The following is a 114420-nucleotide window of genomic DNA, read 5'->3' as shown; positions in this document are numbered from 1 at the left end:
TCCGCTCGACTTGCATGTATTAGGCACGCCGCCAGCGTTCGTCCTGAGCCAGGATCAAACTCTCCATGAAGTAATGGAGCGCAGATTAAGTTCATCACATCCTGTGAGAACATCTGCATGACCTGCAACGTGCAGGCCCCTGACTACGCACATCACTGTGCGATTTTTTTAAATCTGAATTAACAGGTACGTTTTGTCTTGTTTAGTTTTCAAAGATCATTTCCGCCTCTTGTTGAAGCGACTTTATTAATATAACATTTTGGATTTCTTTTGTCAAATGTTTTTTATTTTATTTCTCCGCCGCTGTGGGCTTGTTTTTTCATAAGCGCATCAGCGACGTTTAATAATATATCATGGTCAGGAATCAGAGTCAACATCTTTTTCGAAAGAATATCCTCGGTGATAGACAGCCTGCCCTTTCGTTGCTATCTGGCAGACGTTGATAAGCCCTTTGTCTGTCAGGTAATCAAGCATAACGCCAAGGTCTTGGGTAAAATGCTTTAAATCCGGATGATGAAGAAGCTCACCGAATTGCCAAATATCTTTTTCTTTCATCACTTCGAAAAGATGAGCCGAACCAATCTCAGCTTTGGAATTGATCAGAAAATCATTTGCTAAGAATAATAATTCGAGTCTTTTTTCCAAGCTCTCGTGACTATCAATCAGCTCCGAATATAACTTATACACTTGAGGCTCTATTTGGCGCACTTGGCTCCATACCGTGGTTTCCGGATGAAATCCCCTGTCGATTACTTCAATGCGCGCTAAATGATGCAGCGCGTGAACAATCGCATTGTAGGCATCTAAAAATTGATTGGCTTCAAAAAAAGCTTTTCCTTCTATATATCTTCTTATTAATTTGCCGTATTCGAGTCCGATCTTCAGTTTGCGTTCAGCAAACGGAAATGTATTCAGCCTGTCACTCAGTCCAACTATGTATTCGTTACGGTCAAATAAAACTCTACCATTTACAACCCAATCTATGATTCTTCTATTGGTGCCGAGCAAAATCCATTCTTGAATCTGAGAATCTGTTACCACATGTAAAGAAGCTGTTTTTTGATCAAGTTCATAATGCTTTATAAAAACAGGCTCGTCAGCCTCCTTTACAATCACCAGCAAAGCAGCATCAAAGTTGTCTGTTAAAGAAGATGTTTTGTTTCTTCTCTCAATTATAATGACAGCCAATGTATTGGGATGACTAGCTCTTTCTTGGTAAATTGGACGGAGAAGATTATCCATCACTATTCCTCCAATGCAATTGTTCAAAATTTTTTATTCTCTATATTGATTCAATTCTATGATGAAAACGAAATTCCTTTTTTCTAAACATATTGAACTATTATAAACAATTTCGTAAAAAGTCTCCATATGTAAATTCAAGTTCAATCGAAAACATGAAGAAAATCCCATCAGGTTTGTGCTATAGTTACATCAAAGGGGGATGGACATGGCGAAATACTCCAGCAAAATTAATAAAATCAGAACATTCGCATTAAGTTTGGTTTTCGTTGGGTTTATCATTATGTACATCGGGATTTTTTTCAAAGAGTCAGTTTTGCTATCCAGCTTGTTTATGATACTTGGGCTTTTATCCATCGGTCTCAGCACGATTGTTTACTTTTGGATTGGAATGCTTTCGACCAAAGCGGTTCGTGTCATATGCCCGGCCTGTGAAAAGGAGACAAAGATTTTAGGGAGAGTAGATATGTGTATGCATTGCAGGGAGCCGCTGACTTTAGATAAAGGCTTAGAAGGAAAAGAATTTGATGAGTCTTATAATAAAAAGAAAATGTCAAAATAAAATAAGCTGACCGTTTCGACGGCCAGCTTATTTTTAATGGTTTTCTTTTTTCGAACACTCTTGGCAGACACCGTAAATTTCTAAACGGTGGTGGCTTACTTTGAAGCCCGTGACATGGGCAGCCAGCTGCTCCACTTCGTCAAGGCCCGGATAATGGAAGTCCACAATTTTACCGCAGTTTTCACATATCGCGTGATAGTGATCGGATGTGACAAAATCGAACCTGCTGGAAGCATCGCCGTATGTCAGCTCTTTTACCAAACCGGATTCCCGAAACACACGCAAATTGTTATATACCGTCGCTACGCTCATGTTAGGAAATTTCCCTTCCAGAGCTTTATATATATCGTCCGCTGTTGGATGAGCCATAGAGTTAACGAGATATTCCAGAATCGCATGACGTTGAGGAGTGATGCGAACTCCGGTTTCCTTCAACGTTTCTAAGGCTTCTTTTAGTTCATGTGCAGCCATCCGTCATGCACCTCTCTTCTAAAAAAAATTCTTACATTGTAATGTTTATAATTAGTGTAACTCTTTCTACGATAATTTGTCAATTGATATCAAGGCAAAAGTAATCATATCATTTGAGGATCATAGAAAAATTTATTTTTCCGACATATCTTTGAGGGTTTGAAGCGCTTCGGCTACATGGTCTTTTACTTTTACCTTTCTCCATTCTTTTACGAGCCTGCCTTCTTTATCAATTAAAAAGGTGGAGCGCTCAATTCCCATATATTCTTTTCCGAAGTTCTTCTTCAGCTTCCAAACGTCAAACGCTTCCGCCAGCTTATGCTCGTCATCAACAAGAAGCAGAAAAGGAAGGTTATGCTTCTCTTTAAATTTTCCGTGTTTTTCCTGGCTGTCCGGGCTGACACCGATAATGACGGCATCAAGTTCTGCAAAGCTTTCGTGACTGTCCCGAAAATCGCATGCTTCAGTTGTGCATCCCGGTGTCATGTCTTTTGGATAAAAATAAAGCACAATATGTTTTCCTTTATAATCCGATAATTTCACTGTTTTTCCATGGTCGCCTTTCAACTCAAGGTCAGGCGCTTTTTGTCCGATTTCAATAGTCATTACATTACCTCCGATGTTTTTTTAATAAGCGTATCCAATTCTTGTCCAGATTACAACCATCGTTCCTTTCATCTTAAGCCTGATTCCATTGTTCTTGTATGGAAGCATGCTACAATAGAAAGGAGGCATGGAGATATAGGAGGTTTTTATTCTTGCATACAAAATCAATTGAACTTCACAACGAAGCATTAGAGCACATTGTCGGCGGTGTAAACAGCCCGTCTAGATCATATAAAGCAGTCGGCGGCGGTTCTCCCGTCGCAATGGAAAAAGCAAACGGCGCTTATTTTTGGGATCTGGACGGCAACAAATACATCGATTATTTGGCGGCGTACGGTCCGATCATTACCGGACATGCCCACCCGCACATTACAGAAGCGATTAAAAAAGCGGCAGAGAACGGTGTATTATATGGAACACCGACGAAACACGAGGTTACATTTGCAAAGATGCTCAAAGAAGCCATTCCCGCTATGGACAAAGTAAGATTCGTCAATTCGGGGACAGAAGCTGTTATGACGACGATCCGTGTAGCTCGCGCATATACAGGACGGACAAAAATCATTAAATTTGCAGGCTGTTATCACGGACATTCAGATCTAGTGCTTGTCGCTGCTGGTTCCGGGCCATCTACTCTCGGAACACCAGACTCAGCCGGTGTACCAAAAAGCATTGCAAATGAAGTCATCACAGTTCCATTTAATGATATCGAAAGCTATAAAGCGGCACTTGATAAATGGGGCAATGAAATCGCGGCGGTTCTCGTTGAACCGATTGTCGGCAACTTCGGAATTGTTGAGCCCAAAGAGGGCTTCTTAGAAAAAGTGAATGAACTGACACATGATGCAGGCGCCCTCGTTATTTACGATGAAGTCATTACGGCTTTTCGCTTTATGTATGGCGGCGCGCAGGATCTTCTGCAAGTGAAACCAGATTTAACAGCACTCGGAAAAATTATCGGCGGCGGACTTCCGATTGGCGCCTATGGCGGTAAAAAAGAAATTATGGAGCAGGTAGCTCCACTCGGACCGGCTTATCAGGCTGGAACAATGGCCGGGAACCCCGCTTCTATCCTAGCAGGCATCGCTTGTCTGGAAGTGCTCAAAGAGGAAGGCGTGTATGAAAAGCTCGATCATCTTGGCGCTATGCTTGAGGAAGGCATTTTACAACACGCGGAAACACACGGCATCACGATTACTGTCAACCGCTTAAAAGGTGCGCTCACGGTTTATTTCTCTGATGAGAAAGTCGAAAATTACGAGCAGGCTGAACGCAGTGATGGCGAAACATTTGCTACATTTTTCAAGCTGATGCTGGAACGCGGAGTTAATTTAGCTCCTTCTAAATATGAAGCCTGGTTTATTACTACCGCACATACAGAGCAGGATATTAAAGACACGCTTGCAGCAGTGGAGGATGCTTTTAAACATCTTAAGAACTAGAATCAGTCATCAAGGACAGGAGCATTATGCTCCTGTTTTTTTACGAATTCAAATTTCGTGTAAGATTTTGGTCCTTTTCTAGAAAAATAGCTTGAATATTTGGATTGATCCCTGTATATTACTTAATTGTTTAGCAAATAAACTAACCGGGAATTTTAAGGATTAGCCATTTGCTACGAATGTCATACAATTTACTATAGAAAGGAATGCACGCACAAACCAATGAAACTTGGTGCCCGCATTTTCAAAACAGGGATTGCGATTACACTTGCCCTTTATTTGGCTTCGTGGATCGGGCTTCCCGCGCCGATTTTTGCTGGGATTGCAGCGATATTTGCGATCCAACCGTCGATTTACCGCTCTTTTCTTATTATTATTGATCAGGTTCAAGCAAATATTATCGGAGCAGTGATTGCCACATTATTCGGCCTTATTTTCGGACCCAGCCCAATTATGATCGGGCTGACAGCTGTTATTGTCATTACAATCATGCTGAAGCTTAAAATTGAACACACTATTTCGATTGCTCTTGTAACAGTCATTGCGATTTTGGAATCTGCCGGTGACGACTTTTTGATGTTCGCACTGATCAGAACAAGCACAGTTATCTTAGGGGTGCTTTCTTCCTTTATCGTCAATCTTGTGTTTTTGCCTCCTAAGTACGAAACAAAGCTGATTCATAATACCGTCGAAAACACTGAAGAAATTTTGAAGTGGATCAGACTGTCTATGCGACAGTCAACAGAGCATTCGATTTTAAAAGAGGATATTGAAAAACTGAAAGAAAAAATGATCAAGCTTGATCAGACATATCTGCTATATAAAGAAGAAAGAAGCTATTTTAAGAAAACGACTTATGTGAAATCTAGAAAGCTTGTCCTGTTCAGGCAGGCTATTATCACAGCAAACCGGGCGCTTGATACATTGAAGAAGCTGCATCGTCTGGAAAACGACATCTATCATATGCCGGAAGAGTTTCAAGAAACACTGACTGAAGAGCTTGATTACCTGTTGTACTGGCATGAGCTGATTTTGATGCGGTTTGTCGGCAAAATTAAGCCGCATGATGACACAGATGGAGAAGGCATTCAATATAAACAGCTTTTAACAAAATCATTTTTAAAAAATCAGCAAAATACGGATGATGAGCTTATTGATTACAACATGCTTAATATTATGGCAAGTGCTGTAGAATATCGCGAGCAGCTTGAACATTTGGAAACACTCATCACGAGTTTTCAAACGTATCATCCGAAAGACTGTGAAATAGAAACAGAAGAGTAACCCGGCTATCAAGCCGGGTTTTTATATACAAAAAAATCTTATATCCTTCGTTAAAAGGATATAAGATTGAGGTTCAGCTCAAGTTTTGAATGGTAAATAAGTGCTTGTACTGGCTGTCATAGTCCATGAGTTCATCATGGCTTCCGATTTCGATGATTGTGCCGTTTTCCATAACGACAATCTTATCCGCATGTGTGATCGTCGATAGACGGTGGGCGACAACAAAAGTTGTTCTGTCCTTCGCCAGTTTGTCCATTGCTTCTTGAATGTAATGCTCACTTTCCAGGTCAAGAGCTGATGTCGCTTCATCTAAAATAAGGAGCGGCGGATTTTTCAGAAAGACCCGCGCGATTGAGATCCGCTGCTTTTGTCCGCCTGACAGCTTAACGCCTCTTTCTCCCACCCGAGTCTCATACCCTTCAGGAAAATTCATGATGAATTCATGGGCATTGGCAGCTTTGGCGGCTTCAATAATTTCGTCAAGAGTGGCATCAGGTTTGCCGATTGCGATATTTTCCCGAATCGTTTCGCTGAATAAAAAGGTATCCTGAAGCACCATGCCAACCTGGTTGCGAAGGCTTCTCGCTTCATAATCGCGAATATCAGTCCCGTCAATCATCAGTCTGCCGCTTGTGACATCATAAAATCTCGGGATCAGACTGACGAGTGTTGATTTGCCTCCTCCGCTCATGCCGACAAGGGCTACGGTTTCTCCTTTATTTACTTTTAAAGAGACATTATGAAGAATGTTGTCTTTTTCTTTTTCATATTGAAATGATACGTTTTGAAATTCCACTTCTCCGCGGATTTGGTCAGCTTTAATAGCATTTGGTTTATCAGTGAGTTCATATGGCTCGTCAATAAATTCAAACACCCTGTCCATTGATGCGATGGACTGTGTCAATGTTGTAGAAGAATTAATCAGCCTTCTCACAGGATTGTACATTCGGTCAATATATCCGACAAAAGCGACCATTGTTCCGACTGTCAGCGGTCCATTAATGACAAAATAGCCTGCGCATGCAATCACGATGAGCGGCGCCAAATCTGTAATGGTATTGACGACTGCAAAGGTTTTGGCATTCCAATTCGTGTGGCTGATGGCTTTATCTAAGAAATGGCTGTTTTTCTCATTAAAATTAGCTTGTTCATGATCCTCTATTGCAAAGCTTCTGATGACCGGCATGCCTTGAATGCGCTCGTGTAAATGCCCCTGCACTTGAGCAAGCGCCTGCGAGCGCTCCCTTGTCAGCTTTCTTAAACGGCCGTAAAAATACTTCACTGATATGCCGTATAATGGGAATAAAACGATTGAGATCAGTGTCAATTTAATGTCCAGTGTCAGCATGATAGAGATCACAATCAAAATCGTCAGCATATCAAGCCATATATTCATCAAACCTGTGATAACAAAATCTTTTGTTTGTTCCACATCATTGATCACTCGGGAAATAATTTCCCCTGTTCTTGTATTCGCATAAAAACGAAGACTTAGTTTCTGTATATGGCTGAACAGCTTGGCTCTTATATCGTAGAGCACCTTGCTGGCTGTCCACTGGGCAAAATATTGGCGATAATATTCAACAGGCGGGCGCAAAATTAAAAATAAGGCGAACATAATCGCCATAATGGTGAACAATGACGTTGTTTTGCCGCTGGCCGTTCCGCCTCCTTGGATAATATCGTCAACGACGTACTTAAGAAGCAATGGGAGAGCAAGCGGAATGGAGAATTTTACAATTCCGATTAATACTGTAATGAAAATTTGCTTCCTATAAGGTTTGACGAATTGCATATATCGTTTCATAACCCCCACGTTGTTTCCCCCTCTCTTTCTCATGATGTAAGTGTGAGTCCATGTGAAAAACCTGTTGTACCCCGCAACAGGTTTTTACGTAACTATTATTTTGTATAGTGTAAATACCGTTCATACCACATATCGACAAACTCTGGCGCAAATGGTCCCTGACGCTGGTGAATCCAGTGAAGCAGCGTGTTTAAGTAGTCTCTTAAAATACTGTCGATTTCTTTCGGGTAGTTCATGGCTTTCCGATGATCGTCATATTCGTCTTCATCGAGAATATTGTACGTCATATCAGGAAAAACCTTAACATCTAAGTCATAATCAATATATTTAATTGCTTCGCCATCATAGGCAAACGGAGAACTGATATTGCAATAGTAATGAACCCCGTCTTCCCTCAACATCCCAATGACATTAAACCATTGTCTTGCATGAAAATAACAGATTGCGGGCTCTCTTGTTATCCATGTCCGGCCGTCTGATTCAGTTACCATCGTCCGGTCATTGGCTCCGATGACACACATTTCTGTACTTTTTAAGATTGTTGTTTCATTCCAAATTCTATGAATCAGCCCGTTATGCTTATAGCTGTGAATCTGAATGGTTTCTCCTTCCTTGGGATAGCCCATATTTCTCCCCTACTTTCTATAAAGCCCTACAAGGTAGTATGTCCAAATTTGCTTACCGACAACGTCTTTTACCTATTATAACGTTACAAATTAAAAAATGAAAATAAAAGAGCCATTCCGGCCGGGGAATGGCACATTCCTGTTCTACACAAAGGAAGATGGCTTTTCTGAGTTGCGATATGAACGAATTACCTGCTCTGTCTGCTTTTGAAACATATCCTGTATATCAGCAAGATGTTTCCGTTTTACCGCAATCTCAGCCTGAATTCCCCGCAGCCTTGCGTCCCTTTCCAAATGCCGAAGTTCTGCTTCAATTTGTTTGCAGCGGTCGAGCTCTGATTGGAGCTCGAGAAGCTTGTCCATCGTCTTCATTTGTTCACATACCAGCTTTTCAAATTCCGTCATCGGTTCCTCCTTCAGCCTGGTGAAAGTATAAACGTCCCTCCTTTAATCATTCGATTCCAACCAGGTAAACCCTTTGACACATTCTGTAGACCTTTCACAAGTTTTGTCGTTTTACAAACGAAAAAAGCACTTCATCTGAAGATGAAGTGCTTTTTTCTGTTTCAGTGATTAGCTGTTTTGTTGTTTGTTTTGTTCAGCAGATTGGTTTTGCTGTCTAACCTGCTGAGCGTTCGTTTCGCTAGCGAATTCAGTGCCGAATTGACCTTGTTGGCCGGCAGCTGATTGCTGGTTTTGTTTTCTGACTTGCTGAGCGTTTGTTTCACTAGCAAATTCAGTGCCGAATTGACCTTGACCAGCAGCTGATTGTTGATTTTGTTTTTTGACTTGTTGTGCGTTTGTTTTGCTGAAATTATTTGAGTTAGCCATTGTTATCACCTCCACGGTCATTAGAATGTGCAGGTGATCGTACGGCTATTCCTCTTTTTTAAAATTTTTAAACGAGCAGTGAGCGTCCTCCGTCAACGATAATTGTCTGTCCGCGGATCATGTCAGCCTTGGAAGACACTAAAAATTCAACAGTATCAACCATGTCTTTAATTTCAACCATACGTCCCGCCGGCGTGTTTTGACGTGCATCCTCAAGCAGATCCTCTCTGTTCGGGAAGTGTTTGAGAGCATCTGTATCAATCGCTCCGCCTGATACGGCATTGACGATAATTTGTTTTGGTGAAAGCTCAACCGCAAGATAACGGGTTAAAGCTTCTAATGCCGCTTTTGATACGCCCACTGTCGTATAGTTTTCAAGATAGCGGATCGAACCTAGTGAACTGATGCTGACGATATGCCCGCCTCCGTTCTTTTCCATTAGCTTGGCCGCTTCTTGAGCACAGAAAAGCAAAGCTTTCGCGTTAATGTTCATGGTCCAGTCCCAATGTGTTTCTTCTAGTTCCATGACAGGTCTCAGAACGCCTGAAGCCGCATTATTGACAAACACATCAAGTCTGCCGAATGTTTCATCAATTTGCTGAAACATTTCTTTGATTTTTGCCGGCTGGCCTACATTTGCTTTTACGACAAGCACTTTGACACCCAGCTTTTCGATTTCTTCCGCTGTTTCCAAAGCTGCTTTTTTGCTGCGGGCATAGTTAATGACAATGTTATAGCCGTTCTCAGCTAGTCTCATCGCGGCTGCTTTTCCGACACCGCGGCTGCTTCCTGTTATGAGTGCACATTTATTTTGTTCCATTTTTTCCTCATCTCCTTATAGCGTATAGTTCTTTTATTTCCACAAACAATAATGGCAAGAACTGAAAAAGGGGGTCTTCTGTTATGTATGTCGGACGTGATATGAGCGAATTAAACATGGTTTCCAAAGAAGATTGGAAGAACAGTGAGCTCGCCTATTTTCATCATGCCTTTCAGCAAATTATGCCTTATTTGAACGAAGAAGGCCAATCAAAATATCGGGAATTAACGCAAGAAATTGAAGCGCGCGGCGGAATGAAGCGCAATGAAGCCGACTACACCCATGGCACGCGCGTTTCCTACGATTAAACATGTTTACGGAGCAGCCGAGTCCGCGGCTGCTTCCACTGCCATTTTCCAGATTTTTTGATGTGATACTGGGAACGCAAACTGTTCAAGCTCTTCTTTCGATACTTTTTTCAGCTCTTTGGCATCCGACACTTGTTTTACTTTACCGAAAAATACAGAAATATTCCATACAAGGTGGGTGAAAACGTGTTCCACAATACCTTGCAGATCACTGATATCAGCTTTTATCCCATGTTCATTTTCTAAAAATGCAGTGAGCTGTTCACGCTCGGTTTTGATTCCTTTTTGTGTTTCAAGATTAGGGAATTCCCATAGGTTGGCGAGCAAACCTTTTGACGGCCGCTTGTGTATATACACTTGTCCGTCTTCATCCGTCAGTACGATCGCGGCCATTGTTTTGACCCCGGGTTTTTTCTTTTTGCTTTTTACCGGAAGCTCCTGTTCAGTGCCTTCTTCAAATGCTGAGCAGTGCTGCTGAACCGGGCATAGAAGGCATGACGGCGATTTTGGCGTACAAATCAAGGCTCCTAGCTCCATTAGACCTTGATTGAATTCAGATGGTTTTTCTTTGGAAATGAATGCACGGATCGCGTCTTCAAAGACCGTTCTTGTTTTTGGTTTGGCAATATCATCCCAAATAGAAAGAATTCTGGACATGACACGCATCACATTTCCGTCAACCGCAGGAATAGGTTTATTGTAGGCGATACTGAGCACCGCTCCCTTTGTATAAGGGCCGACGCCTTTTAAGCCGCCAAACGCTTTCTCTTCTGAAGGGACAACGCCGCCATACTCCTGTTTCACTTCTTTTACAGCGCTTTGCAGATTTCTGACTCGTGAATAATAGCCGAGACCCTCCCATGCTTTCAGCACCTTTTCTTCATCAGCATCAGCGAGTGTTTCCACTGTCGGAAATTGCTCCACAAACCGCAGAAAGTATGGAATTACTGTTTCTACTCTCGTTTGCTGCAGCATGACTTCAGATACCCACACTTTATATGGATCTTGATCCTCTCTCCACGGAAGTACGCGCTGTTCCCGTTCGAACCATGAGATGAGATCATCGCGAAATTGCTGTATGTCTTTTTGTTTTAATTTGTCTTCAAGTACGTTCATATGTGTTTCTCCCCAGTCTTTCGCGCCCCGCTTTTCTTTAGACTGTTTTTTGTTGTACACTAAGGGCACAGTACGATAATATGTTACATTAAATAGAAGTAAAGAAAAAGCAGAAATATATGAGAACGATTGAATCGATTTGAAAATGGGGTATATGAAAACGGGGAATACCTTACAAAAGTGAATGTGCAGGGCATTCCTGCAAGGAGGTCACCTATGGATACAGGCACACATGTCGTGATGGGCATTGCACTTGGCGGTATTGCAACACTGGACCCTGTTGCCGGATCAGATCCAGCAATGGCTCATGCTGTTATGATCGCAACGATTGCAGGCTCTCAAGCTCCAGATATTGATACTGTGTTAAAGCTTAAAAACAATGCTGTTTATATAAGAAATCACAGAGGGTTTACCCATTCCATTCCCGCCGTTTTGTTTTGGTCTGTCATTATTCCGGCAATTTTGCATGTATTTTATCCAGAGTCCAATTTTCTGCACCTGTGGCTGTGGACGCTGCTGGCGGTCGTACTGCATGTCTTTGTTGATATTTTCAATGCGTACGGAACGCAAGCGATACGTCCATTTTCGAAAAAATGGGTTGCGCTCGGTCTGATTAATACGTTTGATCCGTTTATTTTTATCAGCCACCTGGCTGCTATCGCGGTTTGGTATGCAGGGGGCAATCCCGGCATTACGTTTCTCAGCTTATATATCATATTGGCAGGCTATTATTTGGTACGCCTGATCATGCAGCTGAGAATTAAACGGAAGCTTCGTGAGATGATTCATGATGAGATTGAAAATATTATTATTTCACCGACGATGAAATTCAGGCAATGGCGGATCGCCGTAACGACAGCCCATGCTTTTTATGTGGGAAGAAGCATGGAAGGGCACGTCGTAATTCTGGATACATTTAATCGGGTGCCTGTTCCTGAAACCGACGTGATGCATGCGGCAAAGCAGGATGATAACATTGCGGCGTTTCTGTCATTTTCTCCAGTTTACCGGTGGGAAGTCGATACGTTTAAAGATCATTACGAGGTAAGGTTTATAGACCTGCGTTATCGCAGCAAAGGCCATTACCCGTTTGTCGCTATCGTTCATATCGGCCATGATCTCACGATTCGGTCGTCTTATACAGGATGGATATTCAGCGAAGAAAAGCTTCAGAAAAAATTAAAGCTCAGCTCTGTTTAGAGCCTGGCTTTAATTGTTGTCAAAATCCTAAAACTTTTCATTTTAGGATTTTGACATCTTTATCTTAGCGGGATTGAAAACCCTTGAAGTCTAGGAGGAGCGGAGCGAATGTTATCATTCGCGAACACCAACGCGCAGGCCTGACAACGAATGCGAGGGTTTGTCGACACGCTGAGCCAGGCTCTATTTAGAGCCTGGCTTTTTTCGTCTAATATATATAATAGCAATCAGCAGACTGACGAGAGTGAGCATCATTGATATTTTAAAGTATGGCGGATAGTAAACCAGCTCAATGTGATTGTCTCCCTTTTGCGCCTTGAAACCTAGAAAAGCATAATCCGCTTTTTCGAGCGTCTGTGGTTTCCCGTTAATCTTCAGCTCCCAGCCTTTTTCATAAGGAATCGGAAGCATGATGTACTGGTCTTTTGACAGATGATATGCAAATGTCAGCTTATTTTTATCCCATTTCAGATTGTCTGCTTTGTCTGTGTTGTTTTGCAGCACTGCGCTTTTCAGTGTGCTGTAGTTTTCTTCATAGAGTGCTATGTTTTTCAGCTCATACGCCCCTTTTGGAAGCTTGATTGAGATATGGTCTGATTTAGGCACTCTGACTGTGATATCGTTTACTCCTGTTTTATAAATTGATTGGTTCGATTTCCTCGTTGTGACATAATCATTGACCTTTAGTGTAAATCCTTTGTCTTTTGCTTTGCTTTTCAAATAAAAGCTGACATAGTAGTCTCCCGGAGCGGATGAAGCCTCTTCCGGAGTGATGATCAGTTCTCCTCCGTTTTCTCCAGTTACAGTGAGCAGTCCGTTTTGATACTGAGCATGTTTTGCGGTGATATCCGACTTACGAATCAAATTGGCCAGTTTTGGCGCCTGCTCCGTTTTTTCTGACGGATCTGCTAACACAATTCCTTTCAGCATGGCCTGTTCTTTCGCAAGAGCGGGTCGTTTGTCCAGCTCGCTTTCGCTGTATAAGACATCAGCTGTTTTGACAAAAGGAAGCATGTATTGATTTTCATAAATGACATAACGCTCTGATTCCGCATGCTTTTTGAAGCCATACGGGACGTTGGCTTCATTTGTTTTTTCCGTCATGTAATATTTGCCGTAAAGCAGGCTGTATAAATTCGCCCTGTCTCCGAATGACGCATAACGGCTGACGCTTTCTCTCCCCATGTCGATGCTCAAATCATTCCAATAGAAGGTCAGCAGATGTTTGTTCAAAATGCTTGAATAGGCGCTGACTCCATTAAACCCGTAAATGATTGGCGTATTATTAAAGACACCATTCATCCAGTCAATTCTCATGAGCGGATCATCATCTTCCTTCTGTAATCGCCTGATGAGCTCAGAAGCTTCTTGCCCTTTGTATTCCTCACCCGTGAGATATGCTTTTGTCACACTATCCAAACCGCCTCCTTCTGAGAGCGCGTATTTTTGATAGATGTTGGCGATAAACAGTGAAGAAAGAATAACTACACCGTATACAGCTGCTTTCGCCCATTTTTTCGTGAAGCCCGCAGCAAACAAAGCTGCGATTGTCAGGAATAAGAGCAATAGAATGCTTTTATTCGCAGTCTCCCATATATCCAGCTCATACCTGTGGATATGATACATGTAAAGAAGCAGAACAACAGCTATGGCCGGGAGCAATTCTTTCCATTTCAATTTAGACAGCTGTGACAGGCCCGCTGCGGCTGCCCCCGCAATGGTAAATGCCAGAACATATTCAAACCGGTTTTGCGGGGCGGAAAAGCCGTTAAACACACTTGCCGCATACGGGCTGAAGTGAAAAAGAATAAATAACAGGCTCACCCCGGCAAAGAGTCGAAACACACGGTTTTTGTAAAAAGAAACAATAAACAAAAACAGCAGAAAGGCTGCCGGCAAAATGATAATCCGGCTCGAAAATAAGATATTATCATCGAAATTGAGCCACTCGATTTTCTGGCTGTACGGGGGACGCAGGTTGTTTAAATAACCATATACCACCGGCACAAATGCCGCCGTACTGATACCAAAGGAAATAAGGCCTGAAACCAAAAACATTCTGAATTGGATCCATCTTTTCTCTTCATGCTTTTCCAGTCTGATCAGCCATCTGAATAGCACGTAGATTCCGATGAATATAAGGTTTATGTATGCAAAGTAAAAATTATTGATTAACGTTAGCGCGCACGCAATGATAAACCATGCCGGACGACGCTCTCTCATGATTTTTTCTGCTCCGAGCACAAGCAGCGGGAGCCAAATCATCGTATCGGTAAAGAATTCCCAATATGCTTCGTGGCGGAAATAAATGATCGAGACACCGTATAACACAGCCCCCGTAAACGAAGCCGCTCTATGTTTGAGAAGGTAGTGGAAAACAGATGCAGCTGTAAAGATGATTAAACTCAGTTTAAAAATACTGACAAAAACAGCTGACTCCGCCCAAAAAAGCGTATCCGCTTCTCCGATCAGCTGGATCGCTTGAAGAAGCCAGACGCCGGCGGATACAACAAGAAACAAAAAGGAAGCAGAAAAATAATAGCCGAGCTGACTGAATGTGCCGCCGCCGAGTCCGAATGAATATTGATAGAAAAAATTCAAGTGTGTGTATTGGTCAAATAATAATTTTTTAAATACAATCATTTGTGCAAGCCCGTCACCCGGGCCTGTCATATACCTGCCGTCTGCCCATTCTTTCACAAAAAAAGCGTGTGCCAGAATGGAAACAAGCAGACTGGCCGCATAAATCATGACATATTTTCTTTTCATATAAATTCTCCAGTCTTGCTTTTAGATAGTGGACATACAAAAAAGCACTGGCAATAGCGCTTACATATTCAGTGCATTTTTGTCAGACGCCGCATGCTTTTCAATTCTTTGGTTTCAGGCAGGTCTTTGTTCGTGATATTCGCTTCTTTAATCAAATAATGCGGGCGTTTTTTTGTTTCATAATAGATTCGGCCGATGTATTCGCCTATGATGCCGAGACTTAGCAGCTGTACTCCGCCGAGAAATAATACTGCTGAGATAATGGTGAAATAGCCAGGCACAGAAATGCCGTTTGTCAAAATTTTAACGAATGTGGCAATGATATAAATGACGGAAAGCAGCAAAATGAAAATGCCGGTATAAAAGCATATTCTCAGCGGCTTATGGTTAAATGAAACGACGCCGTCCATTCCATAGTTAAACAGACTGCTGAACGACCATTTGGATGTGCCATTTTTTCGTTCGACATTTTCATAAAACACAATTTTTTGATCGAATCCAATCCAGCAAAATAAACCCTTGGAGAAGCGGTTGCCTTCGCTCAGTTTCAAAAGAGCGTCCACTGCTTGTCGGCTTAACAGCCGGAAGTCTCCGACACCGTCACGCAGATCCACCTCCACTGCTTTATTAATGAACTTGTAATACAGAGATGAGAGGAGTGAGCGGACAGGGTTGTCTCCTTTTCGGTTTCTTTGGGCAATGACTTGATCATAGCCTTCTTCATAGCCTTTGATAAATTCTTTCAGCAAATAGGTTGGATGCTGCAGATCAGCGTCCATTACGATGACCGCCTCGCCTTGAACATGCTCAAAGCCAGCCAGAATTGCGGCTTCTTTGCCGAAGTTTCGAGAGAAAGATATGTATTTCACCTTGCTGCATACGGCTGCCAAATCTTTGATCTGCTGAAGCGTGTCATCAACACTTCCGTCGTTTATGAAGAAAATTTCATAGTCATAAGGAATGGTCTTGAATTCCTTTTGCAAAGATTCATGAATGAGTTTGATATTATCTCCTTCATTGTAAGACGGAATGATAATCGAGATTAATCCTTGCTTCATTAAGGCACCTTCTTCTTTTTATTCTATTTAAGTTTTGCCTTAGGGGGGGGGGTGCAGACAAATCTTCAATAAGGCTATTCCTTTTTTAAAAGTCGTTTAAACCTGCTTTTTGTTACATTTTATGATGTCATTTTTTAATGTTATTTTGTCATGTTTAAAACAGACTATGAAAAAAACGCACAGAAAAAGTCTGCCATTATGACAGACGAGCGGAGAGACATTCTGACTTATTATTTTTTTAGATAATCCAGAATAAGCTGATTGACGATGTCAGGTTTTTCGTGATTAATCCAATGGGATGCTTCATCAACAAAAATGAGATGTCCATTCGGGCAGTGTTTTTCCGTCTCTTTCGCAAGCTTTCTGCTTAAAAAGCGATCTTCCATTCCCCAGATCAACCGGTAAGGTACTGTTTCACAACTGGTTTTCTCTGCAAGGCTTCCTTTTCTGAGGGCTCTGTACCAGTTCAGCATAGCTGTCAGTGCACCAGGTTGTTTCCATGCTTCTTTGTATTTGCTGACATCCTCAGACGTAAACATCTCAGGGCGTGTCGATAACCCAATCGCTTTATCTAATGCTTCGTAATCATTGTCCTTTAGTGATGCCTCCGGTTTGTCGGACAGCTGAAAGAAGGCGATATACGAGCTTTTCAGCCATTGCGGCGGATACATCGGCGTGACGGTTTTCATAACGTGCGGGTGCGGGATATTGATGGCGATCAGCTTTTCAAGATATTCTTGACGGGTGGACGCCAAATGCCATGCGACTGCCCCTCCCCAGTCATGCCCAATGACAATTGCTTTTTCATCTGTGAATTGTGTTATCAGTCCGATGATATCATCTCTTAACGTATCAATCCGGTACGAATCAATTCCCTCTGGTTTGTCACTGAGATTGTAGCCGCGCTGATCGGGCACGATAACTCGGTACCCCGCATCGGCAAGCGGTTTGATTTGGTTTTTCCAGCCGTACCAAAATTCTGGAAACCCATGGAGCAGAACAACTAACTGGCCGTCCTCCGGTCCTGCGGTCGCAACGTGAAGCGTAATTCCGTTTGTTTTGACAAATTGGCATTTAACTCCGTCCACTTCTATCTCCTCCTTGACTGCGCGTCATATTTTTCAGCCTTTTTTCCGTAAGCACACATGTCATGACACAGGCGGAAAGCAGCAAAGTCAGCTGAAGAATGATCAAGTTCGATTTCAACAGCAAACCCATCCCCGCAATCAAAAAGCCTGACAGGATCAGCAATGATGCGCTGTAACGGTTCGCTTCATCCCATAAACGTTGATCTGACATTGAGCGTTTCGTTCTGAATCCGTACACACTGTTGATGGTTTTGGGCGGAAACAGTTTAATCAGTATCCCCGCGATGATCATGCAGCCTCCGCTGACTAAACCAGCCATATCATCATCTCCTTTCTCATTGTTACGTGCAGAAAGAAGAAATGTTTCATACAAAGGCAAAAAGACAAGCTCTCTGCCTGCCTTATTTATCGTATTTGTAAGTCCTTTGTCTGAATATAGCCCTGATGCCTGCCATCATCAACAAACGCCCATTTGAAATCAAATCCGCCGTTTTCACTGAATCCCCAACCAAGCAATGTCACCTCTGTTCCGGTTGAAAGCTGTTTGGCTTTTCCATTTTCGGGTGTCGGTGAGTAGAAGGCTGTCTGATTCGCTGTTTTTGCTTGTCTTGCGGTTTTCATTAAGAAGTGTGTTGAAATATATGCTTTTTTCCCTTTGAACTGAATTTGAGCCCAATCGGCATTTGCGAAACCATTAACTGTAACTTTTTGTTCTGATGATAATGTGCCAAGAATTTTACCTTTATGATTTGGCTCAGTCCTGACATTCAGCTTTCCTGTTTTTATCATGTAAGAATCGGATGAAGGCATGCTGGCAGATATGTCGTGAAGCGGCGCAGCTTTTGCTGCGGGAGCGGAATAAAGTGCTGTCATACTAAGTCCTGCGGCAGCTGTTAAAGCGAGCATTACTTGTTTCTTTTTCATATAAAGCTCCTCCTCGCATTTGACAAGATATATGTGGTATTCCCTGATTAAACGGCGAGTGAAACACGTTTTGTTCATTTTTTCTAGCTGTTAAGGTAATTTTAAGGAAATAAAAAACCTGCCGGATGATAGACGGCAGGTTTTGTCAATGCAAAAGGCCTCTGCTTTGGTTTAAGTAATCATTTACATCCTCACGGGAACTTTGGAAAAGGTGGAGCTGACCGCCATAGTTTTCGATCCATTGTGTGACGATTTTTTCTGTCATTTTTTCACCTTGATAGGTGTGTCCGGCTTTTGCATAGGTCGCTTCGAAATCGCTCCATAACAATTCCACCCATGTTTTTGCCTGTATATAGCTGATCATATCGTTCTTTTCCAGAAGCAGATTTGTCAGTTTCTCAATGTACGTATCCATGTGTGCAGTTCTCCTTTCTTCAGGAAAAAAATAACGCTTTAAAACGTGGTGTTCTCCATATAATAACCTTACGTCTTCATCTGAAAAGACGCAACTTTTTGATCTCGAACCTAGGAGGAACTGATATGGTCCGGAATAAAGAAAAAGGATTTCCATACGAAAACGAAAATAAATTTCAGGGTGAACCGAGAGCAAAGGACGACTATGCTTCAAAACGCGCTGACGGATCGATCAATCAGCATCCTCAAGAAAAAATGAGAGCCTCAGGCAAACGATAAAGAAAGCCGCTGCAGTGATTCATATAAAAAGAGGCTGAAATTCAGCCTCTTTTTTCCTGCAATACTGAGATTGGCAGCGCTTCTTCTTGCTGGGGGGACGAGGTTCTGTATCCCCATGCGAAAACGCCGTTTATATAGCTGATCGTAAATTCGTCTTCAGAGTCTTCCACACGATACGTTTCTCCCGGTGAAAAATTTTCCGGGTTCAGCAAATATGCTTTTGCCATCGTAATTTTCCGTTCGAGCACTGCCAGTTCGTTTATGATCCCATGCTGTTCGGCTTTTCTTGCTTTTTCAGAAAGTGAGGCGATTTCGGTATTAAGTTCGTGCGGTGTCATTTGACTGTATCGTTTCTCCATTTTTTCAGCTACTCCTCTTCCTGCAGAAATTGCTCGATTAAATCGAGTGAGAATCCTTTGCGGAATAAAAATTGTTTGACCTTCATGGCGCTTTCATAAGAGCCGTCATAGCGGTATTTTCTTATCGCTTTTTCCGCATGCAGGCGCAGCGCTTCTTTTTCTGTGTCCTCATCATTTTCGTATTCAATCTGCTCTAGCGCCGCGCTGATGACATCAAATGAGAAGCCCTTGCGCTGAAGCTGCATCTGGGCGCGCTGTTTGAGTTCCTTTGTTGAAAGTTTTTTATCCTTTTTGAGAAGCTTTTCAACATGTTTGACCGCTTCCCTTGTCTGATCTTCAAAGGAAAAAGAACGCAGCGCTTCCTTAATTGTATCGTCGTCGATCCCTTTCGCTCTCAGCTCTCTGAATAATACGTCAGGGCCTTTTCCGTTCGTTTTTTTGTGGGTGCTGACGTAGGCCGCGGCAAACTCCGGGTCGTTTAAGTACTTGTAGTCGTTGAGCTTATGAATCACTTCCGCAATGACGGGGGCAGAGGTTTCTTTTTTCTTTAAGTGGTCCTCCACCTCTTTCGTTGATCTCATTCGGTAGGATAAAAATTCAATTGCACGGTTGAAGCCTTTTTTCACTTCATCACCGTATTGAATCTCAATGATCTCAAGGTCATCGAGCTCTTTTCCCTTTGTGAGCTCAAATTTCACGAGCACGTCCGCATCCACACTGAAGGCGTATTTCTCATCGAGAAAGATATTAAAACGTTCCGTATTCTTTTTTTGCGTTGATATTTTTGTAATAAATGGCATTTTAATCTCCCTTCTCAGGCCTGACACGCGTTTTCTTTTATGATAATGAGGTAAAGTATACTAATTAGAACGATGAGGAGAGATGTTCATGAATATTGCAATGACGGGCGGAACCGGTTTTCTCGGCCGGCATCTGACAGGCGTTTTTATCCGCCAAGGTCACCATGTTTATATTTTATCAAGAAACGCAAGGGAAACTGAACAAAAAAATATCACATATGTCCAATGGCTGACAGAAGGAGCCGTACCTGAACAGGAACTTCCTCATATTGATGTCTGGGTAAACCTTGCGGGAAAATCGATTTTTGGCCGCTGGACAGAAAAAACGAAGCAGCATATTCTCTCCAGCCGTATCAATGCGACTCGTGAAGTACAGCGGCTCATTCATAAACAGAAGGACAAACCGAAGGCGCTAATCCAGGCTAGTGCTGTCGGTATTTACGGCACAAGTCTTGAAAAAACCTTCACAGAGGATTCCCCAACATCAGATGAGGATTTTCTCAGCCATACGGCGCATATGTGGGAAAAGGAAGGACAAAAAATTGAGGCGATGGGCATCCGGACGGTTTATGCGAGATTTGGTGTGATGCTTGGAGAAAAAGGCGCTCTCCCGCTCATGGTTCTTCCCTATAGATTGCTGGGCGGCGGCACGATCGGAACGGGCAGACAGTGGCTGTCATGGATTCATGTCGAAGACGCCGCCCAGATGATCCGGTATGCGATGGAAAACACCGGCATTTCAGGCCCTATGAATGTCACCGCGCCAAACCCGGTGGAAATGAAGCAATTCGGGAAAACGATTGCGCAGGTGAAGCATCGTCCCCACTGGCTTCCCGTTCCAGAGTTCATTTTGTCGAAAGCATTGGGTGAAATGAGTCTTCTCATTGTGAAAGGGCAGCGCGCTCTCCCCAAAAAAGCGCTGACTTCTGGTTTTCGTTTCACCTATTCAGATCTTACATTCGCACTCTCACAGCTGCTAACGGACGGAAAGGCTGTATAAAAACTGAAGGAAACGTCAACCTTAAGAATAACATGGTTGAAGGAGGTCCTTTCTATGGAAAAGAAGAGGGAGAAGCATCAGCAAGGCGCTAATTTAAAGAAAATGCAGGAAGTTCTTTATTCAGGCGAATTTAAAAAAGCGGAAAAAGCTGCTAAACGAAAATAGGAATACATAGCCCCCTAAAGCCAAATACTATATTTGTTTGATATCACTTTTTAGGGGGAATTTGATATGGGCAGAAATCATATCCACAAAAACCGTGATAAAAACAAACAAAAGCTTCCTCAAGTTCCCGATGCATTAAAAAGGGAAACTGACGGCGTTTACGAGGAATATTCAAGCGAACTTGCCGATGCGGATGACCGTAAAGCGCAAGAGCGTGCGAAAGCAGCCGACAATAGAGCGAAAAAGAAAACCCGTTAACGAAAAACCCCTTGTCTCTATTTGAGACAGGGGGTTTTTTTACAACTCGGTAAACCGCTCACGGATCGGTGTGCGTTTTTTCACTCCCGGCGCTTCGTCAGGATAGCCCGTTTGTATGATGGCGGCAAATCGTTCATTATCCTGCAAATCAAAGGCCTGCTGGACTTCTTTGTCGTAAAGGATTTTTCCGCTTTTCCAAACCATGCCGATTCCTTTTTCCCAGGCAAGAAGCTGAAGGTTTTGGATCAATGAGCTGGTAGCCGCAAAATCATCATCTCGCGCTCTTTCGTTTTCATCTTGCCGGAACACGACGAGCAGGAATCCCGGTACGCGTCCGAGTGTGTTTTTGAAATTTTGCAGTTTTTCCTCTGTCATATCAGGTTTGGATTTCTTAGAGAATGCTGCAAATGTATTGATGAGATTTGCTTTTCCTGTCTCACTGGAAACGTAAATAAATCTCCATGGCTCTGTCACTCTGTGATTTGGCGCATATTTTGCCGTTTCAAGCATGTCAAGAATAACCGCTGAGGGCACTGGCTCTTGTTTAAATTTTCGAATTGATCTTCTGCTGCGTATGATGTCACGCAGTTCTGAATGTTGATCTATCTGTTCGGTTTGAGGCATACCGTCTCACCTTCCTGCACAATTGAAAATGATTATCATTTATAATAATAACGGAAAGTGCCTCTTGTTGTAAACCATCATCGGTATTAAATTTACAGAATGCGGGTTCCTAAGTGTACAGCCGTTTCTGTGAAGTGATCCCTTCTTCTTTCCCATTTTCCGCCCTTGTTCAAGGATATTTTTTCAGCTATGTTCTCTATAGGCAGGAAAGAGTCCATTCCTGATATGGATGCCGATGTACTGTTTTATTTCACTTAAAACCTATTCCATAAAGACGAAAAAAAGACTCCATCTGATTAGAAGGAGTCTTTTTTGCTTTTTCCGATCAGCCGCGTGACAAGGAACATGGTGACAGAAAGAGATCTGTTTTTCCGGTAGGCCAAGTATTTGCCGCGCCATTCCGGTTTGTATTTTTCTTTAAAGGCTCTGAGGCCGCTGAAGCTGTACATGTACCTGACATTATTAAAAATGACAGCGGCAAATCTTTCTGACCAGAAGGAGGTAAAGGCGGTGCCGACATTTGCCAATGGCGCCATTCCCATGTTAAACGACGTGCAGCCTTCCTCCTTCGCCCATAAAAACATACGGATGAATAATGCGTCCATAATGCCGTTCGGGGCGTCATCACGGTAGCGCATCAGATCAACCGATATCTCTCCTTCCTGATACATCGGCATGACATTTGCAAACGCAACGATCTCTCCTTCGGCATTTTTCATATAGGCGATCGGTGCTCTCTGTAAATAGGACGAATCAAAAAATCCGAGTGAAAATCCCTTCTCCTTTTTCGAGCCGAGCCATTCATCTGAGATTTGTTTCAGCTCCTCCAAAAACACATCAGAAAATGGGGGATGATCCACATGGAAGGTATACTCCTCCCGCTCAAATCGGTTATTGATGGCCCGAAGACCGGCTTTTTTCTTCCCGGTCAAGGTAAATGTATTCAAATCTACATAGGCTTCCTCGCCCAGCTTAAAGAAGTTATAGCCAAAATCGTGATACAGCGCCATGTCCTCTCGTTCAATTTGATAGAATAAAACGCTGAATCCCTTTTGATGCGCTTCGTTCAGAAATTCTTCCAGCACGAGCGGGAACGATTGTCTTTCACCGGATGGATCACCGAGCACAACCAGCCTTCTGGCGATTTTTCCAAACAGGAGAAGTGCATTCCCATCACTTGAAAAATAAAACCGCTTATCTCCAAGATAGCCGAGGTGGCTCAGCGCATTTCCGCCTTTTTCATTTAAAAACGAAGCAAAGCGTTCGGAATCAGCTTCTTCCCCGATCGGTTCTGTCTTCCTATGATACACCACTGTAAATATGAAGAAGAACAGCGGCACAATGATAATCGCCATGATCGTCGCATACGTGATATGAGAATCGCTATGGACGAAATATTCATGGCGCATCACTTTCTTCATCCGATCCCAAATGAAGCCCGCGATCAGGTTGTAGTTAAAAAGGGCTACGGTAAACAGCGCCACAGCGAATATCATTTGCCCAAGCGTATAGGATGCCTGTTCCCGCTGGAATTGTTTTTTCAAAAGCACGAGCAATACGATAATCATCGGCAGTACAAATATCGCACTGATGTTGAGTCCTTTTAAAAAGCTGAACACAAAGCCGCCGACAAGTGCTGTAATTGCCATCTTATAGGAACGTTTTGTCCGTTTATAAAGCTCGATCGGCAAAATCAGCAGAATAAGTGCTGAGCTTAAAGACAGTCCGTTGAACAGCAAAAGGGCCGGGCGCGGAATGTGTGGAATAACCGTCAGCCTATCAATCGGCAGGGATACTGAAGCCAGAACGATCAACCCGGCAACAAACACAATAAGCGAAAGTGAGCCTTGCAAAATTTTCACTAATACCGCCCGCTGGACAACAAGCAGAACGTTTGTCGTCTCAATTGCCGGTGCGATGCGCGGATTCGTTTCGAGCCGTTTCATTGTGTTTTCGGTCAGGTCACCCGCAGCAAAAAACAGTCCCAAAACAAATGGAATAAACGAATAGGCAAGCCTGTACAAAACAATAGAAGTAACAATGGCCTCCTGATGATAACCAAGCTGCTCCATCCCGAGCAAAAACAAAAGGTCAAACGATCCGAAACCGCCTGGCACAAGGCTGATCATCCCTCCTATCGCCGCAATGACGAAGACGCCGAATACATATCTGATATCAGCATGAATGCCCATAGCGAATAAAGCAAAATAGATGACGAATCCGGCCATAAGCCATTCGGCAACAGAAGCACCGATATAAGCGAAAATCGGATTTTTCACTTTGTCCGTATTTTCTTCATTTCCGTCTTTGCGGCCTTTTATTTTGGCCACCGCTAAAGATACCGGCAAAATCAGCGCGAAGCCGATAACGACAGCCCACAGCCACGGCTTCTCATGGATCACTTCATCCACTGGCAGCACCCGCGCAACGACGAAAATACTGAAAACAGATAACCCGAGCAGCATAGAGGATGTAAGCCAGGCGATTCCTTTGACGAGTGTCTTTTGGTCTTTCGTATGCTCTTTATAAAACATCATTCTTAGCCCGACTCCGGCTAATCCGCCGAATCCCAGAACGTTGTTAAATGAGTTGGCGATCCAGGAAACCCTGAATACCTTTCCGTTTGTGATCGACAGCCGCAGGGAGTATTTCAGAACGTAATCATACAGCGACATGGCTGAAACAGCCAGCAGGCCGATCAATACAAGGATGAATAAGTCTGTTCGTTCCAGCCCATTTATGACCATAAGCGTGCGTTTGAATGACAGATTTGTCAGTTCTTGTTTCGATTGATAAATAACAAATAATAAAACAGCAATAGGAAAAACAATTTTTAAAATAGATAAAGCATTTTTTTTAATCAGCAATGGTCTCTCCAATCATATTCTAGTTCGTTTTTCTTCCCCTAATAATCTCCAACTTATTATACACTACCATTATTTTTCGGACAAAGTCGGGCATGTGGTTTCTGCTCACTTTCTTTCAAGAGTGAAAATCGAGTAATATGGTAAGAGGAGTGAAAGATGAGGGTGATGAAATGGAATATAATCTGCATGATACCACTGTATTAAACGAAAACATTCTTTCTTCGGAGGAACGGGAAATATGGGTGCTCTATATGAAAGTCTTAACCTCTGCCGGGCTCGGTGATGTGTCTGAGTGGATGAAACTGGATATGAGCATGCCGCAAATGAAAGTGCTGATGCTATTAAACAACCATGGAACACTAAAGGTCAGCGACATTGCAGAAAAAATGGGAGCTTCTCTGTCTAATACAACAGGGCTGCTTGACCGTCTTGAGAAATCAGGATTTGTCAAACGCTCACATTCTGAAGAGGATCGCCGCTCAGTGGTTGTTCAATTGACGGAGAATGCTAAAAAAATTTTTCGGGGTCTTTACGAAAAAGGGCATTTGAAATTGAAGCGTTCCTTGGAGCTGCTGTCTCCTGAAGAAAAGCAAGCTGTTTCCTCAGGGCTATCTATTCTTTCTCAAGCATTGGAGAAAGCAAAAAAGGAATAAGTGTTTAAGTCTGTCATCCGTAAACTGCGGAAACAGGCTTTTTTTATTTGACATTTAATTCACTTAAAATGAATAATATATTCATAATGAATTAAAGAAAAGAGGTTTGATGAATATGTCTGAGGCATTCACAGAGCAAAAAAGCCAAAAGTGGGCGATCAGTCTGTTTACAATCGGTGTGTTTATGGCGGCGCTGGATAACGGTATTATTTCGGCGGCTTTAACAACGATAAACGAGTCGTTTGCCGTCTCTCCTTCATGGGGATCGTGGGGCATTACCCTTTATACGCTCGGTCTTAGCGTCAGTGTGCCGATCGTCGGAAAGCTCTCAGACCGCTACGGCAGAAAGAAACTTTTTCTCATTGAGGTTTGCCTGTTCGGGCTTGGTTCTTTGCTTGTTGCTTTGAGTCAAAGCTTCCCGCTCTTTCTGATCTCACGGCTGATTCAGGCACTTGGAGGCGGCGGGATCTTCATTATCGGCAGCTCGCACATTCTCGCTACCTTTCCAAAGGAAAAGCAGGGAAAAGCGCTTGGGCTGCTTGGCGCGATGAACGGGATGGCGGCAGTGCTCGGACCGAATATAGGAAGCTTTCTGCTTGATTGGACCGGGTCTTGGCATTGGCTGTTTTTGATTAATTTGCCGATTGCCTTGCTGTTGGTCGTTTTCGGTGCATATTTTATGGCGGAAACAACAGCGCCTGAGGCTAAACGCCTTGATACAGCCGGAATCTTCCTTCTGTCCCTGTCGATTTTAGCTGTGATGTACGGAATGACAAATCTTGACGGTGCAAACCTTTTAAACAGCTTGGGGAATCCGGAGGTTTATGGATGTATTGTGTTGGGCATCATCTGCTTTGCAGCGCTTATCTCGTTTGAAAAAAGGGTTGAAATGCGCGGGGGCGATCCGATTTTGGCTTATTCTTTGCTGCGGAACCACATGTTTCAGCGTACGCTTGTCATCGGTTTGTTATCCGGAGGGCTATTGGCTGCGGTTATTTTTATCCCGTCATATGTTGAGCAATATTTGGGTGTCCCTGCCGCAAAATCAGGTTATTGGATGACTCCGCTTGCACTAGCTTCTGGAATCGGAGCTTGGCTTGGCGGAGTGCTTACCGACAAAAAAGGACCGGTGACAACTGTTGTTCTTTCTGGAATCATTTCGTGTGCGGGATTTGCGTTATTTCCGCTCTGGGTAACGGAGAAATGGGAGTTTGTGATCGCAAGTATGGCGGCCGGGATCGGGTTTGGCTTTCTGTTAGGCGCTCCGCTGAACGTCCTTGTATCAGAGGCGGCTAAAACGAATAAAGGAACAGCGCTTGGCACACTTTCATTAGTAAGGCAAATTGGACTGACATTGGCGCCTACGCTTTATGCCGGGTTTATCACAGCCGGGTTTGACCAAGTCGGCGCTGAAATCAAAAGCCGCTTATCAGAAAGCGGACATTCAGAAAAGGCGATGCAAATGATTCCGGAGATCGGCAGCTCTGATGTTTCTTACAAGAACAAATTGAACGCATTCCCGTGCCTGAAGTCAAAACAGCGATCAGCGACGCCATTCATGCGAGTGTCGCTAGCGGCTACGATCATTTATATGCGGCGGCGGCTGTGATCTCATTGCTGGTGATTGCGGCGATCAGTCTGCCGGCTTTCCGCCGGAAAAAGCCTTAAGACCACCCCTCTGTAAGTTGAAGGCGGCAGGAGCCTCTCTCCTGCCGCTTCTTTTCACCCTGCTTGATCCCGCACTTCTGCTGTTGCTTTCTTCTGTTTTGGCTGATAAATCTTTCCCACAAATAAATAACCGTATTTGAATTTATTCAGTGCCCACGAGGCCAGGATCGGGCCGGCTGTGCACACGGCGAACAACAGGAGAACTGCCGGTACGGCGGGGATGTCGGGCACATTTAAAAGCAACACGTAGCCTATAATCATAAAATAAGCATGAAGCAGATAAATTGAAAAAGAATAGTTGCTGATAAACATCATGATTTTCGGCACATGTTTTATTTTAGAAAACACGTGAAAGCACAGGAAAATCATGCTTGTCGAATACAGCATGATATCAGGCCGTTTCGAGCTGATCATGCCGATTTCACCGACATAAGAAACAGTGACAACAAGCGCCGCAGATGCCAGCGCAGTCCCGTATATCCCCCACCGGTATTGATTTAACAGCGCTAAAAAGCGCTTATATTCTTTTCCGCAATAATAGGCCAGACAGAAGTAAAAAAGCCAGCCTGCGAACGGCACCCAGAAGAACGGAAACGCCCCGCCCTCTTCAGAAGCAGGAGCCGGACTGGCTGCTGAGTAATAGCTTAAATAAGCGGCTGTCACCACAAATGAGATGGACAGAACCCATTTTGGCGATGCTTTTTTCAAATACTCATGAAACAGCATATGCAGAATGTAAAATTGAAAGATGACGAGAATGAAGTATCCAACAAAGTTGCCTAACAATACGTTCGCCAAAAATTTTTGCACAATCGCGAGAAAGGTGACCTCTCCCCCCATCGCACTGGTCATCAGCAAAGCATCGATGGCTGCAATAAATAAAAAAGGAATGAAAATCACTTTTCCCCGCTTCTTTAAAAAACCGTCCGGCACTCCGTCAGAATAAGAACGGGCCAGCAAAAATTCAGAGATGAAAATGAAAGCGGGCGTGCTGAACATGAGGAGTGTGCGAAAAGAATCTACGGTGTGAGAGATATTTGCGAGAGCTTCTGCCTGAAGCATCAGAACCATTGAAATGATATGGAGCAAAACGACACTTAAGCACGAAATACAGCGGATCATAAAAATTTCTTTAATTTGCATCACAGCGCTCCTTTTATTTCAAATTTTTAGAAATCAATGGTTGTACCTTAACATGTCTGCTCGGTTTGAGAAAGTGGCGGATGTCTTAAATTGGCGGATGTCTTATAGACTATCGAGAACAACTGAATACTGTGCAGACAAGAACTTTTGAGCTAGGCAGAGGATGTGATCATAAATCCTTTATTCAAGTTCACCTTTCCCCTTATACATAAATCATCAATCTGAGTGCGGGACATAAAGTAGTCAGGTTGTGTTCCCTTCCTCCCTTTTCTATAATAAGGGGAATAGGCAGTTAGGATTACGAAACAGCCATAGACACGGAGGATCGCATGAGAGTATTAAAATACGCCATATTAGGGCTTTTGCGCAAAGGCGAATTGAGCGGATACGATATTACGAGTTATTTTAAAGAGGAGCTCGGCCAATTTTGGAGCGCCAAGCACAGCCAGATTTACCCCGAGCTCAAAAAGCTCACGGATGAAGGATTTATCACGTTCCGAACAACGATTCAAGGCACGAAGCTGGAGAAAAAGATGTACACCCTGACAGACAGCGGAAAGCAGGAGCTGCATGACTGGCTGATCCGACACCAGCCGATACCGGAGACTGTGAAGGATGAATTTATGCTGAAGGCTTATTTCATTTCTTGTCTATCGCAGCAGGAGGCTTCCGACTTGTTCACAGATCAGCTGCTGAAACGCAAGGCAAAGCTGTCTGATCTGCAGGGAAGCTATGACAAGCTGATGGCTTCAGCAGAACCAATGTCATTTTCTTCACCAGACTTCGGCCACTATCTCGTGCTGACGAAAGCGCTGGAGCGGGAGAAAAATTACGTTTCCTGGCTGGAGTCGATTTTGTCCATGATTAACAAAGGTTGACTGTGGGCGGAGATTTACCCGCATGCAAAAAGCATCTGCCTCAGGGGGCAGATGCTTTTTTAGGCTCGGAGCGCTTTCAGCCCCGCTGCGAAAGTAATTGCCGCAAAAGCAAGCAAAATGCCGCAGATGCCGAGAATATCTATAACATGTGCACCGTTAGCGATAATCTCAGTCAGCCCGCTCATCGCCCACTTTTGCGGAAGAAGTTCCGCGACGGACTGCATCCATTTCGGTTCAATATCTATCGGCCAATACATTCCGCTTACCATACATGTTGCGATGACGAGTAAATTGCCGAACGCAAGCTGCTGTTCCGGCGTTCTGACATTGGCGGCTATCACCAATCCGATACCCACAACGGTCAGCAGAAAAAATGAGACTAACACAATAACCGCCGCCGTATTTCCCCAGTTGATGCCAAACAGCCAATGGGACGCGAGCAGTAAAATACCAAATTGAATCCAGCCTATGATAAAGAAGGACAGCACATATCCAGCACCGATTTCTGCTCGGCTTACAGAAGCTGTAAGCAATCTGTGCCAGACGCCGTTTTTTCTCGCTTCTAAAATGGTTCCCGCTGCTCCCATCATAGTCAGCATGACAAATAGAATCGAAAAACCTGCTGCTCTGGAGGCTGTATCGCTTACGTTCACACTTTCTTCTTTATCGCTTAGTGTCTTACGTTTTACGGGTGGTGCTGCCTCTTTAGGATCTTTGGCGAAAACCAATTTATAAGCCGCCTTCCAATTCTCCCCGGCTGCTTGAGCTGCCGTTTTCGCTGCGGTAACTTGAATATTGAGTTTTGCCAATGTGCTTTCTGCATATTGTTTGGCCATCGGCGCTTCCGACAAGTCTGGACCGTGCCGGAAGACCAGCTTAGGATGTTTTCCCTTTTCGAGCTGTGTTTGGAACGAATGGGAAATTGTGATGATCCCGGCAATCTTCTTTTGTTCCAGCTTTTCTGATGCTTTGCTTTCAGACATGGTTTCAAATGTATACATATCATCATGTGTCTTCAACTGCCGAATATAATGTTGCGACAGAATCGTGTCATCCTGATCAATGACTGCAAACTGCAGCTTGTCATCATTGCTGCCTAACATCCCTCCAAATACAAAGGTCAGCAAAAGCGGGGCGGCGAACATCATCAAATAATTCTGCCGCTTTTTGAAAATGAGAGAAAGCTCAATGCCGCAAATGGCTAAGATTTTTTTCACTTCGTGTACCTCCTTATCTTGTTGTATGAAGCCGTCTGATACCAAGCACGAGTGAACAAAGGCCGATCGCTGCAAAAAGAAGCACAGGCTTTTGAATATCAGCCCAGCCTCCTCCTTCCATTAAAGAAAGAAAGCCGTCAAGCGCCCATCGATTCGGTACGACCTTGGATACAGACTGCAAGAAGTCCGGAAATTGGTACAGCGGCAGCATAGACCCGCCAAGAACCGCAAGCACTTGAACGCCGAAGCCGCCGATCGCATCCGCCGATTTCATATCGCTAATACAGGACGCAAGCAGCATTGAAATGCCCGATACAGCCGCAGCGTACGAAAGCCCTAGTACACTTACAAACATCAGATTACCGCCCCAGTCCACACCAAATACATTGATCGTGACAATCAGAAATATGATAAATTGTATGATCGCAAATAAATAGGTTCCGAGCCATTTTCCGAAAAGAATGACGAATTTTTGCGCAGGCGTCATCAGCATTCTGGCAAGTGTTTCCGTCTCCTTTTCCTGTAAAAATGATTTCGCTCCGACTGTCATATGAAACAGCATAAACATGCAAAGCATTGCAGCCGAATAGTATTGAAAGCTGGTAACAGCCTTGCTGCCGACTGATTTTTCCGCAATTGTCAGCTTGTTACCCGTTTCCTTTTCAAGCGTCTTTACTAGGTTGTTTGCAAAGTGTGCAGGATCAATTTTTCCTTGTTGGACAGCTGACGTTTTGCTGATGTAGTCCATTGAAGCGGACGCAGCATCTTTTACCGCCTTATATTGGTCTATGAAAGATGCGGCTGCTGTTTCGATGATGGAGCTTTTTATGGTTTGATCTGGATCGGCATAAACAAATGCTGACGTTTTGCCGGCTTCCCAATGGTTCGGAATGACGATGCCGACATCGATTTTCTTTTCATCGAGCAGTTTCTTCATCTCATCTTCGCTGCTGGCTTGTGTCATGTTTACCGGCTTCATTTTATTGAGGACGTCTGTTTTAAACATGTTCGCTGCATCTGATCGGTCTAATTGGACATACCCGACTTTGATGCCGTCAATCCGGCTGCCTCCGTCAACAATTGATCCGAGTGCCGCACCTAAAATACAGGTCAGGATCAGCGGCATTAAAATAAGCATCATAAACCCTTTTCTGTCCGTGATTCTGATGTTGACATCTTTCCATGCAATCCATAAGCTTTTTTTCATTACCGTCCCTCCTAATCCCGCAACGTGCGGCCGGTCAGATTCAGAAACAGACGCTCCAGGTTTGGTTCCTGCACCTGAAGAGACAGCAGGTTGATTTGATGGGCGGTTGCTTCCGCAAGCAAACTTGTGACAACTTTTTCATGATGGGCCGCAGAAATGTTAATTTTGAGTCCTGTTTCATGTACGGTTACATCATTTACATGAGCCAGGGAACGGATCGCAAAAAGAAACGCTTCATTGACCCTGCTAACTGTGACCTGAATGATGGTATCGCCTCCAAGACGGCTGCATAAATCGCCTTTTGTGCCGATCGCAATCATTTCTCCCATATCCATAATCCCGATTCGGTCGCATAAATACTCAACCTCTTCCATGTAATGACTCGTATAGATCACCGTCATACCTGTTTCATTGAGCTGCTTCACCGTCTCTAAAATATGATTTCTTGATTGCGGATCAATGCCGACAGTCGGTTCATCCATGATCAACAGCTCAGGCTTGTGCATTAATGCCGCACCGATGTTGATTCTCCGTTTCATACCGCCTGAGAATGTTTCAATTTTATCTTTGGCCCGCTCACTCAGGCCGACATATTCAAGGACTTCTGCCGACCTCTTTTTGGCCTCGCTATGGGTAAGTCCGTACATTTTTCCCCAAAATATTAGATTCTCTCGTGCCGTCAGTGTTGGATATAAAGCAATTTCCTGCGGGACGACACCGATTTTTTGTTTCGCTTTAGCTGTTTCTTTTCCGATAACATACCCGCCTACTGTGATGTGCCCGCTGTCATGAGGCGCGAGGCCGGAAATCATCGAGATGGTTGTGGACTTTCCCGCACCGTTTGGCCCGAGAAGCCCGAACGACTCCCCCTTTTGCAGAGAAAAAGAAATGCCTTTCACGATTGTTTTTTTCCCATATGCCTTTTTGATGTTTTCTGCTTTAAGCACGCCGTTCCACTCCTTTTTTGAATCATTGCTATTGTAGAAAAAAGAAAAGCATTCGGCATGTAGCGCCAGATAGAATGTAAGGCATGAAAAAAAGACCTTTTACAGGTCTTTTCAAAGTAACAAATATGCTCAACGACATATGTCAAAAGATAGATACACCATATCTGACTGAATAGATGGCGGCTTGGGTTCTGTCTCTGACAGACAGTTTGCTGATAATGTTGGACACGTGATTTTTCACTGTGCCTTCTGTAATGAACAGCTTTTCGGCAATTTCTTTGTTGTTCAGCCCGTACCCCAGTTCAGCCAAAACTTCGATTTCACGCTCGGTCAGATCGAGCAGCTCCTTCGGTTTTTCTATCTCGTTTATTCCTTTCAGCTGTTTTTCACGCTTCCACTCATTCAGCATTTGAGCAGTCAGGTCCGGAGGGAGCACCATTCCGCCAGATTGAACCGTCATCACTGCTTTTACAATCGTATCGGCTGACATGTCCTTCAGCAGGTATCCGCTCGCTCCTTCTTCAAGCGCTTCCGCAATCAACTCTGAATCCTTGAAGGTTGTCAACATTAAAACCTTTACGCCGGGCAAAGAACTTGTAATCAATTTTGTTCCTTCAACTCCGTTGGAAACAGGCATTCTGATGTCCATTAACACGATATCCGGCTCAAGTTCTTTCGCCTTTTCGAAGGCCTCCTGCCCGTTTCGCGCTGTAGCGATCACGTCAAGCTCTTCTCTGAGCTGAAGCAGTGACGCCAGCCCTTCTCTGACGATATCCTGATCGTCGGTAATGATGATCTTAATCATGATAAACTCTCCTTTTGCTGCGCAGGCCCGAAGCTCCATTTTTTATTAGCCAGTGAAAATTCAGCGATGACAGTAAACCCTTGATCCCGTTCGCTCTCAAAGCGGATCATTCCGCCATGCTCCGCTGCTCGTTTTTTCATATTCAAGAGGCCAAACCCGAGTGCCGCCTCAGGATTTCCTTTTCCATCATCCTTAATGACAAGGCTGATGCCGTCCGTTGTACAGGCAAGCCGTATCGAACAGGCGGTGGCGCCGCCGTGCCGTTTGGCATTGGTCAGTCCTTCCTGCACCGTTCTGACCAAAGTCGGATGAAGAGACAGCGGGATTATCGCAGGATCGCCGCTGACCGTAAATTCTGTTGTGACTCCTGCATTTTTGTAAAAGTCCTCTGTCAACTGTTTTAGCGATTCGATGACCGAAGGATCGTTTTCCGTTTGCAGGGTCCGCACTGATAAGCGGACATCGTCAAGCGCTTCACGGGCAAGCGATTCACATATTCCGACTGTCTCCTCCGCTTTTTGGCTGTCTCTTTTTTGCCATTCACGCAATAGCTGCAGCTGGACGAGAAGGGCCGTCATTTTGTGCCCGACTATATCATGGATTTCCCTTGCCATTCTGTTCCTCTCATGAATGGCGGTCAGCTCTTCAACCTGCTTCGCATATAAATGCAGCTCCTCGTGTGCAGCAGACAGCGCCAGGTGGGATTCCGTCAATTCCTGAAACTGCTGTTTTGCCGTATCCTGCGCCTCTAGCAGCTTGCGGATTAATTTGCCGACGACACCGCAGAAGACAACGAATGTCATGCTGGTCAAATGATCGATGACAAATTCAGTGCCGAACATCATATATGTACGGATGAGAACGATCAAAAACAAAATCAAGCATAGACATAAAACAGACCAAGCAGTTTTCTTTTGAAATCCTCGCAGAAAAAAGGCGACTGTAACCGGACAGAGCATGATAATGAACAAGCCTGTGCCGGGAAAGATGAATCCGAACGAAAAGCCGACCGCAATATCAATCAGACAAAACCAGAAGGCATTTGTCTCTTTTGTCAGTAAAACATGATTGGCTGCATACACGGCAGCACCTGCTGCAATACATGCATATTCAAACCAGTTATCCTCTTTCACAATGGACAAATACATTAAACAGCTCACCATCAAGGTAAACATTCTCGTAAAAAACAGAGCCTTCACGCTCATCACTCCCGTTACCCAATTCCCTTCTTATCATACCTGCCTCAGGACATTTTTGACAGGCGTTTCCGGAAAATAAAAATCCCCCTGCCAAATTTGCGGCAAAGGGATTACAGTCAAATCACAAATACAATATCGGCTCCGGAAACAGGGTCTTGCACCCGGAAGCTGTTTTCCATTTCTACAATTATATATCCGGCCTGTTTGACCCGGTCTGCGACTTGATCGAGTTCGTCTTGATGAGGCAGAACCACAGTGTAATAGTCTAATCCGCTGGCATTTGTCGGTTTAGGCGGCGCGTTTCTTCCCGCCCAAATGTTTAATCCGATATGATGATGATAGCCCCCGGCTGACACGAAGAGAGCGGACATGCCCGCATAGTTTCCGACAATGTCAAAGCCCAGCACATCTGTATAAAACGCTCTCGCTTCTTTCAAATCACTGACATGCAAATGAATGTGTCCGATGATGGTGTCGTTCGGAAGCGCGTTTTTCCGCTCATCTCCTGCCTCTTCCAGAACCCCCTCAATATCAACAGATGTTGTCGTCATGACGTAGTTTCCTTCACGATCACGCTGCCACGTGCTCCGAAGGCGGTCAGCGTATATTTCAATGCCGTTTCCATCCGGATCAGACAGATAGAGTGCTTCGCTCACAGTATGATCGCCATGCCCGATGGCAATGCCGTGTTCAATCAAGCGGGCAAGCGCGATCCCAAGTTCCTTCCTGTTCGGAAGAAGAATCGCAAAGTGATAAAGGCCTGTCACAGATCGTTCAGGCAAGACGACAGCGCTTGGATTTTCTTCAAGAATAAGCAGTGCGCGTTTCCCGTCAGCTGTTAATTCAGCTTGGCGATCCGTCTTTTTTAAGACTTTGAAGCCAATGGCGTTACAGTAGAACTGAAGGGAACGCTCCAAACTGCGAATTGTCAGTTTGACATAGCCAATGTTTGTATTCTTATGAATGCTGGTCATGCTGTATGCCTCTTTTCTTAGACTGATACGTTTCCGCTCTTTTTTTCTTTAAACACAAGTGAGTCCAGCGCCAGAAAACGACTTCCAGAAAGAGCTAGATGGATTGATGTCAAAAGCAGAAGGTAATCAAATTCTGCATTGCCTATGAACGGCGCTTTCAGTTTAACTGTAATAATAGCGCCGATCAGCGTGAGAGCAAACAGAACACCGACAATACGTGTAGCCAAGCCGAAAACGACAAGCACTCCGCCCGCCAATTCAATTGTTGCAATGACATACGCCATAAAGCTTGGAAGACCTAAACTCCCGAAAAATTGTATGGTGCCGTCCATTTCCTGAAACTTAGATAAACCGTGAACAAAAAAGATGATACCTGTCATCACTCGTAAAAGTAATGTGCCAGTTTCAAAAGACCTATTCATGTGAACCTCCTTGATAAAGATATTTATTCACTTACTTATTGTAAGCTAGTATATATACATAACTTATTTACGTCAAGTAATTTCATTACATTTTCCGAAAATGAAATATTAGTACTATAAAACTGTAACAAAAAAAGACCTTTGTGCAGGACAAAGGCCTATTTCTCAAATTGACTTTCATATAAATCACTGTAAAATCCTTTTTGCTTGATCAGCTCATGATGGCTGCCTTTTTCAATCATTTCGCCGTCTTTTAGCACCACAATCTGGTCCGCTCTTTGAATGGTGTTCAGCCTGTGGGCTATGATGACGCTTGTTCTCCCCTTCATTAAACGGGCTAATGCCTCTTGAATGTTGACTTCTGTGACGGTATCAATGTTGCTCGTCGCTTCATCCAATATGAGTAGCACCGGATCGGCAAGCACTGCCCGCGCTATAGAAAGCAATTGTTTCTGTCCTTGGCTGATGCCTGATCCGTTTTGCGTCAATACAGTATCGTACCCTTTTGGCAGCTTTTCGATAAAGCTGTGGGCATTCGCTGTTTTTGCAGCGGCTTCGACTTCCTGGTCAGAAGCATCGAGCCTGCCATAGCGAATATTTTCTCTGATCGTTCCGTGAAACAAAAATGAATCTTGAAGAACAAACCCCATGTTTTTCCGCAAGCTTGCTCTCGTGAGCGTTTTTATATCTGTACCGTCTATTAAAATCTCTCCTTCATTTGGTTCGTAAAAACGGGCGAGAAGATTTGTGACAGTTGTTTTCCCCGCTCCCGTCGGTCCCACAAATGCGATAGACTGTCCGGCAGGTACGGTGAATTGCAAATGCTTCAGTGTCTGCTGTCCTTCATCGTAACCGAAGGACACATTGCGGAATTCAATACTGCCTGTTTGGATCGGCTGATGCACAGCATTCTTTTCATCCTCGCGCTCTTCTTTTTCGTCAAGCACGTCAAACACCCGTTCAGCGCCGGCAATCGCCGACAGCATCGTATTAAACTGGTTCGCCAAATCGTTTAAAGGGCGTGTGAATTGTCTTGAATACTCGGCAAAAACGACGATAGAACCGATCGAGATCCAGCCTTTCAGCGCAAACAAACCGCCGATTGCAGCAATCATCGTAAAGCTTACGTTATTCAAAGAGTTCATGACTTTCGGAATAAACCCCGAAATCGTCTGGGCCCAGAAACCCGAAGTTTTAAGCGCAGCGTTTTTTTCGAGAAATTCGTCTGTGATCTGCTTTTCACGCGAATAGGCTTTGATGACCTTAGCGCCGGATACAGCTTCCTCAATATAACCATTCAGCTCGCCAAGGTTTTTCTGCTGTAATTTAAATAGCTTACCCGTTCGGTTGGTGATCCATTTCAAGCTCACTGCCATCACCGGAATAATGGTCAGTGTAATCAATGTAAGGAGCGGACTCATATACAGCATCACCGCAATTGTGCCGACAAAAGTAATCACACTCGATAAAATTTGAATGACCGATGTGTTTAAGGTCGAGCTGACATTTTCGATGTCATTAGTCACCCGGCTCATCAGCTCGCCGTGCCGCTGTTTATCAAAAAATGGAATCGGCAGCTCATGCAGGTGTGTGAATAACTCGCTTCTCATTCGGAAAACCGTGCCCTGTGAGATCGTAATCATCCAATAGTTTTGAAACCAGAGCGACAGGGCCTGAATGATATAGATAACGAGCAGAAGCAGCAAAACGGGAATCAACCCGCTGACCGTTTTCCCGACGATAAAATGGTCGATGGCCTTTCCGATCACAAAGGGGCCGAGGAGCCCAAATATCGCGCTGATGACAACCATCAGCATGACAAGGATGAGCAGTCCTTTTCGCTCAGCCAAGTAAGACCAGATTCGTCTCAGTGTGCCTGTTGTATCCTTTGCTTTCGTCCGTTTTTTCGCGCCTTCTTTTTTGTCGATCGGCAGTTTGGGGTATTGGAAAGGCTTCCGGATGTCTTTTAGCACGACTCGCTTTCCTCCCTTCCGAATTGCGACTCATAAATGCGTTTATATAACGGTGATTCAGAAAGCAGCTCACTGTGCGTGCCTTTTTCAATCAGTTCGCCATCATCAAACAGCAAAATCTGATCTGCTTTCATCGCTGTAGTCATTTTTTGCGTAATGATCAACGTTGTGCACTCATATGTGCTGATCGCCTCAAGCAGCTTCGCCTCTGTTTGCAGGTCAAGCGCGCTTGTGCTGTCATCCAAAAGAAGAATGGCCGGTTGTCGGATCAGCGCCCTCGCAATGGAAATCCGCTGCTTCTGGCCGCCGGAGAGGTTGACGCCTCGCTGCCCTAACACGGTGTCATATCCATTTGGGAGCTTCTTAATTGTTTCATGAATTTGCGCATGTTTGGCTGCTTCCATTATTTCATCAAGTGAAGCATGTTCTTTGCCCCAAGCGATATTTTCTTTGATTGTGCCGGAAAACAGGAGCACTTCCTGAGGCACATACCCAATTTGCTTGCGAAGCCCTTCAGCCGGAACATCATGAACCGGCTTTTCATCTATGTAAATGCTTCCTGAATCCGGCTGATAAAGCCGCGGAATGAGCTGAAAGAGCGTTGACTTGCCCGAACCCGTCGCACCGAGAATCGCGACCGTTTCCCTCGGCTTTGCAGAAAACGAGACATTCCGCAAAGCGTCTCTATCCATTTCAGGATAACGGAAGGAAACATGCTGAAACGCAATCCGTCCTGACAAACGATCAGATATGACGCCTTCCTGCTGCTCATCACCTTCTGTTTCAAGCACCTCGCCGATTCTATCTCCTGAAGCCTTTGCCCGGGTGAAAATCATAATCAAAAACGGAAACATCGAAAGCGCGCCCGTCATTCGTGTGGCGTAGTTAATAATCGCGACAACATCACCGACCTGTGTGCCGCCGCTCGTAATACTGTAGGACCCTGCCCACAAAATCAACAGGATGCAAAGGTTCATCAGCAACATCAGCACAGGCATCGTGAACTCCACAAGCTGAAAAGCTGAGACCGTTTTTTCCATCAGTCTCGTGTTCGCTTTGATAAACCTTTTAACCTCGTGGCTGCCGCGAAGCAGTGCTTTGATCAGCTTGATTGCGATTAAATTTTCCTGCATGACGGTGTTCACCTGATCGAGCCGTTTCTGCACAGAGCGAAACAGCGCCCCGCCTTTCTTTAAGACCCATAACAAAAACAAGATCAGGATCGGAATGGTCACAAGCAGAAAAAAGCCGAGCTTCACATTAATGGCAAGCGACAGCACAATGCCGCCTGCAATCATCAACGGGGCCCGCAGCATAAACCGCAAACTCATAAAAATCATGTTTTGAACCTGTGTGACATCGTTTGTCAGCCTTGTGATATAAGAAGAAGACGAAAATTGTCCAAATGCGGAATAGGAGAAGGACTGGATTTTTTGAAAAAGCCCTTTTCTCGTATCATAGGAAAAGCTTTGGCTGACATGGGCGGCATAAAAGGAATTCAGCATTCCCGCCGCAAATGATAATACCGTCAGTCCGACCATGACCGCGCCCCATGTCCACACATGCTGAAGATCTTGCTTCAAAATCCCACCGTCGATAATTTTTGCGATCAATAAAGGCTGCATCAATTCAACCGCAAGCTCCGTCAACATGAACAACAGTGCAACTCCCGCCGCCATTGAGTATGGTTTTAAAAACGATAAAGCCTTTTGCATATAAAAGCCCCCAAACCCCTTTTTACTCGATTATCGCTTTCTTTACTTTACTATGGCGGTCTTTTTGACGGCAAACGAAAACCCTCCCGAAAAGGAGGGCCGGCTTTATGAATTCAATATTTTTTCCACGCGCTCCCGCATCTGCGGTACGCTCAATCCAATAATCACCTGAAACGCCTTCCCATTCCTGACGACGCCGTGTGCGCCAAGCGCGCGGAAGACGCTGTCAGGCTCAACCTTTGTTTCATCCTTGACGCTGACTCTGAGTCGGGTGGCGCAGTTTGTGACTTCGGTAATGTTGTCTTGTCCGCCCAGCGCTTCAATATAAAGAAAAGCGGTGTCATCCGCCGTTTCAGCAGCGGAGGCTGTTTCACCCTTGGTTTTTCTTTCTCTGTATTCCTTTTTTGAATATAGCTTGGTTTCCTGCTGTTCATCCTTTTCCCGTCCCGGTGTGGCGATATTGAATTTAAGGATTAAAAATCGGAAGACGAAAAAATAAACAGCTGTAAAAGAAAGCCCGATCAACACTTGATACACATATGTCATACCGTGGCTGCCAAAGAGCGGAATCCAGTTCAATGTCAACGCTTCGATCAGCCCGCCCCCTATATTTCCGACGACACCAGCCATATACATGACGGTCGACATTGTTGCAGCAAGCACGGCGTGAACCGCAAATAAGAAAGGAGAAATAAATAAGAAAGTGAACTCAATCGGCTCTGTAATACCGGCGACAATCGCCGTCAGCGTAACAGGAATCAAAAGCCCTGCGACTAGTTTTTTCTTTTCCTTTTTGGCTGTGACATAAAACGCCAAAGCGATTCCCGGAATGCCGAAGATTTTCGAGTTGCCGTGAAGCGCAAATCCGCCTTGCGGAAAAAGCTCCTTCAGCGGTTTGGCACTTTGCGAATATTCGCTGAGATGCTGCGCCCAATACGTGACAATTCCGCCTTCCGCTACAGCAGGCCCATAAATAAACGGCGTATAAATAAAGTGATGAAGACCGGTCGGAATCAAAATCCGTTCCAAAAATGTGTAAATCCAAACGCCTACCGCCCCCGAAGCAACCAGAAAGCTTTGCAGCGAGGCGATGCCTGATTGAACCATCGGCCAAATGTAAGACACGGCCAGAGCAATCGGGATCATAATGAAGAAGGAAATCATCACGATATACGTTGAGCCTTGAAAAATACCGAGAAAATCAGGCAGTTTTTTATCAAAATAACGGTTATGCAAAAAGACGACAATCGAAGAAATTAAAATAGCGCCGATAATATTGGTATCAAGAGTTTTAATGCCCGCAATCATCGTTAATCCGCTCGTTCCGCCGACCTCTTGGTCCATGTCGACTCCGAATGCGCCTCCCCATACCGTCAAGATCGAGTTGATAAAGTAATTGAACGTCAAGTAAACCGTAAGCGCTTCCAAGCAAGCTCGCGCCTGTGCTTTCTTCGCCAAAGCAACCGGGATGCCGATAGCGAATAAAAGCGGCATTTGATTAAATACGGTCCAGCCGCCCTGCTCAATGATATACCAGCACTGGTACCATAACCCATCAGAATCGGCAAGCGGTCCCATGAGGGTTTTATTTTTAAAGAGCGTGCTGACACCAACGATTATGCCGGCAAACGCAAATAATAGAACAGGCACAAACATCGCGCTTCCAAAGCGCTGAATTTTTTGCATCATACCAGAACCCCCTGCTATTGAATATCATTTTTTTCCGCCTCTTTGTAATCAACATATGCGCGAAACAATGCTTCGCCAACGAGAAAAAAAGGTGCAAAAGTGACAATTTCCGTTTTATCGCTTAATGTCACAGGTTTGCTTGTCGCATAAAGATTATGCGGAGTCAGCTGGGCAAGGACATTGTTTTTTAAATTCGTAATGGAAATAAAGGGTATACCCTTTGCAGAAAGCATTCTTGCCTGAGGAATCAGCTCCGGTGTCTCTCCGGAAAGAGAAATGATGATAAACAGATCGTTTACTTTAAAGTCGTCGCGCATCAGATTAAATTCATTTGTGTCTTCAATCAAAATGAGATACCGATGGCGCGGAATAAACATTCTTTGCAGATCGCGGGCGCATATTTTTTGCGCATTTCCTGATCCGTATACGAAAATGCGGTCAGCTTCATCAATCAGCTGGCACATATCCGTCATATCCTTTGTCCTCAAGAACTTTAGATTTGATGCAACATCATCAAGCAGCTTTTGAAATGTCATACTCTCGCCTTCTTCCGGCTGATCTTCCCACTTTAAATAGACGCGAAATTCACTGTAGCCGCTGAAACCGATCTTTTGGGCCAGCCGTAAAATCGAGGAACGCGATACGCTGCAAGCTTTGGCCAGCGCATCGATTCCAAGGTGATAGCATGTGTGCTTGTGATTCAATATATATTTTAAAATATGAAAATCGTTGTCATTTAATTTGCTGTAATGCTGATTAATCAGTTCTTCGAGCTTCACATCAGATCCCCCCATTTTCTTCTATTATATACAATTACAGATTCGAAAATGGGGGAATTTCATTTATGAAATGCGGGTTGGGCTTTGATCAAGCTCTGGCCAATAGTTTTTGTTGACCTCTATGAAATCCTCAAGAATGAGCCTTGCCACACGCGCGTTCGGCATCGTTTTTGACAGGATCAGCGCCTGCCACAGCTTTTGGAACGATTTCTCCGCCCACGCTTCAACCGTCAGTTTCTCAACGGATACTTGCTGCTCCATCAGTCCTTTTTGGAATTGCGGAATAGTGCCCATCGTGATCGGTTCAGGCCCGTTCGAGCCGACGATACATGGCACCTCAACCATTGCAGTCGGATCAAAGTTGGCAATCGCCCCGTTATTTTCAACAATCAACAGCATTCTTTCGCCAGTATTGTAGGCAATCGCCCGGGCAAGATCCACAATATATGAGGCGTGATCATCAATTTTGATTTCGCTGTTTTCTGTGGATTGCTCGCGTGTGATCATGTCACATTGGCTGAAAATAAAGGCTTCGCGCCCTTCCATTACTTCATTTGCCCGCGTATGATTTGGATTTGATTTTTTCACCATATCATCCGGGAACAAGTAATATTGCAAATACGTATTCGGCAATGTGTCAGGATCTGCGGCCTGCACATCACGCGCTTTGGCGAACGTGTCATTCCAGCTCGCTTCCACAGCCTCAGCTTCTGCCTTCGGAATATACCCATATTGAGAGACATGCTCCTTCAGCTTCGGCATTAAATCATTGCCCTCTTGGTCCTGAATCGATGTCCACCAGCCGAAATGATTTAATCCGTAATAGCGGACTTTCATTTCTTTTCTTGAAGACAGGCCGAGAATTTGTGCCATCCGGTCTTCAATTCCCACTGGCATATCACAGATATTGAGGATTTTAGAATCCGGTCTGAGGCGTCTCGTTGCTTCGGCAACAATGGCCGCCGGGTTGGAATAGTTGAGCATCCATGCATCAGGTGAATACTTTTCCATGTAATCTACTATTTCAATCACGCCACCGATCGAGCGCATGCCGTACGCGATACCGCCCGGACCGCATGTCTCTTGGCCGACAACCCCGTATTTCAGCGGAATTTGCTCATCCAGCGCCCGCATCGCGTATTTCCCTACCCTAATGTGCGCCATGACAAAATCGACATCTGTAAAAGCTTCTTCCGGATCAGTCGTCGCTGTAAATTCAATTTCCGGCGCTCTTTCCCTGATAAAAACGTCACAGGCGCCTGCAATCCGCTCCTGTCTTTCCTTATCATTATCATACAGCTTCAGCTTTCTGATCGGAAACTCCTCCAAATGGTCCAAGAGCATCAGTACGATTCCCGGAGTGAACGTGCTTCCTCCGCCCGCTATTACGATTGAAAATGATTTCTTCATTTGACGACCTCCTTGATAACGTTTACATTTTTATTTATACCATGAGTGGACCAGTCCTGTAACACCTTTGGCGCACTTAGGTCATTTGATCAATTTTAGTGTTTTTTCCCACAGAGCGGGAAATTTCTCAAGCTGCCATGAATCCTTTCGAATAGGTAAAAACAACTAATCTAATAGGCCTTCATACACTTAAATTCCCTACTCATATAAAGACCAACATACCAAATAGATCGTTATATAATCTATATTTCCTATTTATCCATTACATTCCATCATGTAACATTAGGAAAGTCTCTCATTTACGTTTTATAACGATTCAAAAGAATCATGAGGTGCGCATGATGGAATTGTTCTTTGTAAAAACACAATTTCTTATCCAGAAGGTGATAGAAGAAGTTCTTTTTGAGGGATATCAATCACTAGAAGAAAAAGCTTTTCAAGAAACTTTTAAGGGCTGATATAACATGAGATACTTATTGGTACAATTTTGGAAAAGATATAAAAAACGATTCATTTTACTATACTATCTCTTTTTCATGATTTGCATGACCTTCATTACTTTTATGCTCCCTGGCATCCCAGTCGGTATCAGGATCATTTTACTTTTTTTATTGTATTTGATCACTACTGCAGCAATCTATACAGGCTACAAAGTTACAAATAAGATGCTTTTGAAAAAACAAGGAGAAAGATAATGAAAAACACTTGGAATACATATAAGAAAAAAATCTTTTTCATCCTCTATTTGCTTCCTATGATCAGCATGACACTCGGGGTCTCAGCCTTTCCTGACATGACGATAAAACAAAAATTGATTTTACTGGGTATTATGTACGTTATGGTCGGTTTCTTTATATTCCTTGTTTATTTAGCAATAAATAAGATAATAAACTCTCTTTTTCATGATTAGTAACAGTGCCGCTTTATTTTACAATTTGTTTAGAGCCTAAAAACAGGCTCTTTTTTTCATACAATTGTCATAGTCTCCCCCCCATGAATAAATCCCTACTATTAAGTTGTGACTCTCTCCTCCATATTCATTTATTTACCTTTTTTGTAATCTTAAAGTCTCGAAAATTGTGAAATCCAAGTGAATATCCGCCCTGCCAATTTCTATGAAAAGGTTCTTTTGTACGATTCGAATACATGCCGAATTATTTATAATCAATTATATAAAACATCCATTTGTGCGTGAATTTAGAAAAGGCAGGGGACAAAAGTTGGACTCATATAAAGTCATTGAGCTGGCAAACAAGTACAGTGCGGCTGCAGAAGAGGTCAGAAGCTCTAAAATGCTGCTTGAATCCCGGTTATCCGCATTAGGGGATGCATGGCAAGGAGAAGCGAGAGATTCGTTTGACCAGGATTTCGAGGAAACGAAAGCCGCCTACGACCAATTTGAACAGGAGCTGCTTGAAACAAGCCAGGAGCTAAAAGAAGCAGCCGTTAAAATAGAAGAACGAAAAGCTGAAATTTCCAGTATGGAAGAACTCGAACGTAAAGCAAGAGAGGAAAGACATAAACTCAAGGGGTGAACGGATTGTCAGGAAACATTGCAGTTGATCCGGATAAGCTTGAACAGCTCGCAAATGATGTAGTTACTGAATTAACCGAGATCGAAACCAAATGTAAGGTCCTGCATGTGGAGCTGGGGCAGCTGATGTTGCAATGTGATCCCCGCTACAGCAGCTGTTTTTCCGGAGTCGGTGATGCGTGGAGCTCAGGGAATGCGCTCATCACCAAACTGAGTGACAATGAGATTTCTATCAGAAAAACAGGCGCTCAATTTGTTGAACAAGATGATATTTTGCGAAAGCTCTATCAAGCTTATGGCAAATACGGAACGATGACAAGCTTAACTGCCCTTATGCTGACGCAAGGAAAATACTACGGATTAGGGCTTACGAAATTTGTGAAACAGCCAAGCGGCTTGCATACCGCCAGACACTCAAAGCTTCTATGGGATATTTCCAGAGCCGTTGACAAGTCACGCTATCAAAAAGCGGCCAGAGTATTTTTGAATCCTAAATATTTGTTTAAAAAGACAAACCGGCCGTTTTCAGATTTGGTACATAAAAAGGTTACAAAGTACTTTCCTCAGGATACGGTGAATTTTTCGAACAGTGTCAGAAGCTACACAAAAGGATTTCTTAATGAAGCCGGCGTACGCTCAACCTTAAAGGATGTCGGTAAAACGGGTTTGAAATTCGCAAAAGGAAATGCCATTACCGCCACACTGATTACTGGTGCGACTGAAACGTTCGGAGCAGGATTAAAAATTGCTGAAAATTATGCGAAATACCAAGACAAACCGGAAGTTCTGAAACGTGAAAATGCAAAGGCCGTCGGGAATGCAGTGAATAATACGATTTTCATTGCGGGCGGTGCGACAGCAGGCGCAGTTGCGGGCGGTACTTTGGGAAGTGTGTTAGGCCCTGTCGGCACAGTAATTGGAGGCACAATTGGATCAGCTATAGGAGGATTGACTGGAGAAAAAATCGCAAAATTCACCTCAGGCTTTGCTGAAAAAGCAGCTGTAAATATGAAAGAGCCGATTCACGTTGTCGTTGATACTGCCAATAAAGGATTAGAATCAGCCGGCAAAGTCATCAAATCAGTAAATGACGGGATAGATGAAGCGAATCAAACGATACATCAAGGGATGGAAAAAGCAAAGAAAACAGCGGATTCGCTTATACACGGCGCAACCCATTTTCTCAAGGGGCCATTTTCATTTGGATAGGAGAATAATCAATGAAGCAGTTTACAATTAGCATAGAAGAACTCTTATTTTGTTTTTACAGTGAAGGGTTTTTTGAACAGGGCATGGCCTTGAAGCAGGCCTATTTTCCGGAGATAGAAGATGAACAGCTCGGCACTTTGTTTGAAGCGGCGTGCCGTTCACTCTTAGCTAAGGATGCGGCGGAATTTCGGAATCATCAATATCGGTTAAAAGACGAATACTGTCCGTTTATCCATGTATTAAACGATGCCGATTATACAGTGAAGCTGTCCAAATTTAATGAACAAGCAAAAGAACAGAATGTGTCCTGCCATATATCAAAATTCGGCACTTACTCTCATGAACTCCTTTTTGATGAGCAAATACACCGCATTACAAAACTAGAGTCCAATGAAGGTCTGCTTACGAAGACAAATGAATTTTTACATCTAGTAGAGACAGAGAATAAGGGAGAATCGCTTCTGAGCTTGACATCAAATGAATTTGAAAAGCTCTTGGAGGGCGCTTCAGACAGTCCTTCATACTTAAAGGAATTCCTTGAAAAACATGATCATCAAGAGGACGTTACCCGATTTATAAATGATCTGGCATTGCGAAAAGGGAAAATGGATACATTGATGCGCCTTGTGTATGACAAAGACAACTCGCCGGAAGTGGCCGACATGGCTTTCGTCTTGCCTGGCAGCCGCCATACTTGGCTTGTAACAGGTATCACCCAAAATGAATTTTCTATCGTACCAGCAAATAAAGACGTGATAAAAGGAATACTTTTTTGCTAAAGAGCGATAAAGGAGAATCACAATTGACAAACAATGAAGTCATTCAGGTCAAAAGCAGAATGTTTTTTAGAATATGGCTGTTCCTCGCCACAGGGGGCGCTTTTATTGCAGGAGTGTGGCTGGTGTCTGAAGCTCTCACATTTGAATCTACATATGCCCTGCTTTATTTGGGCATCGGATTGCTGGCGATCATTTATGGCTTGATTACATTTCTTATGGCTTTTCCTGCATTCACAAGCCGGGGAAATGTCATTTTCAGTGTAAAAACCGGGCCGGATGGCAGGATTTTCTCGAAGAAGCGCAGCGTCCTGTTTTCTGAAGTGAAACGGATTTACATGGGACGGCATCGTTTCAGTTTGAAAGGGGTTTTTTTTGAGGATATCATCATTGAGAAAACAGACGGCAAAGTCGTTCGCATCCCTACCTGGAACATTATCGCAAATCCGCTGTTTTTCGAAGCAGTTGAACGCTATATCCTCCCCTATATGAATAAAGAAGCAAAAAGCAATTGGATTGGCCAGTTTACAGATCTACAGCGCAATGCGTATTTGAAGGAATTTGAGAATAACCCGAAGCTTTAACAGCACTCACCCTTTATAATTAAAAGAATAGCAAGTTAAGGAGTGCCGGTCATGCTGATTACGATTCTTTTATTTCTCGCGGCGGGACTTGCCGAAATTGGCGGCGGGTATTTGGTATGGCTGTGGCTAAGAGAAGCAAAACCAGTCGGCTATGGGATCGCCGGGGCGCTGATCTTGATTGTTTACGGCATTTTACCGACGTTTCAGCCCTTCCCTTCCTTCGGCCGCGTATACGCAGCTTATGGCGGAGTATTCATTGTGCTAGCGGTCCTTTGGGGATGGCTTGTCGATCGGAAAACACCTGATTTATATGACTGGATCGGTGCATCCATTTGTCTCATCGGCGTCTGTGTCATCCTATTTGCGCCGCGCGGATAACAAAATGGCCTGCTTATGAAGCGGGCCATTTTTGTTTACTCTTCTTTTAAGTTAGAAAGCTGCACTTCATGCTCTTGCTGCGGTTCGTCCAGCGGATAAATTCTCGCTGTACCGTTTTCTTCATTCACGTGCTGAATATAAATAGAAACGCCATTATATGTTACTTTTTTCATGTCGGGAGATTCTACAATTTCTTTCGCCCTTTGACTATTCATTCAAACACCCTCCTTCATACATAATGTTTCCGTTTTCCAAAGGAAGTATGCTTTATGATTCGGAGGACACGCTGAATCTTTTCAGCCGTTTGTAGAAAGTGCTTCGTGGGATCCCGCTGATTTTGGCAGCTTGAGAGATGTTTCCTTTTGCTGATTCAAGCGCTTTGATGATGATGTCCTTTTGGATTTGCTCACGAAGGCTCAGTGCGCCGGCAGCGGCCGGCTTTTTTTCTGCCGGGCTGATTTGCAGTCCCGCAGCTTCCAGTAAAGCGGTAAGCGGCTCATCTCTCAGCTGGCCGTCTGGGTATCTGATGGCAAGACGTTCAAAGACATTAAACAGTTCGCGAATATTTCCAGGCCACTTCCATTGCTTCATCGCCTCCAAAAAAGCATGGGGGAGCTCGCCAGGCCAATGGTTTTTCTGTTTGTAGTACTGAAAGAGAGCCGGAATATCTTCGGGGCGGTCGCGTAAAGGGGGAAGCTCGATCGGATAGACATGGAGCCGATAAAACAAGTCCTCTCTGATTTTCCCGCTGTCAGCCAGCTCGCGCAAATCACAGTGTGTAGCGGCGATGACTCTAATATTAACCGGAATTTCTTTCGTTCCGCCAACCGGCGTAATCCTGCGTTCCTGAAGCACCCGTAAAAGCGCAACCTGCATGGAGTGAGAAATTTCTCCGATTTCATCTAAAAATAAGGTTCCTTGATTCGCTTGTTGAAAGGCGCCTTTATAGCCGTTTCGTTTCGCTCCTGTAAAAGCACCCTCCGCATAGCCGAACAGCTCACTTTCAATCAAGTCCGATGGGATCGCTCCGCAATTGACAGCCACAAACGGGCCGTGCCTCCGCTCACTGTTTTCATGAAGCGCGCGTGCCGCGACTTCTTTCCCCGTGCCAGTTTCCCCTGACAGACAGACCGTTGCATCTGCCGCAGCCGCTCGTTTCAGGCTCTTCAGCATTGCTTGCGATCTGTCGCTTTGCCCGATGACTCCATTAAATTGAAAAGCCGTCTTTTTCTTTTGTTCGGAGAGATAAAAACAAGTACCGCCATCTCCTATGGTGACAGCTTTTTCGATAGAAAAGCCTCGTTCCTTCAACTCATACAAGTGCCGGTTCTGCCAATCCGGCATTAAGGTTCGAATCGGCATGCTCGCGCTGATGATGTGCTGTTTCGTATTGCAGAGCACCATCGGCACACGGGATGCTGCCCTGTCCCCAAAACGGCTGATCAGCTCCAGCTCTTTTTCGCGGCTCTTCGCTGCCAGCTCTCGTTCCGCGGCATAGGCAATCGCCGTAGCAATACCGAGCATATGAGGATGTGTGCCTCCTGCCGAACACGATATGTCGATTACACCCGCAAGGCTGCCATCCTCATGGCGAATTGGTGCGGCTGAACAGTTCCACTGATGGGAAGCGATGGAGTAATGTTCTGAGCCTTGTATCGCAACCGGCTCACTGATGTGTAGCGACGTGCCAATCGCATTGGTTCCGACAGCCGTTTCCGTCCAGCGCGCTCCCTCGACAAAGTTGATGCGCTTGGCTTCATAGAGCGCGCGGGGATGGCCGTCCAGAGCCAAAACAACGCCGTCTGAATCAATTAACAGCGCCAGCATTTCCATTTCTTTCATGGCAGGCAGCAATTTGTCGAGATAAGGCTTTGCGGTCAATAGGAAGAATGAATGCTTTTTTACCTGCTGATCCAGCTCGGTTTGCTGTAACACCTTTGGTCCTTTTTCTAAAAAAGGATTCACCTCAGCTTTTTTGCAGCGATGCCATGACTCGGCGATCCGTTTTCTTAATCGCGCTTCGTCAAGCACACCGTCTTTCACAAAACGTTTCCAGGTTTGCAAATCGTTTGGGATCGAATTCATTTCCTTGATCGCTCCTCCCTCACACGCCGTTTTCATCTATTGTAGGGGAAAAATAAAGCGCTTTCAATAATAAAAAAGCAGACGCCTTGTATTCCTGCGTCTGCTTTTTCCATGTTAGGCATGCACTGCAAGCCCGATCGTGCTTAACAGCGCCTCGTGCAGTGTTTCTGACAGTGTCGGATGGGCAGCGATAAAATGCTCCGCCATATCTGCCGTCATCTCACCATTCATAATCGCAGCTGCCTGGCCGATGAGTTCGGTCACATCAGGACCAATCATCGAGACACCGACGATTTCTCCGAATTCCGGTTCTGCCACAATTTTGACCTTTCCTTCCGCTTGCTGCTTAATGAGCGCCTTGCCATTTGCGGAAAACGGAAATTCACCAATTTTCACATCACCATATACGGTTCTTGCCTCTTTTTCTGTCATCCCGATGCACGCGATTTCCGGAGATGTATAGATGCAGCGCGGTACATGTTTCTCATTGATTTTGACATCTCTTCCGGAAGCATGTGAAGCAGCGATGATGCCTTCATGGAAAGCCGCATGCGCCAGCTGAATGCCTCCGATTGCGTCTCCGCACGCATAAATATGAGACATATTGGTTTGCATGTGGTCGTTCACTGGAATGCCTGTTGAAGAAAAATCAACGCCGGCCTGCTCCAGCTGTAATCCGTCAAGACGAGGTTTTCTGCCGATCGCCACCAGGACATAATCGGTCTTTGTTTTAAGCTCTCTCTGCCCGCTTTTCCATATAGCCGTTTTGGCCGTTTGATCTACTCTCTCTAACTTGGATGACGTATGCACTTCCACACCGTCTTCTTCGAGCTTCTCCTGAAAGAGGCGGGCAATATCTTCATCTTCAGTCGGAATCAGCTGGCCGGCTGTTTCAATGATGGTCACCTTCGACCCCAATCTGGCAAACAAGCCGGCATATTCACAGCCGATGACACCGCCGCCGACAATGACAAGCGAAGACGGAATCTCAGAAAGAGAAAGCGCATCCTTGCTGTCGATGATCCATTCACCGTCAAATGGGGCGAATGGCAGCTCGATTGGCTCTGATCCGGTTGCAATCAATATGTGGTCCGCCTCTCTGATTTCTTTTCCATTCTCTCCTTCAATCAAGAGCTTTCTGTCAGAAAGAAAGGAGGCTTCCCCTTTCACAACCTGTATTTGATTTTTCTTCATTAAATACTGAACGCCTTGGACAAGCTGTCTGACAACCTGCAGTTTTCGATTCTGCATTTTGCTCCAATCAACCGATATCTCACCAGTTGGAAGCTCGATTCCAAAGCGGTCAGCATGCTTGATTTTATCAAGAACATTTGCGCTTTCTAACAAAGACTTCGTCGGGATGCAGCCTTCATTCAGACATGTTCCTCCAAGCGGGCCTTTGTCAATCAGCAGTACGTTTCTGCCCTGCTGTGCCGCGGAGACTGCAGCCGCATAGCCTGCAGGCCCGCCGCCGATAATGGCTAATGTCATGTCGATTCACCTGCTTTTTCTATAAAATTAATGCTGCCGGTTCTTCTATATAGGTTTGAATGGCCTTCAGAAACGCAGCGGCCGGGGCGCCGTCACAGGTTCTATGATCAAATGTCAGGCTGAGCGGCAGAATCGTGCTTCTGACAATTTCCTCCCCATCATACACTGGCGTGTCATAGCTTGCTCCGATGCCGAGAATGCCTGTTTCCGGCGGATTTAATATCGGGGTGAAATGCTCGACTCCGAAAGCTCCTAGGTTTGTAATGGAGAAGGTTGAGCCTTGCAGTTCTTCGCTCTCAGCACGTCCCTCCCGCGCTTTTTTGGCATGTTCTGTGATGGATTGAGCCAGTTCGATCAGTGATTTCTGTTCAGCATGACGGATCACAGGCACAACCAAGCCATTTTCCAAGGCCACAGCCATTCCAAGGTGTACGTGCGGATGTGTGATGATGCGCTCGTTTTGATAAAAGCTGTTCAGCACAGGATGAGCTTGCAGAGCGAGAACGGCTGCTCTTGAGACAAAATGAGTGATCGTCAGCTTTGTGCCGTACCGCTCTTCGGCCGTTGGCGAAAACTGTTTTTGAAGGGCGGTCAGCCTGGTGATATCAGCCTTCATCGTAATCGTCAGTTGCGCGCTGTTTGCCAAGCTTTCCTGCATCCGGGCAGCGATGACTTTTCTCATGCCCGTCACTGGCGTTTCTTGCGCCTTCTGCTCAAAAAACGGCTCTGCCTGCTTATTTTTCTGTTCAGCAAGCGCCTTTGTGACATCATCTTTCACGATTCGTCCGCCTGGCCCGCTGCCTTTCAGTTGTTTCACGTCTAATCCTGCTTTTTCAGCGATTTTTTTGGCGACTGGGGATATTTTGATACGTTCTTTTTTGACTTTTGCAGGTTTGTTTTCTTGTTTTGCGGGCTGAACGGCTGGCAGTTCGCTGTCTTTTGCAGCAGGCTCTTTCGCCTCCTCCTGCACCGATTCATTGGCATTCCCGATGTAGCAGATCGCTGTGCCAGGCGGGACCTCTTCTCCTTCTTTTACCTTAATATCGATCAGCGTTCCTTTTTCAGGCGCCTCGATATCCATTTCAATTTTCTCCGATTGAATGCTGGCAATGCTTTCTCCTTTTTCAACCAGATCGCCTACTTTTTTATTCCATATCGATACTTCTCCTTGCTTCATCGCCATTCCCAATTTTGGCATCACTACTTTAACCGCCATTTGTATCCCCCCTTTAATTCATTGCCGGTTCGCCAAGCAATTCAAGCGTGACGCTGACAATTTGATCTGGTGTCGGCATATATTGATCTTCGAGCACTGGCGAAAACGGCACTGGTGTATGCGGCGCTGTAATCCGTTTAATCGGCGCATCAAGCAAATCGAAGCCTTTGTCGGCGACAATCGCAGCAATATCCGTGGCAATGCTGCAGCGTGGATTGGCTTCATCAATGATGACCAGCCGGTTTGTTTTTTCCAACGAAGTGAAAATCGCTTCCTCATCCAAAGGAGACAGACTGCGGGGATCAAGCACCTCGGCTTCAATGCCTTTTTCGGAAAGCTGTGCTGCCGCTTCAAGTGCTGTATTGACCTGTTTGCCGACCGCAAATAGCGTGATATCACCGCCTTCTCGTTTAATATCCGCCTTCCCAAGCGGGATCGTATAATACTCTTCCGGCACCTCACCCTTCATGTTGTAGGACGTTTTGTCTTCAAAAAAGAAAACCGGGTCATTGTCTTCGATTGCTGCCAGCAGCAGGCCTTTCGCGTCATACGGATTGGACGGAACCACCGTCTTCAGCCCCGGGATACTGGTGAAAAGGCCATACAGCGCCTGTGAATGCTGGGCAGCGGCTCTGAACCCCGCCCCGTATGTGGTGCGGACGGTGATCGGCACTTGGGCTTTTCCGCCGAACATATAGCGGAATTTCGCGCCTTGATTCATTACCTGATCAAAGCATGTGCCGATAAAGTCGTTGAACATCAGCTCAGCAATTGGTCTCAAGCCGGTTGATGCCGCAGCCATAGCCGCTCCCATATAACCCGCCTCAGAAATCGGTGTATCCAGCACTCTTGCTCGCCCGAATTCCTGTACGAGCCCCTTTGTCACGCCTAATACGCCGCCCCAGGCTTCATCATCCTGCAAATGATCGACCGCCGCTCCCCCGGCGACATCCTCGCCGATCAAAAGTACATTTTCATCTCTTCTCATCGCAAGCTTCATCGCTTCATTAATCGCGTTAGACATGCTTATGACTCTCGCCATCTCACATTCCCCCTTTTTCATATGACACATACACGTCCGTCAGCAGCTCTGATTCCTTCGGATATGGACTGTCTTCGCCGAACGAGACAGCTTTTTCAATTGATTCGCTGACACGCTGTTCGATTTCAGACAGTTTATTAGCATCTGTTTCTTTCAATAGATAGTTTTTAAAGCCTTGAATAGCGTCCTTTTCTTCAAGATGCTCAGTTCTTTCATCCTTTGTTTTATAGGTTTGGGCATCTCCTTCGAAATGACCATAGTTTCTGTAGGTTATACATTCAATCAAAGATGGGCCACCGCCATTTCTTGCACGTTCTACCGCTTCCTCGGCAGCCTGGTAAACTGCTAAAATATCTTTTCCGTCAACAGTGATCCCTGGCATGTTATAGGCAGCCGCCCGATCGGCGATTGAATCACAGGCAGACGCATACTCAAATGGTGTGGCTTCGCCGTAGCCATTGTTTTCAGCGATAAACACAACAGGAAGATTCCATACCGCTGCTAAGTTCATCCCTTCATGGAAGGAGCCTTGATTGTTTGCGCCATCCCCAAAAAAGCAAACGCTTACATTTTTAGTCTGTTTATATTTAGCGGTGAGCGCTGAACCGCATGCGAGCGTAAATCCGCCTCCGACAATTCCATTTGCTCCTAACATGCCTTTATCGAGATCCGCAATGTGCATAGAGCCTCCCTTGCCTTTGCACAGTCCAGTCGCTTTTCCGAATATTTCCGCCATCATGCCGTCCAGATCACAGCCTTTGGCAATACAATGCCCATGCCCCCTGTGCGTGCTTGTAATGCTGTCGCCATCATGTAAATGAGCGCACACACCTACAGCTACCGCTTCCTCACCGGCATACAAATGGACGAATCCGGGAAGCACCCCCTGTGCGAACAGTTCATGCACTTTGTCTTCAAAGCCCCTGATTTCCAGCATCTTCTGGTACATCCAGAGCGATTTTTCCTCAGTTAATGATAAGCCTTCTCGTTTTAACAATTCCATTTTGTGTGCCTCCTTCTATTTAGGGTTCACCTTAACAAAAGCAAAAAGCGTGCCAGTCTTTTGAGTCCGTAAAATCAATGTTTTTGTTTTTACACTTGAGACAGTTCGAGACAGGTGTCTCATTTTGTCTCGATCTGATCTATTTGTCTCGTTTTATGGCATACAAAAAAGACCGAGGATGAAGCGGTCTTTGACAATATTCGACTATTTATTTCCTCGGAAATGTTTCGACTGTTTCATTTTTTTCCTTGTTTGGCTGAATCATTTTTTGCGGAAGAAGATCAATTGGATCAATACCGCCATTCCCATCCTACTGCATACAATCTATCATGCTGGTTGTTTGCCATATATATGTGCTACAATTCTTGCTTTTCTTCAACAGCCCGATTCAGCGCTTGAAGCATGTAGCCAATGCCTTTGTATGAGGACAGTGGCCAGCGAATATGCTGATGTTCGCCAACGACGGCGTTTAGGACGCTTCGATATTTTTTCCCGCCAAGCATGACGAGCTCTTCGATATCAGAAAATCCCTTTTCGCAAAATTGGCGGCGCAACTTCTCTGTTGTCATGATATCCAAATGACCGGTGCCAAACGTCACATCGTAATTTTCAGATACGATATCATCTGGACGCAGAAATCCGTGCTTCGCCGACAAAATCACCCACTCATCGAAAAATGTTCTTGCATATCGCTCGCACGCTTGATGGAACGGGCTAAGATAAGCGTCTTTCGCCCTTGTTGGTCCGGTATCCGGATAGACGTCCCATATTTTTTTCTTGCCGCAGGGGATGATGCATAGTCGTTTCATTTTTCTCTCCCCCTATTTCTGTTTCATATAAAAAAGGCATTAGGTAAAAATCATTTTACCTTCCAGATGTAAATTCTCCTTTGATCATTGAATACATATATAAATCTTCGAATCTACCACAAGCAAATTCATAATGTCTCAGCAAACCCTCTCTGCTAAAACCTTGTTTTTCTATGAGTTTTATCGAAGGGATATTAGAAGGTTCAATAAGAGCTTCAATCCTTTCCAGCTGCAAGTGGTTATATCCATATTTGACGACAGCTTCTAACGCTTCACTGACGATGCCTTTTCTCCAGTAATCTTTGCGTAATTCATACCCAACCTCAGCTCGATAATGTTTTGCGATTCTATTCAGAAATCCACAACTTCCTATGACGATGCCAGAATCTTTAAGTGTAATGCCCCATCTGATTCCTGTACCTTTTTCAAATATGGATTGATACCACTTAATCTCTGTACAAACATCACTAGTTGTTTCAAAGGGGGCTAATCCCATCGGCTTTACAACATCTTGATCTGAAAGATACGGTAGCATATCCTTGGCATCTTCAACGTTTACTTCTCTTAAAATCAATCTTTTTGTTTCAATTATAGGAAATTCTTTCATCTAATTAACCCCCTTCATTGCAGCCCCTATTATTACCATGTATTTTATCTTATCCTTTTATATAAAAAAAGATAGCAAAGACAATGATCCCTGCTATCTTGATTCTTATAAGATTTCAACAATTTCTCGGCAGTTTTTCAAATGATGACAACCGGCAGGAATAATCCGGCGAAATACCGCATTTATACCCGTTTAATATCCCTGCCCCGCTCACCTTGAATTGGAATAATTTTTCACTTTAGCTCCGCCCCGTCAAGATACTTTTCCTCAAATTCATCGAGCAATGCACGCACTTCATCCGTTGATTTTGTGTTCATGCATTGGTTTCTTAATTCACTTGCTCCGCGGAACCCTCGGAGGTAGATTTTGAAAAAGCGAGGGAGCGGTTTGTATGCTCGAGCTTCTGCTTTTGAATATTCATCATGAAGATCCAGATGCAGCCTCAAAAGATCAAGCAATTCCTTACTGCTATGCTCTTTCGGCTCTTTTTCAAAGGCGAAAGGATTTGTAAAAATACCGCGCCCGATCATAATCCCGTCAACGCCGTATTGTTCAGCCAATTTCAAGCCAGTTTCGCGGTCAGGTATGTCACCATTGATCGTCAGAAGTGTATCTGGTGCCACCTCATCGCGAAGTTTCTTAATTTCCGGGATCAGTTCCCAATGCGCATCTACTTTACTCATTTCCGACCTTGTACGAAGATGGATGGAAAGATTCGCAATGTCTTGCTTCAAGATGTGTGTCAGCCAGCCGCGCCATTCGTCCACATCTGTGTAGCCTAGCCTTGTCTTCACACTTACAGGCAGTCCTCCTGCCTTCGCTGCTTGTATTAATTCGGCTGCAATTTCAGGACGGCAAATCAGGCCGCTTCCCTTACCATTCCCCGCCACATTAGGTACAGGACATCCCATATTGATATCCAGTCCCTTAAATCCTAATTCAGCCATGCCAATACTCATTTGCCGAAAGTTTTCAGGCTTATCTCCCCATATATGAGCTACCATTGGCTGTTCATCTTCAGTGAAAGTCAAACGTCCGCGTACGCTATCCTTCCCATCTGGATGACAATAGCTCTCCGAGTTTGTAAACTCTGTAAAGAACACATCGGGTCTGCCAGCTTCACTCACAACATGGCGGAACACGACATCTGTTACATCTTCCATTGGTGCCAATACAAAAAATGGCCGTGGCAATTCACGCCAGAAATTATCTATCATAACAAATTCAAATCCTTTCATTAGGAAATACGGCTGCATCATTTATTAAAAAAACTGACCATGCTTTCCTTTTTACACTTATAGCACGCGAAAGCATTTCTTATCAAACGATAGTAAATTTTGAACATTTCACTTTTTACACTGAAAAAGTGAACACATTAATTGAGTTAACGTAATAGACACTGTCGCTATAGTTATCCTCATACCATTCATTTCTGATCAACACAGTCAAACTCCTTAACCTTTAATAGGTTCTAAGAGAAATAGTGTGATGATTATCTGCACCTTATTTATATTGTGGTTTATTAATATTAGCGCTGACCTTCATCTTTCGTAGCGGCCTTACTTATGAACTTTTTGGATAAAAAGGATTCCGACCTAAATAGAATATCATATGATTTCTCTCTATTACCAATGCAAAATAATTGGCCATATGTCAATATCTTTATAACGTTTTAGTTTTAAAGTTATACTTATAAACAAAATATCGCATAAAAAATATAAATAATTACTTTTATAAGGCGCCGCCAGAAATCACCTATATATATGTTTGGATAAGGTTACGATTCGGTAACTCTGGTCCAAAACCAATAAAATAGACTGCTGACTAAGTGCCGCAGTCTTCATTCATAAGATTAATAAGAAAGTTTCTTTCATAATTAAATAATGCATCAGAAGTTATTGCTTTCATTTCGAATATCCTTTGTTATACCTGTGATGATTTGTATAATAGTGAAAATCCCCAAGAAAACAGTGACAATATTAAACCATGGATTATCATAGAATGAAAGACATTTTTGAAAGAAATCCAGTTCAACTATGTTTGCCGGGAATCCATTCATTTCTCTATACTTAGGACCCCATCCCGTTAATTCTACAAAATTAAAATAAAGCTGTGAAACTAAAAATGCCAAAACCGTGAGAAACCAACTTCTTTTATATAACGGTCGTTTTTTGTTTACTTTACCCATTTAATCAGTTTCCTTTTCTGCATTTTTTTACTAAGTGTCCATCTAAAATCATTATATTATGAAGCAGCAGATGTGCCAACTTCTTTTCTCACCACCTTCATAAGTCTGTATGTGGACTGTTTTAATTCCAACCTTCAATGATTATCATCGAACGATAAGTGTTAGAGTTTTAACTGTTTAATAACCTTTTTTAGGTCTTTTTTAAGAAACGACCAATTTTTATTATTGGCTGCCGCTATAACGGATTTGAGAACTGGATAGAGTTATGCCGGCACTTTCGGAGTAGTAAAATCTCTTCCCTCTTACTATGTACTTTTCCTAAATCAGACCCTTCCAACAATCCGCATTCCACCGTTCGAGTTAGAATAGACTTTTTCTGCATTTTTCTGCTCGAAATTAGCTGTTTTCATTCGCTTATCTCACGTTTTTTCAACTCTTTTCGTCAGTTAAAATAATAATCTGCACATGAAAAAGATCCGGAAATCGGCAATGTTCTTTCTGCCAAAATCCAGATCTGATGAGAAATTGTTTATTTTTAGTGAGACGATTTCAAAACAAGCTTCGCCACAGCTTCCACATGAGCCGTCTGCGGAAACATATCAACAGGCTGAATATATTCGACGCGGTAGTCCTTCGACAGCGCCTGCAAATCCTTCGCAAGTGTGGATGGGTTGCAGGAAACGTAGACAAAGCGTTTCGGTTTAACTTTTTTGATCGTCTCCAAGAATGTGCTGTCACAGCCGGTTCTCGGCGGGTCAACGATGACGACGTCCGGGCGGAAGCCTTCTTTCGTCCATTTCGGGAGCCAGTGTTCGGCTGTTCCTGTTACATATGTGGCATTTGTCATGCCATGTTTTTTGGCGTTTTTCTTGGCATCATCAATTGAATCCTTAATGACGTCCATGCCGCGGACTTCCTTCGCTCCGTCCGCTACCCACATACCGATGGTGCCGACGCCGCAGTATGCGTCAACAACTTTTTCTTTCCCAGTCAGCTGTGTCGCTTTTTTCACTTCGTCATACAGCTTGACGGTTTGCTCCGGGTTGAGCTGGAAGAAGGCGCGGGCGCTCAGTTCAAAGGATACGTCACCGAGCACCTCTTGGATCACTGTTTTTCCGGCGAGCGGTTTTGATTTCTCACCGAAAATAACTGAGGTTTTCGCTCCGTTTACGTTTTGAATAATCGATTTGACCTCTGGCAGGCGCTTTTGGATCGCTTTGACGATTTCTTCCTTGTGCGGGAGCGTTTCTTTTGCCGTTACAAGCACGACCTGCACTTCGCCTGTTTCAAAGCCGACTCTTGTCACGATGGTGCGAACATCGCCTTTTCGTTTCCGTTCATTATAAACAGACACATTAAAATCCTCTAAAATGCGGCGGACGATGCCTGTTGTTTTATTGGTTGCCGGATGCTGAACGACACAGTCTTTAATCGGCACAATGTCATGAGATTCAAGGCCATATAAACCGGCGATGATGCTGCCGCTTTGCGAGCGCCCGATTTGGAATTGGCTTTTGTTGCGGTAATTCCATGGGTTGTCCATGCCGATCGTTTCTTTGATGTCCATGTTTTCTACATTAAACTTCGTATGGCGTTCAAGTGACTGAATAACGATGTCGCGTTTTTCCCGAAGCTGCTGGCTGTATGCAAGATGCTGAAGCTGACAGCCGCCGCATTGTTCATAGACAGGACAAGGCGGTGCCACGCGATGCTCCGACGATTTGCGGATCTTCTTTATGCGGCCCTCCGAAAACTTCGGCTGAACCTTTGTGGCTTGGACGACAACCTCTTCGCCAGGAAGCGCGCCGGGTACAAAGACGACTTTTTTCTTAAAGTAGCCGACACCTTCGCCGTTAATGCCGAGACGCTTAATTGTCAGCGGAAAGGTTTGTCCGACCTTCAGTTCGACGGGCGCCTGTTTCTTTTGTTGATTCACATTGTTCTCTCCGTTTCTATATGAAGCTTTCTGCAGATGGCAGAAAGTGAAATGTTTTTTCACATCTTTCTAGTATAACACGTTTGCAGGATTTCCTTCATTGTCAGACGAATTATTCGATACTCCTCCATAAATACAAAGACGCATAGCTTAAATAAGGCTCCCATTCCTTGCTCATCGCCAGCATGACATCCTTTGCCGGTTTATCGTCCAGCTGAAAATGGCGTTTGATCGCATTCTGGAGGCCTATATCGGCAAGCGGGAATAAATTAGGGCGCCCAAGGCCGAACATGAGAACGTTTTGCACAGTCCACGGGCCGATCCCCCTGATTTTGACCAGTTTCTTCATGATATCTTCATCCGTCATATGCGGCAGTTCTGATAAGTCGAGTTCGCCCTCTGTGATCAGCCTTGATGTATCAATCGCATATTCTGCTTTTTTCATGCTGAATTGCAGATCGCGCAGATCTTGATAATCGAGTTCCGCAATGGTTTCAGGCTTTGGATAGCACCATACGCCGTCCTTCTGCTCGCCAAACGCATGGACAAACCGTTCTGTTAACGTATAAGCGAAGGAAAGATTGAGCTGCTGGTGGATGATGCATTTCATGATGCAGTTGTACACATTGTAGTCCAATACAATAGGCGTGCCGGCATGCTCTTCAAAAATGGCGGACAGACTCGTTTTCGAGAAATGATCGAGCACGTGCTGTAAATCATGTTCCCATTGAAAAATCCGTTTGATTTCCATCATCATCTCTTCCTGATCCATTTCCCCGCTGACAAGAAACTCAGGCGCATCCGCGTTTCCTAACGCCTGTACCTTTACAATACATACGTCTCCCGCTTGGCTTCTGATCGGCACGCGAATATTCCTCGCTTCTCTATTTACCGCATTGAGAGGATCTAAAGACAGTCTGTCCAGCACGCGGTCAAAATGGTATGGAGGCGTGACAAATACGTTTTCCTTCCACATGAAATCCACCCTTTTTCCGTTTTTGTTCAGTATAACACGCCGCCGGTAATAGGCAGAGAACACCGTATACTTTTCTCATAAAGGCCGCATGATATAATGGCAGGTGGAGGGTTGTTTATGATCAACATTACCGCAATGACAACAGAGCATCAGCTGCTGAAAAATATATCAATCGAACGAGTGGAACAGCCTGATATCGTGTGGTACTGGGTTGACTTATACGGCCCGGAGGATACGGAAACGGCGTTATTGAAAGACTTTTTTCATTTTCATCCGCTTGCCATTGAGGATTGCTTCCAGCATATGCAGCGCCCCAAGCTTGACCATTATGACGGCTATCGCTTTTACGTGATTCATGCGCTGAACAAGGAAACGCTTGAGACGGAGGAAGTCGATATTTTTCAAGGCGAAAAATTTGTCGTCACCTTTCATTTACATGAAACGCCTGGTATTGCCAAAGTTCGAGAGCGTTTGCATGCATCACCGGATATATTGAAAAAAGGGCCTGGACATATTTCTTATATGATCATGGATCAGCTTGTCGATGAGTATTTTCCCCTTGTTTACAAAATTGAAGACCGGCTGAACGAAATTGAAGAAAGCCGCTCTCACAAAACGTATGGAACGCTAATGAACGAGGTGTTTGAACTTAGGACAGATTTGTTGCATCTGAGGCGGACGATTATTCCGATGCGTGATTTGCTATATCGGGTTTTAAGCCTTGAGCAAGTGAAAGAACAGCCGGAAACAAAAGCCTACTTCAGCGACATATATGATCATTTACTAAAATTATCTGAGATTGTGGAATCCAACCGGGACATGACATCCGACTTGCGCGACAGCTACGTGACCCTGAACTCAAATCGGATGAACGCGATTATGATGACATTAACGATTGTGTCGACCATTTTCATCCCGCTCACCTTTATTGCCGGTGTCTATGGAATGAACTTCGACAACATGCCGGAGCTTCACTGGAGATACGGATATTTTGCCGTGCTCGGCCTGATGGCAGCGCTTGTCATCGGGATGCTGATGTGGTTTGTACATAAGGGATGGTTCAATATATTTAAATGAGGACAGCAGAAAGCTGTTCTTTTTATGTTGGCAAGCAATTTCCATGCACCTCCTGTTCAGATTGTTTATAATGAGAAAAACATTCAGGGAGTGATCGGATTGAAAATTGCTGTGATCGGACTCGGCAACATGGGACAGCCCATTGCTCGAAACGTGCTTCAGGCAGGCTATGAATTGGCTGTATATAATCGAACAAAACAAAAAACAGAAGAACTTGCATCAGCAGGCGCACAGGCAGTCGACACGCCGCGGCAAGCGGCAGAGTCAGCTGATATCGTTATCACGATGCTTTCAGATGACGATACTGTCAGCGCCGTGACATTCGGAGAAGACGGACTGATGGAAGGATTAGCAAAGAACGGCATTCACATCTCGATGAGCACGATCAGTGTTGAGTTCTCAGAAAAGCTTGCTGCGGCCCATGCGGAGAAAGGACAATCTTTCCTTGCCGCTCCTGTGCTTGGCAGGCCCGATGCCGCCGCCAAAGCAGCACTCCGGATTATAACAGCCGGACCGGCGAAAGCGAAGCAAGCCGCCAAGCCTCTGCTTGAGAGTCTAAGCCAGCAAGTATTTGATGTCGGTGAAGAAAGCAAAACGGCAAATGCGGCTAAAATCAGTGTCAATTTCTTGCTCGTCTCCATGCTGGAGGCGTTATCTGAATCATTCTTAATGATGGAGAAGTACGGCTTAGAGCAAAAACAATTTTTAGAAATCGCCAGCTCGCTCTTTGGCTCTCCTGTCTACCAAAATTACGGAACCATCATGGCTGAGCAGAGATTCGAGCCTGCCGGTTTCAAAATGTCCTTAGGGCTGAAGGATACCAATTTGGCACTCGCCGCAGCTAGTCAGGTTTCTGCACACCTCCCTCTTGCCGAGCTGGCCAAGAGCCATTTTGAAAGCGGGATCGAACAAGGCTTAGAAGACCTGGATTGGGCCGCACTGATTAAATGTATAAAATAACAAGAAGGCCTCTCCTTTTTTTGGAGAGGCTCTTTCTATTACAAAGACGGCAGCTTCATTTCTTTCTCAAACATCAAATCATCAAGGCTTTTAAATGTATAGCCTTGTTTTTTCAGGTTTGTGATCGTATCATCCAATGCTTCAGCATTGTCCTTAGATACGGTGTGAAGCAGATAAATGGCTCCTGGGTGCGCCTGCTTGATCATATGATCGTAAGCGTATTTCTTCCCCTTTTGGTTGTTGATCTTCCAATCAACAAAAGCAACCGACCAGAAAACGGTTTGATAGCCAAGGCGTTTCGTTTCTTTCAGCACATACTCACTGAATACGCCGCGCGGCGGGCGCAGATACAGGTTGTCCCGCTTTCCCGTTATTTTATAGACCTCTTCATTGACGGAATCAAGTTCGTCCTGAATTTGGTCAGCAGTTTTTTTGGTCAGATCCGGATGATGAAAGGAATGGTTGCCGATAATATGGCCTTCGTCTGACATCCGTTTAATCAGCTCAGGCTGATCCTTTACGAAATGCCCTGTGACAAAAAAAGTTCCTGTTACGCGATGTTTTTTTAGGACATCAAGCACTTTTGGCGTATAGCCATTTTCATAGCCGTTATCAAACGTTAAGTAAATCGTTTTTTCCTTTGTATTCCCTAAATAAAACGCGTCGTATTTTTCAATTAAACTGTTCAGCTGCTTTCCGGCATCTGGCGGCTGATGATTGACACTTCGTTTAAAGCCCCAATTGATCGGCTCATTCGGCACCGCTTCAGCTTGCGCCGCGCCTCCGACAAGCAAGACGACGAGACAGCATATTGAACACATCCATTTCATGGCCAGCGCTCCTTCTGCATTTTTCCTTATTTTACAGAAAGGGGCCCCATTTTATACTGACGCTTTATGGCAAACAAAAAACCGCGGCGGGCGCGCGGTTTTATTCCCAGTCTTTTTTAAAGCGTTCGTATTTAGCTTCCAGATCATCAAGCATGCTGATGAGTCTGTCTATATCTTCAACATCGGTTGCTTCAGGGTCTAATGAATCGATGACATTCATAAACATGTCAAGTCTATTCTTTAAATAATCAATCTGCTGATCTTTATTGTTTATAGCGTTCCCCATTCTGTTCCTCCATTCATTTTTTATTATGGTAGCTCAATTTTTGCCGTTTTTCAATTGATGCGCTACTTGCGAACTTGGCAAATCAGGTCTAAAATGAACAGTTGGCAGCGTTAGTATGCCCTATTTATAAAGGAGTTAGATAGTCATGACACAAAACACAAAGCTGCGTCCGATTACACCAGAGTTTGATCCGTGGGAAGCCTATATGGATGTGGACCAGTATGGAGACATGCAACTGACAAATGTTGAATTCACAACAACAACACTGTGCAATATGAGATGCGAGCATTGCGCTGTAGGCTATACATTGCAGCCTAAAGACCCGAATGCTCTGCCAATAGATCTTCTGTTAAAACGGCTGGAGGAAATCCCGCGCCTGAGATCCATTAGTATTACAGGCGGAGAGCCGATGCTTTCATTAAAATCCGTAAAAGAATATGTCGTTCCGTTATTAAAATACGCCCGTGAACGGGGTGTGCGGACGCAGATTAATTCTAACCTGACCCTCGACATCGAACGGTATGAATGGATTATTCCGTATCTTGATGTCCTGCATATTTCTCATAACTGGGGTACGGTTGAGGACTTTGCAGAGATCGGCTTTGCCATGATGGACCGAAAACCGACCTTCGAACAGCGCGCGCGCTATTTTGAAAAAATGATTGAAAACAGCCGCACACTTGTGGATGCAGGGGTAATGGTATCTGCGGAAACGATGCTGAACAAACGAACACTTCCGCATATTGAGCATATTCATCGTCAAATCACAGAAGATATGAAATGTCAGCGTCACGAAATTCATCCTATGTATCCAAGCGATTTCGCGAGCGCTCTTGAATCTCTTAGCCTGAAAGAGATGAGACAGGCCATTCACCGCTTGCTGGATATTCGTGATGAAAAGACGTGGATGCTGTTCGGGACACTGCCGTTTTATGCCTGCAGTTCGGACGAAGACGATCAACAGCTGCTTCGCCGGCTGCGCGCGGCGAAAAACGTCACAGTGAGAAATGACCCTGACGGCCGTTCGCGCTTGAATGTGAACATTTTTGACGGAAACATCATCGTGACTGATTTCGGCGATACGCCGCCGCTAGGCAATATTCAGACAGACAGCCTCCCTTCCGCCTATGAAAAATGGAGAGAGACGAAGCTTGCAAAAGAGCTGAATTGCCACTGCTCGAATGTCCGGTGCCTCGGCCCGAATGTTCTCGTCAAAAACAGTTATTATCAAGATACAGATTTCTCAAAACGTCAAGCCAGGAGTTAGATGCGGATGGAAGAAACATTCACGGAGATTTTCCAGAACAAAATCGTCGATATTCTCCTCGTTGCTGTTATCCTTTGGATCGGTGTCTTTATCATCAACCGGCTGGTGCAGCTGTTTTTTAAACGGACGGACTTTATTGAAGAAAAAAAGGAAAAAACCATTGAAAGCCTTGTCCGTTCTGTCACCCAGTATACGGCGACGATCGGTTTTATCTTTTACGTTATTTCTTTGTTTGTGCATGATTTCGGCAAGATATTAGCCGGGGCGGGCGTAGCAGGTATTGTGATCGGTTTTGGCGCCCAATCGCTGATTAAGGATGTGCTGGCGGGTGTGTTTTTCATTTACGAGCGCCAGCTGCATAAAGGCGATTATGTCACCGTCAACAATTTGTTTAAGGGGACAGTGGAGGAAATCGGCCTTCGCTCACTGCAAATCCGGGAATGGAGCGGTAAACTGCTTACCATCAGCAACGGTGAGGTCAGACAGATAGAGAACTACAATATCGATTTTATGCGAATAACAGAATCTATTCTCATCAGCTTTAAGGAAGATCCGGACCGCGTGTACAGTGTTTTGGAAGGGGCTTGTGACATGCTGAATGAAGAGCTTCGTGATTCATTGAAACGGGATGAATTCGGCAATCCGACAGAGCCCTTTCAAATACACGGGATCACCGCATTGAATAAAATCAATCGCGGCGTCGAATTTACAGTAAAAGGCATGGTGAAAGATGCCGATTACTTTAGCGCCAGCCTTGCAGCAAGACGGGTTCTCGTCCGCCAGCTGTACCAAAACAATGTGCAAATGCTTGAGGAAGCGGTCAAAATCGAGCGAACGCAATAAAAAACTGATTCCAAAATGGAATCAGTTTTTTTATTTATCTTGGCTGTGAGGAAATTTGAAAGCTGAATGTGACGTGGTCTTGAACCGGAATCCATGCTCCGATTCCCTGTGAGGTGACATTTTTCACGACAAGTTTTCGTTTATTCCCTTTCAGCACTAAGTATACTTCTCCGTAAGTCACTTTTCCTTTTTCATTTACTGCCGGTGCATATGCGTTCAGATAACCGAGTTTTTTGGGAGCCACTTTATAAATTTGATCCCGCTTTGTACCCGCTCCGACTACGGTATCAAAAGCAAGCGGAAGATTCGTTTTCTTCATCGCTTTCAGCATCATCATGCTTTTAACGTCTTCCGCATTGGGAACTTTAGCTGTCAGGCCGCCCTTTACCTTGTATTGCTGTTCTTGGGCATAATGCATTTCAGCTGTTTCTTTTCCGCCACGGTTATCTGCACGATTTGTGTTGATTTTTTTATATTCCCAGTTCGCGACAGTTTCATTTGATTCATAGCCGAGCGCCCATTTCCCAAGAAATATTGTCGCCCGGTAGCCAACCGCAAGCGGTGTACCGGATATGTTGGATTCATTCAGCATTTTGATGAGATGAGGGTTTTCCACCTTCACCTCGGACTGATCGAGCAATTCCTTTGCCAGCTTGCTTGGCTGAAGCATCGGCTGATCCTGTGAAGCATTTGGATACGTGTTTTCCTTGGAAATGCTTGCGACAGAATTAGGAACCTTAAACTGCTTTTTCGCGTGGATAGGCTGAACGCCGAAAAAACTAAAGAATAACAGCACAATAAGTGTGGAATGAAATAGCTTTTTCATCATATCACTCTTTCTATGGCATTTTCCCTTAGTCTTTTCATCACGCGTTGTTGTTATCCAACATTTTTTTAAGTTATAGAAGGAAAAAGCCGATCGCCATAATGATATAGGCGGCAAGCAGTGTCGCTCCTTCAAACCAGTTAGAATCGCCGTCATTCGAGATGACGATCATCAAGAGAACAGACGATACCATCGCCACGAGCTCTGGGAGTGTAAACACAAGCGGCATGCTGACCGGGAAAAAGATGGAACAAATCACAAGAACCGGTGCGACAAACATAGCAATCTGCAGTGTTGAGCCGACTGCGATTTCAACAGCAATATCCATTTTATTTTTGTAGGCCATAATAATGGCTGATGCGTGCTCCGCGGCATTACCGACAATCGCCACGATGATGACCCCGATAAACAGCTCGCTCCAGCCGAACTGTTCAGCCACAGAGTGAAAGGTATGCACAAGGTTTTCGGATATGTACGCCACGACAATCGTTGCCGCAAACAAGACAATCGTCGCCACCTTGCCAGACCATTCCGGCTGCTCCTTTTCTTCGTGCTGGACGGCATTGTTCGGCTGATAAACTCCGCGGTGCGTGACCAGTTTAAAATACAGCGCGGCGACATATAACAGAATCATGATGATGCTGATTCCGATGCTTAAATTGAGCTTGCTCGTATCTCCCATTCCAATAGAAAATACTTCTGGAATCACGAAGGCGACAATGATGGCGAAAATTAGCAGCCCTGAATTATGGCGCGCGTCATGGACATTAAACTCCTGCCGCTTATATTTTAAACCGCCGATAAAAAATGAGAGGCCCGCTACCAGCAAGAGGTTTCCCAGCACTGAACCGGTTAAAGAGGCAAGCACGATTCCTGTCAGGCCTTCCTTTAATGCAAATATGGAGATGATCAGCTCAACCGCATTCCCGAAGGTGGCGTTCAACAAACCACCGATCCGAGGTCCTGCAATAATGGACAGTGATTCAGTCGCCCTTCCCATATAACTCGCAAGTGCGATAATGGTGACGCAATACACTGCAAAAAGTATGGCAGAAGGCCAATGCATGAAACTGCCGATGACAGAAAGCGGAACACCAGCTGCTACTAAAATAAAAAAGATACGATTCATGGTGAAATGGCTCCTTTTTTATGACTTGTTTTATTTTATTCTTTACAAAAACCTTCATGATTACACGAGGGCAAATGCCCACAGGGATATAGGCTTTTTTCAGGTTGCCGGCTTTTGGAAATCGTTGTACGATCTACATAGATTCCACAGAAGGAGAACAAACACGATGTCACGATGTCATTTCTTTATCCTTGTGTTGCTCGTTTCCATTTCCGGTTTTTCACAAGGCATGCTGCTTCCTGTCATTTCGATTATTTTTGAAACGAATGGGGAATCAGCCACTATCAATGGCCTGCACGCCACAGGACTGTATATCGGCGTGCTTTTGGCTTCACCGTTTATGGAAACACCGCTCAGAAAGCTCGGATTCAAGCCGCTGATTGTCATTGGCGGAAGCCTCGTGATTGTAAGCCTGTTCGGATTTATTTGGCTCCAGTCTGTTTGGACCTGGTTCCTGCTTCGCCTATTGATCGGAATCGGCGACCACATGCTTCATTTTTCTACACAAACATGGGTAACCTCCATGTCAGCCAAACAAAATCGCGGAAGAAACTTGTCAATTTACGGACTTTCCTTCGGCCTTGGCTTTGCCGCGGGCCCGTTTATGGTTCCGCTTGTCAAACTGAATCCGGCGCTGCCTTTTATCGTGTCCGGCTGCTTCAGCCTGTTTGCGTGGCTTTTTGTTTTCTTATTACAAAATGCATACCCGGAAACCAGTTCTTACGAAACCAAATCAGATAATAGCTTCAGACGTTTTTATCAAGCCATACTGTTTGGATGGATTGCTTTTATGCCTACATTCGGATACGGCTTTCTGGAGACAGCGCTGAACGGAAGCTTTCCTGTGTATGCACTTCGTTTGGGGATTTCTGTAGACGCAGTGGCACTGATTCTTCCGGCATTTGCGATTGGAAGCATTATCTTTCAGTTTCCGCTTGGCATCCTCAGCGATAAATACGGGCGGCGGAAGGTTCTGCTTGTGATTTTGCTGATAGGGGCGCTCTGCTTTTTCATCGCCGGCGTGTTCCCTTCTCCTTATGTGATTGGCTGCAGCTTTTTTGTGGCAGGAATGGCTGTCGGTTCTACCTTTACACTTGGAATCAGCTATATGACAGATCTTCTTCCGCCTCACCTGCTTCCCGCGGGGAATCTGCTTTGCGGCGTTACATTCAGTCTCGGCAGCATCCTCGGCCCGATCGCCGGCGGCTGGTATATGCAAGCATTCGAAAGCGCAAACTTGTTTTATTTCATCACGCTTACGCTTAGTGTTGTGTGGCTGGCCCTTGTGTTTGGCAAACCGAAGATCTGGTCATCTGCTGAGACCTATTCTTCATCTTCTTAATCAAAAAGCCTCCTGACAAATGTCAGGAGGCTTTTGTTCTAATGATAGCCGTTTTGTCCGTTGGCGCTTCCGCTTGTTTTATGGCTCGATTTGCTTTTCGAATTTTGTTTGTTATGGCTTCCGCCTTTTTTCGTATGTTTGGTCATCACATAGCCCCCCGACTTTTTTTGAACCGAAGTTCATATATAGGGTGCACTAATGATAGGGATTTTCATCAGGAAGCTTTTTACGTTTATGTAAAAGTGCGTTGATTTCTCCTCCCAGGATAATTAAAATCCCGCTCAAGTAGAACCAAATCATCAGGACGATGATACCCCCGATGCTCCCATATGTGGCGCTATAGTTCCCAAACGTGCTGACGTAAAATGAGAACAGGGTGCTGACCACGATCCAGCCGATAGTCGCAAAGACCGCGCCCGGCATAACAAACCTGAGAGACAGCTTTTTGTTCGGCGCAATCACATACAAAGCGGAAAACACAATTAAAAGGACAAGCGGGCTGAGCCCCCAGCGAACCGCGGCCCACACAGATAAAAACAGATCCGATGCACCGGCAAAGTCAGAAGCGAGCCTCCCAATCTCCCGGCCGAATACCGGCAGGAGCAAGGCCACTAAAATCGTAAATACCATAGCAATCGTCAGAAAAATTGAGGTTAGACGAACAATGATAAAAGAGCGGTTTTCTTCCACATCATACGCGTGGTTTAATGAGCGGACAATGGCGTTCATTCCATTAGAAGCAGACCATAAAGCCGCGATTATCCCGAAGGACAGCAATCCGCCATTTCGATTATTTAAGGTTTGCTGGGTAATGGATTCAACGAGGGACATCGCGCTGTCAGGAGCATACTGTTTTACAACTCCCAGAACATCATCGGTCGAGATTGGAAGATACGCGGTGAGCGTCAGTATAAAAATCAAAAATGGAAACAACGACAATAGAAAAAAATACGCCAGCTCCGCAGATTTGCTTTGCCCTTCATGAAGGCTGTATCTGCTGAAAAGCTCTTTCAAGAAGTTCATGTTGTCTCACCTCGGCTATTCGATCATTTTTTAGAAAAGTGCTCTTTCGTTTCTTGTACGAGCTCCATCACTTGCGGTGTTGTTTTTTTCAGCTCTTTCACCTGCTGGCTGACAAAGCCAACTTCATCTGACAGCGTTTGGGCCAGCTTTTTGGCTTTATCCACCTTTGTAATGACGGTGTTTTTCAACAGCTCCGGATTGGTCTTGTATAGTGAAAGTGTATGCTTGCCTGTCAGCCATCTCATGCCGCACGCCTGTCTTGTCGGCTTATGAAGCAGTGATAACGCCGCGCCTGCCGCAGCTCCGAGAAACATTCCTTTTAGCATCAAACGTTCGTTATTCATGCAAATTCCCCTTTCACTCACAATTGTTTTTCTTTTTGAATGGCTACAAGCAAATGCTCACAGCCCGATTTGATTAATTGGCAAACCTCTTCAAAGTTTCCTGTGTAGTAAGGATCAGGAACGTCAGCCAAATCTGAATCGTCAACATAGTCCAAGAGCCTTTTGATATGTGACGTGTTCTTAAAACCTGCCATGCTTCTGAGACTCCCGATATTTTCTGCATCCATCGCAACGATGTAATCAAAATCGGCCAAATCCTGTTCGCTGACTTGACGCGCCAGCATGCCTTCATAGCTGATACCTTCTCTTCGCAATATCTCCTGTGTTCCTTGATGCGGCGGATTACCGATGTGCCAGCCGCCGATACCGGCTGAATCTGTCTTGATTTTCCCCTCTAATCCTTTTTTGGCCGCCAAGTCCCGAAAAATCGCTTCTGCCATCGGAGAACGGCAAATGTTTCCTAAACAAACAAATAACACGCTTATCATGCTGTACAACCTCCCTATTCTTTGCCCTTATTTCTTTAAAAAGAAACCTTTATGACTATCTTAGTAGGAAGTTCATGATCTTTTCAACTGATGTCTCCATTTTTTTCAAGCAGCAGCCAGCTTTTAGAATAGGGTTTTTTTCTGATCGAATTCTGTTAGAATAAAATATACCGAAAATCGCTCAAAGAAAGGATGGAACCACTTGTCCAGTCTAAATACAGAAACATTAACGCAAATGATTGAAGAGATTTCCCAAAAACTGAACATGCTGAACGTCGGCGTGATCAAAGCGGAGGACTTCAGTGATGAAAAGATTGAAGACCTCACATACCTTCACAGCATGGTGATGAAAAAACAATCTTTCAGCCCAAGTGAAATGCAGGCGATCGCACAGGAATTAGCCTCACTTCGTAAATAAATGAGACTGGCCGGTAACTCGGCGAGTCTTTTTTATACATTGCCCCAAAACCAGTGTTTCTTACAACAAACGTCATTCGCATTATTTTATGATGCGGCAGGGGGGCTTTCGCTTTCCGCTATTTGGCCGGTAAAGACCATGTTCGAAAAAGATTTGAAGGAGTACAAGCATGAAAACGACACCAATCAAGACAGCATCCGGAATGTATATCAATTACTTCTTTTTGGGAATGGTCAACATCATTCTCGCATCCAATATGTCTTCTTTAACGAAACAGTGGAATACCGATCCGACCGGCATTAGCTATGTCATCGCCGCTATCGGGTTCGGCAAGCTGCTGACATACGGCATTTCGGGCATTTTATCAGATAAAATCGGCAGAAAACCGCTTGTTGTCGCTTCCGCGGGAATTATGGCCGTCTTTTTAGTCGGTATTCCTTTATCACCAAGCTATGAATTGGCATTTGTGTTCGCTCTATTAGCCGGAGTCGCAAATTCAGCGATGGATGCTGGAACCTATCCAGCCCTAACCGAGCTCTTCCCGGCTGCTTCCGGTTCGGCGAATGTCTTAGTCAAAGCCTTTATGTCTGTCGGGGCCGCGCTTTTGCCGCTTTTGATCACGTTTTTATCAGACCGCAGCCTGTTTTACGGATTTGCTTTTTATCTCCCGGCAGCTGTCTATGCGCTGAATATCATTTATTTATCAACGCTATCGTTTCCTAAGAGACAGAAGAAGCCGACTGACAGCAGCAAACAGAAATCGCCCGCTTTCTTGTCTGAACCTGTTTTTCAGAAAGAAGGCACTGCACTGATCATTATCGGTTTTACATCAACGGCTTTATTTACCGTTTCTCAAATCTGGCTCCCGAGCTACGCGCAAAAGGCTGCCGGTTTAGCTGAAGCAGCATCCGTGCAATTGCTGAGCTATTACAGTATAGGGTCTCTGACATCGGTATTATTATTAGCCGTTTTGCTGAACAGATGGGTAAAGCCAGTCATGATTACGCTCTTATATCCTGTTATTACTTTATGTACGCTTGCAGTCATGCTGACCGTCCATATTCCGGTTGTGCTTGACATCACCGCCTTTTTCTTAGGTTTTTCTACTGCGGGTGTGTTTCAAATTACCATTACCTTAATGACAGAGCTTTTCTGGAAGCGAAAAGGAACCGTTACCGGAATTGTAGCGACCGCTTCAAGCATCGCGTCCATCCTGCTGCCGATTGCCACCGGGCTCATCGCAAAAGCTGGAGGCATCGCCCATATCTTTATGTTCGACTTTGGCATTGCAGTCATCGGAACCGCCGCTGCCGCCTTCTTATATTACAGATATAAGAAACTGACAAGTGTTCAAGCATAAGCAATAAAAAAACGGACGCCCGAAAGCGTCCGTTTTTTCTTATTTCTCAAGCAATGCCAATGATTCGCGATTAAATGCCGGAATATCATCTGGTGTTCGGCTAGTGACCAATTGGTTTTGGCAAACAACCACTTCTTGATCCACAACGTTGGCACCAGCGTTTTCCATGTCAATACGAATGGACGTATAACCTGTCGCTTTTCGGCCATCGAGCGCTTTCGCGTTGATTAAAAGCTGCGGTCCGTGGCAAATCGCAAATACTGGTTTTTTATCTGTCATAAATGATTTTGTAAATTGAACGAAACGGTCATCAGCGCGAAGCTGGTCTGGTGAAAACCCGCCGGGAATCAAAAGCGCATCAAAGTCTGAAGGATCGACGTCATCGATGGACGCGTCAACTGTTACTTCTGCGTTCCCTTGCTTGCCTTTAACTGTTTTTCCTTTTTCATTTTCGATAACAGTCAGCTCATGTCCCGCTTCTTTAAAAGCTTTCGCAGGTTCAGTGTACTCACTGTCCTCAAAATAATCTGTTAAAACAACTGCAATTTTTTTTCCCATGATTCATAACCTCCCGCTTAATTTGTCTACATAAAACAATCTACCCCAGCCACACTAAAATAAACATTTTACGGCCTGACAAACGATAGTCACAAATACCCGATATGTATCACAGATTTTATTACATAATACTCATTTTTCTCTCTTTTACAATTATTATAAAGAAACATCTACAAATAGTTACAAAATATTCTTACAATAGGAGCTGTAACACAATTTCGTTGAAAGGTGGAGAACTGGTGAGAATACAGAAAAGACGAACACACGTCGGAAGCATTCTCCGTATTCTTTTGCCCCCAATTATGATACTTGGCCTAATCCTTCCCACACCCCCCATTCATGCAAAAGAAAACGCCGTCTCTCAGGTGCAGCTGAGTATTTTGGCCACGACTGACATTCATGCCAATATGATGGATTACGATTATTACAGCGACAAAGAAACGACCGATTTCGGGCTGGCGAGAACGGCACAGCTAATTGAAAAGCACCGTGAGCAAAACCCGAACACCCTGCTCGTCGATAACGGTGACTTGATTCAAGGAAATCCGCTCGGTGAATACGCGGTGAAATACGAAAAAGACAACATTATCTCCGGCGAGAAAACCCACCCGATTATCAGCGTCATGAATGCGTTACAATACGATGCCGGCACATTGGGGAATCATGAATTTAACTACGGGCTCGACTTTCTCGACGGTACGATCAAAGGAGCCGATTTCCCGATTGTTAATGCCAACGTCAAAACAACAAGCGGCAAACACCGTTATACGCCGTATGTCATGAAAGAAAAAACCGTCACTGATAAAAACGGCCATGAGCAGAAAATAAAGATTGGCTACATAGGCTTTGTTCCGCCGCAAATCATGACTTGGGACAAAAAGAATCTCGACGGCCAGGTTCAGGTGCAGGATATTGTAGAATCCGCTAATGAAACGATCCCGAAAATGAAGGCGGAAGGCGCAGATATCATCATTGCCCTTGCTCACACCGGCATTGAAAAACAGGCGCAATCACCAGACGCAGAAAACGCCGTGTTTGACCTTGCTACAAAAACAAAAGGCATTGACGCGATTATCTCGGGCCATCAACACGGACTCTTCCCTTCCGCCGAGTATGCCGGTGTTTCTCAATTCGATGTAGAAAAAGGAACGATTAACGGCATTCCTGTCGTCATGTCAAGCAGCTGGGGCAAATACTTAGGCGTAATTGACCTCACACTCGAAAAGAAGGACGGCTCGTGGAAGGTGGCAGATTCCAGAGGCAGTATTGAATCCATTGCCGGCACTGTCACATCCCGAAACAAAACAGTCACAAACACCATTCAGCAAACACACCAAAACACATTGAAATATGTCAGAAAACCAGTCGGCAAAACGGAAGCAGACATTAACAGCTTCTTTGCTCAGGTCAAAGATGACCCTTCCATCCAAATCGTGACTGATGCTCAAAGATGGTACGCCGAAAAGGAAATGAAGGATACCAAGTACAAGGACCTCCCCATTTTGTCCGCGGGAGCGCCGTTTAAAGCAGGCGGCAGAAACGGAGCCAATTACTATACGAACATTCCAGCCGGAGATCTTGCTATTAAAAATGTCGGTGACTTGTATCTTTACGATAATACCGTTCAGATCGTCAAGCTGACAGGCAGTGAGGTCAAGGACTGGCTTGACATGTCGGCAGGCCAATTCAATCAAATTGATCCGTCAAAAGGCGGAGATCAAGCTTTGCTGAATGACAGCTTCCGCTCCTATAATTTTGACGTGATTGACGGCGTCACATATCAAGTCGATGTAACAAAACCAGCAAAATACAATGAGAGCGGAAAAGTGATCAATGCGAACTCATCGCGGATCAGCAATCTTTCCTATAAAGGCAAGCCGATCAGCTCAAGTCAGGAATTTCTCGTTGTCACCAATAATTACCGCGCGTCCGGAGGCGGCGGTTTCCCTCATCTGACGAGCGATAAAATTGTCCATGGCTCCGCTGTTGAAAACAGACAGGTGCTGATGGATTACATTATTGAACAAAAAACAGTCAATCCAAAAGCGGACAACAACTGGTCAATCGCGCCTGTTTCCGGAACGAATTTGACGTTTGAATCCTCACTATTGGCCAAACCTTTCGCTGATAAGGCGGACGATGTCGCTTATGTAGGTGAGTCTGTGAATGAAGGCTATGGTGTGTACAAGCTGCAATTCGACGACGATTCAAATCCAGCCCCTCCCAAAGACGGACTGTGGTATCTGACTGTCATGCACACGAATGATACGCATGCCCATCTCGATGACGCAGCGAGACGAATGACGAAAATCAGCGAAGTGCGAAGTGAAACAGATCACAACATTCTCCTTGACGCTGGGGATGTGTTTTCCGGTGATCTGTATTTTACAAAATGGAACGGTTTAGCTGATTTGACGTTCATGAACATGATGGGCTATGATGCCATGACCTTCGGAAACCACGAATTTGATAAAGGCCCGACAGTGCTTTCTGATTTTCTCAGCGGAAACGGTGCAGCCGTAGATCCGGCAAACCTATACCAATTTGCAGCACCGACATTTCCAGTCGTCAGTGCAAACGTAGATGTGGCAAATGAGCCTAAACTGAGACCGTTTGCAAAAAAGCCGCAAACCTTTACAGCAGGTGAAAAGAAGAAGCCCGGCATCCACCCTTACATTCTGTTAGACGTTGACGGTGAGAAAGTTGCCGTATTCGGACTGACAACGGAAGATACAGCCACCACATCAAGCCCGGGCAAAAGCATTGTCTTTCATGATGTGTTTGAAACCGCGCAAAACACAGTTAAAACGATTCAGGAAAAAGAAAAAGTAAACAAAATTATCGCTTTAACCCATATCGGACATAACCGCGATCTAGAGCTAGCTAAAAAAGTAAAAGGCATTGACTTGATCATTGGCGGACACACCCATACTCTCGTGGACAAAATAGAGGTTGTGGACAACGAAGAACCGACAATTGTGGCCCAAGCAAAAGATTACGGCCAATTTCTAGGCCGCGTTGACGTCACATTTAATGAAAACGGCGTTGTGCAAACAGATAAATCAAATCTAAGCGTGCTGCCGATTGACGAACATACAGAAGAAAACGCAGAAGCCAAAAAAGAGCTTGATCAGTTCAAAAGTGAATTAGAGGACGTTAAAAATGAAAAAGTCGGCTACACGGATGTGGCGCTTGACGGCCAGCGTGAGCATGTGCGATCGAAGGAAACGAATCTCGGAAACTTTATCGCGGACGGCATGCTGACAAAAGCGAAAGAAGCAGCCGGCGCCAAAATCGCGATCACAAATGGCGGCGGCATCAGAGCCGGCATTGACAAAGGCGATATCACACTCGGCGAGGTGCTGAACGTGATGCCGTTCGGCAATACACTTTACGTGGCCGACTTAACCGGAAAACAAATTAAAAAAGCTCTTGAACAAGGCTTAAGCAACGTGGAAAACGGAGGGGGCGCTTTCCCTCAGGTGGCCGGAATCGAATATACCTTTACATTAAACAACAAACCTGGACACCGTGTGTTAGATGTGAAAATTGAATCGCCTAACGGAGACAAGGTTAATCTAAATACGGATAATACTTACCGTGTGGCAACAAATCAATTTGTCGGTGCCGGGGGAGACGGATATTCTGTCTTTACAGAGGCTTCCCATAAGGAAGACTTAGGCTACGTTGATTATGAGATTTTCACTGAACAGCTGAAAAAACTAGGAAACAAGGTCTCTCCTAAAATCGAAGGACGCATCAAAGAAGTATTTCTGCCGACTAAGCAGAAGGACGGCAGCTGGACACTTGATGAAGACAAATTTGCGATTTACGCTACAAATGCCAACACGCCGTTTGTCTATTATGAAACATACGAAGGATCTCATGAGAAACCTATCAATCTTAAAATAAATAAAAACCAGATCAACCTGTTGAAAGAAAGAAAATCTGATCCTTCATTGACAGTATTCAACTACTGGTACAGCATGAAAATGCCAATGGCAAACCTCAAAGCCGCAGACACCGCAATCGGAATTACGTCAACGGGAGAATTGGATGTTTCGCTTGCGGATGTATATGACTTTACAGTGAGACAAAAAGAAAAAGAAATCAAATCATTCAAGGAACCCGTTCAGCTTTCGCTTCGCATGTTTGATATTGAAGAAGCTCATCATCCAGCCATTTACCACGTCGACCGAAAAAAGAAAGCTTTCACAAAGACTGAAAACGGATCAGTTGACAATGACGTTGTAACAGGATACACAAACCACTTCAGCGAATATACCATTTTAAACTCCGGCTCGAATAACAAACCGCCGGCATTTCCATCTGATCAGCCGACAGGCGGTGATGATGGCAGCAATGGCGGAGGCTCTGACAAACCAGGCGGCAAACAGCCAACCAACGGGAATGGAGGAACGGATACACCGTTCGGCACTGAGCCGACAAGCGGCTCCGGAGGAAACGGATCAAACAGAGACAGCCCGGCTGGCGGCCTGCTTCCGGATACCGCCACATCCATGTACTCGGTCCTTTTGGCCGGACTTCTGATCAGCGCACTCGGAACGGCATTGTATTTGTATCAAAGAAGAAAACAGAATAAAGCAAATTAGACATAAAAAAAGAGCTGCTCGCTTAGCGAGCAGCTTTCTTTATTTAACCCATTTCACAACATCTTCAACAGCAGATCTTGTTTTCGGACGAGGATCTCGTACACGGTAGCCGAATGCCACCATTACAGAAATATCGAAGCTTCCGTCTTCCAGAAGGCCTTCTTCTTCAAGAATGCTGTGAATGCGATCATACTGGAAACCTTCAATCGGACAAGAATCTACGCCGATTTGCGCAGCGGCAGTCATCATGTTGCCAAGCGCAATGTAAGTTTGTTTTGATGACCAGTCAAACAATGTTCGATCACTTTCAAGCAAATGCAAATCGTCTTTCTGGAACTCTTTCGTTTTGCTGATATAGCCTTCTGCCACGTCCTGAGGCATTTGTTTTACTTCTTTCAAATGACGTTTGATGTAGTCCGCATCAAATTTAATATCCTTCGCTGTACGCGCAAGAATCAGGACGAAATGGCTGGCTGTCGGAAGCTGCTTTTGCGCGCCCCATGTATATTCGCGAAGCTTCTCGCGGAATTCCGGATTTTGAACAACGACAAATTTCCAAGGCTCAAGGCCGAGTGAGCTCGGAGACAGTCTTCCTGTTTCTAAAATAAATTCAAAATCGCTGTCTGACACTTTTTTATTGGGATCAAATTCTTTTGTTGCATGTCTGAAATTGTATGCGTCCAGAATTTGTTTTTTCATATCTGCCATATGAAACACCTCTCCTTTTCATGACTCTATCTCTATTGTAGCCATTATGATAAAGAAGTAAAAGTACGCACATTTTTGTTGGATAGTATCAATTTTGATACTAAACAAAAAAAGCGCACTGCCGCAGGCAGGCGCCTCTTTCATTTTCCTCATCGGACAAAGTTGACAAACCGGGATTTGTCGAGACGCTATTGAAACAAGCTCATATCCTCCTAAAAGGTCACAACAATATTATAAGCACATCAGATCGAAAGACCGAACTCTCTTTCATTAACGTTAGGAATTTTCAGCTTTTTTTTCCTGGTACACTGGGCTCTGTTTCGTTTTTCTAATATCTTTCAAGTAATACTGTTCAGATGTAAAGAATTCGGTATACAGCGCTTTTACCTTTCTGCTCAACAATAACAGTGCAATCACATTTGGAACGAGAATAAAAGCCAATGCTAAGTCCAAAAACCCCCAAATGGCTTTTGCTCCGCCTGCGGCACCTATGATAATAGCTGCTAAATAAACGAATTTGAGCACATGCCCTGCCAGCCGGCCGAACAGAAATTCAGCTTGCTTTACGCCGTAAAAAATGACAACCATTATGGTCGATATAACAAAGAAAACGAGAGAAACAGAGACAAAATACCCTCCGCCAGAACCGAAGTAGTGCTGAAATGCAGCCGTCGTCAGTGCTGCCGGATCATTTAAGGCATCTTTTCCTGTCCAGACATCGGAGGCAATAACGACAAATGCCGTAGTGGTGCAAATGATCAAAGTATCAATCACAATGCCTATCACAGACCAGAAACCCTGTCTGACAGGATGATCAGTCATAGCCGCCGCATGGGCAATCGGGGCTGTTCCCATTCCGGCCTCATTCGAATACAGCCCGCGGGCAAATCCCCAGCGAACGGTCTCAGCCAGCGCAGCACCCGCGAATCCCCCAACGGCTGAAGAAGAGGTAAACGCATTCGAAAAGATAAGAGAGAAAAACGCCGGGACTGACGACAGATTCATCAGAACAATCAGGAGACCCGCTCCTGCGTATGCCCCTGCCATAATAGGCACGACAAGCTCTGTTACTTTTCCAATCCGCTTTACCCCTCCTATTACCACTAACCCAATCAAAAACGCTATACCGATTCCCGCGTATATCTTATTGAAAGAAAATGTTTCGGCAAGAGAAACTGAAACCGAATTCCCTTGAACCATGATGCTCGGGATCAGTTCAATGATCAGCGCAACAGAAAAAAATACGCCGAGCCACTTCATGCGCAGCCCTTTTGTTATGTAATACATCGGTCCCCCAACAAATTCTCCCTGCTCATTTTTTTCTCTATAATGAACAGCAAGCACACTTTCAGAAAACTTAATCGCCATCGCAAATAAGGCAACCAGCCACATCCAAAATACGGCGCCAGGTCCGCCAAACATAATAGCGGCAGGCACGCCAACTATGTTCGCCGCACCAATCGTAGAACTGAGAGCTGACGTCAACGCCTGAAGCGGTGTGACTGTGCCCTCTCCCTTCGGCTTTTTTCCGACGCTGCCGATTGTCTGTTTGAAAATATATAAAGGATAGCGAAATTGAAAACCTTTCAGCAAAATAGTGAAATACAATCCCGTTCCCGTCAGCAAGATGATTAGCGGCGGTCCCCACAGCCAATCAGATATCCGTTCGATCCATTCCAATAGTCGTTCCATCCCATCACCCTTTTTCGTTTATGATTCCTTACCCCACAGATGATTGAACATAAACCTTTTAGACTAAGACCACTGGAACGTAAAGAGGATGGCTGATATTCATCGCCATCCTTCAGACAAGACAAATCAGCTGGAAGAAGGTCAGTTTCGTCCAAGCCGGTCATATACTTTATTTTTATAAAAAGCGGACGCCGGTTTTGAAAACATGCCTTTTTTGTCGACAAGCTTATCAAGCAACACCTGCTTTTCGCTTTTCTTTCTGATTAATTGCTCGCGTTCTTTCTCGTCATAGCATTTTGCGATTAAATGGTCGATGGTCATGAGCTCTTTTTTTAGCGCACCCTCGTCCTCTGCCATTCCTGCATTTTTTAACATACGGTAGCCCATGCGGAGCGATTCCGGCAAGTGTGCCGCATCATCCTTAGGCAGCGGTTTTCCCATTCCCGGCAGGTTTTTAAATTCCCCGTCTTTAATGGCGCGTTTGATTTTATCTTCAGACACAATATGGGCAAAATCCATCCTTCCACCTCTTTTCATTTATGCTTATATTTTATCATACACCCTGCCAACATCCATTTTATTCCTTTGTTTACAGTAACAAACCTTATTTTACACTTGGACATATATCAAGCAAAACGTTGATTCGACAGCGTTTTTCGCTATGTTCTCCCCTCGTCGATTTTCACTTTTCTAATCTGCTGATTCATGTTATATTGAATACGTTCGTTTTTTCTATCGTTTCGCTCGAACTGTGATCGGAAAAAGGAGTGTAACAATGAAAACATTTATAAAAGAAAAAGGATTGACCTTCTTCTTAATAGCGGTCGTCCTGTTATGGATCAAAACGTATGTCAGTTATGTCCTGAATTTCAACTTAGGGATAGACAACACGATACAAAAAATATTGCTTTTTGTGAATCCTCTCAGCTCAAGCTTGTTCTTTCTTGGCTTTGGACTCTTGTTCAAGAAAAAATTACAGCAGACAGCCATTATAGTGATTCATTTTTTAATGTCTTTTTTACTGTACGCAAACATTGTGTACTACAGATTTTTCAATGATTTTATTACAATTCCGGTCATGATGCAGGCTAAAACAAACGGCGGGCAACTCGGTGACAGCGCATTTTCGCTGATGAAACCGACTGACGCCTTTTACTTTATCGATACGATCATTCTGATCCTTTTGGCGATCAAAATGAACAAGCCTGCCGAAACGTCCAGCAAAAAATCGTTCCGAATCATTTTTGCGTCATCGATTCTTGTGTTCTTAATCAACTTGGCAGTTGCCGAAACAGACCGTCCTGAATTACTGACAAGGTCATTCGACCGAAACTATCTCGTGAAATATTTGGGAACATACAATTTCACGATTTATGACGCTGTGCAGAATATCAAATCCAACAGCCAGCGCGCGCTTGCCGATTCCAGCGACGTGACAGACGTTGAAAACTACATGAAAGCCAATTACGACGTGCCGAATAACGTGTACTTCGGCAAAGCGGAAGGAAAAAACGTGATTTACGTTTCTCTAGAATCTTTGCAGTCATTTATTATCGACTATAAAATAAACGGCAAAGAAGTCACACCGTTCATGAATAAATTAGCGCACGATAACGAAACGTTCTATTTCGATAACTTTTTCCACCAAACAGGGCAAGGTAAAACATCTGATGCTGAATTTATGATGGAAAACTCTCTGTACCCGCTTGCTCAAGGTTCAGTTTTCGTAAACAAATCACAAAATACGCTTCAATCTGTTCCAGCGATTCTGAAATCTAAGGATTACACATCTGCTGCGTTTCACGGAAACACGCAGACGTTCTGGAATCGTAATGAAATGTACAAAGCGGAAGGCATCGATAAGTTCTTCGATTCTGCCTACTATGACATGAGCGAAGAAAACACGAAAAACTATGGCATGAAAGATAAACCGTTTTTCAAAGAATCAATGCCGCTGTTAGAAAGTCTGCCGCAGCCGTTCTATTCGAAATTCATTTCCCTTTCCAACCACTTCCCATTCGGAATGGATGAGGGCGATACAGACTTCCCGGCTGGAGATTTTGGTGACTCTGTCGTCAACAACTACTTCCAGTCAGCCCATTACCTTGATCAGTCCATTGAGCAATTCTTCAATGACCTGAAAAAAGACGGGTTATATGATCAATCAATTATTGTGATGTACGGAGACCACTACGGCATCTCTGAAAACCACAATAAAGCGATGGCAAAAGTGCTCGGCAAGAATGAAATCACTGATTATGACAATGCTCAGCTTCAACGAGTGCCGCTCTTTATCCACGCTGCCGGCGTGAAGGGCAAAAGAGTTCATAAATATGCCGGAGAAGTCGATGTGGCTCCGACCATTCTGCATTTGCTCGGAGTGGATACGAAAGACTATCTGATGTCCGGTTCTGATATTTTATCGAAAGAACACCGTGAAGTGGTTCCGTTCCGTAACGGAGACTTTATTTCACCGAAATACACGAAAATATCCGGCAAGTATTACGATACGAAAACCGGAAAAGAGCTTGATGAATCTGAAGTCGACAAATCAGAAGACACACTCGTCAAGAAGGAACTTGAAATGTCCGATAAAATTATAAACGGCGACCTGCTGCGCTTCTATGAGCCAAAAGGTTTTAAAAAGGTGAACCCTGCCGATTATGATTACACAAAACATGACGAAGATACTTCCGAAACGTCAACCGATAATGAAGAGAAATAAGTAAAAGCGGAGAGGGTGCCCTCTCCGCTTTTTTATTTCACCGCAGCTCTCAATTCCTCCGCCGCGAATTCCACATTTGGCCCAATGATGACTTGAACCGATGGTCCGCCTGATTTAACGACCCCTTTTGCGCCTGCTAACTTTAGCAGCGCTTCATCAACCAAAGCGGCATCTTTCACAGTTAGCCGCAGCCTTGTCGCGCAATGGTCAATGGTTTGAAGGTTTTCTTTTCCGCCGAGCCCCTTCAGCATTATGTTTTCATTCACATCCTGAACAGTATTTTCATCCAGCACTTCACCCACATCATCATCTTCCCGTCCCGGCGTTTTTAAATTCAATGCCTTAATCAGCACATAAAACACGATAAAATAGACTGCCGCATAGCATATACCTATCAGAAGCAGCAGCAGCGGTTTTTCTGCAATACCATAGCTAAGCACATAATCGATAGCACCGGCTGAAAAGGAGAAACCCGTGCGAATGCCGAGCCAGTTAACAATAAATAAAGACAGCCCGGTCAGGACCGCGTGAACAGCGTATAAGAGCGGCGATAAAAACATAAATGCAAACTCAATCGGTTCTGTAATCCCTGTAATAAATGCCGTCAAAGCAAAGCCGATCATCATTCCTGCCGTTGCTTTCCGTTTGGAGGGCTTGGCAGTCACAATCATGGCCAGACACGCCGCCGGCAGACCGAACATCATGATTGGGAAGAAGCCGGTCATATATGTCCCTGCTGTCGGATCTTTCGCGAAAAATCGTGCCAGATCCCCTGTCACTCCATTATATTCTCCAAATTGGAACCAGAAAATATTGTTCAGCACGTGATGAAGGCCAAGCGGGATTAACAGCCGGTTGAACAGGCCGAATAGGCCTGCTCCGACGCTCCCGAGTCCCAGCATCCATTCCCCAAACTCGTTAATCCCCGATTGAATCGGCGGCCAAATGATGCCAAATAGGCCTGCCAAAATAATCGTTATAATGGCTGTTACAATCGGCACAAGCCTTCTGCCGCTGAAAAATCCGAGATATTCAGGCAGCTTTGTATCTTTGAAGCGGTTATAGGTGTAACCCGCAATTAAACCGGCAATGATTCCCCCAAACACCGCCATGTTGTTTGTTTTATCAATTGTCTTTGTCGCCGCATCAAGCATCAGATATGATATTGCTCCTGATAATCCTGCGGCCCCATTGCTGTCCTTTGATATACCGATGGCGATTCCGATCGCGAAAATAAGCGGCAGATGATCAAAAACCGATGTTCCCGCTTGATAGATAAACGGGATATCTAATACATCCTCTCTCCCAAGCGCAAGGATAATGCCCACCGCAGGAAGAACCGCAATCGGAAGCATAAACGACTTCCCGAGCTTTTGTAAAAATGAAAGCATCCCCATCCCCCTCATCCCTTTTTTTCAAATATACCATATGGGATATTTAACGATCTATACCGATTTCCCCGGGTATTTCTTTGTTTTTGCAGGTCCGTGTGTTTCCTATTTTTAAGACAGTTGTGGTAAGCTTAAACTAGATTATTTAAAAAGAAAGCAGGAATGACAGATGATTGTAACAAACGATCAAGAATTAGAAGGCCTGAAAAAAATCGGCAGAATTGTCGCATTGGCGCGTGAAGAAATGAAACAGAAAGCAGAGCCGGGCATGAGCACAAAAGACCTTGACCTGATCGGGAAAGCGGTGCTTGATGAACATGGCGCCGTTTCAGCCCCTGAAAAAGAATACGACTTTCCGGGCGTGACATGCATCAGCGTAAATGATGAAGTGGCTCACGGCATACCAAGCACTTCCACCATTTTAAAAGCCGGAGATCTTGTGAACATTGACATCTCCGCTGAATTCGGCGGCTTCTATTCCGACACAGGCATTTCATTTGTGCTCGGTGAAGGAGAAGAACGCCTTCATAAGCTTTGCCAATGTGCGGAAGACGCTTTTCAAAAAGGGCTGAAGCAGGCAAAAGCAGGTAAGCGCCAGAACCAAATCGGCAGAGCCGTTTATCATGAAGCACGCTCTCAAGGCTTTACCGTCATCAAAACCCTTACCGGCCACGGAATTGGCAGAAGCCTTCATGAAGCGCCTAACCACATCATGAATTATTATGATCCGTTTGATAACGCGCTTTTCAAAAACGGCACAGTCATCGCGCTTGAACCGTTTGTTTCAACGAAAGCGGAAACGATTGTTGAAGCTGGAGACGGCTGGACGTTCAAGACACCGGATAAAAGCATGGTTGCACAGGTTGAACACACGATCGTCATTACAAAAGACGAACCGATTATCCTGACAAAGCTGTAAAACACATTCCGGTATGGCGAAAGGTTTAACTTCCTCTAATTGCAGGTAAAACACCACTATTCTGCAGGAGGAGGCCTATCATGAACAGAGATCAAGAAAAAATCCAAATTGAAAACGAATTGAATGCCATGCACGGCACAAACAAAGAAGAGATTTTAAAAGACTTTGAGGAATTTAAAGAATACTTGAGTAAACAAGTGAACCGAGGCAAAAAGATGGGATTGGATGACAGCAAGCTTGTGAAAAGCGCCGCAATCCTGGGAGACTACCTCGCTAAGCACGAAGAGCCGCACAACAGTGAAGAAATGCTGCTGCAAGAGCTGTGGAGCGTTGCGGACGAAAATGAGAAAAAACATTTGGCACAGCTGCTTGTCAAATTGGTTGATAAGCAATAAAACAAGAGCCGGGCGATATATGCGCCCGGCTTTTTTGATATTGTCACAGCCCGGCTCCTCCAGATATGCTACACTACTATTATGTCTGTGAAAGGAGCCTTTATCTGCATGTGGTTTATTATTTTCGGCATCATTTTTTTCATTGAAGGCATCATGATAACCGTTTACGGCGTAAAGAAAAAAAACGGGATGCTCACATATATCGGCATTGTTTTCAGCATTATGACATTCGGCGTTGTCATAGCCAAACTAACTGGCCACTAAATCATATTCAGCCTTTACCCTGCATATACATACAGAAGAACATTCGTGCATCTAGTGCGAATGGCTTAGTTTTTCCCGCACCCCTTTTCAGCATCTTTCCATAGATGTTACAATGCCAATCGCTTGGTAAAATCCTCTCCATTGGGAGAGATAGGGAAAGGAGTTTTCTGACATGCATTACGGCAGTAAAGGCTGGTATGTGGCAGAATTGAAAAAGCAGGGGATCACGCACCACGAAGGAAGAAAGCTTCAGAGCTTTAAAACCTATTTTCTTGCCAACCTGCTTGAAACAAAGAAAAAAACATCTTAAAAATGATAAAGCCGCGCACATTGATAGGCGCGGCTTTTTTTCTATTCAACAGGCAGCAGCCGGTCCTTTTTTTTCATAAAGGAGGCTTTCCAGCTTGCCGACAGCGCGCCTTCACTTAAAATCCGGTCAATGGCAGCGAGGTTTTTTACGTCATGATATTTGATGCGGTTCGCAAATTGGACTGATATGGCTTTCTCTCCTCTGGACAGCAATTCCAGCTTGGGGTCAGGAGCCACTCTGCCCTCTTCCAAAACACGAAAATAAAAGCCGGTATAGCCGGTTTGCTGTACCTTTAACACCATTTCCTTTACGCCAAACCTTTTCGCCAATTTTACACATGGCTGGCGGGGCTGGCTAATCTGAACAACAGCTTCATCAAGCTGGAATATATCCCCGATGAAAACGTTCTCCTCGGTCAGACCCGCGATCGTCAGATTTTCACCAAATGCGGCGCTGGGCAGCGGTCTTGAGAGGAACTCTTCCCAAAACGGATAATGCGCTGCCGGGTAGACACAGACAGCCTTATCAGGTCCGCCGTGATTGATGAGGTCCGCCTGTCCGTCTCCTTCAAAATTCGTCCGATACAGCATGACAGCGGAATCAGCCGGCCGCTTCATGATGCCGGTTTCGATTTTCTTGCCGTCATACTCAAGCGTCTGCGGCTTTCCCAGATTAAGAGAAAGAACTGAATAATGCGCTGGCTTCATACAAACACATCCCCTTTACAGGTTGTAAAATGATTGATTATCATAAAAAGAAAAGGTGGTTTTCACATGCTTCAATACCGAATCATTGTAAACGGCCGGGTTCAAGGTGTGGGTTTTCGCTATTTTGTTCAAATGGAAGCTGATAAACGAAAATTGGCCGGCTGGGTCAAAAATCGTGATGACGGCCGGGTTGAGATTTTGGCTGAAGGCCCAGAAAACGCCTTACAATCGTTTGTTGAAGCTGTAAAGAAAGGCAGCCCTTTCTCAAAGGTCACCGACGTCTCTGTCACAGAATCCCGCAGCCTTGAAGGCCATCACCGATTTTCTATTGTTTACTCGTAAGGCTTGTCCTGATAAAAGTAATTTGGCTTAACGATTGAGTTGTCATAGGACCGGTGGAAGATATGTGTGGCAGCTGGCGAAATCGGCGGAATCAGCCACGTCCAGTCTCCCGTCAGCTTTCTGCCCGCTTCTTCCTCCTGATCTTCAAACCGTTTAAACTGGCTTGCGGCCGTATGATGGTCAACGATGCTGACACCTTGCTTTTTATACGAGTGAAGCACAGCTTTATTCAATTCTACAAGCGCCCGATCCTTCCATAAATCCGTATTGTAATCCGTAGAAATCCCGATAACGGACGCCACTTTTTTGAGCATGTCGTACCGCTTGTCATCTGCCAGGTTTCTTGCTCCGATCTCTGTGCCCATATACCAGCCGTTAAACGGCGCGGCATTATAATGAATGCCGCCGACTTCAAGCTTCATATCCGAAATGATCGGTATCCCGTACCATTTCAGCTTCAGATCAGAAAACGCTTCGATTTCAGGATGTGTGATTGGAACCTCGATGACAAGAGAACGAGGCAGCTCATACCAGACCGGCTGTTCGTCGCCCTTCATGCGAAAAATGAGCGGCAGCAGGTCAAAATCCGTTCGTTCTCCGCGCCAGCCGAGCTGTTCGCAGGCTGCGGTCAGGGAACAAGAAGCCGGGTCGCCGATTTTTTCTCCGTCTGATTCATACCCAGCATACCGAATCAGCTGATGATTCCAAATCTCGACTTGCTTTTCACCCTTCTCTTCCGGAGGGAAAATTGTAATAGTCGGCCTGATTTTCCCGTTATTGGTTGCGGTTTCAATATGATGAAAGAGAGCGTCGCGCACTTCTTCTTTTGTCGAGACGTCACGCCTGTCAATGACATTCAGCGAATTCCAAAACAATCTGCCAATACAGCGGTTGCTGTTTCTCCAAGCCATCTTCGCCCCGTGCTCAAGCTCTTCCTTCGTATGTACATAGCTTCCTGTCCGGTCAATTTCACGTTTAATGTTATCAAGACGATCGTACGCTTCCTCCCCCTTTCCCAATTCTTGATAGCACACAGCAATAAACGCCTTCGCTTCATTCCAGAGTATTTCTTTTTCTTTCAACAAACTCTCTCCTTCACATCACATTCATGCTTTTCATTGTATCGTTTTTAAGCGGGAAGACAAATGATTTTTCTGTATCTTCTTGGAAAGACAATAAAAAAACACCCGCATGTGCAGGTGTCAAAGAGACGATAGGCGATTTGACAATTCTGTTAAGTCACTTCGAAAGTTTTGGCCGGTCATCGGAATGCCATGCCCGGTCAGCAGTGCTTCCGGTTCAAGGCCGGCGAGCTGCTGAATGGATTCGGCAGCCGTCTCAGTGTCAGGCGTAAAATAAGCCGGCGGTCCATGAAGCTCCTGTTTTTGAATCAAGACATCTGTCATTTTCTCTTGTTCAACCGTAATAACAGCATCACCTGCCACAAGCACGCGTCCGTCCTCGCGGAATAACGAAATATGGCCGGGGGTGTGCCCCGGTGTCGCTATCCATATCCACTCGTCAAGAAACGGTACGGAGCCGTCTTCCGGCAGTACTTGCACATGTGAGGAAATATCGATAGAGTGCCGCGGAAACAGCGGCGACAGCTTGGCGACCAGCCCGCTTTTGCTGTCGGGACGAGCCGGAGGATAATCCGCTTTCCCTGTTACATAGGGCATTTCCCGAGAATGGACATAAACAGGTACATCCCAATGTTCAAGGATCTCTTCGATTGCCCCAATATGGTCAAAGTGCCCGTGTGTGAGGATAATCGCCTTCAGCTGAAACCCTTCACCGAATCTTTGTTTGGCTTCATTGACAATCATGCCGGCTGATTGAGGCATGCCGGCATCAATTAAAACAAATGAGTGAGGTTCAGAAGGCAGCTGAATAAAATAGACATTCGCAATTTGCACAGTCAGGCCGTGCACCCCTTTTGCCGCCTCGAACCCCGTTCCGCTTCTGACTGAAGTCAGCGGCATATAAGGATCACTCATAATGACACCTCCGGAATGTTGTATGCCGTTAGTGTGTGTCATTACGCCTGAATTATCATACGGAAATAGAGATCGCGCCTATCAATAGAGCAACAGCCGTTATGACGATAACCACGAGAATCGCCCGCATCAATGCAGCTTTTTAGTGATCGTCAATTGCCCCTCGTCCGACGAATGGATGGCACAGTCGGGCTAAGCATATGAATCGGCTGGCTGATGATAGTTTTTCACCACATTTCTGCCTTACAGGAAGAAATATGGTGTACAGGGGCTTTCTTTAAAATAAAAAAGGCAGACGCGGTCTGCCTTTTTCTTCTACCATATTCCAAGTACTTTCCACCATAATCCGCCGATCACAAGCCATACGACAATATGGACGATCGAGAGGATAAATCCGATGGACCACCATTTGCTTTGCGGAACGTAGCCCGCTCCAAAGAAAACTGGAGCTGCTCCAGCACCGTAGTGAGTCGTTGATCCGAACAAGTTACTGAAGAACGCGAGGCTGAGAGCTGCGAGAAGCGGCGGTGCGCCCGCTGCTACGATGACAGCCAAAAATGCTGAATACATCGCGCTGATATGGGCTGTCGCACTTGCAAAGAAGTAATGTGAATAGAAATACACAACAATTAAAATTAAGAATGCCACAATCCAAGAGAATCCAGATACAGATGATTTCATAGCATTACTGAACCAAGACACCATGCCCAGCTCATTCAGGAAGTTGGCCAGCATGACAAGCGCCGCAAACCAAGTGAGCGTATCCCAAGCGCCCTGTTCTTTTTTGATATCATCCCAAGTCAGAACCTGTGATAATAAAAGAACGGCCAAACCGATCAATGCGGTTGTGGTTGCGTCGATGTTGAAGCTTCCGCCAAAAATCCAAAGCGCAAGCACCAAAAGAAAAACGATTACCATAGAAAGTTCTGATTTCTTAAATGGCCCCATTTCTTTCAGTTTTTCTGTTGCGATTTTCGCCGCATCCGGTGTTTCTTTAATTTCCGGCGGATACAGCTTGTAGATCACAAGCGGTGTGATGATTAAACTTACAAGCCCAGGTACAATCGCGGCAATCGCCCAGCTTGTCCATGTTAAGTCCACCCCTGCGACATCATGGGCCAGCTTGGCAATCAGCGGGTTCGCCGCCATCGCCGTTAAAAACATAGCAGATGTAATCAGATTTCCCTGAAAACCGGTTTTTAATAAGAATGCACCGATTTTTCTCTCTGTTCCATTTGCCGGACTTGATCCAAATGTTTCGGATAATGATCTGATGATAGGAAATATAATGCCTCCTGCACGCGCCGTATTACTTGGAATAGCAGGTGAAAGTATTAAATCACTGAACAGCAGTGAATAAGAAAGTCCAAGGGTTTTCTTCCCGAATTTCTGAACGAATACATACGAAATCCTCGCACCGAGCCCGGTTTTGATAAATCCCCGAGAAATAAAGAATGCGATGACAATAAGCCAGATGGTCTTATTCCCGAATCCGCTTAGCGTATTCTCAATTGATAATGTTCCAGTTAGTGCAGTAACCGCCAATGCAAAAATCGCAATTGCACCCATTGGCAAGGGCTTGGAGATAAAGCCGATAATTGTCGCGACGAATATCGCAAACAAATGCCAAGCTTTAGGTTCAAGTCCGGACGGAGTGGGAATAAACCAGATAATTAATCCCACAGCGACAGTAATCAGTAGTGGAACAAGCTTGACTGCTGACTGTTTTCCTGCGTCTTTTTCTGAAGCCATAAATAGGTCTCCTCCTATATACTTGTTTTCCGATCCCCGTTATCATTTTACTCCTTAACTAAGTTAATAAACATTTTAATTAATTAAAAAACACAAAGGGGAGCAGCCCTTTGTGTTTTTTACTTTCTTAATGTAATTTACCCGCACCCGCTTGATTTATAACATTCGATTCCACCTTTGCGGAAGCGGCGATTGTGCCATGCAGAGAAGGCTTCCAGCCGACAGAAGAATTCAGCCCGTTTGTAGCTGATGCGTTGATCTGTGTGCCATTCAGCAATGTGCCGGAATCATATAAAGCCGTTCCTCCACTGAACACGCTGATCGTTTTAGCAGCCGGAAGTCCCGGTACGTCAATGACATTGTTTTGAGCATAGATTTTAGAAGATTTTCCGATTCCCCACGCATAGCTGAACACATAACCTGAGGAGCTTTTGCTGCCTTCATAATAGTTATTGTATACGTGAACCTGTCCAAAGCGGACTCTCGGTGCGCGCTGAACGATGTTTTTATATCGGTTGTGGTGCAGCGTAATTTTTAATTTACCGTCATCGGATGTTTTGCTGTCGCTTGATCCGAAAATGGAGCTTTTATCATGGTCGTGATAATAATTGTAAGACATCGTGATATAGTTGGCGCCGTTAGAGGCATCAGTTTGGCCGTCATGGTGCTGATATTTTCTGCCGAAATACTTTGGTGATGTGCTGTCCGGACGGGAGCCGTCATTAAATGTACAATGATCAATCCATATGTGTGTGCCGCCGTTTATCGTGATGTTGTCGTATTGCGAGTTCCAGTTTCCTGAGCTGCCGTCAGTCGGATCCCACTGCGGAAAATAATCATAGGCGTCCCGGAATTCAAGATTGCGGATAATGACGTTATCACTCTTGATCTGGAAATTCCCGCCCGCGATTTTGGCATTTGTCCCCGAGCCGACAATTGTCGTATTCGAAGGAATGTCGAGCACCACGCGTGCTTTTTGGTTTTTCTGAGAGCGTGCTCTCGCCTCCTCTTGTGTTCCCGATGGCTCTTTTTTGCCCCATGTGCTAGGATCATAGGCTTTCAAATATTTGTCCAACTCGTACTCTGGATCTTTATAGTCATTTAGGTCAAGCGGCTTCAGATCATCATCCACGTTCATGTCAATCGTTCCCTTGATATAAATGATTTTGGGCGTTGTATTGGTGTTCTTGCCTAATGCCGAGACAAGCTGGTTTCTGTTGCTGACGGTATACACGTTCGAAGACGATGCTTTAGATCCGCCTGTCGTTCCGGTTGAATACGCGCCCCAGCCATCATTTGACCCTAATGCCTGATGGCCTAAATCAGTTGCATTCACGCCAGCGGGAGTCAATCCTAAAAGCAGAGCAGCGGCTAACATTACTTTTTTCATTCGCTCTGAACCCCCAGTTTCTATTTTGTGTGATTTTTCCCATTTTCACATCAAATATAATAGCAAATGGAGGGGCTCTCAGAACCGAAAATGTTCCGCTATCTCATTGCGGCATTCTGCAAACCATATACCGCAAAGACCGCAAAAAAACCCAAAAGGCTCACGGTCGCCTTTTGGGTTCTATCACTGGATTATGCCCAGGATTTCACTTTTTCGTTATCTGTCACAAAGAGAAGCACTTTCCCTTCATCTAAACGTTTTTCGAATTGTGCGGCCTCATCTTTAGAAAAGCCGATTTCATGAATTTTGTTGCGGAGCTCGTCTCCTTTTTTATTAAACATGTTGCCTACCACATGTTTGAGACCTGTTTCTTTGGCTCCGATCGTGTTGGCATTCGTGTTGTCTGCCAGCCGTTCCGTTCTGTCATCGTCGTGAGATAAGACGTATACATCTTCTTTCGCAACACCCATTTGCTGTAATTCTTCTACATCCTTCATGAGCTGTTCGTCGTTTGTATACTCTTTTACAACTGGTTTCATTTCGATCTTCCTCCTTCATGATTATTATATTTCTTTCATACCCGATCCCATGTTGCTGAAACAGATTCTAGAACATTAAGAGAAAAACAGGAAGAATGGTGGTAGCCATTACTTTCCGCGCGTGGTAAAGTAATAGGAATAAAAAATATTTTCTGAAAAGTTAAAACTGAAGAGAAACTGCTGCCCGGAGCAAACGATCATGAATGGCTTTATATATCCGTACGAGCAGGAGGTATGTCTAATGCAATATTTTTCACCAGAACAGCAATACAATGCTTGGGTTGTGAGTGATTTAGTCAAACAGATTTTTCATCAGCGCGTCGGCTGTTCACCCGGAATTCACGAGCTTGCAGTCTTTGCCGAGGAACATTTTCATATTGATATCGACTTTGTGTTTTCGATTATTATGAATATCGGCGACATCGAATTTGCTCTCACAGAAGAAATAGAAAAGAAATTGTCCAGCTATCTCGGCACTCTCCTTCCATATGTCAATAATGATATGCTTGAAACCTCTAAAGCCAATGCCAATGCCTATTTATCCCGCCAACACGGCAATACTGTATACCACTTATTTGTCTCAGACGATGCTTTCATGAGAAAGCAGTAACATCACTCTTTCTCTGCTAAAAAAATATTGACATCATAAGCCATACTATTATAGTGTTTACATGTGATAATGATTCTCATTACTAAATCTAAAAAAGGAAGATTGACATGCGGACCTATTCTAACAAGTTAATTGCCATCATGAGTGTTGTATTGATTGCCTGCTTCATCATATCCGGCTGTTCATCCAGCCAAAATAACAGCGGAAGCGGCGAAAGCAAGTCTAAGGATTCAAGAGTGATCCGGCACGAAGAAGGAAAAACGCCAGTAAGCGGCACACCTAAACGGGTAGTTGTCCTTGAGCTTTCATTTTTGGATGCTGTTCATCATCTCGGCATTACGCCGGTGGGTATCGCCGATGACAACAAAAAAGATATGATTAAAAAGCTTGTCGGCAGCTCCATTGATTATACATCTGTCGGCACACGCAGCGAACCGAATCTTGAGGTTATCAGCTCTTTAAACCCAGATTTAATCATCGCTGACGCTAAACGCCATAAAAACATTTACAAACAGCTGAAAAACATCGCACCGACGATTGAATTGAAGAGCCGGGAAGCGACATACGACGAAACGATCGACAGTTTCACAACGATCGCTAAAGCATTAAATAAAGAAAGTGAAGGGAAAGAAAAGCTCGCCGAACACAACAAAGTCATTAACAATCTAAAAGCGGAGCTTCCGAAAGATGAAAACCGTAATATTACTCTCGGAGTAGCAAGAGCTGATTCGTTCCAGCTTCATACGTCATCATCCTATGACGGAGAAATCTTCAGCATGCTCGGCTTTACACACGCTGTGAAGTCTGATAATGCCTATCAAGAGGTAAGCCTTGAGCAATTGAGCAAAATCGATCCTGATATTTTGTTCATCTCTGCCAACGAAGGCAAAACCATTGTAGACGAGTGGAAAACGAATCCGATCTGGAAAAACCTCAAAGCAGTGAAAAATGGACAAGTCTATGATGCGGACCGCGACACGTGGACAAGATTCAGAGGCATCAAGTCTAGTGAAACAAGCGCCAAAGACGTGCTCAAAAAAGTGTATAATAAGTAGGACAAAAGAGAAGCGAGGGGGAAATCCTTGCTTCTTCGTTTTTGACCAGACGCAGTAAGGAAGTGAACCTGTTGTATCATTCTGCCAAACGGCGTTCATCATCAAGACTGATGATGTTCACCATCGCACTCATCATTTTCATATTCGGGCTTGGGCTGAATCTTTCAGTAGGAGCCTCAGACATCGGCATCATAGATTCATTGAAATATCTTTTTGTATGGGATGGTTCAAAGGAACAGCTCATCATCTCTACTCTTCGTCTTCCCCGCACATTAATCGGCGTTTTTGTCGGCGCGAGCCTGGCCGTAGCAGGAGCGCTGATGCAAGCCATGACCAGAAACCCTCTGGCTTCACCTCAAATTTTCGGTGTGAATGCGGGTGCGTCGTTTTTTGTCGTTGCTTCTCTCGTTCTTCTGCCGGCATCATCCTACTCTTCGGTAGTATTCGCTTTTGCAGGTGCGGCTGCTGGCGGTGCGATTGTGTACATGATTGCCTCCTCGGGCGGAATGACGCCTGTTAAGCTCGCGCTGTCAGGAATGGCTGTGCATTTGTTCCTCTCCTCTATGACACAGGCCGTCATTATCTTAAATGAGTCGGGAGAGGATGTGCTGTACTGGATGACAGGCGCGATTGACGGAAGCAACTGGCAGGACGTCATGACCATCGCTCCGTTTTCTGTCATCGGCATCGGACTGGCTCTCGTATTTTCCGGTTCTGTTTCTGTACTTGGTCTCGGCGACGAAACAGCAAAAGGGCTCGGGCAAAATATGAACGGCATCCGAATTCTGATCAGCTTTATCATCTTAATTCTTTCTGGCGCTTCCGTAGCTGTCGCCGGGCCGATCGGCTTTGTCGGACTTCTCATTCCGCATATTGTCCGCAAGCTGATCGGAGAACATTATCAATACGTCCTTCCGTTTTCGGCGCTGTTCGGAGCCATTTTGCTGGTGTACGCAGATGTTCTGGCCAGATGGATTGCATTTCCTTATGAATCACCAGTCGGCATCGTCACCGCGATTATTGGAACACCATTTTTCTTATATTTGGCAAGGAAAGGGCGAAACCTGAAATGAAGAAAACAACTAGAAAACAAAAACGCCCCTTGCTGGCGATACTTATATTGGCTGCACTTCTGATCATTCTGTCCGTCATCAGCATTGGTTTCGGTGCATTATACATTTCACCGGGTGCTGTGGTGGCGAATTTGCTGGGGATAGATCATTCCTTTGAATTCATTATCCAGCAATACCGTCTTCCGCGAATATTATTAGCGATTTTGGCCGGTGCCGGGCTTGCCGCGGCCGGAGCGATTTTGCAGGGGGTCATTCGCAACCCGCTCGCTTCCCCGGACGTTGTCGGCATTTCAAAAGGATCAGGGCTTGCCGCGATGGCGGTCATTCTGGTCTTCCCTGAATCACCGGTATACGTGCTTCCGTTCTCCGCATTTGCCGGCGCAGCCATTATTGCTGTACTATTATTAGTGATAGCCCGTAAAAAAAGCATCCAGCCTTCTTCATTGGCTTTATCAGGCATCGCCTTAGGCGCGGTCTGCCATGCCGGGATGCAATATATGATGGTTAAGTTTCCGGGCGATGTGAATGCTGCACTCATTTGGCTGACAGGCAGCCTTTGGGGAAGAAACTGGGAAGAAGTCAAGCTGCTCGTGCCATGGCTTTTGATTCTTTTGCCGATCGTCTGCATTCTCATACCGAAACTGGATCTTATGTCACTCGGTGATGAGCTTGCGCAGGGTCTCGGAGAAAACGCAAACCGTTTGAGATTCACCCTGATTTTCACCGCGGTTGCACTGGCGGGAAGCTGTGTAGCCGTCGTCGGCTCAATCGGTTTTATCGGCTTGCTTGCTCCGCATATCGCCAGACGGCTTGCCGGAGAAAAAGCTAAATATTTACTGCCTGCATCGGCACTGATTGGTGCTATTATATTATTAATTTCAGATACGCTAGGGCGCGGCATTATGCCCCCCGTTGAAATACCGGCCGGAATATTGACAGCCGTGATCGGCGCGCCTTATTTCTTATATTTATTGAAATTCGAAGCGAGGAAACAGTAGGGAGAGGATACCATGGGAAAACTGGCTGCAGACCAGCTCACTCTTTCATATGACAGCACAGTGATTATTGACGGAGTCGACTTAAAGATAGAAGAAGGAAAAATCACTGCGCTCATCGGCGCCAATGGCTGCGGGAAATCAACAATTCTTAAATCACTCGCCAGGCTGATGGCTCCAAAAAGCGGTACGGTCCTATTAGAAGGAAAAGATATCCACCGCCAGCCGTCCAAAGAAGTCGCAAAAAAGCTGGCCATTCTTCCTCAAGCTCCTCAGGCCCCTGAAGGATTGACGGTAGAGGAATTATGCTATTTCGGCAGACATCCTCACAAAAAGCTGTTATCCAAGCATACCCAAGAGGATCACGACATGGTAGAGTGGGCGCTGGAAGCAACAGGCATGATTGAGCTGAAAGAACGCACGCTGGATGCCCTGTCAGGCGGCCAACGACAAAGAGCATGGATTTCCATGGCGCTTGCGCAAGGCACTGATTTGCTGTTGCTTGATGAGCCGACTACGTATTTAGACATCTCACATCAGATTGAGGTGCTCGAGCTGCTGAAAAGGTTGAACCGTGATTATGGCCGCACCATAGTCATGGTGCTTCATGATTTAAATCAGGCCGCTCAATATGCTGACTATCTGGTCAGTGTGCTGGACGGTAAAATCTATAACGCCGGAACACCGGAAGATGTGTTTACCCAGCCATTTTTCCGTGAAGTCTTCGGCTTGGAATGCTGCATCATGAGAAGCCCGATCGACCACAAGCCCATGTGCCTGCCGACGGGACTGTGCCCGAAATTACGGGCGACAACTTAAACATGCTGGACAAAAGCTCAAAACGATAAACGTTTTGAGCTTTTGTTATTCTTTCAGCAAAATTAAAGAACGATTGACGTATACCAGCTTACCTTTTGTATTTCCACTCCTCTCCATGTTACAGTGGTGTCAAATCAAGTAAAGTGATAGGAGGATGAAAATGACAGCATCTCAGCAGCAAATTCAATTAGCAAGACGTCCGAAGGGTGTTCCCGTTCACGAAGACTTCCGTTTTGAAAGCATTCCGGTCCCCGAAGCAAAGCAAGGGGAAGTGCTTGTCAAAACGCTTTATGTATCGGTTGATCCTTACATGCGCGGACGTATGCAGGATACAAAATCATATGTTGAACCGTTCGCTCTGGATGAAGCGCTCTCCGGCGGGGTCATCGCTGAAGTTATGTCAGACGGTGATCATTTGAAAAAAGGTGATATTGCCATCGGAAACCTCAGCTGGCAGGAATTTTCCGCTGTAAGCGAGTCCGCTTTGCGAAAAATTGATACAAGTCTCGCTCCCGCTTCGGCCTATCTAGGCATTTTAGGGATGACCGGCTTGACGGCATACTTCGGACTGCTGGACATCGGGCGTCCGAAAGAGGGTGAAACCGTGGTCGTCTCCGGAGCTGCGGGAGCCGTTGGTTCAACGGTCGGACAGATTGCTAAAATTAAAGGCGCGCGAGTCGTCGGCATCGCGGGCTCTGATGAAAAAATCAAGTATTTAAAACAGGAGCTTCAGTTTGACGAAGCCATCAATTACAAAACAGCAAATGACATCCAAAAAGCGCTTGAAGACGCTTGTCCTGACGGTATTGATGTGTATTTTGACAATGTCGGCGGGCCGATTTCAGATGCGGTCATGAATCTGCTTAATGAATTTGCCCGCGTCCCGGTGTGCGGCGCCATTTCTTCCTACAACGCGGAAAGTGAAGCAGACGACATGGGCCCTCGCGTCCAATCAAAGCTGATTAAAACGAAGGCACTGATGCAAGGATTTATCGTAAGCGACTACTCTGATCGCTTTTCTGAGGGAGCAAAACAGCTGGCCGAATGGCTGAAGGACGGCAAGCTCCATTACGAGGAAACGATCACAGACGGCTTCGACAACATTCCTGACGCGTTTCTCGGCTTATTTAAAGGTGAAAATAAAGGGAAACAGCTGATTAAAGTCACTGATCCGAGTTAAATTGCCGTTGAACAAGGAGGTCTTTTTGCCCTCCTTGTTGTGTTTATTCGACATCAGCAGCGAAGAGTCAAAGTGAAAAACCCATCGTCATCAGGTTTCGTTTCTTCCAACTTAAAACCAACTGCTTGAAAGCAAGCCAAACTGATTTGATTGTCTTCTTCGATACATGCAGCCCATTCCCGCACACTAGAAAAATCAGGTTCGTTCAGCAGTTTTTTTAATATTTGTTTTCCGTACCCTTGAAGACGGTGCAGAGGATTGACGATCAATCCAATATACGTCCGCTTCTCTCCGAACTCAATAACGGCCATGCCCGCCGGCAGCTGTCCATCATATGCCATGATAACAGTATCTTCTTTATCTTTACTCACTCGTTCATACCATATACCTAATGGCAGCATCCCATCCATTCTCCGTTTCGTATCCTCATTTTTAAACCAATGTTTAAGAATTACCAGCTCAGATTCCTCCATTATTTTAAACCTGTCTATTGAGACCATTCCTCATCCCCCTGTATAATATTTTCTATTATTTTACAACAAAAAAAGAGGGCTTTCCGCCCTCCTTTTTATTTTGTCTTCAGTTTTCCGCCTGTATAAACAGCTTCACTCAGCTCCACGCCAAGCTTCTTCGCCATTTTTTTCAGCTTTGATTCTTCCAATTTCGTAACGAGGCTCAGCACACTGCCTTCTTTTCCGGCCCGGCCTGTTCGGCCTGATCTGTGAACATAGCCATCTTCGTCAGGAATATCGGCATGAATCACGTACGGCAGGTTTTCAATATCTAAACCGCGTGCGGCAATATCAGTTGCCAATAAGAGCGGGAATTCTCCGTCTTCGAATGCGGCAATGATCTTCGCCCGCTCCATTTTTTTCGCTTCACTGTGTAAAACGCCGAGATCGACATGGTGATACGCCAGCTTTTCCGCGTACACACTCAGGTTGCCGATGTCTCTCACAAATACGAGCGCCTGCATGCCTTGAAGTCTTGACAGCTTTTGCAGCAGCTTCACCTTGTCGCGCTGGTCGCAAATTAGGTATTGATGCTTCACTTTTCCAGCTTCCGTCTTGCTTCGCTGTACCTTCGGCACTTCAGGCTCTTGCGTCAATTCACGAAGTACATCCTCTGTTTCTTTTTTGAGCGTGGCAGAAAAACAAAGAAGCTGGCGGTCTCTTAATGTCGTTTTAATGATTTGCTTCATCGTTTCGCGATGCTCCGGCAGAATAAGCTGATCCGCTTCATCGAGTACGATTGTTTTCACTTCATGCATTTTGAGCTTCTTCGCTTTAATCAGTTCAAACACCCTGCCCGGCGTGCCAACGATGATATGCGGGTGTTTTTTCAGCTTCTCGAGCTGCTTCTTTACATTCGCCCCGCCGATTAAGGAAGCCGCACGCAGCTCTGATCCTGCTTTCCAATCCTGAATCACCTGAAAAATCTGCATCACCAGCTCACGGGAAGGCGCTAAAATCACCGCCTGCGGATGCTTCTGGTCAGGCTTGATCCTCTCTAAGACTGGCAGTGCGTATGCAAGTGTTTTGCCCGTGCCTGTCGGCGACTCCGCAATAACATCCTTTCCGTCCATGATCAGCTGTGCTGTCTGCTCCTGTACAGGAGTTGGCTTTTGAAAGCCCGAGGTATTCCAATTCTCTTGTATAAATGATTGTGCATTATGTAAAAATGGCCAAGTTTGCGTCATTTTCGTTCTCCTCAATTCTTGAAATCTATTCCATAGTATCTCAAAACCTCGCCCGGAACGCAATTTTTCTTTTTCTTTCCTATACCTTTCAACATTCTGATTCCTCCTTTATAATCAAAAGGGTGAATATTACACGGCGATTGCCCGTGTTTGATAAACGATAGAGGTGTAAATATGAGTATTTTATCTGTAAAGGATTTAAGCCACGGCTTCGGTGACCGTGCCATTTTTAATAACGTCTCCTTCCGTCTGTTAAAAGGCGAACACGTTGGGCTGATCGGCGCGAACGGCGAAGGAAAATCGACCTTCATGAATATTATTACCGGAAAGCTTGAACCTGATGAGGGAAAAGTCGAATGGTCAAAAAATGTTCGTGTCGGCTACCTGGATCAGCATACTGTTCTGGAAAAAGGAAAATCCATTCGTGATGTCCTGAAAGACGCGTTCTATTATTTATTTGCGATGGAAGAGGAAATGAATGAGATTTACAACAAAATGGGTGAAAGTGATCCCGATGAGCTTGAAAAGCTTCTCGAAGAAGTCGGCGTCATTCAAGACGCGCTGACGAACAATGATTTTTATATCATTGATTCCAAGGTGGAAGAAATCGCCCGCGGCCTCGGTTTGAGTGATATCGGTTTGGAGCGCGATGTCACTGACTTGAGCGGCGGACAGCGCACGAAGGTTCTTCTCGCCAAGCTTCTCCTTGAAAAGCCGGAAATTCTGCTTCTCGATGAGCCGACCAACTATCTTGATGAACAGCATATTGAATGGCTGAAACGCTACCTGCAGGAATACGAGAACGCGTTTATCCTGATTTCCCATGATATTCCGTTCTTAAACAGCGTCATCAACCTGATTTATCACGTTGAAAATCAAGAGCTGACACGCTATGCCGGCGACTACCATCAGTTTATGGAAGTCTACGAGGTGAAGAAACAGCAGCTTGAAGCGGCCTACAAAAAGCAGCAGCAGGAAGTTGCAGAGCTGAAGGATTTCGTTGCCCGCAACAAAGCGCGCGTCAGCACGAGAAACATGGCGATGTCCCGCCAAAAGAAACTCGATAAGATGGATATGATTGAGCTTGCGGCAGAAAAGCCAAAGCCGGAATTTCACTTCAAGCCGGCAAGAACGTCAGGCAAGCTGATTTTCGAAACGAAGGATCTTGTGATCGGTTACGATTCTCCGCTGTCACGTCCGCTCAATCTCCGCATGGAGCGCGGCCAAAAAATCGCTCTTTACGGCGCGAACGGAATCGGAAAAACGACATTGCTGAAAAGCCTGCTTGGTGAGATCCAGCCGCTTGAAGGTTCGGTTGAACGCGGCGAGCATCTCTTTACCGGCTATTTCGAGCAAGAGGTCAAGGAAACAAACAACAATACGTGTATCGAAGAGGTATGGAGCGAATTCCCTTCTTATACCCAGTATGAAATCCGTGCCGCACTGGCAAAATGCGGACTGACGACAAAACATATCGAAAGCCGCGTCTCCGTATTAAGCGGAGGCGAAAAAGCGAAAGTCAGATTGTGCAAGCTGATTAATTCAGAAACAAATCTGCTGGTGCTCGATGAGCCGACAAACCACTTGGATGTCGATGCAAAGGAAGAGCTCAAGCGCGCCCTAAAAGAATACAAAGGCTCGATTCTGCTTATTTCCCATGAGCCAGAGTTTTATATGGATATCGCGACAGAAACGTGGAACTGCGAGTCTTGGACGACGAAGGTGCTTTAATTCATAAAAAAATCCGCCTGCTGAAGGGCGGATTTTTTACTGCCATTTTTTCTGAACGATTCTCAAAAGCTCTCTGTCTTTTAAAATGAGCTGCAATGGCGATGTGAATTCATCAAGTGTCAGCTCTCTTTTGGCAGACAACTCAAAGTCCTCCTCATCAGCCCAAGCGGTGAACCACTCAACTGAAAAGCTGTTTTTCATGACGCTGTGTATGTATTGATAGAGCGTTTCTAAACATTTTAAATCTAACTCTGTAGGTACTGGTTTGTCCATTGCAAAAGTGCCTAAATATTCATGAATTTGTACTTGATAAGGTAAAGTGAGATGATTAGAAACATTTCCGATTTCTTCAACATAAATACCAGCTGCCTCAGGCCCTGTCCTTACTGGATGACCTTTATTAGTTGTAGCTTTTGTATGACCAAAAAAACCTGTTTTTAATGGTTTTTTTGCAGCTAGGTAATAAAATTGAGTCATTTTTTCTCTTTTCCTTCCTGTTTTAATACTATAATATAAATTAATGACACCAACTATTCATAAAATAGACATTAATCCATTGTGCAAAATAAATGTGCCAAAAAACTAATACCTTGTCAACTATTTACTAAAATATATTTTAGGTCAACTAGTGTATCTAAGTAATATTGAAATTATTTGATTAGTTATTTTTTTCTTTTTCAAGAATCCCTCTAATAAACACTAATTCTTTCTCAATTTTCTCCACATTACCTTGTACTGTAAAATTACTAATATAGTTACCATCTTTACTTTCAAAAATTTTGTTTACTCTTTTACCATTTTGAATTGATTCCCACATTAAAGCTTTTCTGTAATCCTTATTATTATTGTACTCACTTCTTTGAATATTTTCATGGCGAGACTCAGAGATGGTTTCCTGAACTTCAAATCCTTCTCTTTTAATTCGTAAACTTTTTAATAAAACTTCGTCTTGAATAGCAAAACATTTTATTATTTTCTTAAAATTAACTATATGATCTTTTTTAAGTCGGCGATTTCTTCTTTATTAAATTCAACTGCATTATATTTATCAATTAAGACTTGACTAGCTTGTTTAATATTAGAGCTAATGGAATATTACTACTTTCAAATCGTTTAATTAACTGCATATTTAAACTTATCTTTTTTTGAAAAAATTATCAATCGCATACCCCATATCAATAGAATGAATGTCCGCCTTTTCTATTGTATGTATGGTAATGATAATAATAAGTACCTTTCTTTATTTTACCATCCTTCTTATTATGAATTTCTGGGCCAACAGGTTTTCTTCCACCGCCCGCAGTTTGTGCAACATTTTTTGCTTTGCTTTTAGAAACTGACCATACGTCTCCCTTTCTTAGTCTAGAAACTGCTTGTTTTTTCGATAGTGATGGTCCAATATACATATTTGTTTTGTTCTTATTTAGAGTCGCAGCATAATAATAATACTTTTTCTTTTTCTTTAATTTGCTTCTTACTTTAGTAGCAACAGTATACGTTACACCCGCTATAACTATAGCCAAAGAAGCAGCAACCAAATGCTCAACTAAAGCGCCACCAACTACAACAGCAATTGGAACCAAAAAAGCGAAAGACGCTTGTGCTTCTTTAGTATTTAGATCATAAACTTGATTGGTATCAAGGTCTTTGAAAGTAGCAACAATATCATCGCCATCAGCTTCTTCGATATCAACTTCATATTTTTTTTCGATATCTTTTCCATCTTCATCTTTTTCCACAGATGTTACAATAGCTGTCGCGTCCTCTTTATCAACTTCTGCAGTTACTGTTTCAGAACTACTTTCATCTAAATCTTCATCAATCAGTGATTCTGAGTCACCCCCATCTAAATCTTGATCAATTCCGAAATCATCTGTTTGGACGTCCACTTCAGCTTTAATCGTGTCTTCATTATTTTTAACTATTTCAACTGAATCCGGATCCACTATATCTCCATTTTCCACCAATGCTCTTTGTAGGTCTTCTTTTGTAATCTCTACTGGTGTTTCAGCACCTGCACTCGCTACATTTTTTTCAGGGATAATAGATACAATTATGGCGAATATTAGTGAAATCGCTATAAATTTAATTGATTTTTTCATTGTTCGTCTCCTTTTTTAGACTAATTAAGCCATTCCCCAAAGATTTAATATCTGACTTTTCAGATAAATGAGGCGTTGAGTATTTTTTTAAAGTTTTATAAATGGAAGTAAAGCGGCTCTTTGTTTTACTATATTTAACTGGTTCTTGCATTATTATATTAGCAATAACTCCACTAACAAAAGGAGTTGCCATGGATGTTCCACTAACATTGATATAATTATCCTTAGGAGAAGTTGTAAGAATATCTTCACCTGGAGCAACAAAATCTATTTTTCCCCTTGCAGAGTATTTTGCTCTTTTCATTTTTTTATTTATAGCTCCAACTGAAATTACATTTTGATATCTTGCAGGATAATCAGCATTTAATCCATAATTATTTCCAGCAGCAGCTACTACAATAACTCCCTTTTCGTTAGCCTCATCTATAACTCTTTTTAATTTTTGATCACTTTTTTTCAATCCAACACTAATGTTAACAATATCTACATTATTATCTATTGACCATTCAATCCCCTTAACAATAGACTCTACACTACCACGTCCTTTATCATCCAATACTTTGACCGAATAAATATCTGCATAGGGAGCTATTCCTAATGTACCAATCTTATTATCATTAGAAGCTATGATTCCAGCTACTGCAGTTCCGTGGCCAAACTTATCCTCGATAACACCTTTACTAGGTTCAAGAGCATTATATTCTTTCTTTACAACACCTTTTAAATCTTCATGATTTGAATCTATTCCACTATCAAGAATGGCTATAGATATGTTGGATTTTTTCTCTATTTTTTCATTCTTCCCAATTAGCCTTAACCCCCAAGACTCGACTTGTTGAGCCTTATAATCTTTTGTTTCTTGCCCCTTTTTTCTTAGCACTTTACTCCCTTGGGATTGATTTAAATCAATGAAAAATAGTAATATTATAATGGATAATATGGAAATACAAACAAAAACATATCTTTTCAGTTAATTACACCTCCTTTTCCCAATAGAATTCTACTACAAAATGTAATCTCCCTCAATATATATTTCTCATAAATATAAAAATACAAGAGAAAAAGTGATTAAATATACTCATTAATCCCTCTAGAACGTTCTCTTGTTATAAAAATTAAATAGAACCTCACGAGTGATATAATTCCCTTCTTCAGATAGGTTGATTTAAAAAGCTTTTAATGTTTTTAAGGGAATAACCTTAAGGTGAAATCTCATTTAAGAGAAAGATTGGCACAGAGATTTTGAATGAAGAGAAAGGTACAAACATCGTCGTAGGAATTCAATACCTCCATAGGCCGTGTTGGGTAAAAGCTGCTTTAGAGGAAAGAAGAGGTAAGCCAAGGATCCCCAAAGAAAAGACCTGTAGGTAAATCCTGAAGTTCCCATTATACAAGAGATGGCCGCTGGGGAATATGCGAGGTCATGAAAGTCTCAAGAGGTGGCTTTTATAAGTGGTGGAAAGATTCGAATGCCTTCGGAGAAAACATTGGAAGGCCAGGATTAAAAATATCCTGAACGATGCCCCCAGAAACTGAAAGGGAGCAATAGTTACAGACGTGTAAAAGATACTTTAATATCGTGATTCCAATAGAAATTAAACGACCTGAGCCCATCATGTACATATAGGACTCAGGTCGTTTAAAACCTTTTTATTCCTGCCTACTTGACAGGAATAACTATTCCTTTTTAATGACCCGCCTTAACTCCGGCAAGATGTTTACGTCCCATGAGAAGGACAAGCATGCCGACAAAAACGACGATTCCGCCTACCGTATATGGTGTGCTTGCGGTAAAGTGTTCTGACAGCATTCCCGCAATCCACGGAGCGAGCGCACCGCCGATAAAGCGGACTGAGCTGTAGGCTGAAGACGCGATGGAACGTTCAACCGGCGCAGCACCCATTACAGCTGTTGTCATGATCGTATTCACCATACCGAGGACAGCACCAGCAATAACGATACATGTAATAATCAATGTTTGATGGTCTGTCCAAACCCCCATGACGATGAGAATGACCGCAAAAGCGATAAAAAGTACGACGAGCGAACGCACTGTGCCCAGCGCTTTATGAACGATCGGCGCCGTAAAGACTGACGTAATCGCCAGCAATAAGCCCCAGCCGAAGAAGACATATCCAAGACCATGTTCATCTAAATCCAGTACGAACGGAGAATAGGCAAGCAAAATAAAAAATCCAAAGTTGTATAAGAATGCAGACGTCGCTATTGTTAAAAGGCCTTTATATTTGAGCGCCTTCATCGCATCAAAAACACCGACGCGTTTTGCCGGTGTCGGCAATTTCGAAAGCATGAAAGAAATCGCGATTAACGCAATAAACATGAGGACAGACACTCCGAAAAACGGCGCGCGCCATGAAATACTTCCAAGCTCTCCGCCTGCAAGCGGTCCAACAGAAATCCCGAGACCGAGCGCAGCCTCATACAAAATAATGGCTTTGGCGCTTCCTCCGACTGACACGCCGACGATAACCGCAAGCGCTGTGGAAATAAACAAAGCATTCCCTAATCCCCAGCCGCCGCGATAGCCGACTAGCTGAGCAATAGAGCCTGAGCTGCCTCCAAGCCCTGCAAACACAATAATAAAAATAAGTCCGAGAATTAATGTCCATTTCGCGCCGATGCGGCTGGAAATAGCTCCTGAGAAAAACATCATAAATCCGGTTACAAGCAAATAACTTGTAAACAAGAGTGATACTTCACTAGGTGAAGCATGTAATTGTGCGGCGATTGCCGGAAGAATTGGATCGACCAGCCCGATTCCCATAAAGGAAATCACACAGGCAAACGCGACAGCCCATACAGCTTTCGGCTGGCTGAGCAAGCCTGTTTTCTGATTCACTTGTTTTGTCTTATCCATTTGACCTGACCTCCATCTTTATTCCATTAAAAGAAACGCTACTAAAATAGCGTTTAACAAATTTTTCATTCGATTGATTGAATGGCACGTTCCGCTTTATCGTTCATGTCTTGCAGACGTTTTTTAAAGCTTTGGAATGTGCGGATCTTCTCGTCAATCAAATCCAGCTGGTGATTCAGGGTTTCCTGAATTTCCTCCAGTTTTTCTTTCCGTTCCTTTGGATCCAGTGACAACAAATACCCCTCTTTGTTTAACTCTAGCTGGCGGCTGGTTTCCATGAAATGCTGAAGCTCCTGAAGAGAAAAACCAAGTACCTCTTTTGTATTGATGACTTTCTCAAGCTCCTCCATATCATCCTCTGAATAAAGCCTTACGCCGCCATCTGTCCGTTTCGGCGCCGGAATCAAGCCGATTTCTTCATAAAACCGGATGGTCCGCTTTGTCAGCCCGCTTCTTTTGGCCACTTGATCAATCTTCATCCATTCCAAGGTAAATCCCCCTTCGCCGTTTCTGTTATTATTATACACCTTTCAAACCTTTACGTAAACGTTAAGTTTTAAAAACCAATAAAAAAGACGAGTGCATCAATCACCCGTCTTTCATTGTCCTGTCTAAGCTAAACTTCCTGCCACTGACAGAGAATCTTTTTGAAGGCTTTCAGAAAGCAATTGATATGCAATGACTTTCTTCTTGTACTGTTTCACGACGTCGATATGGTCGTCGTAGCGATATACAAACAGCCTGACATCATTTTTGCCTTTTTTCGTATCTATCACCAGCGGCATTCCGCCGTTTTCCGGATGTAAATAACGCTCTTCGTCGCCTGGATAAATATAATATTTCTCCAGAAAGACAGCTTCGTTAAATTGATCAATCACTTTCTGCTTCTCTTCACCCTCGAGACGTTTGCCATCTAGTGAAAGAACAGCATGTTCGTCATTCAGCTTGGCATGTACCGCAAATTTGCTGAGCAGCCATTCTATGACACCTGTTGGAAGACAGGTTAATACAATTTTCACCAAACTCATGGCGATTAACATCACGATCACCCATGTCATACTTCATCATCTCCAATAGTTTTCCATGTGCTGCTGACACACAATTCTATCCTATCATAAGCAGGGCGCCTCGTTTTTGTACATTATGTGAAAAACACGGCATTCCGCGGGCAGCGCTTTTTCAGCTATCCAGCTCTTCTATCATGAGGGACAATTCTGTCCAGCGGTCCATCGCGGCCTCAAGCTCTTCCGCAGTTTTCGCCTGTTCAGCCATCAGCTCTTGAATTTTTCCGAAATCACTGCCTGCTGCGGCGATGTCAGCTTCAAGCTGCTCATGCTTTTCTTCCAGCTGGGCAATTTTATCTTCAATGCCATCCCATTCAAGCTGGTCTTTGTAAGAAAGTTTTTTCCGTTTCTTCTTCGGCTCGGCTGAAGCCGTTTTTTCTTCAGATACCGGTTTCGGAGCGATTTTTTTCGCTTTTGACTCCTCCATATAGTCACTATAGGAGCCTTGAAAACGAGAAATAACGCCATTTCCTTCAAACACAATCAAACGGTCGACGACCCGGTCAAGGAAGTAGCGGTCATGGGATACGGTAATGACGACGCCAGGAAATTGGTCGATATAATCCTCAAGGACGCTTAATGTTTCAGTATCCAAATCGTTCGTCGGCTCATCGAGAAACAGGACATTCGGCTCCTGCATGAGAACCTGAAGCAAGTATAAACGGCGTTTTTCCCCGCCGGACAGCTTGCGGATGTACGTTTGCTGCATGGAACGCGGGAAGAGGAAACGCTCCAGCATTTGTTCAGCTGTAATGATATCGCCATCCACTGTTTTGACGATCTCCGCTGTTTCTTTTATATAGTCAATGACCTTTAGCTCGCCATTCATTTCACTATGATCCTGAGTATAGTAGCCGATTCTGACAGTCTGTCCGATCGTAATATGACCGCCGTCTGGCGCATGACGGCCGGCAAGGGTGTTTAAAAGCGTTGTTTTTCCAATGCCGTTGGGTCCTATGATCCCGATCCGTTCACCCGGTATCACCAGCTCATGAAAGCGGTCGACGAGCACGCGGCCTCCATAAGCGATCATCACGTTTTCCGCTTCTATGACCTGTTTGCCAAGACGATAAGAGCCAATCGCAAAGTCGAGTGAACCCGAGGACTGAGGGCCTTTCTGCTCCTTAAGCGACTCCACTCGGTCAATTCTCGCCTTTTGTTTTGTGGAGCGCGCCTTCGCTCCCCGTCTTAGCCATGCCAGTTCGCGGCGCAGCAGGTTTTGCCGTTTCGTTTCCTTTTGCTCAGCCTGTACTTCCCGTTCCGCGCGTTTTTCTAAAAATACTTCATAGTTGCCTTTGTATGTGTAGAGACTGCCTCGTTCAAGCTCATAAATACGGTTCGTAACACGGTTTAAGAAATACCGGTCGTGCGTCACCAGCATCACGGAGCCGGGGTATTGACTTAAATACCCTTCAAGCCATTCAATTGTTTCATTATCCAAATGGTTGGTCGGCTCGTCTAAAATAAGCAGATCAGCGGGCTGAATTAAGTTTTTGGCAATGGCCACCCGTTTTTTCTGACCGCCTGAGAGCTCGTTGACTTGCTTTGTTACGTCGTTTACACCCAGCTTAGATAATACGGTTTTCGCCAGTGTATTCGCATCCCACGCGTTGTTCGCGTCCATTTTCGCCTGCGCTGCCAGCAGGTGTTTTTGGCGCTGTTCATTTTCGGGATCTTCCCCTAGCTCATACAGCGCTTTTTCATATTCACGCAAGGTTTTCATTACAGCCGATTCACCGGAGTAGATATGCTCCAGCACAGTCTGCCCAGCAGGAAGCTCCGGGTCTTGATGAAGAAATTCGACGTGTACGCTGCCGGATTTCGTGATGTCACCCTCTTCAATAGATTCCAAGCCGGCAATCACTTTCAGCAGCGTTGATTTTCCTGTTCCATTCGGCCCGATTAATCCGATTCTCTCATTCTCTTCAATATGAAAGGAGATGTGGTCAAATAATATTTTATCTCCGTATGTTTTATATACATGTTCCGCTTTTAGTATGCTCATGATTCCTATCAATCCTCACGTAAGTTCATGTGTTCATTTTAAATCAGCCGCTGGAATAAAACTAGTAAAACGTCATACAAATTTCATGGACATGCTGGATAGAAAAAGACCGGGGACGTTTGTCCCCGGTCACATTATTGTTGATAAAAACCTAAAATGTTTTAGGTTTTTGTCCTCTTTTCAGCGTGATTGAAAACCCTTGAACTCTAGGAAGGGCGAGCATCGGAGCGGAGCGAATGTCCTTATTCGTGAGCACCGACGCGCAGGTCTGACAACGAATGCAAGGATTTGCCGACACGCTGAAACCGGGGACGTTTGTCCCCGGCCTCTTATTCTTCCTCTATCGCTTTTTCTGCCATTTTGGCGAGATGCTGCGCGCTTCCTGAAATCTCCTGCATTGTGGCTGAGATTTGTTCAACAGCGGCGGCTTGTCCATCTGTATGCTGATTTATCGATTCAATTGATTCCTCAAGCCCTTTCAGCAGGCTGTGGATTTTTTTCGTGATCTGGTCAATCTGGCCGACATTTTCTTTTGAATGTGTCGCTAGCTTTCTGATTTCATCTGCGACGACAGAAAAGCCTTTTCCAGACTCACCCGCTCTTGCCGCTTCAATCGCGGCGTTCAAACCGAGCAGGTTGCTTTGGTCAGAGATGCCTTTCACGGTTACTGAAATATCAGCGATTTCACCGGCGCTTTCGCTTACCTTTTTCGCCTGAGAGGAAATGCCTGTCATTTGAGATGAAAACCCGTTAATTGATTCAGAAATATCGGAAATAGCTGCGGCCGTTTGTTCAACGACAGCTGATAAGCTTTCGGCCACATGATGAAGCTTTGACGATTCCTCAAGGCTCGTTCCGAGACCAACGCCCCCAATCACTTTTCCATTTTCGTCGTGGAGCGGGATGGCGCGTGCAATCAATGGAAAGCCGAATAATTCTTTCGGAACCATGCTCGCCTTCTTCTGATTGCTGCGGATGGCGTCTGTGATAATGTCACCTTTCTGCAGCGGATCGCCGGCTTTTACGTTCAAAGAAAAGGTTTTGGCCGGTATATTCACGAGCAGTTTTTCCGTATCGTAAATGCCGATTGTAATATCATCCTGTACCAGGCTGTTTAAATAAGGGGCTACTTTGATAAACGCTTCAAGAAGATCTGCGGTTTCTTTTTCCGTTCTTATGCTCAATTCCATTCACTCCTTTTGATTAATAAGGGAAGCTGCGTTTCTCGTGCTGGACCGAAATCCATTTCAGTGTTGTAAATTCTTCAAGGCTCCATTCGCCGTTCAAACGGCCGAGACCGGATTGCTTTTCACCGCCGAAGGCCACATTCGGTTCATCATTGATGGTCGTGTCATTGACATGAATCATGCCTGTTTCAATGCGCTTCGCAAAAGCCACGCCGCGCTCAAGATTTGACGTATGTACGGCACCGCTCAAGCCAAACGGGGTTTCGTTTGCGATGTCCACAGCTTCGTCTTCTGAATCAAACTTCATAAAGGAGACGACAGGCCCGAACAGTTCTTCTTTTGCAATACTCATGAACGGCTTTACATCTTTTAAGATCGTCGGTTCCACGATTGTCCCGTTAAATCCGCCAAGCTTCACTGGGACAGCGCCTTCTTCAATCGCTCTCTCAACCGATTTCATCAGCCCGTCCGTCTGTCTGCTGTTGATTAAAGGCCCGATGATTGTGTCAGGGTCCATCGGATCGCCGACCTTCAGCGATTCCACTTTTGCCTGATACAGCTCAAGGAACTTGTCATAAATTGAAGAATGAACGAGCACGCGGTTAGCTGACATGCAAATTTGGCCTTGGTGTGTAAATCGGCTGAACGCCGCTGCGTTAACCGCATGTTCGATATCTGCATCCTCAAGCACTATAAAGGCGCTGTTGCCGCCGAGTTCAAGAAGCGGTTTTTTAAAATGCTTCATCGCAAGCTGGCCGATGTAGCTGCCGACTTTCGTAGAACCTGTAAATGAGATGATCCGCGGCACAGGATGTTCGACAAAGCTGTCTCCGATTTCTGCTATGTCAGTGACAATGACATTCAGAAGCCCTTCTGGTATTCCCGCATGCTCGAAAATTTTTGCAATCAGCGTACCTCCGCAAATCGGGGTTTCTTCATGCGGCTTTAACACAACGCCATTGCCTGCTCCGAGTGCGGGTGCCACTGATTTCATAGATAAAAAGAATGGGAAATTAAATGGACTGATGACGCCGACAACACCTGCCGGCATACGATATAATCTATTTTCCTTGCCGTCTATTGTGGACGGAAGAATTTTCCCTTCCATGCGGACAGGGAACGTTGCCGCTTCTTTCATAATGTTTTTGACAAGTCCGATTTCAAATGCTGCTTTGAGCCTTGTTCCGCCAAGCTCTTCCATAATCAAATAAATGATGGCTTCTTCGTTCTCTTCAATATACGCGACGGCTTTTTCTAAAATGGTTCTTTTCTCAAACGGATTGACCGCATCCCATTTTTTCTTCGCCAGTGCCGCTGCCCTGTATGCTTCATCTACATCGTCAGCAGTCGCTTTTTGAAAGGATGTGAATGTTTTTTGAGTGTAAGGATTTTTGTTTTCCAAGACATTGGGGCTGCTGCCCTCCCGCCATTTCCCGCCAATAAATTGTTTATTCAGCTCTTCATATTGAAACATGTCAGCATCTCCTTTTTAACCGCAAGTCAAAATATGTGTGAATCTATTTTTTCTATCGGTTCACACTGGATAAAATTGAATATCATATGAGTAAAATTTCCCATTCTATCATACATCAACGCTGTTTCGCTTCTATCTTTTAAAGTAAGAAAATATATGATTGACCGCGCCAAATTTCGACAATATAATACAATAAGAACTGCGTAAAACGATTAGGATATTCTGAATCCTCCAGGAGGAACTTTTAATGAGTTCATTATTTAGAAAAAAACCGCTTGACACATTGAGCGAGCAGAGCAAGTCAAATAGCCTCGCCCGCACGTTAAGCGCATTTGATTTAACCTTGCTTGGCATCGGCTGTGTAATCGGTACCGGGATTTTTGTCATAACAGGGACAGTGGCGGCAACTGGTGCAGGGCCCGCTCTCATCATCTCGTTTATTTTAGCGGGGCTCGCCTGTGCGCTCGCTGCCTTTTGCTATGCCGAGTTTTCGTCTTCGATTCCTATTTCAGGAAGCGTGTATTCATATTCCTATGTAACACTCGGAGAGCTGCTCGCCTTTTTGATCGGATGGGACCTTATGCTTGAATATGTCATTGCACTGTCGGCGGTTGCCACCG

General features: G+C 44.5%; 112 protein-coding genes, 1 rRNA gene and 4 pseudogenes (1 of these 117 running past the window's edge). 41 read left to right on the top strand and 76 right to left on the bottom strand.

Features of this window, described 5'->3' with window-relative positions:
* Positions 1-70, bottom strand: a 16S ribosomal RNA gene (locus AAGG74_RS22530); the annotation flags it as partial.
* 287 nt (positions 71-357) lie between these two features.
* Positions 358-1242: a nucleotidyltransferase-like protein gene (locus tag AAGG74_RS22525; protein ID WP_225493967.1), complete on the bottom strand. Its 885-nt coding sequence runs from the start codon at positions 1240-1242 to the stop codon at positions 358-360.
* A 208-nt stretch (positions 1243-1450) separates the two neighbouring features.
* Here AAGG74_RS22525 and AAGG74_RS22520 point away from each other — a divergent pair, with 208 nt between their 5' ends.
* On the top strand, positions 1451-1804 hold the full coding sequence (locus AAGG74_RS22520) for a YgzB family protein (RefSeq protein ID WP_162102892.1): 354 nt from the start codon (positions 1451-1453) through the stop codon (positions 1802-1804).
* Positions 1805-1837: 33 nt separating this feature from the next.
* Here the strand turns inward: AAGG74_RS22520 and perR are convergent, their stop codons facing one another.
* Both perR and bcp read right to left on the bottom strand, forming a co-directional pair.
* Positions 1838-2275: a peroxide-responsive transcriptional repressor PerR gene (gene perR / locus AAGG74_RS22515; protein WP_003223285.1), complete on the bottom strand. Its 438-nt coding sequence runs from the start codon at positions 2273-2275 to the stop codon at positions 1838-1840.
* Positions 2276-2407: 132 nt separating this feature from the next.
* Positions 2408-2881, bottom strand: coding sequence for a thioredoxin-dependent thiol peroxidase (gene bcp, locus AAGG74_RS22510; RefSeq protein WP_225493968.1), 474 nt, complete (start codon positions 2879-2881; stop codon positions 2408-2410).
* 152 nt (positions 2882-3033) lie between these two features.
* On the opposite strand from bcp, the gene AAGG74_RS22505 reads away from it, so the two are divergent.
* Together AAGG74_RS22505 and AAGG74_RS22500 are read left to right on the top strand one after the other, a co-directional pair.
* The gene (locus AAGG74_RS22505) at positions 3034-4323 is read left to right on the top strand and encodes a glutamate-1-semialdehyde 2,1-aminomutase (protein ID WP_162102894.1); all 1290 of its coding nucleotides are present in this window, start codon (positions 3034-3036) and stop codon (positions 4321-4323) included.
* Positions 4324-4545: 222 nt separating this feature from the next.
* Positions 4546-5607, top strand: coding sequence for an aromatic acid exporter family protein (locus tag AAGG74_RS22500; RefSeq protein ID WP_162102895.1), 1062 nt, complete (start codon positions 4546-4548; stop codon positions 5605-5607).
* A 73-nt stretch (positions 5608-5680) separates the two neighbouring features.
* Here AAGG74_RS22500 and AAGG74_RS22495 read toward each other — a convergent pair whose 3' ends face one another.
* The 5 genes from AAGG74_RS22495 to fabL all read right to left on the bottom strand — a co-directional run bounded on the left by AAGG74_RS22495 (position 5681) and on the right by fabL (position 9691).
* The gene (locus AAGG74_RS22495) at positions 5681-7423 is read right to left on the bottom strand and encodes an ABC transporter ATP-binding protein (RefSeq protein ID WP_162102896.1); all 1743 of its coding nucleotides are present in this window, start codon (positions 7421-7423) and stop codon (positions 5681-5683) included.
* A gap of 86 nt (positions 7424-7509) precedes the next feature.
* The gene (gene ntdP / locus AAGG74_RS22490) at positions 7510-8040 is read right to left on the bottom strand and encodes a nucleoside tri-diphosphate phosphatase (protein ID WP_075749749.1); all 531 of its coding nucleotides are present in this window, start codon (positions 8038-8040) and stop codon (positions 7510-7512) included.
* Positions 8041-8184: 144 nt separating this feature from the next.
* Complete coding sequence (locus AAGG74_RS22485) at positions 8185-8445, bottom strand: YgaB family protein (RefSeq protein WP_429677293.1); 261 nt, start codon at positions 8443-8445, stop codon at positions 8185-8187.
* 168 nt (positions 8446-8613) lie between these two features.
* Positions 8614-8871 (bottom strand): gamma type acid-soluble spore protein SspE, encoded by a 258-nt coding sequence (gene sspE / locus AAGG74_RS22480; RefSeq protein WP_162102899.1) that lies wholly within the window; start codon positions 8869-8871, stop codon positions 8614-8616.
* A 67-nt stretch (positions 8872-8938) separates the two neighbouring features.
* Positions 8939-9691 carry an enoyl-[acyl-carrier-protein] reductase FabL gene (gene fabL / locus AAGG74_RS22475; RefSeq protein WP_162102900.1) on the bottom strand — a complete coding sequence of 251 codons (753 nt, stop codon included), beginning with the start codon at positions 9689-9691 and terminating at the stop codon, positions 8939-8941.
* Between the two features lie 83 nt (positions 9692-9774).
* Here fabL and AAGG74_RS22470 point away from each other — a divergent pair, with 83 nt between their 5' ends.
* Positions 9775-9999, top strand: a complete 225-nt coding sequence (locus AAGG74_RS22470) for a hypothetical protein (protein ID WP_162102901.1) — start codon at positions 9775-9777, stop codon at positions 9997-9999.
* 6 nt (positions 10000-10005) lie between these two features.
* On the opposite strand, the gene mutY is transcribed toward AAGG74_RS22470, so the two are convergent.
* The gene (gene mutY / locus AAGG74_RS22465) at positions 10006-11115 is read right to left on the bottom strand and encodes an A/G-specific adenine glycosylase (RefSeq protein WP_162102902.1); all 1110 of its coding nucleotides are present in this window, start codon (positions 11113-11115) and stop codon (positions 10006-10008) included.
* Positions 11116-11331: 216 nt separating this feature from the next.
* On the opposite strand from mutY, the gene AAGG74_RS22460 reads away from it, so the two are divergent.
* Entirely contained in the window at positions 11332-12315 is a 984-nt protein-coding gene (locus AAGG74_RS22460; RefSeq protein ID WP_429677292.1) for a metal-dependent hydrolase, read from the top strand.
* Between the two features lie 183 nt (positions 12316-12498).
* Here AAGG74_RS22460 and AAGG74_RS22455 read toward each other — a convergent pair whose 3' ends face one another.
* The 6 genes from AAGG74_RS22455 to AAGG74_RS22430 form a co-directional block, all read right to left on the bottom strand.
* Entirely contained in the window at positions 12499-15084 is a 2586-nt protein-coding gene (locus AAGG74_RS22455) for a YfhO family protein (protein ID WP_429677291.1), read from the bottom strand.
* 68 nt (positions 15085-15152) lie between these two features.
* On the bottom strand, positions 15153-16142 hold the full coding sequence (locus tag AAGG74_RS22450; protein WP_429677290.1) for a glycosyltransferase family 2 protein: 990 nt from the start codon (positions 16140-16142) through the stop codon (positions 15153-15155).
* A 230-nt stretch (positions 16143-16372) separates the two neighbouring features.
* On the bottom strand, positions 16373-17230 hold the full coding sequence (locus AAGG74_RS22445; protein WP_429677289.1) for an alpha/beta fold hydrolase: 858 nt from the start codon (positions 17228-17230) through the stop codon (positions 16373-16375).
* On the bottom strand, positions 17217-17549 hold the full coding sequence (locus AAGG74_RS22440) for an SdpI family protein (protein WP_429677287.1): 333 nt from the start codon (positions 17547-17549) through the stop codon (positions 17217-17219). The genes AAGG74_RS22445 and AAGG74_RS22440 overlap by 14 nt, the downstream gene beginning before the upstream one ends.
* Positions 17550-17635: 86 nt before the next feature.
* Positions 17636-18154 (bottom strand): SH3 domain-containing protein, encoded by a 519-nt coding sequence (locus AAGG74_RS22435; protein WP_162102908.1) that lies wholly within the window; start codon positions 18152-18154, stop codon positions 17636-17638.
* Positions 18155-18299: 145 nt separating this feature from the next.
* Positions 18300-18569, bottom strand: a complete 270-nt coding sequence (locus tag AAGG74_RS22430; RefSeq protein WP_162102909.1) for a YfhJ family protein — start codon at positions 18567-18569, stop codon at positions 18300-18302.
* A 125-nt stretch (positions 18570-18694) separates the two neighbouring features.
* Between AAGG74_RS22430 and AAGG74_RS22425 the strand changes: the two genes are divergently transcribed.
* On the top strand, positions 18695-18847 hold the full coding sequence (locus tag AAGG74_RS22425) for a small, acid-soluble spore protein K (protein WP_010330867.1): 153 nt from the start codon (positions 18695-18697) through the stop codon (positions 18845-18847).
* Between the two features lie 41 nt (positions 18848-18888).
* Here AAGG74_RS22425 and AAGG74_RS22420 read toward each other — a convergent pair whose 3' ends face one another.
* Together AAGG74_RS22420 and recX are read right to left on the bottom strand one after the other, a co-directional pair.
* Positions 18889-19206: a YfhH family protein gene (locus AAGG74_RS22420; protein WP_429677286.1), complete on the bottom strand. Its 318-nt coding sequence runs from the start codon at positions 19204-19206 to the stop codon at positions 18889-18891.
* A gap of 8 nt (positions 19207-19214) precedes the next feature.
* The gene (recX, locus tag AAGG74_RS22415; protein WP_429677285.1) at positions 19215-20006 is read right to left on the bottom strand and encodes a recombination regulator RecX; all 792 of its coding nucleotides are present in this window, start codon (positions 20004-20006) and stop codon (positions 19215-19217) included.
* An 88-nt stretch (positions 20007-20094) separates the two neighbouring features.
* Here recX and AAGG74_RS22410 point away from each other — a divergent pair, with 88 nt between their 5' ends.
* The 3 genes from AAGG74_RS22410 (at position 20095) to AAGG74_RS22400 (ending at position 21429) form a co-directional block, all read left to right on the top strand.
* Positions 20095-21006: a TIGR01777 family oxidoreductase gene (locus tag AAGG74_RS22410; protein ID WP_429677284.1), complete on the top strand. Its 912-nt coding sequence runs from the start codon at positions 20095-20097 to the stop codon at positions 21004-21006.
* 54 nt (positions 21007-21060) lie between these two features.
* Complete coding sequence (locus AAGG74_RS22405; protein ID WP_003223230.1) at positions 21061-21171, top strand: YfhE family protein; 111 nt, start codon at positions 21061-21063, stop codon at positions 21169-21171.
* 66 nt (positions 21172-21237) lie between these two features.
* A complete protein-coding gene (locus tag AAGG74_RS22400; RefSeq protein ID WP_129506329.1) occupies positions 21238-21429 on the top strand; it encodes a YfhD family protein in 192 nt (63 codons plus the stop codon).
* A gap of 39 nt (positions 21430-21468) precedes the next feature.
* Here AAGG74_RS22400 and AAGG74_RS22395 read toward each other — a convergent pair whose 3' ends face one another.
* Entirely contained in the window at positions 21469-22053 is a 585-nt protein-coding gene (locus AAGG74_RS22395) for a nitroreductase family protein (RefSeq protein ID WP_225493972.1), read from the bottom strand.
* A 171-nt stretch (positions 22054-22224) separates the two neighbouring features.
* Between AAGG74_RS22395 and AAGG74_RS22390 the strand changes: the two are divergent.
* Positions 22225-22308: pseudogene (locus tag AAGG74_RS22390) on the top strand (hypothetical protein); the annotation flags it as partial.
* A 41-nt stretch (positions 22309-22349) separates the two neighbouring features.
* On the opposite strand, the gene mprF reads toward AAGG74_RS22390, so the two are convergent.
* Entirely contained in the window at positions 22350-24920 is a 2571-nt protein-coding gene (gene mprF, locus AAGG74_RS22385; protein WP_429677283.1) for a bifunctional lysylphosphatidylglycerol flippase/synthetase MprF, read from the bottom strand.
* A gap of 170 nt (positions 24921-25090) precedes the next feature.
* On the opposite strand from mprF, the gene AAGG74_RS22380 reads away from it, so the two are divergent.
* Positions 25091-25573, top strand: a complete 483-nt coding sequence (locus AAGG74_RS22380) for a MarR family transcriptional regulator (protein WP_162102916.1) — start codon at positions 25091-25093, stop codon at positions 25571-25573.
* 115 nt (positions 25574-25688) lie between these two features.
* Positions 25689-27241 (top strand): annotated as a pseudogene (locus tag AAGG74_RS22375) (MFS transporter).
* Between the two features lie 54 nt (positions 27242-27295).
* On the opposite strand, the gene AAGG74_RS22370 reads toward AAGG74_RS22375, so the two are convergent.
* On the bottom strand, positions 27296-28384 hold the full coding sequence (locus tag AAGG74_RS22370) for an acyltransferase family protein (RefSeq protein WP_429677282.1): 1089 nt from the start codon (positions 28382-28384) through the stop codon (positions 27296-27298).
* A 329-nt stretch (positions 28385-28713) separates the two neighbouring features.
* On the opposite strand from AAGG74_RS22370, the gene padR reads away from it, so the two are divergent.
* Positions 28714-29262, top strand: a complete 549-nt coding sequence (gene padR, locus AAGG74_RS22365; protein ID WP_162102922.1) for a transcriptional regulator PadR — start codon at positions 28714-28716, stop codon at positions 29260-29262.
* Between the two features lie 59 nt (positions 29263-29321).
* Here padR and lnrN read toward each other — a convergent pair whose 3' ends face one another.
* From lnrN to glvA, 12 genes are all read right to left on the bottom strand, one after another.
* Positions 29322-30479, bottom strand: a complete 1158-nt coding sequence (gene lnrN / locus AAGG74_RS22360) for a linearmycin resistance permease LnrN (protein ID WP_429677280.1) — start codon at positions 30477-30479, stop codon at positions 29322-29324.
* Positions 30480-30492: 13 nt separating this feature from the next.
* Positions 30493-31686 carry a linearmycin resistance permease LnrM gene (lnrM, locus tag AAGG74_RS22355; RefSeq protein WP_429677279.1) on the bottom strand — a complete coding sequence of 398 codons (1194 nt, stop codon included), beginning with the start codon at positions 31684-31686 and terminating at the stop codon, positions 30493-30495.
* Between the two features lie 11 nt (positions 31687-31697).
* Positions 31698-32633, bottom strand: a complete 936-nt coding sequence (locus tag AAGG74_RS22350; RefSeq protein ID WP_162102925.1) for an ABC transporter ATP-binding protein — start codon at positions 32631-32633, stop codon at positions 31698-31700.
* 142 nt (positions 32634-32775) lie between these two features.
* Entirely contained in the window at positions 32776-33438 is a 663-nt protein-coding gene (lnrK, locus tag AAGG74_RS22345) for a two-component system response regulator LnrK (protein WP_162102926.1), read from the bottom strand.
* Entirely contained in the window at positions 33435-34637 is a 1203-nt protein-coding gene (locus tag AAGG74_RS22340) for a sensor histidine kinase (protein ID WP_429677277.1), read from the bottom strand. The genes lnrK and AAGG74_RS22340 overlap by 4 nt, the downstream gene beginning before the upstream one ends.
* A 116-nt stretch (positions 34638-34753) precedes the next feature.
* Positions 34754-35611, bottom strand: a complete 858-nt coding sequence (gene catE / locus AAGG74_RS22335) for a catechol 2,3-dioxygenase (protein WP_429677276.1) — start codon at positions 35609-35611, stop codon at positions 34754-34756.
* A 17-nt stretch (positions 35612-35628) separates the two neighbouring features.
* On the bottom strand, positions 35629-36033 hold the full coding sequence (catD, locus tag AAGG74_RS22330; protein WP_162102929.1) for a DoxX family oxidoreductase CatD: 405 nt from the start codon (positions 36031-36033) through the stop codon (positions 35629-35631).
* A 158-nt stretch (positions 36034-36191) separates the two neighbouring features.
* Positions 36192-38006: an ABC transporter ATP-binding protein gene (locus AAGG74_RS22325; protein WP_429677274.1), complete on the bottom strand. Its 1815-nt coding sequence runs from the start codon at positions 38004-38006 to the stop codon at positions 36192-36194.
* Positions 38000-39721 (bottom strand): ABC transporter ATP-binding protein, encoded by a 1722-nt coding sequence (locus AAGG74_RS22320; RefSeq protein WP_429677272.1) that lies wholly within the window; start codon positions 39719-39721, stop codon positions 38000-38002. The genes AAGG74_RS22325 and AAGG74_RS22320 overlap by 7 nt, the downstream gene beginning before the upstream one ends.
* Positions 39722-39826: 105 nt before the next feature.
* Positions 39827-41410, bottom strand: a complete 1584-nt coding sequence (gene malP, locus AAGG74_RS22315) for a PTS maltose transporter subunit IIBC (protein ID WP_429677271.1) — start codon at positions 41408-41410, stop codon at positions 39827-39829.
* 14 nt (positions 41411-41424) lie between these two features.
* Positions 41425-42189 carry a MurR/RpiR family transcriptional regulator GlvR gene (gene glvR / locus AAGG74_RS22310; RefSeq protein ID WP_162102933.1) on the bottom strand — a complete coding sequence of 255 codons (765 nt, stop codon included), beginning with the start codon at positions 42187-42189 and terminating at the stop codon, positions 41425-41427.
* A 63-nt stretch (positions 42190-42252) separates the two neighbouring features.
* Positions 42253-43599, bottom strand: coding sequence for a maltose-6'-phosphate glucosidase (gene glvA, locus AAGG74_RS22305; protein WP_429677268.1), 1347 nt, complete (start codon positions 43597-43599; stop codon positions 42253-42255).
* A gap of 694 nt (positions 43600-44293) precedes the next feature.
* Between glvA and AAGG74_RS22300 the strand changes: the two genes are divergently transcribed.
* The 6 genes from AAGG74_RS22300 (at position 44294) to AAGG74_RS22275 (ending at position 48080) form a co-directional block, all read left to right on the top strand.
* Positions 44294-44509, top strand: coding sequence for a hypothetical protein (locus tag AAGG74_RS22300; RefSeq protein WP_225493974.1), 216 nt, complete (start codon positions 44294-44296; stop codon positions 44507-44509).
* A 310-nt stretch (positions 44510-44819) separates the two neighbouring features.
* Positions 44820-45134, top strand: a complete 315-nt coding sequence (locus tag AAGG74_RS22295; protein ID WP_162102935.1) for a WXG100 family type VII secretion target — start codon at positions 44820-44822, stop codon at positions 45132-45134.
* Between the two features lie 5 nt (positions 45135-45139).
* Positions 45140-46342 (top strand): hypothetical protein, encoded by a 1203-nt coding sequence (locus tag AAGG74_RS22290; protein ID WP_429677267.1) that lies wholly within the window; start codon positions 45140-45142, stop codon positions 46340-46342.
* Between the two features lie 11 nt (positions 46343-46353).
* Positions 46354-47121: a hypothetical protein gene (locus tag AAGG74_RS22285; protein WP_162102937.1), complete on the top strand. Its 768-nt coding sequence runs from the start codon at positions 46354-46356 to the stop codon at positions 47119-47121.
* Positions 47122-47144: 23 nt separating this feature from the next.
* Positions 47145-47702: a YfjD family protein gene (locus AAGG74_RS22280; protein ID WP_429677265.1), complete on the top strand. Its 558-nt coding sequence runs from the start codon at positions 47145-47147 to the stop codon at positions 47700-47702.
* Between the two features lie 51 nt (positions 47703-47753).
* Positions 47754-48080: a YnfA family protein gene (locus AAGG74_RS22275; RefSeq protein ID WP_162102939.1), complete on the top strand. Its 327-nt coding sequence runs from the start codon at positions 47754-47756 to the stop codon at positions 48078-48080.
* 35 nt (positions 48081-48115) lie between these two features.
* Here AAGG74_RS22275 and AAGG74_RS22270 read toward each other — a convergent pair whose 3' ends face one another.
* The 12 genes from AAGG74_RS22270 to AAGG74_RS22215 all read right to left on the bottom strand — a co-directional run bounded on the left by AAGG74_RS22270 (position 48116) and on the right by AAGG74_RS22215 (position 61433).
* Positions 48116-48295: a small acid-soluble spore protein H gene (locus AAGG74_RS22270; RefSeq protein ID WP_162102940.1), complete on the bottom strand. Its 180-nt coding sequence runs from the start codon at positions 48293-48295 to the stop codon at positions 48116-48118.
* Positions 48296-48347: 52 nt separating this feature from the next.
* Entirely contained in the window at positions 48348-50165 is a 1818-nt protein-coding gene (gene acoR, locus AAGG74_RS22265; RefSeq protein WP_429677263.1) for an acetoin dehydrogenase operon transcriptional activator AcoR, read from the bottom strand.
* A 114-nt stretch (positions 50166-50279) separates the two neighbouring features.
* Complete coding sequence (gene lpdA, locus AAGG74_RS22260) at positions 50280-51656, bottom strand: dihydrolipoyl dehydrogenase (protein ID WP_162102942.1); 1377 nt, start codon at positions 51654-51656, stop codon at positions 50280-50282.
* Positions 51657-51675: 19 nt separating this feature from the next.
* Positions 51676-52872 carry a dihydrolipoamide acetyltransferase family protein gene (locus tag AAGG74_RS22255; RefSeq protein WP_162102943.1) on the bottom strand — a complete coding sequence of 399 codons (1197 nt, stop codon included), beginning with the start codon at positions 52870-52872 and terminating at the stop codon, positions 51676-51678.
* 13 nt (positions 52873-52885) lie between these two features.
* A complete protein-coding gene (gene acoB, locus AAGG74_RS22250) occupies positions 52886-53914 on the bottom strand; it encodes an acetoin:2,6-dichlorophenolindophenol oxidoreductase subunit beta (RefSeq protein WP_162102944.1) in 1029 nt (342 codons plus the stop codon).
* Position 53915: 1 nt separating this feature from the next.
* Entirely contained in the window at positions 53916-54917 is a 1002-nt protein-coding gene (gene acoA / locus AAGG74_RS22245) for an acetoin:2,6-dichlorophenolindophenol oxidoreductase subunit alpha (RefSeq protein ID WP_162102945.1), read from the bottom strand.
* Between the two features lie 356 nt (positions 54918-55273).
* Positions 55274-55726, bottom strand: a complete 453-nt coding sequence (locus AAGG74_RS22240) for a DUF6884 domain-containing protein (protein ID WP_162102946.1) — start codon at positions 55724-55726, stop codon at positions 55274-55276.
* Positions 55727-55781: 55 nt separating this feature from the next.
* Positions 55782-56333 (bottom strand): GNAT family N-acetyltransferase, encoded by a 552-nt coding sequence (locus AAGG74_RS22235; protein ID WP_162102947.1) that lies wholly within the window; start codon positions 56331-56333, stop codon positions 55782-55784.
* A 233-nt stretch (positions 56334-56566) separates the two neighbouring features.
* The gene (locus tag AAGG74_RS22230; RefSeq protein WP_429677301.1) at positions 56567-57550 is read right to left on the bottom strand and encodes a tRNA dihydrouridine synthase; all 984 of its coding nucleotides are present in this window, start codon (positions 57548-57550) and stop codon (positions 56567-56569) included.
* 671 nt (positions 57551-58221) lie between these two features.
* Positions 58222-58521 (bottom strand): YfzA family protein, encoded by a 300-nt coding sequence (locus tag AAGG74_RS22225; protein WP_162102948.1) that lies wholly within the window; start codon positions 58519-58521, stop codon positions 58222-58224.
* Between the two features lie 535 nt (positions 58522-59056).
* Positions 59057-60457, bottom strand: coding sequence for a 23S rRNA (uracil(1939)-C(5))-methyltransferase RlmD (rlmD, locus tag AAGG74_RS22220; RefSeq protein ID WP_429677260.1), 1401 nt, complete (start codon positions 60455-60457; stop codon positions 59057-59059).
* A gap of 112 nt (positions 60458-60569) precedes the next feature.
* A complete protein-coding gene (locus tag AAGG74_RS22215) occupies positions 60570-61433 on the bottom strand; it encodes a DNA-3-methyladenine glycosylase family protein (RefSeq protein WP_225493978.1) in 864 nt (287 codons plus the stop codon).
* Between the two features lie 117 nt (positions 61434-61550).
* On the opposite strand from AAGG74_RS22215, the gene corA reads away from it, so the two are divergent.
* Together corA and AAGG74_RS22205 are read left to right on the top strand one after the other, a co-directional pair.
* Positions 61551-62510: a magnesium/cobalt transporter CorA gene (corA, locus tag AAGG74_RS22210; protein ID WP_162102951.1), complete on the top strand. Its 960-nt coding sequence runs from the start codon at positions 61551-61553 to the stop codon at positions 62508-62510.
* A gap of 99 nt (positions 62511-62609) precedes the next feature.
* Positions 62610-63470 (top strand): NAD(P)-dependent oxidoreductase, encoded by an 861-nt coding sequence (locus tag AAGG74_RS22205; protein WP_429677259.1) that lies wholly within the window; start codon positions 62610-62612, stop codon positions 63468-63470.
* A gap of 38 nt (positions 63471-63508) precedes the next feature.
* Here the strand turns inward: AAGG74_RS22205 and pdaA are convergent, their stop codons facing one another.
* Together pdaA and AAGG74_RS22195 are read right to left on the bottom strand one after the other, a co-directional pair.
* Positions 63509-64300, bottom strand: coding sequence for a delta-lactam-biosynthetic de-N-acetylase (gene pdaA / locus AAGG74_RS22200; RefSeq protein ID WP_429677257.1), 792 nt, complete (start codon positions 64298-64300; stop codon positions 63509-63511).
* A 100-nt stretch (positions 64301-64400) separates the two neighbouring features.
* Complete coding sequence (locus tag AAGG74_RS22195; RefSeq protein WP_162102953.1) at positions 64401-64586, bottom strand: SE1561 family protein; 186 nt, start codon at positions 64584-64586, stop codon at positions 64401-64403.
* A 145-nt stretch (positions 64587-64731) separates the two neighbouring features.
* Here AAGG74_RS22195 and yfkAB point away from each other — a divergent pair, with 145 nt between their 5' ends.
* Positions 64732-65853 (top strand): radical SAM/CxCxxxxC motif protein YfkAB, encoded by a 1122-nt coding sequence (gene yfkAB, locus AAGG74_RS22190; protein WP_429677256.1) that lies wholly within the window; start codon positions 64732-64734, stop codon positions 65851-65853.
* Positions 65854-66696: a mechanosensitive ion channel protein MscC gene (gene mscC / locus AAGG74_RS22185; RefSeq protein ID WP_429677255.1), complete on the top strand. Its 843-nt coding sequence runs from the start codon at positions 65854-65856 to the stop codon at positions 66694-66696.
* 34 nt (positions 66697-66730) lie between these two features.
* Here the strand turns inward: mscC and AAGG74_RS22180 are convergent, their stop codons facing one another.
* Together AAGG74_RS22180 and cax are read right to left on the bottom strand one after the other, a co-directional pair.
* Entirely contained in the window at positions 66731-67525 is a 795-nt protein-coding gene (locus tag AAGG74_RS22180; RefSeq protein ID WP_162102956.1) for a YfkD famly protein, read from the bottom strand.
* Between the two features lie 70 nt (positions 67526-67595).
* Complete coding sequence (gene cax, locus AAGG74_RS22175) at positions 67596-68651, bottom strand: calcium/proton exchanger (protein ID WP_162102957.1); 1056 nt, start codon at positions 68649-68651, stop codon at positions 67596-67598.
* A 166-nt stretch (positions 68652-68817) separates the two neighbouring features.
* Between cax and AAGG74_RS22170 the strand changes: the two genes are divergently transcribed.
* The gene (locus tag AAGG74_RS22170) at positions 68818-69993 is read left to right on the top strand and encodes an MFS transporter (RefSeq protein ID WP_429677254.1); all 1176 of its coding nucleotides are present in this window, start codon (positions 68818-68820) and stop codon (positions 69991-69993) included.
* 195 nt (positions 69994-70188) lie between these two features.
* Here AAGG74_RS22170 and AAGG74_RS22165 read toward each other — a convergent pair whose 3' ends face one another.
* From AAGG74_RS22165 to AAGG74_RS22155, 3 genes are read right to left on the bottom strand one after another with little or no spacing between them, the layout of a single operon-like run.
* Positions 70189-71016, bottom strand: coding sequence for a YihY family inner membrane protein (locus AAGG74_RS22165; protein WP_162102958.1), 828 nt, complete (start codon positions 71014-71016; stop codon positions 70189-70191).
* A 23-nt stretch (positions 71017-71039) separates the two neighbouring features.
* Positions 71040-71360 carry a hypothetical protein gene (locus AAGG74_RS22160; protein WP_429677252.1) on the bottom strand — a complete coding sequence of 107 codons (321 nt, stop codon included), beginning with the start codon at positions 71358-71360 and terminating at the stop codon, positions 71040-71042.
* 17 nt (positions 71361-71377) lie between these two features.
* Positions 71378-71848, bottom strand: a complete 471-nt coding sequence (locus AAGG74_RS22155) for a low molecular weight protein-tyrosine-phosphatase (protein ID WP_429677251.1) — start codon at positions 71846-71848, stop codon at positions 71378-71380.
* 202 nt (positions 71849-72050) lie between these two features.
* Between AAGG74_RS22155 and AAGG74_RS22150 the strand changes: the two genes are divergently transcribed.
* Complete coding sequence (locus AAGG74_RS22150) at positions 72051-72266, top strand: DUF1128 domain-containing protein (protein WP_162102961.1); 216 nt, start codon at positions 72051-72053, stop codon at positions 72264-72266.
* Positions 72267-72435: 169 nt separating this feature from the next.
* Positions 72436-73626, top strand: coding sequence for an MFS transporter (locus AAGG74_RS22145; protein ID WP_429677250.1), 1191 nt, complete (start codon positions 72436-72438; stop codon positions 73624-73626).
* Between the two features lie 39 nt (positions 73627-73665).
* Here the strand turns inward: AAGG74_RS22145 and yfkM are convergent, their stop codons facing one another.
* The gene (gene yfkM, locus AAGG74_RS22140) at positions 73666-74184 is read right to left on the bottom strand and encodes a general stress protein 18 (RefSeq protein WP_162102963.1); all 519 of its coding nucleotides are present in this window, start codon (positions 74182-74184) and stop codon (positions 73666-73668) included.
* A 239-nt stretch (positions 74185-74423) separates the two neighbouring features.
* On the opposite strand from yfkM, the gene AAGG74_RS22135 reads away from it, so the two are divergent.
* Complete coding sequence (locus tag AAGG74_RS22135) at positions 74424-78797, top strand: multifunctional 2',3'-cyclic-nucleotide 2'-phosphodiesterase/3'-nucleotidase/5'-nucleotidase (protein ID WP_429677249.1); 4374 nt, start codon at positions 74424-74426, stop codon at positions 78795-78797.
* A gap of 39 nt (positions 78798-78836) precedes the next feature.
* On the opposite strand, the gene AAGG74_RS22130 is transcribed toward AAGG74_RS22135, so the two are convergent.
* From AAGG74_RS22130 to AAGG74_RS22120, 3 genes are all read right to left on the bottom strand, one after another.
* Complete coding sequence (locus tag AAGG74_RS22130; protein ID WP_162102965.1) at positions 78837-79505, bottom strand: NAD(P)H-dependent oxidoreductase; 669 nt, start codon at positions 79503-79505, stop codon at positions 78837-78839.
* A 276-nt stretch (positions 79506-79781) separates the two neighbouring features.
* Complete coding sequence (locus AAGG74_RS22125) at positions 79782-81197, bottom strand: alanine/glycine:cation symporter family protein (protein WP_429677248.1); 1416 nt, start codon at positions 81195-81197, stop codon at positions 79782-79784.
* Positions 81198-81338: 141 nt separating this feature from the next.
* Positions 81339-81716, bottom strand: coding sequence for a DnaJ family domain-containing protein (locus AAGG74_RS22120; protein WP_162102967.1), 378 nt, complete (start codon positions 81714-81716; stop codon positions 81339-81341).
* A 256-nt stretch (positions 81717-81972) separates the two neighbouring features.
* Here AAGG74_RS22120 and ltaS point away from each other — a divergent pair, with 256 nt between their 5' ends.
* Positions 81973-83922, top strand: coding sequence for a lipoteichoic acid synthase (ltaS, locus tag AAGG74_RS22115; protein ID WP_429677246.1), 1950 nt, complete (start codon positions 81973-81975; stop codon positions 83920-83922).
* Positions 83923-83954: 32 nt separating this feature from the next.
* Here the strand turns inward: ltaS and nagE are convergent, their stop codons facing one another.
* Positions 83955-85313 carry an N-acetylglucosamine-specific PTS transporter subunit IIBC gene (nagE, locus tag AAGG74_RS22110; RefSeq protein WP_429677244.1) on the bottom strand — a complete coding sequence of 453 codons (1359 nt, stop codon included), beginning with the start codon at positions 85311-85313 and terminating at the stop codon, positions 83955-83957.
* Between the two features lie 169 nt (positions 85314-85482).
* Here nagE and map point away from each other — a divergent pair, with 169 nt between their 5' ends.
* From map to AAGG74_RS22090, 4 genes are all read left to right on the top strand, one after another.
* Positions 85483-86232, top strand: a complete 750-nt coding sequence (gene map / locus AAGG74_RS22105) for a type I methionyl aminopeptidase (RefSeq protein WP_162102970.1) — start codon at positions 85483-85485, stop codon at positions 86230-86232.
* An 80-nt stretch (positions 86233-86312) separates the two neighbouring features.
* Complete coding sequence (locus AAGG74_RS22100; protein ID WP_429677242.1) at positions 86313-86627, top strand: DUF3243 domain-containing protein; 315 nt, start codon at positions 86313-86315, stop codon at positions 86625-86627.
* A 108-nt stretch (positions 86628-86735) separates the two neighbouring features.
* Positions 86736-86891: a hypothetical protein gene (locus tag AAGG74_RS22095; RefSeq protein WP_162102972.1), complete on the top strand. Its 156-nt coding sequence runs from the start codon at positions 86736-86738 to the stop codon at positions 86889-86891.
* A gap of 172 nt (positions 86892-87063) precedes the next feature.
* The gene (locus tag AAGG74_RS22090) at positions 87064-87201 is read left to right on the top strand and encodes a YflJ family protein (RefSeq protein ID WP_162102973.1); all 138 of its coding nucleotides are present in this window, start codon (positions 87064-87066) and stop codon (positions 87199-87201) included.
* Positions 87202-87242: 41 nt separating this feature from the next.
* Here AAGG74_RS22090 and AAGG74_RS22085 read toward each other — a convergent pair whose 3' ends face one another.
* The gene (locus tag AAGG74_RS22085; RefSeq protein WP_429677240.1) at positions 87243-87908 is read right to left on the bottom strand and encodes an MOSC domain-containing protein; all 666 of its coding nucleotides are present in this window, start codon (positions 87906-87908) and stop codon (positions 87243-87245) included.
* 66 nt (positions 87909-87974) lie between these two features.
* Between AAGG74_RS22085 and AAGG74_RS22080 the strand changes: the two genes are divergently transcribed.
* Positions 87975-88250, top strand: coding sequence for an acylphosphatase (locus AAGG74_RS22080; protein WP_429677239.1), 276 nt, complete (start codon positions 87975-87977; stop codon positions 88248-88250).
* On the opposite strand, the gene nosA is transcribed toward AAGG74_RS22080, so the two are convergent.
* The 6 genes and pseudogenes from nosA to AAGG74_RS22050 all read right to left on the bottom strand — a co-directional run bounded on the left by nosA (position 88241) and on the right by AAGG74_RS22050 (position 93928).
* Complete coding sequence (nosA, locus tag AAGG74_RS22075; protein ID WP_429677238.1) at positions 88241-89332, bottom strand: nitric oxide synthase; 1092 nt, start codon at positions 89330-89332, stop codon at positions 88241-88243. The genes AAGG74_RS22080 and nosA overlap by 10 nt on opposite strands.
* A gap of 120 nt (positions 89333-89452) precedes the next feature.
* A complete protein-coding gene (locus tag AAGG74_RS22070; protein ID WP_429677237.1) occupies positions 89453-90247 on the bottom strand; it encodes an MBL fold metallo-hydrolase in 795 nt (264 codons plus the stop codon).
* Positions 90248-90302: 55 nt separating this feature from the next.
* Positions 90303-90471: pseudogene (locus AAGG74_RS22065) on the bottom strand (citrate transporter); the annotation flags it as partial.
* Positions 90472-90562: 91 nt separating this feature from the next.
* The gene (locus AAGG74_RS22060) at positions 90563-91999 is read right to left on the bottom strand and encodes an anion permease (protein ID WP_162102978.1); all 1437 of its coding nucleotides are present in this window, start codon (positions 91997-91999) and stop codon (positions 90563-90565) included.
* A gap of 127 nt (positions 92000-92126) precedes the next feature.
* Positions 92127-93389, bottom strand: coding sequence for a pectate lyase (locus AAGG74_RS22055; protein ID WP_429677235.1), 1263 nt, complete (start codon positions 93387-93389; stop codon positions 92127-92129).
* A gap of 191 nt (positions 93390-93580) precedes the next feature.
* Positions 93581-93928: a YflT domain-containing protein gene (locus AAGG74_RS22050; RefSeq protein WP_162102980.1), complete on the bottom strand. Its 348-nt coding sequence runs from the start codon at positions 93926-93928 to the stop codon at positions 93581-93583.
* Between the two features lie 241 nt (positions 93929-94169).
* Between AAGG74_RS22050 and AAGG74_RS22045 the strand changes: the two genes are divergently transcribed.
* From AAGG74_RS22045 to AAGG74_RS22020, 6 genes are all read left to right on the top strand, one after another.
* Positions 94170-94538: a YfmB family protein gene (locus AAGG74_RS22045; RefSeq protein WP_162102981.1), complete on the top strand. Its 369-nt coding sequence runs from the start codon at positions 94170-94172 to the stop codon at positions 94536-94538.
* Positions 94539-94645: 107 nt separating this feature from the next.
* Complete coding sequence (gene yfmC / locus AAGG74_RS22040; RefSeq protein WP_162102982.1) at positions 94646-95593, top strand: Fe(3+)-citrate ABC transporter substrate-binding protein YfmC; 948 nt, start codon at positions 94646-94648, stop codon at positions 95591-95593.
* A gap of 71 nt (positions 95594-95664) precedes the next feature.
* Complete coding sequence (fecD, locus tag AAGG74_RS22035) at positions 95665-96666, top strand: Fe(3+) dicitrate ABC transporter permease FecD (protein WP_162102983.1); 1002 nt, start codon at positions 95665-95667, stop codon at positions 96664-96666.
* Positions 96663-97664: a Fe(3+)-citrate ABC transporter permease YfmE gene (gene yfmE, locus AAGG74_RS22030; RefSeq protein ID WP_429677233.1), complete on the top strand. Its 1002-nt coding sequence runs from the start codon at positions 96663-96665 to the stop codon at positions 97662-97664. Before fecD ends, yfmE begins: the two co-directional genes overlap by 4 nt.
* A gap of 12 nt (positions 97665-97676) precedes the next feature.
* Entirely contained in the window at positions 97677-98480 is an 804-nt protein-coding gene (yfmF, locus tag AAGG74_RS22025) for a Fe(3+)-citrate ABC transporter ATP-binding protein YfmF (protein ID WP_162102985.1), read from the top strand.
* Positions 98481-98640: 160 nt separating this feature from the next.
* On the top strand, positions 98641-99660 hold the full coding sequence (locus tag AAGG74_RS22020) for an NADP-dependent oxidoreductase (protein ID WP_162102986.1): 1020 nt from the start codon (positions 98641-98643) through the stop codon (positions 99658-99660).
* A gap of 53 nt (positions 99661-99713) precedes the next feature.
* Here the strand turns inward: AAGG74_RS22020 and AAGG74_RS22015 are convergent, their stop codons facing one another.
* Together AAGG74_RS22015 and AAGG74_RS22010 are read right to left on the bottom strand one after the other, a co-directional pair.
* A complete protein-coding gene (locus tag AAGG74_RS22015) occupies positions 99714-100160 on the bottom strand; it encodes a GNAT family N-acetyltransferase (RefSeq protein WP_429677232.1) in 447 nt (148 codons plus the stop codon).
* Positions 100161-100228: 68 nt separating this feature from the next.
* Positions 100229-101359 (bottom strand): DEAD/DEAH box helicase, encoded by a 1131-nt coding sequence (locus AAGG74_RS22010; protein ID WP_429677231.1) that lies wholly within the window; start codon positions 101357-101359, stop codon positions 100229-100231.
* Between the two features lie 174 nt (positions 101360-101533).
* Between AAGG74_RS22010 and AAGG74_RS22005 the strand changes: the two genes are divergently transcribed.
* Positions 101534-103090 (top strand): ABC-F family ATP-binding cassette domain-containing protein, encoded by a 1557-nt coding sequence (locus AAGG74_RS22005; RefSeq protein ID WP_429677230.1) that lies wholly within the window; start codon positions 101534-101536, stop codon positions 103088-103090.
* Positions 103091-103209: 119 nt separating this feature from the next.
* Here the strand turns inward: AAGG74_RS22005 and AAGG74_RS22000 are convergent.
* From AAGG74_RS22000 to yfmT, 10 genes and pseudogenes are all read right to left on the bottom strand, one after another.
* Positions 103210-103363: pseudogene (locus AAGG74_RS22000) on the bottom strand (hypothetical protein).
* A gap of 385 nt (positions 103364-103748) precedes the next feature.
* Positions 103749-103907, bottom strand: a complete 159-nt coding sequence (locus tag AAGG74_RS21995) for a hypothetical protein (protein WP_021481224.1) — start codon at positions 103905-103907, stop codon at positions 103749-103751.
* A 358-nt stretch (positions 103908-104265) separates the two neighbouring features.
* Positions 104266-105192 (bottom strand): SAR2788 family putative toxin, encoded by a 927-nt coding sequence (locus AAGG74_RS21990; protein WP_429677228.1) that lies wholly within the window; start codon positions 105190-105192, stop codon positions 104266-104268.
* Complete coding sequence (locus AAGG74_RS21985) at positions 105176-106072, bottom strand: S8 family peptidase (protein ID WP_429677227.1); 897 nt, start codon at positions 106070-106072, stop codon at positions 105176-105178. Before AAGG74_RS21985 ends, AAGG74_RS21990 begins: the two co-directional genes overlap by 17 nt.
* 807 nt (positions 106073-106879) lie before the next feature.
* Positions 106880-108070 carry an MFS transporter gene (locus AAGG74_RS21980; protein WP_429677226.1) on the bottom strand — a complete coding sequence of 397 codons (1191 nt, stop codon included), beginning with the start codon at positions 108068-108070 and terminating at the stop codon, positions 106880-106882.
* Positions 108071-108135: 65 nt separating this feature from the next.
* On the bottom strand, positions 108136-108558 hold the full coding sequence (locus AAGG74_RS21975; RefSeq protein WP_162102991.1) for a MerR family transcriptional regulator: 423 nt from the start codon (positions 108556-108558) through the stop codon (positions 108136-108138).
* A gap of 123 nt (positions 108559-108681) precedes the next feature.
* Complete coding sequence (locus tag AAGG74_RS21970; protein WP_429677225.1) at positions 108682-109128, bottom strand: YfmQ family protein; 447 nt, start codon at positions 109126-109128, stop codon at positions 108682-108684.
* 121 nt (positions 109129-109249) lie between these two features.
* Positions 109250-111139: an ABC-F family ATP-binding cassette domain-containing protein gene (locus AAGG74_RS21965; RefSeq protein ID WP_429677224.1), complete on the bottom strand. Its 1890-nt coding sequence runs from the start codon at positions 111137-111139 to the stop codon at positions 109250-109252.
* A 329-nt stretch (positions 111140-111468) separates the two neighbouring features.
* Positions 111469-111873, bottom strand: coding sequence for a methyl-accepting chemotaxis protein (locus AAGG74_RS21960; protein ID WP_429677299.1), 405 nt, complete (start codon positions 111871-111873; stop codon positions 111469-111471).
* Positions 111874-112342: 469 nt separating this feature from the next.
* Complete coding sequence (gene yfmT, locus AAGG74_RS21955) at positions 112343-113800, bottom strand: benzaldehyde dehydrogenase (protein ID WP_429677223.1); 1458 nt, start codon at positions 113798-113800, stop codon at positions 112343-112345.
* A gap of 247 nt (positions 113801-114047) precedes the next feature.
* Between yfmT and bcaP the strand changes: the two genes are divergently transcribed.
* Positions 114048-114420 carry the 5' end (the start) of a branched-chain amino acid transporter BcaP gene (bcaP, locus tag AAGG74_RS21950; protein ID WP_429677222.1) on the top strand. It continues 1013 nt past the right edge of the window, so only the first 373 of its 1386 coding nucleotides appear in the window; its start codon is at positions 114048-114050; the stop codon falls past the right edge of the window.

The organism is Bacillus mexicanus (assembly GCF_050445615.1).
Taxonomy (GTDB): Bacteria; Bacillota; Bacilli; order Bacillales; family Bacillaceae; genus Bacillus; species Bacillus mexicanus.
Note: the sequence above shows the minus strand (reverse complement) of the source record. Positions and strands in the feature narration are given on the sequence as shown.

Bases quoted from the DNA above. Each gene is read 5' to 3' on its own strand.
- AAGG74_RS22230 (WP_429677301.1), bottom strand. From the start codon at position 57,550: ATGATAGATAATTTCTGGCGTGAATTGCCACGGCCATTTTTTGTATTG.
- AAGG74_RS22050 (WP_162102980.1), bottom strand. From the start codon at position 93,928: ATGAAACCAGTTGTAAAAGAGTATACAAACGACGAACAGCTCATGAAG.
- recX (WP_429677285.1), bottom strand. From the start codon at position 20,006: ATGCCATTTATTACAAAAATATCAACGCAAAAAAAGAATACGGAACGT.
- AAGG74_RS21965 (WP_429677224.1), bottom strand. From the start codon at position 111,139: ATGAGCATACTAAAAGCGGAACATGTATATAAAACATACGGAGATAAA.
- catD (WP_162102929.1), bottom strand. From the start codon at position 36,033: ATGAATAGGTCTTTTGAAACTGGCACATTACTTTTACGAGTGATGACA.
- AAGG74_RS22120 (WP_162102967.1), bottom strand. From the start codon at position 81,716: ATGGATTTTGCCCATATTGTGTCTGAAGATAAAATCAAACGCGCCATT.
- AAGG74_RS22380 (WP_162102916.1), top strand. From the start codon at position 25,091: ATGGAATATAATCTGCATGATACCACTGTATTAAACGAAAACATTCTT.
- AAGG74_RS22520 (WP_162102892.1), top strand. From the start codon at position 1,451: ATGGCGAAATACTCCAGCAAAATTAATAAAATCAGAACATTCGCATTA.
- AAGG74_RS22070 (WP_429677237.1), bottom strand. From the start codon at position 90,247: ATGAGTGATCCTTATATGCCGCTGACTTCAGTCAGAAGCGGAACGGGG.
- AAGG74_RS22300 (WP_225493974.1), top strand. From the start codon at position 44,294: ATGAAAAACACTTGGAATACATATAAGAAAAAAATCTTTTTCATCCTC.
- yfmF (WP_162102985.1), top strand. From the start codon at position 97,677: ATGGGAAAACTGGCTGCAGACCAGCTCACTCTTTCATATGACAGCACA.
- AAGG74_RS22160 (WP_429677252.1), bottom strand. From the start codon at position 71,360: ATGAATAACGAACGTTTGATGCTAAAAGGAATGTTTCTCGGAGCTGCG.
- AAGG74_RS22425 (WP_010330867.1), top strand. From the start codon at position 18,695: ATGGTCCGGAATAAAGAAAAAGGATTTCCATACGAAAACGAAAATAAA.
- pdaA (WP_429677257.1), bottom strand. From the start codon at position 64,300: ATGAAATGGATGTGTTCAATATGCTGTCTCGTCGTCTTGCTTGTCGGA.
- mscC (WP_429677255.1), top strand. From the start codon at position 65,854: ATGCGGATGGAAGAAACATTCACGGAGATTTTCCAGAACAAAATCGTC.
- yfkM (WP_162102963.1), bottom strand. From the start codon at position 74,184: ATGGGAAAAAAAATTGCAGTTGTTTTAACAGATTATTTTGAGGACAGT.
- AAGG74_RS22155 (WP_429677251.1), bottom strand. From the start codon at position 71,848: ATGATAAGCGTGTTATTTGTTTGTTTAGGAAACATTTGCCGTTCTCCG.
- yfmC (WP_162102982.1), top strand. From the start codon at position 94,646: ATGCGGACCTATTCTAACAAGTTAATTGCCATCATGAGTGTTGTATTG.
- padR (WP_162102922.1), top strand. From the start codon at position 28,714: ATGAGAGTATTAAAATACGCCATATTAGGGCTTTTGCGCAAAGGCGAA.
- AAGG74_RS22440 (WP_429677287.1), bottom strand. From the start codon at position 17,549: ATGGCTGGTTTAGTCAGCGGAGGCTGCATGATCATCGCGGGGATACTG.
- AAGG74_RS22500 (WP_162102895.1), top strand. From the start codon at position 4,546: ATGAAACTTGGTGCCCGCATTTTCAAAACAGGGATTGCGATTACACTT.
- AAGG74_RS22085 (WP_429677240.1), bottom strand. From the start codon at position 87,908: ATGAAGCCAGCGCATTATTCAGTTCTTTCTCTTAATCTGGGAAAGCCG.
- AAGG74_RS22240 (WP_162102946.1), bottom strand. From the start codon at position 55,726: ATGAAACGACTATGCATCATCCCCTGCGGCAAGAAAAAAATATGGGAC.
- mutY (WP_162102902.1), bottom strand. From the start codon at position 11,115: ATGAACGTACTTGAAGACAAATTAAAACAAAAAGACATACAGCAATTT.
- AAGG74_RS21980 (WP_429677226.1), bottom strand. From the start codon at position 108,070: ATGGATAAGACAAAACAAGTGAATCAGAAAACAGGCTTGCTCAGCCAG.
- AAGG74_RS22090 (WP_162102973.1), top strand. From the start codon at position 87,064: ATGCATTACGGCAGTAAAGGCTGGTATGTGGCAGAATTGAAAAAGCAG.
- AAGG74_RS21990 (WP_429677228.1), bottom strand. From the start codon at position 105,192: ATGAAAAAATCAATTAAATTTATAGCGATTTCACTAATATTCGCCATA.
- AAGG74_RS22130 (WP_162102965.1), bottom strand. From the start codon at position 79,505: ATGGCAGATATGAAAAAACAAATTCTGGACGCATACAATTTCAGACAT.
- AAGG74_RS22010 (WP_429677231.1), bottom strand. From the start codon at position 101,359: ATGACGCAAACTTGGCCATTTTTACATAATGCACAATCATTTATACAA.
- AAGG74_RS22410 (WP_429677284.1), top strand. From the start codon at position 20,095: ATGAATATTGCAATGACGGGCGGAACCGGTTTTCTCGGCCGGCATCTG.
- AAGG74_RS22460 (WP_429677292.1), top strand. From the start codon at position 11,332: ATGGATACAGGCACACATGTCGTGATGGGCATTGCACTTGGCGGTATT.
- AAGG74_RS22235 (WP_162102947.1), bottom strand. From the start codon at position 56,333: ATGAAAGAATTTCCTATAATTGAAACAAAAAGATTGATTTTAAGAGAA.
- AAGG74_RS22060 (WP_162102978.1), bottom strand. From the start codon at position 91,999: ATGGCTTCAGAAAAAGACGCAGGAAAACAGTCAGCAGTCAAGCTTGTT.
- AAGG74_RS22420 (WP_429677286.1), bottom strand. From the start codon at position 19,206: ATGGAGAAACGATACAGTCAAATGACACCGCACGAACTTAATACCGAA.
- AAGG74_RS22020 (WP_162102986.1), top strand. From the start codon at position 98,641: ATGACAGCATCTCAGCAGCAAATTCAATTAGCAAGACGTCCGAAGGGT.
- AAGG74_RS21960 (WP_429677299.1), bottom strand. From the start codon at position 111,873: ATGACAGGCATTTCCTCTCAGGCGAAAAAGGTAAGCGAAAGCGCCGGT.
- AAGG74_RS22170 (WP_429677254.1), top strand. From the start codon at position 68,818: ATGTCACGATGTCATTTCTTTATCCTTGTGTTGCTCGTTTCCATTTCC.
- acoA (WP_162102945.1), bottom strand. From the start codon at position 54,917: ATGGAATTGTTAAAACGAGAAGGCTTATCATTAACTGAGGAAAAATCG.
- AAGG74_RS22080 (WP_429677239.1), top strand. From the start codon at position 87,975: ATGCTTCAATACCGAATCATTGTAAACGGCCGGGTTCAAGGTGTGGGT.
- AAGG74_RS22165 (WP_162102958.1), bottom strand. From the start codon at position 71,016: ATGAACTTCTTGAAAGAGCTTTTCAGCAGATACAGCCTTCATGAAGGG.
- AAGG74_RS22005 (WP_429677230.1), top strand. From the start codon at position 101,534: ATGAGTATTTTATCTGTAAAGGATTTAAGCCACGGCTTCGGTGACCGT.
- AAGG74_RS22455 (WP_429677291.1), bottom strand. From the start codon at position 15,084: ATGAAAAGAAAATATGTCATGATTTATGCGGCCAGTCTGCTTGTTTCC.
- glvA (WP_429677268.1), bottom strand. From the start codon at position 43,599: ATGAAGAAATCATTTTCAATCGTAATAGCGGGCGGAGGAAGCACGTTC.
- AAGG74_RS22225 (WP_162102948.1), bottom strand. From the start codon at position 58,521: ATGGGTAAAGTAAACAAAAAACGACCGTTATATAAAAGAAGTTGGTTT.
- perR (WP_003223285.1), bottom strand. From the start codon at position 2,275: ATGGCTGCACATGAACTAAAAGAAGCCTTAGAAACGTTGAAGGAAACC.
- AAGG74_RS21970 (WP_429677225.1), bottom strand. From the start codon at position 109,128: ATGACATGGGTGATCGTGATGTTAATCGCCATGAGTTTGGTGAAAATT.
- fabL (WP_162102900.1), bottom strand. From the start codon at position 9,691: ATGGAACAAAATAAATGTGCACTCATAACAGGAAGCAGCCGCGGTGTC.
- AAGG74_RS22055 (WP_429677235.1), bottom strand. From the start codon at position 93,389: ATGAAAAAAGTAATGTTAGCCGCTGCTCTGCTTTTAGGATTGACTCCC.
- AAGG74_RS21995 (WP_021481224.1), bottom strand. From the start codon at position 103,907: ATGTGGGAATCAATTCAAAATGGTAAAAGAGTAAACAAAATTTTTGAA.
- AAGG74_RS22435 (WP_162102908.1), bottom strand. From the start codon at position 18,154: ATGAAAAAGAAACAAGTAATGCTCGCTTTAACAGCTGCCGCAGGACTT.
- acoB (WP_162102944.1), bottom strand. From the start codon at position 53,914: ATGGCGAGAGTCATAAGCATGTCTAACGCGATTAATGAAGCGATGAAG.
- bcp (WP_225493968.1), bottom strand. From the start codon at position 2,881: ATGACTATTGAAATCGGACAAAAAGCGCCTGACCTTGAGTTGAAAGGC.
- AAGG74_RS22430 (WP_162102909.1), bottom strand. From the start codon at position 18,569: ATGGATACGTACATTGAGAAACTGACAAATCTGCTTCTGGAAAAGAAC.
- AAGG74_RS22320 (WP_429677272.1), bottom strand. From the start codon at position 39,721: ATGCAAAAGGCTTTATCGTTTTTAAAACCATACTCAATGGCGGCGGGA.
- lnrK (WP_162102926.1), bottom strand. From the start codon at position 33,438: ATGATTAAGATCATCATTACCGACGATCAGGATATCGTCAGAGAAGGG.
- sspE (WP_162102899.1), bottom strand. From the start codon at position 8,871: ATGGCTAACTCAAATAATTTCAGCAAAACAAACGCACAACAAGTCAAA.
- AAGG74_RS22195 (WP_162102953.1), bottom strand. From the start codon at position 64,586: ATGGGGAACGCTATAAACAATAAAGATCAGCAGATTGATTATTTAAAG.
- AAGG74_RS22215 (WP_225493978.1), bottom strand. From the start codon at position 61,433: ATGTGGAAGGAAAACGTATTTGTCACGCCTCCATACCATTTTGACCGC.
- AAGG74_RS22255 (WP_162102943.1), bottom strand. From the start codon at position 52,872: ATGGCGGTTAAAGTAGTGATGCCAAAATTGGGAATGGCGATGAAGCAA.
- catE (WP_429677276.1), bottom strand. From the start codon at position 35,611: ATGACCAGCATTCATAAGAATACAAACATTGGCTATGTCAAACTGACA.
- acoR (WP_429677263.1), bottom strand. From the start codon at position 50,165: ATGAATTCGATCCCAAACGATTTGCAAACCTGGAAACGTTTTGTGAAA.
- AAGG74_RS22095 (WP_162102972.1), top strand. From the start codon at position 86,736: ATGTGGTTTATTATTTTCGGCATCATTTTTTTCATTGAAGGCATCATG.
- AAGG74_RS22395 (WP_225493972.1), bottom strand. From the start codon at position 22,053: ATGCCTCAAACCGAACAGATAGATCAACATTCAGAACTGCGTGACATC.
- yfmT (WP_429677223.1), bottom strand. From the start codon at position 113,800: ATGTTTCAATATGAAGAGCTGAATAAACAATTTATTGGCGGGAAATGG.
- nagE (WP_429677244.1), bottom strand. From the start codon at position 85,313: ATGCTTTCATTTTTACAAAAGCTCGGGAAGTCGTTTATGCTTCCGATT.
- corA (WP_162102951.1), top strand. From the start codon at position 61,551: ATGATCAACATTACCGCAATGACAACAGAGCATCAGCTGCTGAAAAAT.
- AAGG74_RS22270 (WP_162102940.1), bottom strand. From the start codon at position 48,295: ATGAATAGTCAAAGGGCGAAAGAAATTGTAGAATCTCCCGACATGAAA.
- AAGG74_RS22100 (WP_429677242.1), top strand. From the start codon at position 86,313: ATGAACAGAGATCAAGAAAAAATCCAAATTGAAAACGAATTGAATGCC.
- AAGG74_RS22525 (WP_225493967.1), bottom strand. From the start codon at position 1,242: ATGGATAATCTTCTCCGTCCAATTTACCAAGAAAGAGCTAGTCATCCC.
- AAGG74_RS22450 (WP_429677290.1), bottom strand. From the start codon at position 16,142: ATGAAGCAAGGATTAATCTCGATTATCATTCCGTCTTACAATGAAGGA.
- AAGG74_RS22405 (WP_003223230.1), top strand. From the start codon at position 21,061: ATGGAAAAGAAGAGGGAGAAGCATCAGCAAGGCGCTAATTTAAAGAAA.
- yfmE (WP_429677233.1), top strand. From the start codon at position 96,663: ATGAAGAAAACAACTAGAAAACAAAAACGCCCCTTGCTGGCGATACTT.
- AAGG74_RS22400 (WP_129506329.1), top strand. From the start codon at position 21,238: ATGGGCAGAAATCATATCCACAAAAACCGTGATAAAAACAAACAAAAG.
- AAGG74_RS22015 (WP_429677232.1), bottom strand. From the start codon at position 100,160: ATGGTCTCAATAGACAGGTTTAAAATAATGGAGGAATCTGAGCTGGTA.
- ltaS (WP_429677246.1), top strand. From the start codon at position 81,973: ATGAAAACATTTATAAAAGAAAAAGGATTGACCTTCTTCTTAATAGCG.
- AAGG74_RS22180 (WP_162102956.1), bottom strand. From the start codon at position 67,525: ATGATGAAAAAGCTATTTCATTCCACACTTATTGTGCTGTTATTCTTT.
- yfkAB (WP_429677256.1), top strand. From the start codon at position 64,732: ATGACACAAAACACAAAGCTGCGTCCGATTACACCAGAGTTTGATCCG.
- AAGG74_RS22275 (WP_162102939.1), top strand. From the start codon at position 47,754: ATGCTGATTACGATTCTTTTATTTCTCGCGGCGGGACTTGCCGAAATT.
- lnrM (WP_429677279.1), bottom strand. From the start codon at position 31,686: ATGAAAAAAAGCTTATGGATTGCATGGAAAGATGTCAACATCAGAATC.
- AAGG74_RS22145 (WP_429677250.1), top strand. From the start codon at position 72,436: ATGAAAACGACACCAATCAAGACAGCATCCGGAATGTATATCAATTAC.
- AAGG74_RS22045 (WP_162102981.1), top strand. From the start codon at position 94,170: ATGCAATATTTTTCACCAGAACAGCAATACAATGCTTGGGTTGTGAGT.
- AAGG74_RS22125 (WP_429677248.1), bottom strand. From the start codon at position 81,197: ATGGAACGACTATTGGAATGGATCGAACGGATATCTGATTGGCTGTGG.
- map (WP_162102970.1), top strand. From the start codon at position 85,483: ATGATTGTAACAAACGATCAAGAATTAGAAGGCCTGAAAAAAATCGGC.
- AAGG74_RS22485 (WP_429677293.1), bottom strand. From the start codon at position 8,445: ATGACGGAATTTGAAAAGCTGGTATGTGAACAAATGAAGACGATGGAC.
- cax (WP_162102957.1), bottom strand. From the start codon at position 68,651: ATGAATCGTATCTTTTTTATTTTAGTAGCAGCTGGTGTTCCGCTTTCT.
- AAGG74_RS22470 (WP_162102901.1), top strand. From the start codon at position 9,775: ATGTATGTCGGACGTGATATGAGCGAATTAAACATGGTTTCCAAAGAA.
- AAGG74_RS22285 (WP_162102937.1), top strand. From the start codon at position 46,354: ATGAAGCAGTTTACAATTAGCATAGAAGAACTCTTATTTTGTTTTTAC.
- lpdA (WP_162102942.1), bottom strand. From the start codon at position 51,656: ATGACATTAGCCATTATCGGCGGCGGGCCTGCAGGCTATGCGGCTGCA.
- ntdP (WP_075749749.1), bottom strand. From the start codon at position 8,040: ATGGGCTATCCCAAGGAAGGAGAAACCATTCAGATTCACAGCTATAAG.
- malP (WP_429677271.1), bottom strand. From the start codon at position 41,410: ATGATGCAAAAAATTCAGCGCTTTGGAAGCGCGATGTTTGTGCCTGTT.
- AAGG74_RS22370 (WP_429677282.1), bottom strand. From the start codon at position 28,384: ATGCAAATTAAAGAAATTTTTATGATCCGCTGTATTTCGTGCTTAAGT.